The 95,216-nt window shown below is 31.7% G+C and carries 82 protein-coding genes, 1 tRNA gene and 1 riboswitch (1 of these 84 only partly in view); of the genes, 39 read left to right on the top strand and 44 right to left on the bottom strand.

Annotation, left to right across the window (positions count from 1 at the left end):
• The first annotated feature begins 105 nt into the window (after positions 1-105).
• A complete protein-coding gene (locus L3X37_RS09390) occupies positions 106-351 on the top strand; it encodes a hypothetical protein (RefSeq protein ID WP_237239921.1) in 246 nt (81 codons plus the stop codon).
• Between the two features lie 81 nt (positions 352-432).
• On the opposite strand, the gene purL is transcribed toward L3X37_RS09390, so the two are convergent.
• The 3 genes from purL to L3X37_RS09375 all read right to left on the bottom strand — a co-directional run bounded on the left by purL (position 433) and on the right by L3X37_RS09375 (position 6,656).
• Complete coding sequence (gene purL, locus L3X37_RS09385) at positions 433-4,089, bottom strand: phosphoribosylformylglycinamidine synthase (RefSeq protein ID WP_237239920.1); 3,657 nt, start codon at positions 4,087-4,089, stop codon at positions 433-435.
• Positions 4,090-4,413: 324 nt separating this feature from the next.
• Positions 4,414-5,271, bottom strand: coding sequence for a fructosamine kinase family protein (locus L3X37_RS09380; protein ID WP_237239919.1), 858 nt, complete (start codon positions 5,269-5,271; stop codon positions 4,414-4,416).
• Between the two features lie 170 nt (positions 5,272-5,441).
• Positions 5,442-6,656, bottom strand: a complete 1,215-nt coding sequence (locus tag L3X37_RS09375) for an RsmB/NOP family class I SAM-dependent RNA methyltransferase (protein WP_237239918.1) — start codon at positions 6,654-6,656, stop codon at positions 5,442-5,444.
• 100 nt (positions 6,657-6,756) lie between these two features.
• Between L3X37_RS09375 and L3X37_RS09370 the strand changes: the two genes are divergently transcribed.
• A complete protein-coding gene (locus tag L3X37_RS09370) occupies positions 6,757-7,815 on the top strand; it encodes a WD40/YVTN/BNR-like repeat-containing protein (RefSeq protein ID WP_237239917.1) in 1,059 nt (352 codons plus the stop codon).
• A 12-nt stretch (positions 7,816-7,827) separates the two neighbouring features.
• Here L3X37_RS09370 and L3X37_RS09365 read toward each other — a convergent pair whose 3' ends face one another.
• The 7 genes from L3X37_RS09365 to L3X37_RS09335 all read right to left on the bottom strand — a co-directional run bounded on the left by L3X37_RS09365 (position 7,828) and on the right by L3X37_RS09335 (position 14,764).
• A complete protein-coding gene (locus L3X37_RS09365) occupies positions 7,828-8,271 on the bottom strand; it encodes a sensor of ECF-type sigma factor (protein ID WP_237239916.1) in 444 nt (147 codons plus the stop codon).
• An 11-nt stretch (positions 8,272-8,282) separates the two neighbouring features.
• Positions 8,283-8,789, bottom strand: coding sequence for a hypothetical protein (locus L3X37_RS09360; RefSeq protein WP_237239915.1), 507 nt, complete (start codon positions 8,787-8,789; stop codon positions 8,283-8,285).
• A gap of 43 nt (positions 8,790-8,832) precedes the next feature.
• Positions 8,833-9,375 (bottom strand): RNA polymerase sigma factor, encoded by a 543-nt coding sequence (locus L3X37_RS09355; RefSeq protein ID WP_237239914.1) that lies wholly within the window; start codon positions 9,373-9,375, stop codon positions 8,833-8,835.
• 281 nt (positions 9,376-9,656) lie between these two features.
• A complete protein-coding gene (locus L3X37_RS09350; protein ID WP_237239913.1) occupies positions 9,657-11,513 on the bottom strand; it encodes an ABC transporter ATP-binding protein in 1,857 nt (618 codons plus the stop codon).
• A complete protein-coding gene (locus L3X37_RS09345; protein ID WP_237239912.1) occupies positions 11,513-13,243 on the bottom strand; it encodes a phospho-sugar mutase in 1,731 nt (576 codons plus the stop codon). Before L3X37_RS09345 ends, L3X37_RS09350 begins: the two co-directional genes overlap by 1 nt.
• 117 nt (positions 13,244-13,360) lie before the next feature.
• The gene (locus L3X37_RS09340; protein WP_237239911.1) at positions 13,361-14,308 is read right to left on the bottom strand and encodes a glycosyltransferase family 2 protein; all 948 of its coding nucleotides are present in this window, start codon (positions 14,306-14,308) and stop codon (positions 13,361-13,363) included.
• Positions 14,309-14,359: 51 nt separating this feature from the next.
• Positions 14,360-14,764, bottom strand: coding sequence for a DUF4199 domain-containing protein (locus L3X37_RS09335; protein WP_237239910.1), 405 nt, complete (start codon positions 14,762-14,764; stop codon positions 14,360-14,362).
• 123 nt (positions 14,765-14,887) lie between these two features.
• On the opposite strand from L3X37_RS09335, the gene L3X37_RS09330 reads away from it, so the two are divergent.
• The 4 genes from L3X37_RS09330 to mtaB all read left to right on the top strand — a co-directional run bounded on the left by L3X37_RS09330 (position 14,888) and on the right by mtaB (position 18,732).
• Positions 14,888-15,139, top strand: coding sequence for a type B 50S ribosomal protein L31 (locus L3X37_RS09330; protein ID WP_237239909.1), 252 nt, complete (start codon positions 14,888-14,890; stop codon positions 15,137-15,139).
• Between the two features lie 168 nt (positions 15,140-15,307).
• Complete coding sequence (locus tag L3X37_RS09325) at positions 15,308-16,483, top strand: GlmU family protein (protein ID WP_237239908.1); 1,176 nt, start codon at positions 15,308-15,310, stop codon at positions 16,481-16,483.
• Positions 16,484-16,573: 90 nt separating this feature from the next.
• Complete coding sequence (locus tag L3X37_RS09320; RefSeq protein ID WP_237239907.1) at positions 16,574-17,308, top strand: lysoplasmalogenase family protein; 735 nt, start codon at positions 16,574-16,576, stop codon at positions 17,306-17,308.
• A gap of 98 nt (positions 17,309-17,406) precedes the next feature.
• Entirely contained in the window at positions 17,407-18,732 is a 1,326-nt protein-coding gene (gene mtaB, locus L3X37_RS09315; RefSeq protein ID WP_237239906.1) for a tRNA (N(6)-L-threonylcarbamoyladenosine(37)-C(2))-methylthiotransferase MtaB, read from the top strand.
• Positions 18,733-18,784: 52 nt separating this feature from the next.
• Here the strand turns inward: mtaB and L3X37_RS09310 are convergent, their stop codons facing one another.
• Positions 18,785-19,081: an N-acetyltransferase gene (locus tag L3X37_RS09310; protein ID WP_237239905.1), complete on the bottom strand. Its 297-nt coding sequence runs from the start codon at positions 19,079-19,081 to the stop codon at positions 18,785-18,787.
• Between the two features lie 117 nt (positions 19,082-19,198).
• Between L3X37_RS09310 and L3X37_RS09305 the strand changes: the two genes are divergently transcribed.
• Both L3X37_RS09305 and L3X37_RS09300 read left to right on the top strand, forming a co-directional pair.
• Positions 19,199-19,870, top strand: a complete 672-nt coding sequence (locus L3X37_RS09305) for an alpha/beta hydrolase (protein ID WP_237239904.1) — start codon at positions 19,199-19,201, stop codon at positions 19,868-19,870.
• A gap of 40 nt (positions 19,871-19,910) precedes the next feature.
• Positions 19,911-20,843, top strand: a complete 933-nt coding sequence (locus L3X37_RS09300; RefSeq protein ID WP_237239903.1) for a lytic transglycosylase domain-containing protein — start codon at positions 19,911-19,913, stop codon at positions 20,841-20,843.
• On the opposite strand, the gene L3X37_RS09295 is transcribed toward L3X37_RS09300, so the two are convergent.
• Positions 20,840-21,415, bottom strand: a complete 576-nt coding sequence (locus tag L3X37_RS09295; protein ID WP_237239902.1) for a tetratricopeptide repeat protein — start codon at positions 21,413-21,415, stop codon at positions 20,840-20,842. The two genes, L3X37_RS09300 and L3X37_RS09295, sit on opposite strands and share 4 nt — an antisense overlap.
• 298 nt (positions 21,416-21,713) lie before the next feature.
• Between L3X37_RS09295 and rpmH the strand changes: the two genes are divergently transcribed.
• Positions 21,714-21,875, top strand: a complete 162-nt coding sequence (gene rpmH, locus L3X37_RS09290) for a 50S ribosomal protein L34 (RefSeq protein WP_027878648.1) — start codon at positions 21,714-21,716, stop codon at positions 21,873-21,875.
• A gap of 113 nt (positions 21,876-21,988) precedes the next feature.
• Complete coding sequence (carB, locus tag L3X37_RS09285; RefSeq protein WP_237239901.1) at positions 21,989-24,844, top strand: carbamoyl-phosphate synthase large subunit; 2,856 nt, start codon at positions 21,989-21,991, stop codon at positions 24,842-24,844.
• A gap of 10 nt (positions 24,845-24,854) precedes the next feature.
• Here carB and L3X37_RS09280 read toward each other — a convergent pair whose 3' ends face one another.
• From L3X37_RS09280 to L3X37_RS09265, 4 genes are all read right to left on the bottom strand, one after another.
• A complete protein-coding gene (locus L3X37_RS09280; RefSeq protein ID WP_237239900.1) occupies positions 24,855-25,391 on the bottom strand; it encodes an acyl-CoA thioesterase in 537 nt (178 codons plus the stop codon).
• A gap of 9 nt (positions 25,392-25,400) precedes the next feature.
• On the bottom strand, positions 25,401-26,768 hold the full coding sequence (locus L3X37_RS09275; protein WP_237239899.1) for a DNA recombination protein RmuC: 1,368 nt from the start codon (positions 26,766-26,768) through the stop codon (positions 25,401-25,403).
• 95 nt (positions 26,769-26,863) lie between these two features.
• On the bottom strand, positions 26,864-28,594 hold the full coding sequence (locus L3X37_RS09270; protein WP_237239898.1) for a tetratricopeptide repeat protein: 1,731 nt from the start codon (positions 28,592-28,594) through the stop codon (positions 26,864-26,866).
• 211 nt (positions 28,595-28,805) lie between these two features.
• Entirely contained in the window at positions 28,806-29,300 is a 495-nt protein-coding gene (locus L3X37_RS09265; protein ID WP_237239897.1) for a DUF6580 family putative transport protein, read from the bottom strand.
• Positions 29,301-29,367: 67 nt separating this feature from the next.
• Positions 29,368-29,573, top strand: a riboswitch (cobalamin riboswitch).
• A gap of 66 nt (positions 29,574-29,639) precedes the next feature.
• On the opposite strand from L3X37_RS09265, the gene L3X37_RS09260 reads away from it, so the two are divergent.
• A complete protein-coding gene (locus L3X37_RS09260) occupies positions 29,640-31,508 on the top strand; it encodes a TonB-dependent receptor plug domain-containing protein (protein ID WP_237239896.1) in 1,869 nt (622 codons plus the stop codon).
• Between the two features lie 120 nt (positions 31,509-31,628).
• Here L3X37_RS09260 and L3X37_RS09255 read toward each other — a convergent pair whose 3' ends face one another.
• The 3 genes from L3X37_RS09255 to L3X37_RS09245 all read right to left on the bottom strand — a co-directional run bounded on the left by L3X37_RS09255 (position 31,629) and on the right by L3X37_RS09245 (position 35,403).
• Positions 31,629-32,342, bottom strand: coding sequence for a Dph6-related ATP pyrophosphatase (locus tag L3X37_RS09255; RefSeq protein ID WP_237239895.1), 714 nt, complete (start codon positions 32,340-32,342; stop codon positions 31,629-31,631).
• Positions 32,335-33,834 carry a GFO_1087 family putative carboxy terminal peptidase gene (locus tag L3X37_RS09250; protein WP_237239894.1) on the bottom strand — a complete coding sequence of 500 codons (1,500 nt, stop codon included), beginning with the start codon at positions 33,832-33,834 and terminating at the stop codon, positions 32,335-32,337. The genes L3X37_RS09255 and L3X37_RS09250 overlap by 8 nt, the downstream gene beginning before the upstream one ends.
• A gap of 63 nt (positions 33,835-33,897) precedes the next feature.
• On the bottom strand, positions 33,898-35,403 hold the full coding sequence (locus L3X37_RS09245; protein WP_237239893.1) for a GFO_1087 family putative carboxy terminal peptidase: 1,506 nt from the start codon (positions 35,401-35,403) through the stop codon (positions 33,898-33,900).
• Between the two features lie 308 nt (positions 35,404-35,711).
• On the opposite strand from L3X37_RS09245, the gene L3X37_RS09240 reads away from it, so the two are divergent.
• The 4 genes from L3X37_RS09240 to L3X37_RS09225 all read left to right on the top strand — a co-directional run bounded on the left by L3X37_RS09240 (position 35,712) and on the right by L3X37_RS09225 (position 37,903).
• Positions 35,712-36,221 (top strand): GFO_1088 family ECF-type sigma factor, encoded by a 510-nt coding sequence (locus L3X37_RS09240; RefSeq protein ID WP_237239892.1) that lies wholly within the window; start codon positions 35,712-35,714, stop codon positions 36,219-36,221.
• Entirely contained in the window at positions 36,208-36,684 is a 477-nt protein-coding gene (locus tag L3X37_RS09235; protein ID WP_237239891.1) for a PG0215 family putative anti-sigma factor, read from the top strand. Before L3X37_RS09240 ends, L3X37_RS09235 begins: the two co-directional genes overlap by 14 nt.
• Positions 36,685-36,777: 93 nt before the next feature.
• Positions 36,778-37,341 (top strand): GFO_1090 family protein, encoded by a 564-nt coding sequence (locus L3X37_RS09230; protein WP_237239890.1) that lies wholly within the window; start codon positions 36,778-36,780, stop codon positions 37,339-37,341.
• A gap of 19 nt (positions 37,342-37,360) precedes the next feature.
• A complete protein-coding gene (locus tag L3X37_RS09225; RefSeq protein ID WP_237239889.1) occupies positions 37,361-37,903 on the top strand; it encodes a GFO_1091 family lipoprotein in 543 nt (180 codons plus the stop codon).
• Between the two features lie 74 nt (positions 37,904-37,977).
• On the opposite strand, the gene L3X37_RS09220 is transcribed toward L3X37_RS09225, so the two are convergent.
• From L3X37_RS09220 to L3X37_RS09210, 3 genes are all read right to left on the bottom strand, one after another.
• A complete protein-coding gene (locus tag L3X37_RS09220) occupies positions 37,978-38,154 on the bottom strand; it encodes a hypothetical protein (protein WP_237239888.1) in 177 nt (58 codons plus the stop codon).
• A 1-nt stretch (position 38,155) separates the two neighbouring features.
• Complete coding sequence (gene purB / locus L3X37_RS09215) at positions 38,156-39,499, bottom strand: adenylosuccinate lyase (RefSeq protein WP_237239887.1); 1,344 nt, start codon at positions 39,497-39,499, stop codon at positions 38,156-38,158.
• A gap of 91 nt (positions 39,500-39,590) precedes the next feature.
• Entirely contained in the window at positions 39,591-40,157 is a 567-nt protein-coding gene (locus L3X37_RS09210) for a HEAT-like fold family protein (RefSeq protein WP_237239886.1), read from the bottom strand.
• Positions 40,158-40,195: 38 nt separating this feature from the next.
• Here L3X37_RS09210 and L3X37_RS09205 point away from each other — a divergent pair, with 38 nt between their 5' ends.
• Both L3X37_RS09205 and L3X37_RS09200 read left to right on the top strand, forming a co-directional pair.
• Entirely contained in the window at positions 40,196-40,669 is a 474-nt protein-coding gene (locus L3X37_RS09205; protein ID WP_237239885.1) for a heme-binding domain-containing protein, read from the top strand.
• A 33-nt stretch (positions 40,670-40,702) separates the two neighbouring features.
• A complete protein-coding gene (locus L3X37_RS09200) occupies positions 40,703-41,944 on the top strand; it encodes a glycosyltransferase family 4 protein (protein ID WP_237239884.1) in 1,242 nt (413 codons plus the stop codon).
• Positions 41,945-42,071: 127 nt separating this feature from the next.
• On the opposite strand, the gene L3X37_RS09195 is transcribed toward L3X37_RS09200, so the two are convergent.
• The gene (locus L3X37_RS09195) at positions 42,072-42,752 is read right to left on the bottom strand and encodes an SIR2 family NAD-dependent protein deacylase (RefSeq protein ID WP_237239883.1); all 681 of its coding nucleotides are present in this window, start codon (positions 42,750-42,752) and stop codon (positions 42,072-42,074) included.
• Between the two features lie 44 nt (positions 42,753-42,796).
• Between L3X37_RS09195 and L3X37_RS09190 the strand changes: the two genes are divergently transcribed.
• Positions 42,797-43,450: a TrmH family RNA methyltransferase gene (locus tag L3X37_RS09190; protein WP_237239882.1), complete on the top strand. Its 654-nt coding sequence runs from the start codon at positions 42,797-42,799 to the stop codon at positions 43,448-43,450.
• Between the two features lie 373 nt (positions 43,451-43,823).
• Here the strand turns inward: L3X37_RS09190 and L3X37_RS09185 are convergent, their stop codons facing one another.
• The 6 genes from L3X37_RS09185 to L3X37_RS09160 all read right to left on the bottom strand — a co-directional run bounded on the left by L3X37_RS09185 (position 43,824) and on the right by L3X37_RS09160 (position 52,565).
• Entirely contained in the window at positions 43,824-44,600 is a 777-nt protein-coding gene (locus tag L3X37_RS09185; RefSeq protein ID WP_237239881.1) for a carboxypeptidase-like regulatory domain-containing protein, read from the bottom strand.
• Between the two features lie 138 nt (positions 44,601-44,738).
• Complete coding sequence (locus tag L3X37_RS09180) at positions 44,739-46,553, bottom strand: DEAD/DEAH box helicase (protein ID WP_237239880.1); 1,815 nt, start codon at positions 46,551-46,553, stop codon at positions 44,739-44,741.
• A gap of 777 nt (positions 46,554-47,330) precedes the next feature.
• On the bottom strand, positions 47,331-48,959 hold the full coding sequence (locus L3X37_RS09175) for an alpha-L-fucosidase (protein ID WP_237239879.1): 1,629 nt from the start codon (positions 48,957-48,959) through the stop codon (positions 47,331-47,333).
• 141 nt (positions 48,960-49,100) lie between these two features.
• Entirely contained in the window at positions 49,101-50,333 is a 1,233-nt protein-coding gene (locus tag L3X37_RS09170; protein WP_237239878.1) for a M48 family metallopeptidase, read from the bottom strand.
• Positions 50,334-50,454: 121 nt separating this feature from the next.
• A complete protein-coding gene (locus L3X37_RS09165) occupies positions 50,455-51,249 on the bottom strand; it encodes a TrmH family RNA methyltransferase (protein ID WP_237239877.1) in 795 nt (264 codons plus the stop codon).
• 233 nt (positions 51,250-51,482) lie between these two features.
• Positions 51,483-52,565 (bottom strand): DUF3810 domain-containing protein, encoded by a 1,083-nt coding sequence (locus L3X37_RS09160; RefSeq protein WP_369409887.1) that lies wholly within the window; start codon positions 52,563-52,565, stop codon positions 51,483-51,485.
• A 67-nt stretch (positions 52,566-52,632) separates the two neighbouring features.
• Between L3X37_RS09160 and L3X37_RS09155 the strand changes: the two genes are divergently transcribed.
• The 7 genes from L3X37_RS09155 to L3X37_RS09125 all read left to right on the top strand — a co-directional run bounded on the left by L3X37_RS09155 (position 52,633) and on the right by L3X37_RS09125 (position 67,549).
• A complete protein-coding gene (locus L3X37_RS09155) occupies positions 52,633-54,093 on the top strand; it encodes an aminoacyl-histidine dipeptidase (RefSeq protein WP_237239875.1) in 1,461 nt (486 codons plus the stop codon).
• A 108-nt stretch (positions 54,094-54,201) separates the two neighbouring features.
• Positions 54,202-54,771 (top strand): RNA polymerase sigma-70 factor, encoded by a 570-nt coding sequence (locus L3X37_RS09150; RefSeq protein ID WP_237239874.1) that lies wholly within the window; start codon positions 54,202-54,204, stop codon positions 54,769-54,771.
• Positions 54,772-54,850: 79 nt separating this feature from the next.
• Entirely contained in the window at positions 54,851-55,831 is a 981-nt protein-coding gene (locus L3X37_RS09145; RefSeq protein WP_237239873.1) for a FecR family protein, read from the top strand.
• Positions 55,832-55,991: 160 nt separating this feature from the next.
• Positions 55,992-59,354: a SusC/RagA family TonB-linked outer membrane protein gene (locus tag L3X37_RS09140; RefSeq protein ID WP_237239872.1), complete on the top strand. Its 3,363-nt coding sequence runs from the start codon at positions 55,992-55,994 to the stop codon at positions 59,352-59,354.
• A 25-nt stretch (positions 59,355-59,379) separates the two neighbouring features.
• Positions 59,380-60,948, top strand: coding sequence for a SusD/RagB family nutrient-binding outer membrane lipoprotein (locus L3X37_RS09135; protein ID WP_237239871.1), 1,569 nt, complete (start codon positions 59,380-59,382; stop codon positions 60,946-60,948).
• 279 nt (positions 60,949-61,227) lie between these two features.
• The gene (locus L3X37_RS09130) at positions 61,228-64,383 is read left to right on the top strand and encodes a VCBS repeat-containing protein (protein WP_237239870.1); all 3,156 of its coding nucleotides are present in this window, start codon (positions 61,228-61,230) and stop codon (positions 64,381-64,383) included.
• 28 nt (positions 64,384-64,411) lie between these two features.
• Positions 64,412-67,549 (top strand): DUF5107 domain-containing protein, encoded by a 3,138-nt coding sequence (locus tag L3X37_RS09125; protein ID WP_237239869.1) that lies wholly within the window; start codon positions 64,412-64,414, stop codon positions 67,547-67,549.
• A 32-nt stretch (positions 67,550-67,581) separates the two neighbouring features.
• Here the strand turns inward: L3X37_RS09125 and yidD are convergent, their stop codons facing one another.
• The 6 genes from yidD to L3X37_RS09095 form a co-directional block, all read right to left on the bottom strand.
• Positions 67,582-67,815 carry a membrane protein insertion efficiency factor YidD gene (yidD, locus tag L3X37_RS09120; protein ID WP_237239868.1) on the bottom strand — a complete coding sequence of 78 codons (234 nt, stop codon included), beginning with the start codon at positions 67,813-67,815 and terminating at the stop codon, positions 67,582-67,584.
• 156 nt (positions 67,816-67,971) lie between these two features.
• Positions 67,972-69,456: a cysteine--tRNA ligase gene (gene cysS, locus L3X37_RS09115; RefSeq protein WP_237239867.1), complete on the bottom strand. Its 1,485-nt coding sequence runs from the start codon at positions 69,454-69,456 to the stop codon at positions 67,972-67,974.
• Positions 69,457-69,497: 41 nt separating this feature from the next.
• On the bottom strand, positions 69,498-69,860 hold the full coding sequence (locus L3X37_RS09110) for a four helix bundle protein (protein ID WP_237239866.1): 363 nt from the start codon (positions 69,858-69,860) through the stop codon (positions 69,498-69,500).
• Positions 69,861-69,948: 88 nt separating this feature from the next.
• Positions 69,949-70,626, bottom strand: a complete 678-nt coding sequence (folE, locus tag L3X37_RS09105) for a GTP cyclohydrolase I FolE (protein WP_237239865.1) — start codon at positions 70,624-70,626, stop codon at positions 69,949-69,951.
• A gap of 243 nt (positions 70,627-70,869) precedes the next feature.
• Positions 70,870-72,372: an OmpP1/FadL family transporter gene (locus L3X37_RS09100; protein WP_237239864.1), complete on the bottom strand. Its 1,503-nt coding sequence runs from the start codon at positions 72,370-72,372 to the stop codon at positions 70,870-70,872.
• Positions 72,373-72,398: 26 nt separating this feature from the next.
• Positions 72,399-73,463, bottom strand: coding sequence for a hypothetical protein (locus tag L3X37_RS09095; RefSeq protein ID WP_237239863.1), 1,065 nt, complete (start codon positions 73,461-73,463; stop codon positions 72,399-72,401).
• Positions 73,464-73,562: 99 nt separating this feature from the next.
• Here L3X37_RS09095 and proS point away from each other — a divergent pair, with 99 nt between their 5' ends.
• The 3 genes from proS to rpsT all read left to right on the top strand — a co-directional run bounded on the left by proS (position 73,563) and on the right by rpsT (position 75,503).
• Positions 73,563-75,041, top strand: a complete 1,479-nt coding sequence (gene proS, locus L3X37_RS09090; RefSeq protein WP_237239862.1) for a proline--tRNA ligase — start codon at positions 73,563-73,565, stop codon at positions 75,039-75,041.
• Between the two features lie 114 nt (positions 75,042-75,155).
• Positions 75,156-75,227, top strand: a tRNA-Glu gene (locus L3X37_RS09085).
• A gap of 24 nt (positions 75,228-75,251) precedes the next feature.
• Positions 75,252-75,503, top strand: a complete 252-nt coding sequence (gene rpsT / locus L3X37_RS09080) for a 30S ribosomal protein S20 (RefSeq protein ID WP_237239861.1) — start codon at positions 75,252-75,254, stop codon at positions 75,501-75,503.
• 66 nt (positions 75,504-75,569) lie between these two features.
• On the opposite strand, the gene L3X37_RS09075 is transcribed toward rpsT, so the two are convergent.
• Both L3X37_RS09075 and rho read right to left on the bottom strand, forming a co-directional pair.
• On the bottom strand, positions 75,570-76,805 hold the full coding sequence (locus L3X37_RS09075; RefSeq protein ID WP_237239860.1) for a hypothetical protein: 1,236 nt from the start codon (positions 76,803-76,805) through the stop codon (positions 75,570-75,572).
• A gap of 176 nt (positions 76,806-76,981) precedes the next feature.
• The gene (gene rho / locus L3X37_RS09070; protein ID WP_237239859.1) at positions 76,982-78,619 is read right to left on the bottom strand and encodes a transcription termination factor Rho; all 1,638 of its coding nucleotides are present in this window, start codon (positions 78,617-78,619) and stop codon (positions 76,982-76,984) included.
• 200 nt (positions 78,620-78,819) lie between these two features.
• On the opposite strand from rho, the gene L3X37_RS09065 reads away from it, so the two are divergent.
• Positions 78,820-79,230, top strand: coding sequence for a DUF4293 domain-containing protein (locus tag L3X37_RS09065; protein ID WP_237239858.1), 411 nt, complete (start codon positions 78,820-78,822; stop codon positions 79,228-79,230).
• Positions 79,231-79,555: 325 nt separating this feature from the next.
• Here L3X37_RS09065 and L3X37_RS09060 read toward each other — a convergent pair whose 3' ends face one another.
• On the bottom strand, positions 79,556-80,050 hold the full coding sequence (locus tag L3X37_RS09060) for a metallophosphoesterase family protein (protein WP_237239857.1): 495 nt from the start codon (positions 80,048-80,050) through the stop codon (positions 79,556-79,558).
• Between the two features lie 188 nt (positions 80,051-80,238).
• Between L3X37_RS09060 and L3X37_RS09055 the strand changes: the two genes are divergently transcribed.
• The 3 genes from L3X37_RS09055 (at position 80,239) to L3X37_RS09045 (ending at position 84,587) form a co-directional block, all read left to right on the top strand.
• Positions 80,239-81,900, top strand: a complete 1,662-nt coding sequence (locus tag L3X37_RS09055) for a BACON domain-containing protein (protein WP_237239856.1) — start codon at positions 80,239-80,241, stop codon at positions 81,898-81,900.
• A gap of 176 nt (positions 81,901-82,076) precedes the next feature.
• Positions 82,077-82,820, top strand: coding sequence for a tRNA pseudouridine(38-40) synthase TruA (truA, locus tag L3X37_RS09050; RefSeq protein WP_237239855.1), 744 nt, complete (start codon positions 82,077-82,079; stop codon positions 82,818-82,820).
• Positions 82,821-84,587: an ABC transporter ATP-binding protein gene (locus tag L3X37_RS09045; protein WP_237239854.1), complete on the top strand. Its 1,767-nt coding sequence runs from the start codon at positions 82,821-82,823 to the stop codon at positions 84,585-84,587.
• A gap of 488 nt (positions 84,588-85,075) precedes the next feature.
• Here the strand turns inward: L3X37_RS09045 and L3X37_RS15410 are convergent, their stop codons facing one another.
• From L3X37_RS15410 to folP, 4 genes are all read right to left on the bottom strand, one after another.
• Positions 85,076-85,222 (bottom strand): DUF3667 domain-containing protein, encoded by a 147-nt coding sequence (locus tag L3X37_RS15410; protein WP_369409888.1) that lies wholly within the window; start codon positions 85,220-85,222, stop codon positions 85,076-85,078.
• Between the two features lie 154 nt (positions 85,223-85,376).
• Positions 85,377-86,162: a diadenylate cyclase gene (locus tag L3X37_RS09040; RefSeq protein WP_237239853.1), complete on the bottom strand. Its 786-nt coding sequence runs from the start codon at positions 86,160-86,162 to the stop codon at positions 85,377-85,379.
• A gap of 37 nt (positions 86,163-86,199) precedes the next feature.
• Complete coding sequence (locus tag L3X37_RS09035; RefSeq protein ID WP_237239852.1) at positions 86,200-86,877, bottom strand: hypothetical protein; 678 nt, start codon at positions 86,875-86,877, stop codon at positions 86,200-86,202.
• A 61-nt stretch (positions 86,878-86,938) separates the two neighbouring features.
• The gene (gene folP / locus L3X37_RS09030) at positions 86,939-87,772 is read right to left on the bottom strand and encodes a dihydropteroate synthase (protein WP_237239851.1); all 834 of its coding nucleotides are present in this window, start codon (positions 87,770-87,772) and stop codon (positions 86,939-86,941) included.
• Positions 87,773-88,082: 310 nt separating this feature from the next.
• Here folP and L3X37_RS09025 point away from each other — a divergent pair, with 310 nt between their 5' ends.
• The 7 genes from L3X37_RS09025 to L3X37_RS08995 all read left to right on the top strand — a co-directional run bounded on the left by L3X37_RS09025 (position 88,083) and on the right by L3X37_RS08995 (position 94,311).
• Positions 88,083-88,622, top strand: coding sequence for a DUF1599 domain-containing protein (locus L3X37_RS09025; RefSeq protein WP_237239850.1), 540 nt, complete (start codon positions 88,083-88,085; stop codon positions 88,620-88,622).
• Between the two features lie 88 nt (positions 88,623-88,710).
• Entirely contained in the window at positions 88,711-90,033 is a 1,323-nt protein-coding gene (locus L3X37_RS09020) for a BT_3928 family protein (protein WP_237239849.1), read from the top strand.
• A gap of 66 nt (positions 90,034-90,099) precedes the next feature.
• The gene (locus tag L3X37_RS09015; RefSeq protein WP_237239848.1) at positions 90,100-90,591 is read left to right on the top strand and encodes a TlpA family protein disulfide reductase; all 492 of its coding nucleotides are present in this window, start codon (positions 90,100-90,102) and stop codon (positions 90,589-90,591) included.
• Between the two features lie 67 nt (positions 90,592-90,658).
• On the top strand, positions 90,659-91,417 hold the full coding sequence (gene tpiA / locus L3X37_RS09010) for a triose-phosphate isomerase (RefSeq protein WP_237239847.1): 759 nt from the start codon (positions 90,659-90,661) through the stop codon (positions 91,415-91,417).
• Positions 91,418-91,434: 17 nt separating this feature from the next.
• Entirely contained in the window at positions 91,435-92,970 is a 1,536-nt protein-coding gene (locus L3X37_RS09005; protein ID WP_237239846.1) for an alpha-L-fucosidase, read from the top strand.
• 214 nt (positions 92,971-93,184) lie between these two features.
• Positions 93,185-94,021: a 50S ribosomal protein L11 methyltransferase gene (gene prmA, locus L3X37_RS09000; protein ID WP_237239845.1), complete on the top strand. Its 837-nt coding sequence runs from the start codon at positions 93,185-93,187 to the stop codon at positions 94,019-94,021.
• Between the two features lie 14 nt (positions 94,022-94,035).
• Complete coding sequence (locus L3X37_RS08995; RefSeq protein ID WP_237239844.1) at positions 94,036-94,311, top strand: ATP-dependent Clp protease adaptor ClpS; 276 nt, start codon at positions 94,036-94,038, stop codon at positions 94,309-94,311.
• A 39-nt stretch (positions 94,312-94,350) separates the two neighbouring features.
• Here the strand turns inward: L3X37_RS08995 and L3X37_RS08990 are convergent, their stop codons facing one another.
• Positions 94,351-94,620, bottom strand: coding sequence for a heavy-metal-associated domain-containing protein (locus L3X37_RS08990; RefSeq protein WP_237239843.1), 270 nt, complete (start codon positions 94,618-94,620; stop codon positions 94,351-94,353).
• Positions 94,621-94,622: 2 nt separating this feature from the next.
• A protein-coding gene (locus tag L3X37_RS08985; protein WP_237239842.1) for an MBL fold metallo-hydrolase crosses the window boundary here: on the bottom strand, positions 94,623-95,216 show its 3' portion. It continues 819 nt past the right edge of the window; the window shows 594 of its 1,413 coding nt (coding positions 820-1,413); its start codon lies beyond the right edge, outside the window — the gene reads right to left on this strand; it ends in the stop codon at positions 94,623-94,625.

The following is a 95,216-nucleotide window of genomic DNA, read 5'->3' as shown; positions in this document are numbered from 1 at the left end:
TGATTAATGATTTTGCATTGTGTTCTCTGTTCATTGTAATGATTTTTAAGGTTAAAATTATAATCTTTTTTCTCTCTTAAAAATCAACCTATAAAAGTTCACTTTTTGCTGACGTTAAACAAGGTAGATGAGGTTATTAAAAATGTAGTTACCTACGATGAAAATGAAGATAAATATGGAGTAAGCTATACCGAATTAATCCCTGTATTAATTAAAGCCATTCAAGAACAGCAGAAGATTATAGAAACACAAGAGGCTCAATACGAAGCACTAAACAACAATATTAAAGCTCTTGAAGATCGATTGAATAAAGTGGAGCTTTTAAAGATTGCTATTAATCAAAAGGAGTAGTTTCAAGGAATAGCTCTAGTTTTGAAAGGCTGCTTATTAATTTAAGCAGCTTTTTTTATGTTTATGTTTTTTTGAAATAAGTTAATGCTTTTCAATCCACTTTCTAGCATTTACAAAAGCTTCCAGCCAAGGAGACACTTCATCTTTTCTGCCTTTTGGATAATGTGCCCAGTTCCATTGAAAGGTAGAGCGCTCTATATGCGGCATAGTAACCAAATGGCGACCAGTTTTATCGCACATCATAGCTGTATTAAAGTCAGAACCATTTGGATTGTGCGGATAGCCTTCATAACCATATTTAGCACAGATGTTATATTGGTCTTCGGTGTACGGTAAACTAAATTTTCCTTCACCATGTGAAATCCAAACCCCCAAAGAGGAACCTGCTAAAGTAGAAAGCATCACAGAATTATTCTCCTGTATTTTTACAGAAGTAAAGGCACTTTCATGTTTATGGGAATCGTTATAGGTTAATTTACCATGAATATCATGCTCTGGATTTACCAATTCCAATTCCATCCATAGTTGAGCACCATTACAAATACCAACAGACAAAGTGTCTTCTCTATTAAAGAAGTTTTTAATAACCTCGTTGGCTTTCTCGTTATACTTTATGGCACCTGCCCAACCTTTTGCAGACCCTAAAACGTCAGAATTGCTAAAGCCACCAACAGCTCCTAAAAACTGAATATCTTCTAAGGTTTCTCGACCAGAAATTAAATCTGTCATATGAATATCTTTCACATCAAAACCAGCTAAATACATAGCGTTTGCCATTTCGCGTTCAGAATTGCTTCCTTTTTCTCTTAGAATAGCTGCTTTAGGTCTGTTGCTTCCAGTCTCAGGTAATTTACCAGTAAAATGTTCTGGGAACGTATATTGTAAAGGTTGATTTTTATAATTGTTGAATCTGTCTTCTGCTAAATTATTTGCCGTTTGTTTTTGGTCTAATAAGAATGATGTTTTGTACCAGACATCGCGTAAACGTGAAACGGTCATTGTGAATACTTCAGCTTGATTAATTATGCTTAAGTTGTCAGTTTCAATAACTTTTCCAATATTATGAAAATCAATATTAGCCTCAGATAATACAGTTTCTATTGAAGTGTCTTTTGATTGAATAACGATTCCTGCATTTTCAGCAAATAAGATTTTAAACGAATTTTTTTCGTTTAATGCGGATAGGTCTAATTCCGCTCCAATATTGTTATTAGCAAAACACAATTCTAAAAGCGTGGTGATTAATCCGCCAGAAGCCACATCATGTCCCGCTACAATTTGTTCATTTTTTATTAAATCTTGAATGGTGTTGAAAACGTTTTTAACATATCCCGCATCTTTAACATTGGGAGCATCATTTCCTATTTTGTTTAAAACTTGTGCAAATGAACTTCCTCCTAATTTAAAATCATCCTGAGATAAATTGATATAGTATATATCGCCTCCATTAGCTTTAAAAACAGGCTCAACAACTTTAGAAATATCGTTACAATTAGCAGCAGCTGATATAATAACTGTACCTGGAGAAATCACATCCTCATTAGGATATTTTTGCTTCATAGAAAGTGAATCTTTCCCCGTTGGAATATTGACTCCCAAATCAATAGCAAATTCTGAAATGGCTTCAACAGCTTTATATAAACGTGCATCTTCACCTTCATTTTTACAAGGCCACATCCAGTTAGCAGATAAGGATACATTTTGCAATCCGTCTTTTAAAGGGGCCCAAACAATATTAGTTAAAGCTTCGGTGATCGAGTTTCTGCTTCCTGCTACAGGGTTAATCAATCCTGAAATAGGCGAGTGCCCAATGGAAGTTGCAATACCTTCTTTTCCCTTATAATCCAACCCCATAACTCCAACGTTGTTTAATGGCAATTGTAAAGGACCAGTACATTGTTGTTTTGCCACTTTACCACCAACACAACGGTCTACTTTATTTGTTAACCAATCTTTACAGGCAACCGCTTCAAGTTGTAAAACTTGGTCTAAATAAATATAAAAATCATCAGTGTTATAAGCAACATCAGCATAGTTTCTTTTAACCGTATGATCCGTCATGATAGTTTTTGGCGAGCTACCAAACATATCTTCCATGGCTAAATCCATTGGTTTGTTGCCTTTGCTTTTAGATTGGAATGTAAATCTATCATCACCAGTTACATTACCAACAGTGTACATTGGCGAACGTTCACGATCTGCAATTTTATTTAGTGTTTCAAGGTGCTTTTCAGAAATAACCAATCCCATACGTTCTTGAGATTCGTTACCAATAATTTCTTTGTCAGATAGGGTAGGGTCTCCAACTGGTAATGCATCCAAATCTATTTTTCCGCCAGTATCTTCAACTAGTTCAGATAGACAATTTAAGTGTCCGCCAGCACCATGGTCATGGATAGAAACAATAAAATTTTCTTCGCTTTCAATCATACCACGAATTGCGTTTGCAGCACGTTTTTGCATTTCTGGATTAGAACGCTGTACAGCATTTAATTCAATACCAGAAGCAAATTCTCCTGTGTCGGCACTAGATACCGCAGCTCCACCCATACCTATGCGGTAATTTTCACCACCTAGAATTACAATTTTATCACCAGTTTTTGGTGTGTCTTTTAAAGCTTGGTCTGCTTTTCCGTAGCCAATACCACCGGCTTGCATAATCACTTTATCAAAACCAAGTTTTCTAGCTTCCTCTTCATGTTCAAAAGTCAATACCGACCCACAAATAAGGGGTTGCCCAAATTTGTTTCCAAAGTCTGAAGCTCCGTTAGATGCTTTTATTAAAATATCCATTGGGGTTTGGTATAACCAATCGCGTTCTTCAACACCATTTTCCCATGGACGGTTTTCTTCTAATCTAGAATATGATGTCATATAAACCGCAGTTCCTGCTAAAGGAAGCGAGCCTTTTCCGCCTGCTAATCTATCTCTAATTTCACCACCAGAACCAGTAGCAGCACCATTAAAAGGCTCTACTGTTGTTGGGAAATTATGCGTTTCCGCTTTAAGTGAAATTACAGATTCAAAATCTTCAGTCGTATAATAATCAGGAATGTCAGCACGTTTAGGCGCAAACTGTTCTATTTTTGGCCCTTTAATAAAAGCCACATTATCTTTATATGCCGAAACAATATCGTTAGGATTTTGTTTTGATGTTTCTTTAATCAACTTGAATAATGATGTTGGTTTTTCCTCCCCATCAATCACAAATGTTCCGTTAAAGATTTTATGGCGACAGTGTTCACTATTTACCTGTGAAAACCCAAACACTTCAGAATCAGTCAATGGACGACCAATTTTTTTTGAAACACCTTCCAAATACGCCACCTCTTCTTCACTTAAAGACAATCCTTCTTGCGCATTGTAGGCAGCTATATCTTCAATATCTAAAATAGGTTCTGGTTTAATATCAATGGTAAAAGATTCTTGATGTAACCCATTAAATTTCTCAGAAATCATAGGGTCAAAACTCTTAAAATCTTCAGTCACCGCATCGAACTCCTCAATTCTAATAATGCCTTGAATGCCCATGTTTTGAGTAATCTCAACCGCATTAGTGCTCCAAGGCGTAATCATTGCGGCACGCGGACCAACAAAAAAAGCATCTAATGATGCTTGCTCTATTTTTGGCTGGTTGCCAAATAACCACGTTAATTTTGAGATGGTTTCAGTTGATAATTCTTTTGTTGTTTGAACAGCAAAAACTTTGCTATTTGTGTTTCCAAAGAAGTGAATCATTATCTATCTATTTGTGTGTGTTTAAAGAAAGTGCAAAAATACACATTTTTAACCATTCAGAATGTCTTTTTTTATCAAAGCGCAAGCTGTTATTAACAGTATTTTCAACAAGATTTTCAATTGTTTGGGCGTTACCCTTTGGGTCGGGCTTTCAGCAGTCGCTCCCTCCTGCGTCGGGGAGCTTCAACAAATGCTTCAATCCCTAACGCACTCATCCGCCAAAGTTTTGTCATTGCGTACTTGATGCGGAATCGATAAGAAATAAAATAGATTCCTGCCGAAGTTTATCTTGAGCGAAGTCGAAAGGCAGGAATGACAGAAACATTAAAAATACTTTTTCAAAATAGAAACCACCGAGCCATAGTAACTACTTCCAAACAAATTCAAATGCACCAACAAATAATACAATTGGTAAATGTCTATTCTGGCAGATGTATTTTCATCCAATGGAAAATACGAGTGATAGGACTCATAAAAGGCATTACCAAAACCATCAAACAATTTTGTCATGGCAATATCAACTTCGTTATGTCCGTAATAAACGGCAGGGTCAATTAAATACGGTTCACTATTTTTTGAAATAAGATAATTACCGCTCCATAAATCACCATGAAGTAACGATGGTTTTATGCCTTTAAACAATAATTCTAAATGATTTTTAATGTGTTGTTCAGACGGACATTCAGAAACAGAAAGTAAACCTTTTTGTTGCGCTAGTTCAAGTTGAGGTAACAAACGCTCATGAGTATAAAATTTAACCCAAGTTTTGTGGGCAGAATTGCTTTGTGGTAAACTACCAATGTAATTGTCTTTATCCAACCCAAAACTATCCGAAGTACATTTATGTAGAGTAGCCAGTTGTTCTCCTAAAAGTTTAAAATCTTCAGCGGTAGCTCGTTTAGATTCTATAAATTCCATCAGTAAAAAGGCAGAATTTTCAAAACTATCAAAAGCAATCACTTTTGGTGTTTTTATAGTGTTGGTTTTAGCAATCAATTCCAAACCATAAGCTTCTGCTTGAAACATGTTTAATGTGCTGGCACTATTCAGTTTTAAAAAATATGAGTTTTTCGTAGTGTAAATTTTATAGGCTTGAGAAATATCGCCACCACTAACCGATGATACTTTTGTAATGGTCTCGTTTAATAGGTTTGAGAGGAGAGGTTTTAAATGGCTGATCATTTTTTGCCTAACTATCTTTTACGTTTGTAATGGTACTGTACAATTATATCTTTTTTGCAATCATCTTTAGAAGAACAATTAAATAAAATTAATTATTACAACTATTGAAAATATGTGCTTTGAAAATTTTGTCATACAAATATTCTTAAATCATTCAATTGTTATTGAAATTAAGCTTTACGCTCCAATAATGCCATATAAAACCCATCAAAACCTTTTTTGTGGACTAGTATTTTTTTATCTTTTAGCAACTCAAAATTTACCCCAGCTTCAGATTTTAAAAAGGCAGTTACTTGTTCTTGATTTTCAGAAGGTAACACAGAACAAGTTGCATATACCAGTTGCCCGCCAACTTTTACCATTCTAGAATATTGTTGTAAAATATCCTGTTGTGTGGTTTTTATTTTTTCAATAAAATCGGGTTGTAATTTCCATTTAGCATCAGGGTTTCTTCTTAACACACCCAAACCAGAACATGGGGCATCAATTAAAACGCGGTCTGCTTTATCGTATAATTTCTTTATAACTTTAGTCGATTCTATAACACGATTTTCAATGTTATGAGCACCGTTTCGTTTCGCTCGACGTTTTAACTCATTAAGTTTATTGCCATAGATATCTAATGCAATTATTTGACCTTTATTTTCCATTAAAGATGCTATGTGCAAGGTTTTTCCGCCAGCACCAGCACACGTATCAACAACTCGCATTCCAGGTTCTACATTTAAAAACTCAGCTACTAATTGCGATGAGGCATCTTGTACTTCAAACCAACCCTTTTTAAAAGCCTCAGTAGCAAAAACATTAGCACGCTCTGTTAATTTTAAAGCATTTGGGTAGCCATTTAAAAATTCGGTTTCAATATCAGAATCAAATAAAACCTCTTGTAATTTTTCTTTAGTAGTTTTAAGTGTGTTTACTCTTAAAATAACATCGGCTTGTTCGTTTAAAGCCGCAATTTCTTTAGTCCAAATAGCATCTCCTAATTCTTTCTTGCCAATTTCGTCCATCCAATCTGGAATAGATTCTTTGAATTTTCTAATTTTTGATAGCTCATCAAAACGTCCTTTTATTTTACGCAGCGGTGTGCCTTCAAAATATTTCCAATCTGGTAATTTTATACCTTTCAAGGTAGCCCAAACTGCAAACATACGCCATAGGTTATCTCTATCAAAAGGTTCTTTTACATCAGCAATTTCTGCGTATAAACGTTTCCAACGCACAATATCATAAGTTGTTTCGGCAACAAAGGCTCTATCGCGCGAACCCCAACGTTTATCACGTTTTAAAAGCTGCTGAATAACTTTGTCGGCATACTTCCCTTCATTAAAAATTAAAGTTAAACCATCAATAACCGCAAAGCATAAATTTCTGTGTAATCGCATGTTGTATAAATAAGGCGCAAAGTTACGTTAATTGCCACGAATACACGAATGTTTTTATTTTTTGAATGTTAAGACTTATCTTTCTCAAAAATTAGTGTTTATGAAATTATTGACGCCTCTTTTTTTATGTTTTTTGTTTTTGGCTTCCTGTGGGAAAAAGGAAACATTTAAAGCTAGAAATTTTTCTAAAGTTGAAATTAATCATCTTTTAGAAGATTCATTGTTGAATGTTAGGGCTTTGGAAATTACAGTTGATGATAATGTGTTTTTTCTAACATCTAATGGTTTTGGCGGTGTTGCTTATTATAGTGATTATGATGATAAATTGGATATTGTGTATCCAATTCCAATGGCTCACGATAGTATTGAGAATAATTTTAGAGCTTTTGCTTCAACTAATAAGAATGGATTTGGTATTACAATTGGATCTCCAGCTAGATTATATAAAATTAAGAATGATGAAAAAGTTATAGTCTACCACGAAAACCACCCAAAAGCATTCTACGATTCCATGGATTTTTGGAATGATGAAGAAGGTATTGCTATTGGAGATTCAACTGAAGGCTGTTTAAGTGTTATTGTTACTCGTGATGGGGGAAATACTTGGAGTAAATTATCTTGCGATGATTTGCCTAAAGGAACAGAAAACGAAGGCGCTTTTGCTGCAAGTGATACCAATATTGCTATTGTAGACGATAAAACTTGGGTTGCGACTACTGCTGGACGTGTTTATTATTCCCCTAACAAAGGAAAAACTTGGGAGGTTTTTAACACACCAATTGTTAAAGAGAAGGAAACACAAGGGATTTATTCTATCGATTTTTATGATGAACTCAATGGATTTGCTATTGGTGGAGATTATACTAAACCAGATGATAATACTGCTAATAAAATAAGAACTAATGATGGCGGAAAAACTTGGGAATTGGTTGCGCAAAATCAAAACCCAAGTTACAGAAGTTGTGTGCAGTATATTCCAAACAGAAAAGGGAAGGAGCTTGTAGCCATTGGCTTTAAAGGTATTGATTACAGTAACGACTCAGGAGCTACTTGGAAACATTTAAGTGATGAAGGTTTTTATACCATTAGGTTTTTAAACGATAGCATAGCTTATGCTGCTGGAGCTGGAAGAATTTCTAAGTTAACTTTCAGAGAATAAAAAAAGAGAGGTTTATGGCTTCTCTCTTTTTCTTTTTTTAAGTTCATCTAACATTTTGCGTCTAAAATCATCTTCGGCTATTTTAAGCTGAATTATTTTTTTTGCAGGAATAATATTTATCAATTTTTCTGATAGTCCAATTCTTAATTTATGCATCTTGTTTTCAGCCGCGTTAAGTCTTTTAATTAGTGTATTGGCATCAGCCTCACTCATGGTTTCTAAATCATCTCTAATCTCCTTTCTTATAACTCTAATTTCTCTATGTCTAATAGCATTAGTTTCTTCTTCAAAAGCATTGTAAATAGGCCAAAATTTTTGAGACTCTTTAGCTGTTAAGTTTAATTTGTCAGTTATAAAAGCTACTTTAAGAGCTTTAATTTTTTCTCGTTTGCCTCCTCTTTGTGCTATGGCATTAACGGAAACTAAGAGAATTAAAATAAATAGTATTTTTTTCATATGTTTTATTATTATTCTATTAATAACTCCTCTATATCAGCATTATTTAATAGGTATTCTTCAATATTTTCTTCTTCAAAATTATAGTCAACAAGATTATCTTCATTTAACTCATCTTCAGTTAGTAAAGAGGCAATCTCGTAAGAACTTATATTTTCGTCGATAACATAATTCTCAACAGTTTCAGTTTCTAAATCTCCAACTGTGAAGGAGCTTTCAAAAATAGAAAGATTAAACAATAATAAAACCGCAGCTGCAATACTAGAAATATAAATAATTGTCTTTCTATTTATAAGAGGTATTACTTTTGTTTCTTTTTCTTCTGATAAATTTTGAATAATGCGCTCTTCCAGACTGTCAAAATAGCCTTCAGGAGTTTTAAATCCATTAGAGTTAACATTTAATGTGTTTTCTTCTTTACTTATTTTATTTAATAAATTTTCTTCAAAAGCATCAAAATAACCTTTAGGAACTTCAAATCCAGTAGATTTTATATTATGTAATTTTTTGTCTTTCATTTTATTTTTACTCAATACTAAGACTCATTTAATATTAAAAGGTTTAATTATCAGTTAAATAGTCTTCAATTTTTTTTACTGCAATATGGTATGATGCTTTTAAAGCACCTTCGCTAGTTTCTAAAATTTCTGCCATATCTCTATATTTTATATCTTCAAAATACTTCATATTAAAAACCAATTGCTGTTTTTGTGGTAAAGTTGCTATGGCTTTTTGTAGCTTTAGTTGAATAGCGTCGCCTTCAAAATAAACATCTGTAGTTAAATTATTTATAGCTATTTGTTGCACTTCTTCATTTGTTACTTGTAAACGTTTTGCATTTTTATTAATGAGCGTAATAGACTCATTTGTGGCTATTCTATACATCCAAGAAAACAGTTTGCTATCTCCCTTAAAGTTATTAATATTTTTATAAATTTTTATAAAGGTGTTTTGTAATACATCATCAGCATCGTCATGAGATTTTACAATACTACGTATGTGCCAATACAAACGTTCCTTATAAAGTGTAAGCAAGGTTTTAAATGCTTGTTCTTTATAGGTTTTAGATTTTAAATGTTTTAATAATTCTATTTCGTCAATCAAAGAAAATAGTTTGGTATTAGACTAATAAATATACTAAAAGTTTAATGTGTTTTTTAAAAATTTTAAAACATTGAAAACCAGATCATTAATTTTATTTTATCGATGAAATGTTTATAAAATACGATAAAATGCAAATTTTTCTTGTGTAGTCTATTTTTTTGATTTATGTTTGTATCAGAAATCTACTTATGTTGTTAGCTTGTCCCCAAATCTAGCAATGAATAAAAAAAAGGATAGTGGCCCAAATCTCTATCCTTTTTTTGTTTTTATATGGTAAGTTTCTATTCGAAACTTTGCATTTCCACTAGTTTCTTGTAAGTGCCATTTTTAGTTATAAGATCTTTATGTTGACCTTGTTCAACAATCTTACCTTTCTTTAAAACTACTATTTCATCGGCATTTTGAATGGTAGAAAGTCTATGGGCTATAACAATTGATGTTCTGTTTTTCATCATGTTTTCTAAGGCTACTTGTACTAAACGTTCACTTTCGGTATCTAGAGCAGATGTGGCTTCGTCTAAAACCATAATTGGTGGACTCTTTAATACAGCACGAGCAATACTTAAACGTTGTTTTTGTCCACCAGAAAGTTTATTTCCAGCATCACCAATATTAGTATTAATGCCATCTGGTAAATCTTTAACAAACTCCCATGCATTTGCAACCTTTAAGGCGTCAATTATTTGTTCATCTGTAGCATTGTCATTGCCCAATTTCATATTGTTTTTTATACTATCATTAAAAAGAATAGCATCTTGGGTTACAATACCCAATTGAGCACGTAAAGAACTTGTTGTTAAATCACTAATGTCCAAACCATCAATTAAAACTTGTCCGTTATTTACATCGTAAAAACGTGTAATTAAATTGGCGATAGTAGATTTTCCACTACCAGATTGTCCAACAAGAGCCACAGTTTTTCCTTTAGGAATAGTTAAAGAAAAGTTTTTAAGTACATATTCATTTTCATACTTGAATGAAATATTTTTAAATTCTATTTCAGAATCAAATGTTGTTTTCTCAATAGCATTTTCTTTATCCTTTAAAGGGTTAGGAGTGTCAATAATTTCTTGAATACGTTCCGCGGCAGCGCCTCCTCTTTTAATATTGTAAAGCGCTCTTGAAATAGCTTTTGCAGGAACCAAGATATTATAAGATAAGCCCATATATGTTATAAACTCACTTCCTTTTAACGTTGCTTTTTTAGATATAAATAAAAAATCTATCTCACCAGTTATTACCATAGATCCTCCAAACCATAAAATAGCTGCTATAATACATATGCCCAAAAACTCACTGGTTGGAGAAGCCAAATTTTGACGATTTAAGAGTTTGTTTGAGAAGTGATAAAAACGAGATGTAGATTCTTGAAATTTACCATTGAATTTATCTTCAGCATTAAAACCTTTAATAATACGTAGTCCTGTTAAAGTCTCTTCTAAGGTTGAAAGAAAGGTTCCTTGTTCTTTTTGAACACGATCTGATTTTCGCTTTAAACTTTTACCAATTTTTGATATGATAAAGCCCATTATTGGAATAAAAATAAATACAAATAAAGTTAATTCTGCACTTATTAAAAGCATAGCTGTTATAGTAAAAATGATTGTTAGTGGTTCTCTAACAATAAGTTCTAAAACAGATAAAAAGGAATATTGCAAATCTAAAACATCACTAGTTACTCTCGACAATATATCTCCTTTTCGTTTTTCTGAAAAAAATGAAAGCGGTAATTCCACCGTTTTTTTATAGACACCATTTCTTAAATCACGAATAACACCATTGCGTAAAAAAACTAAAAAATAATTTGCTAAATACCCTGAAATATTTTTAAATAAAAACATAAAAATAATTAGAACAACAACAAATGAAAGAGCTCTGAGGTCATCGCCATGAGAGTACTCGGTAACTTGATAGGCTAGGTAGTTTTCGAAAAAATCTTTAATCTCAGTTATTTTTTCTAAAGTAGGTTTTGTTGTAGGGGCAACCACATTTTCTTTAAATAGGATATCTAGCATCGGAATTAGCACGATAAAAGATAAAACTCCAAACAAAGCAAAAAAAACATTAGAAATAATGTGTCCTACAGCAAATCGTTTATACGGTTTTGCATACCGTAGTATGTTTGCAAAATGATTCATTAGCTAAGTTGCATATCTTTAACAATTGCTGCTGTTTTTGCATCAAGTTGATTTTTAGCAGTTTTAAATTCTGAAGCTGAATTTAAAGTTGTATTCACACTTATATAGAATTTTATTTTTGGTTCTGTACCACTTGGTCTTAAGGCAACTTGAGTCCCATCTTCAGTATAATAAATCAATACATTTGATTTTGGAATATCTATAGAACTATCTTCACCAGTAATCATGTTTTTTGAAATGGATAATTGATAATCTTCAATTTTAACAACTTTAGATTCGTTTACTACAGTTAACGGATTTTCGCGAGCATCAATCATCATTTGTTTTATTTCTTCAGCACCTTCTATTCCTTTTTTAGTTAATGAAATAAGGTGTTCTTTATAGAAACCATGTTCAACATATAAATCAATTAAATCTTTATAAAGTGAACCACCATTAGCTTTTGCTTGTGCAGCAATTTCGCAAGCTAAAAGTGTTGAGGTTACAGCATCCTTATCGCGAACAAAATCGCCAACCATATAACCAAAACTTTCTTCGCCACCACCAATAAAATTAAGGTCTTTGTAATCATGAATTAATTTAGCAATCCATTTAAAACCAGTAAGTACAATTTTGCTTTCTACATTATATGATGCAGCAAGCGTGTTTAACATTGGCGTAGAAACTATAGTAGATGCTATAAATTCTTTGCCTTTAATTTTGCCTTCTTTTTTCCATTGTTTAAGAAGAAAATCTGTCATCATCAGCATGGTTTGATTACCATTAAGTAATTGTAATTCGTTTTCAGAATTACGAACCGCAATACCTAATCTATCACAATCTGGATCTGTACCAATAACGATATCGGCTTCAACTTTTTCAGCCAACTCTAAAGCCATCTTTAATGCTGCTGGCTCTTCAGGGTTTGGAGATTCTACCGTTGGAAAATCACCATTAGGAATTTCTTGTTCTTTTACAATATGTACATTTTTATAACCAGCTTGCTTTAAAGTTTCAGGAACTGCTGTAATAGATGTACCATGTAACGATGTAAAAACAATGGTTAAGTCGTCTTTTGCAGTTTCAGATGTATTAAAACTTCCGTTACTTACCGATGCATCAATAAAAGCATCATCTACTTCTTTTCCTATATTATGAATTAAATTATTGTTAGCTTCAAATTTTATATCAGAATAGTCTAAATTATTTATCACATTAACGATAGCATCATCGTGTGGAGGTACTAATTGTCCGCCATCTTGCCAATATACTTTATAACCATTATATTCTGGTGGATTATGTGATGCTGTTAAAACGATACCGCAATGGCAGTTTAAATGTTTTAAAGCAAATGATAATTCTGGAGTTGGTCTTAAATCTTCAAATAAATAAACTTCAATACCATTTGCAGAAAATACATTAGCGACTATTTTTGCTAAGGATTTACTGTTGTGTCTACAATCATAAGCAATTACAGCTTTTGGTATTTCGTTTGGAAAAGATTTGTGTAAATAATCACTTAAACCTTGAGTGTTTTTTCCTAAAGTATATTTATTGATTCTATTGGTGCCAACGCCCATTATACCGCGCATTCCACCTGTACCAAATTCTAAATCTTTGTAAAAACTTTCCTGAATATCTTCAGGGTTATTTGCAATACTATCTTTTATAGTTTGCTGCGTTTCTTCATCAAAAGTTGGTGTTAACCACGAGTTAATTCTGTCTAAAATTTCTGGTTTAATGTGAATCATAATAAGTATTAATTAATTGCAGGGTACAAAAGTAATCATTTCGGTAGTTAGTTTTTAGCATTTCTAATTTTGAAATATAATTTTTCAACTAAAACCTTTTAGTAAATAAGCGTTTAATTAAAAATTCAATCTATCCTTAACTAAATACCGTTTTTTATTTTGCTTGGTTCTTAAAATAATTTCGCCTAAAAAGCCAGCTACAAAAAATTGAGTACCAATTATCATGGTAGATAATGCAATGTAGAATTGAGGGCGTTGGGTAATAAGCCTTCCCGAAGGATTTAAAAATAATTTATCTACGCCTAAATAAAAAGCAAACCCAAACCCAATAGCAAACATAATAACACCTAATGCACCAAATAAATGCATTGGCCGCTTACCAAAACGCGATAAAAACCAAATGGTGATTAAATCTAAAAACCCATGTATAAACCGATTCATCCCGAATTTAGTTTCGCCATACTTTCTGGCTTGATGCTGTACTATTTTTTCACCAATTTTAGTAAAACCTGCGTTTTTAGAAAGCACTGGAATATAACGATGCATCTCGCCGTTAACATCAATATTTTTAACAACATCTAGTTTATAAGCTTTAAGTCCACAGTTAAAATCATTCAGCTTAACACCAGAGGTCTTTCTTGCTGCCCAATTAAATAATTTAGATGGCAAGTTTTTAGCAATCACAGAATCGTAGCGTTTCTTTTTCCATCCAGAAACTAAATCGTAACCATCGTTAACAATCATACTGTATAATTCTGGAATTTCATCTGGATTGTCTTGTAAATCAGCATCCATGGTAATTACAACATTCCCTTGTGCTTTTTTAAAACCAGCATGTAATGCTTGCGATTTGCCATAGTTTTTTAAAAACCGAATACCTTTTACTTGATTGTTTTGGTTAGACAGCTTGCTAATAATTTGCCAAGAATCATCAGTACTGCCATCATCAATAAAAATAACTTCATAAGAAAAATGATTGGATTGCATAACTTTTGCAATCCAATCATTTAGTTCTGTTAAAGACTCTTGTTCGTTAAGTAGCGGTATAACTACAGATATATTCATTTAGAAACTTTCAAAATTTATATTTCAAAAATACTGAAATTAATTGAAGTGTTAGTGGTCATTTTTAACGATTAACCCAGTAATTAATGAAATAATAAGACCAACAGAAAGCGTTCTAATAATTAACATTGGGTAATTGTAATTAATAACAGATGTCTGCTCTGTTAAATAATTTAAATGAATATAAGTGTAAATCGTAGCGATTAAAGCACCTATTACGGCGATGGCAAGACCAATTTTAATGGTATCAACTAAAGATATTTTATTGGCATTATTGGTTTTGAATTTTTTTATACCAAAAACAAAAACTAATAATGTAGCTAAAAAGCTTAAAACAGTTAAGATGATATTTTGGCCTACCATTGGTGCAATAACTATTGATGCTATTATTACTAAGCCCAGGAGTAAACCGTATTTGTAGGCTATGGGCTTTAAGATTTGTTGTTTACTTTCCATTTTATTAATTTATATTTAAAACAAAAATACACTAAATAAAAAAGAATAAAATTTTATTGTAGTTTTATAAAAAATAAGTAAATTTGCAGCTCGAAAATTGAAAAGAATAAAAAGCATTTAGCAATGAGAAAAGGTATACACCCAGAAAATTATAGATTAGTTGCATTTAAAGATATGTCTAACGATGATGTGTTTTTAACAAAATCTACAGCTGTTACTAACGAGACTATAGAAGTTGATGGTGTTGAATACCCATTAGTAAAAATGGAGATTTCAAGAACATCTCACCCATATTACACTGGTAAATCTAAATTGGTAGATACTGCTGGTCGTATTGATAAGTTCAAAAACAAATACGCTAAGTTTAAAAAATAAACTTAGTCAAATAAATATATTATAGCCTTTCAGGATTACTGAAAGGCTTTTTTTGTAATTATTATTTTAGTGTTCTCGAACACAACGATAACTGGTTATTTTACTAGTTAAAATGAGATACAACTGCTTATTGTAATGTTTATATTTGGCGTTTATAATAAGATAAAGATGAACTATATTCTTTTTGATGGTCCTTCGCGTAATAATTTATTACCCTTTACTTTTACTAGACCAGTTGCTGATATTAGAGTTGGTATTTTAACAATTCGTGAAAAGTGGGAAAGATATTTAACTTCTACCATAACTACGGTTACTGAAGATTATTTGTCTGATAAATACCCCATGGTCGAAATGGACGAAAATGTAATGATAAATGCTTCATATTTGCCAAACGATACTTTAGTAAGCCTTATTAAAGGCTTAAAAGAAAATCAAGCGATATTTAATGGTGAAGATGTCATTGCTTTTTATGCCAAAAATACACAGGAAGATATTGATTTTGATACCTATGAAGCTATTGAGTTTAACGAAGATGTTATCAAAATAACACACACTTGGGATATTTTCTCTAAAAACGGAGAAGCTATTCAAGAAGATTTTAATCTAATTACTAAAGATAGAAAATCTCAACCTATTCCATCAACTAATAATATTATTGCTCCAGAAAATATTTTTATTGAAGAAGGTGCTATAATAGAGTTTGCTACCCTAAATGCTAGTGACGGACCAATTTATATTGGAGAGAATGCCGAAATTATGGAAGGCGCTCTAATTCGTGGACCATTAGCGCTTTGCAAAAGCGCAGGAATAAAACTAGGCACTAAAATTTATGGACCTACTACTATTGGACCTTATAGTAAAGTTGGTGGAGAAATAAAAAACTCAGTACTTTTTCAAAATTCAAATAAAGGGCACGAGGGTTATTTAGGAAATTCTGTAATAGGTGAGTGGTGTAATTTAGGAGCAGATACCAACAACTCAAATCTTAAAAATAATTATGCCGAAGTGCGCTTGTGGGATTATCAAACTGAAGGATTTGCTAAAACAGGCTTACAGTTTTGCGGACTTATGATGGGTGATCACAGTAAATGTGGTATAAACACCATGTTTAATACAGGAACTGTTGTTGGTGTAAGCGCCAATATTTTTGGTAGTGGTTTTCCAAGAAACTTTATACCTAGCTTTAGTTGGGGTGGGAATGCTGGCTTTACCACCTATTTAACCAAAAAAGCTTTTGAAGTCGTCCGAGTTGTAATGGGCAGACGTGAATTAGAATTTACTAAAAAAGACCAAGCTATTTTAGAACACGTATTTGAAGAAACTAAAAAATACAGGAGACAATAAATAGTCTTACATTTGTATTATTTTACTACAAAAATAGGTTTTAATCGATATTTTTGTTATTTTCGTTGGTATTAATCATTGCTTCAAATAATGGTAAAACATATCTTTAAAAATAATAAGCGATTTACATTACTATTTTTCTCAATACTTTTTCTAGATATTTACGTAAAGCTTAATTGCTCAGCGTTTCCATATAGATTCATATCCAAACCTTTTGTTATACTGCTTTTAATAGGTTACTTCTATTTTAATAAGGTTGGTAGTAATTACAAAAAACATTTATGTGTGCTTTTAGCCTTGGTATGTTTTCTTATCGGAGATTTGCTTAATATATATGCAAATTATGATAATTTTATTCTTTTAGGCTTTAGTTTGTTCTTTTTTTCTGTTGCTAAAATATTTTTAAGCATGAAATTTTCGCATAGAAAAGACTTTAATGTTTCAAGGTTAATCCCTTTTACCTTAATTATGTTTGTCTATACCATATTTTTAATATGGTTTCTTTATGAAGACTTAGGAGTTTTTTTAACACCAGCATTAATTACCTTTTTTTTAACATTGTTAATGGTGCAGTTTGCATATTTAAGACAAGGAGCTTATAGTAATAAAAGCTATATTTATGTTTTCTTAGGAGTTATTTTATATGCTATTGAAGAAGGTTTATTTGCAGTACAAATTTTTAAATTATCATTACCATTTCAGGACTTTCTAATAATGTTTTTATATGGTGCAGCTGTTTATTTTATTGTTTTTGGAGTTATAAACGAAAAAGAATATGAGCAAAAACAAGTAGAAAAATTTGATAATAAAATTAATGCTCTTTAGCTCTAATAAATTAAATAATTTAATAACGCTTTAGTTGTGAATTTCTGTTTTTCAATATAACTAATTAGTTGTAAGTTTGCAGTCTTTTTAAACGCCAAATGAAAAATAAAGTCGCATTTTATACTTTAGGTTGTAAACTTAATTTTTCTGAAACATCAACCATTGCCAGAAATTTTAATGATGAAGGTTTTGATAGGGTTGATTTTTCTGAAAAGGCCAATATATATGTAATTAATACCTGTTCGGTTACCGAAAATGCAGACAAGCGTTTTAAAACCATTGTAAAACAAGCGCAAAAGACAAATCCAGAAGCTTTTATTGCTGCCGTTGGTTGTTATGCACAACTCAAACCACAAGAATTAGCCGATGTAAATGGTGTCGATTTGGTACTTGGTGCAACTGAAAAATTTAAAATTACAGATTACTTAAGCGACTTATCAAAAAATGATTTCGGCGAAGTACATTCCTGCGAAATTGAAGATGCCGATTTTTATGTGGGCTCCTATTCTATAGGCGACAGAACACGTGCCTTTTTAAAAGTACAAGATGGATGCGATTATAAATGTACATATTGTACCATTCCCTTAGCACGAGGTATTTCGCGTAGCGATACTATGAAAAATGTGCTTAAAAATGCAAAAGAAATTTCTAAGCAAAATATTAAAGAAATTGTATTAACAGGTGTTAATATTGGTGATTATGGTAAGGGTGAATTTGGTAATAAAAAACACGAGCATACTTTTTTAGATTTGGTTACTCAGCTAGATAAAGTTGAAGGTATTGAGCGTTTACGAATTTCGTCAATAGAACCCAATTTATTAAAAAATGAAACTATTGATTTAGTTTCGAAATCTAGGGCCTTTGTACCACATTTTCATATACCATTACAATCTGGAAGTAACGACATATTAAAAAAAATGAAGCGTCGTTATATGCGAGAATTATATGAAGATCGTGTTTCAAAAATAAAAGAGGTGATGCCTCACGCATGCATTGGTGTTGATGTTATTGTTGGATTTCCTGGTGAAACAGACGAACATTTTTTAGAAACCTATAATTTCCTAAACACTTTAGATATTTCTTATTTACATGTTTTTACTTATTCTGAACGCGATAATACTGAAGCTGCTGATATGGATGGTGTAGTGCCAAAGAATGTAAGAAGCAAGCGCAGTAAAATGCTACGTGGATTATCAGTTAAAAAGCGTCGTGCATTTTACGAAAATCAATTAGGCGCTAAGCGAACAGTTTTATTTGAAAGTGAAAATAAAGAAGGGTATATTTATGGTTTTACCGAAAACTACATAAAAGTAAAATCACCTTGGAACCCAGAATTGGTAAATACATTGCACGAGGTTGAATTAACTAAAATTGATGATGATGGTTTAGTTAGGTTTGAGTTTGAAAATGAACTTGCTTTATAAAAAAAATCTGAAGACAAAACTCCAGATTTAATATTTTTCTAGCTTCTAACTTTTATATTCTAACTCCAACAGGAAGCATACGTTTATACTTTCTATTTCCTCTAACAAACTTAGCAATCTCAGGACTTGTTGGTACAACACTTAAATTACGTTCTTCAATTTGATCAAAAACAAGTGCTAAAAACTCTTTTTTAAAGTTTTCGTCTTTTATACCTTCAGGAATTATAAGCTTTGTTAAAAAAATCTTTCGCTCTTGTAAAGAGTATTCAATTTTTGCTAAATGGTTATCAATTTTTATTTCATATTGACGTAAAAAATCATTGTCAACTAATTCTGCACTTTCAACCATAATGAATTTTATTTTATTTCTTAGGAATACTTTAAAATAGCAAGCTCTATTTTATAACTTTGTGCAAAAGTACGAAAAAAAAACGTTACTATCAATAAAATTAAAGGTTAAAACCTTATGAGTCAAGAAGTAATACATGTGTATTTTATGCCAGGAATGGCTGCAAGTCCTAAAATTTTTGAGCATATTAAACTACCTATAAATCAGTTTAAAATTCATTATTTAGAGTGGATAATTCCGCTAGAAAAAGAAACCATAAGTAATTATGCTTTAAGGCTTTTAAAAATGATAAAGCATGATAATATTGTGTTACTTGGTGTATCGTTTGGAGGTGTATTAGTTCAAGAAATTAATAAGCATATTAAGGTTAGAAAACTCATTATTGTATCGAGCGTAAAATCGATGCAAGAACTACCCAAGCGCATGCTAATTGTTAAAGCCACAAAAGCTTATAAGTTAATACCAATACAGCTTGCCAGTAATATTGATACGCTTGCTAAATATGCTTTTGGAGGTCATGTTGTTAAGCGTTTAGAGCTGTATAAAAAATATTTATCAGTAAATGATAGTAAATATTTGAGTTGGGCAATTGAAAATATGGTATGTTGGAATCAAGTAAAATATAATCCAGAAATAATACACATTCATGGAGATAATGATGCTGTGTTTCCTATTAAAAATATCACGAATTGTATTACTTTAAAAGGCGGTACACATATCATGATTATCAATAAATATAGGTGGTTCAACGAAAATTTACCTAAAATTATTTTAAAAAACTTAAATTAGGACAAAGATTATTTTTAACTTTAACCAAAACTTTTTAAAAATGAAGATTATACAGAAAGCCTTAGCGTTTGTAGGATTATTAAGTTTATGCGGATTATTTATTTATGCCCTACAAGATGCACCTACAGATGAAAATTTTGAAACCAAATTAATTAACGATTATAACGTTTATGCACTACAAGTGCCAGATAATTTAAATTTTGCTGGTGAAGCCATGCCGCTTAACAATCCAGATATTTTAGAGCGTATGGATAGAGAGTTACTAGTTAATACCTACTGGCAATCTAACGGGTTGTTAATGTTTAAACGAGCCAAAAAGTATTTCCCTATAATAGAGCCTATTTTGAAAAAGCATGGTGTTCCAGACGATTTTAAATATTTAGCAGTTATTGAAAGTGGTTTAACCAATGCGGTTTCTCCAGCTGGTGCTAGAGGGGTTTGGCAAATAATGAAAGGCACAGGTAAAGAAAATGGTTTAGAAATAAACACCAATGTTGATGAGCGTTATAACTTAGAAAAGGCTACCGAAGTGGCATGTAAGTATCTTTTAAAATCTAAAAAATCTTTAGGCTCTTGGACTCTTGCAGCGGCGGCTTATAATGGTGGGACTTATGGAATGTCTAAACGATTAAAAGCTCAAAAAGTTGATAATTATTACGATTTATTGTTAGGTGAAGAAACGGGTCGCTATTTATTTAGAATTGTGGCTCTTAAAGAGATTTTATCGAATCCAGAGAAGTACGGATTTAATTTTAGAGATAAAGATTTATATGAAAATATTCCAACTTATAAAGTAGAAGTTGATACAGCAGTTACTAATTTCGCTAAGTTTGCTCAAGATTTTGGCATTAATTATAAAATATTAAAACTGCATAACCCATGGTTACGAGAACCACATCTTAACAATAAATCTAGGAAATTATATATGGTTGATATTCCTAAAGAAGGGTATTATAATGTTTCTATAGATTAGCCTCTGCGTTTTTGTGCTCTTAAAGATCCTCCAGTGCCATAATGTTGGTTTGGTCCTGCTGAGCGTTTCATGTTTTGCTTCATCATTTTAATCTGATCTGTAAGCATACCTTGCTTGTCTAGTTTTGTAGCTTCAGTCAATAATTTTTGAGCCTCTTGTTTTCTGCGTTTTGAAAAAGCAATACCAGCTAAATTAAGTTTTGCCATAGCTAAATCATGATCCATAGATAATCCCAACGAAATAGCTTTCTTAAAAAACTTTTCTGATTCATTTATATTGCTTTGAGAAACCATAATACCATGTAAATAATTGTAATACCCTTGTTGTTTTCTCACCAATGCAGACTCAGGGTTTTTAATTTTATTTAGCCATTTTTTAGCACCATTAAAATCTTGCTTACGTAATCTTAAAAAAGCCAATAAAATAAATTCGTTTTTAAAATATAGGAAAACAAAAATTAATGATAATAGTATAAACATAATACCATTACCAATATAACCTTCGGTAAATTGATAAACAGCATATGCAATAATACCTGCTGCAATAATTAGTTTTATAATTTTATTGTACATGATTTGTAAATTTGAGATAAAGTTAAATACTTGAATATTAAAAATGAATCTTTTTATTGACGTTTTTCAACTGCAAAGAAACTAAATTTTTATTAAAAATAAAGCATAGGTATTTAGCAAAAAGTATTGGTTACCCCAAATAAATTAAGGTGTAGAGCAACTTCAGTTCTTAAAAAAACAAATTAAAAATATTTTTTTAAAAATGGTTTGCAAAGTAATAAAGGCTTTGTATATTTGCCCTCGGTTTTGGAAACCCAAAAATTAAAAATTGCATTTCAGATTTTAAAGATATAAGATAATGAGTAAAAGAACATTTCAGCCTTCTAAAAGAAAGAGAAGAAACAAGCATGGTTTCAGAGAAAGAATGGCATCTGCTAATGGTAGAAAAGTATTAGCACGTAGAAGAGCTAAGGGAAGAAAAAAATTATCTGTGTCATCTGAAACTAGACATAAGAAATAATGATTAACAATTGTTGATAATTTAAAGGTGTTACTTAAGTGTAACGCCTTTTTTTATATCTACTGATTATTATTTTTGTAACGAATTAAAATACAACATATAACCAAAAGAAAATGCCAAAAAACGAAAAACTAAAGTCTATTTTAATTATTGGATCAGGACCTATAGTTATTGGTCAAGCGTGCGAGTTTGATTATTCTGGATCTCAATCTTTAAGATCACTCAAGGAAGATGGAATAGAAACGATTCTTATAAACTCTAATCCAGCAACTATTATGACTGATCCTTCTATGGCAGATCACGTTTACTTGTTGCCTTTAACAACAAAATCTATTATTAAGATTTTAAAAGAACACCCACATATTGATGCTGTTTTACCAACTATGGGCGGACAAACAGCATTAAACTTATGTATTGAAGCAGATGAAAAAGGCATTTGGGAAGATTTTGGAGTAGAGTTAATAGGTGTTGATATTAATGCTATAAATATAACTGAAGATAGAGAGCAGTTTAGAGAGTTAATGGGTAAAATAGGGGTTGACATGGCACCACAAGCTACAGCAACATCATTCTTAAAAGGAAAAGAAATTGCTCAAGAGTTTGGTTTTCCTTTATGTATTCGTTCGTCATTTACTTTAGGTGGAGCAGGAGCGGCAATTGTTTATGAAGAGGAAGATTTTGATAAATTATTACGTCGCGGATTAGAAGTTTCTCCAATTCACGAAGTCATGATTGATAAAGCTATGATGGGTTGGAAAGAATACGAATTAGAATTGCTTCGAGATAGAAATGATAACGTTGTAATTATCTGTTCTATTGAAAACATGGATCCTATGGGAATTCATACAGGAGATTCTATTACAGTAGCTCCAGCAATGACATTAAGCGATAGAACCTACCAGAAAATGCGTGATATGGCCATTAAAATGATGCGCAGTATTGGTGATTTTGAAGGTGGTTGTAATGTGCAATTTGCTGTAAGTCCAGATGAGAAAGAAGATATTATTGCTATCGAAATTAACCCACGAGTATCTCGATCTTCTGCATTAGCAAGTAAAGCAACAGGTTATCCAATTGCTAAAATCGCAACAAAACTGGCTATTGGTTATACTTTAGATGAGTTAGACAATCAGATAACAAAATCTACTTCAGCGTTATTTGAGCCAACTTTAGATTACGTTATTGTTAAAATACCACGTTGGAACTTCGATAAATTTGAAGGTTCAGACAGAACTCTAGGTTTGCAAATGAAAGCTGTAGGAGAAGTTATGGGAATTGGGCGTTCATTTCAAGAGGCACTACACAAAGCAACTCAATCTTTAGAAATAAAAAGAAATGGGCTTGGAGCAGACGGAAAAGGATATAATGATTACAATCAAATTATAGAAAAACTTACTAATGCATCTTGGGATCGTGTATTTGCGATTTATGATGCTATTGAAATGGGAATTCCTCTGAGTCAGATATACGATATCACTAAAATTGATATGTGGTATTTAAAACAATACGAAGAACTATTCCAATTGCAGAAAGAAATTTCTAATTATACAATAGATACCTTAGATAAAGATTTACTGCTTGAGGCTAAACAAAAAGGTTATGGTGATCGTCAGATTGCTCATATGCTAGGTTGTTTAGAGAGTCAGGTTTACAATAAGCGAGAAGAAATGAATATTCAGCGTGTGTATAAACTAGTAGATACATGTGCTGCTGAATTTACTGCAAAAACACCTTATTATTATTCTACGTTCGAGAATGTTGTAGAGACAGCTTCTGGAGAGCAATATGTTCATAACGAAAGTATAGTTTCAGATAAAAAGAAAATTGTAGTATTAGGTTCTGGTCCAAATAGAATAGGTCAAGGTATTGAGTTTGATTACTGCTGTGTTCATGGTGTTTTAGCAGCAGCTGAATGTGGTTACGAAACTATTATGATTAATTGTAACCCAGAAACGGTTTCAACCGATTTTGATACGGCTGATAAATTATATTTCGAACCTGTTTTTTGGGAACATATTTACGATATTATTCGACATGAAAAACCAGAAGGTGTTATTGTACAATTAGGAGGGCAAACGGCTTTAAAATTAGCAGAGAAGTTAACCAAATACGGAATTAAAATTATTGGAACTAGTTTTGAATCTCTTGATTTAGCTGAAGACAGAGGAAGTTTTTCAAAACTTTTAAAAGAAAATAACATACCTTATCCAGAATTTGGAGTTGCAGAAAATGCTGATGAAGCTTTGGCTTTAGCCGATGAATTAGATTTTCCAATTTTAGTAAGACCGTCTTACGTTTTAGGAGGTCAAGGGATGAAAATTGTAATAAACAAAGAAGAATTAGTTGAACATGTTGTTGATTTATTGCGTAAAATTCCAAATAATAAACTCTTATTAGACCATTATTTAGATGGTGCTATTGAAGCAGAAGCCGATGCTATTTGTGATGCCGATGGAAATGTTTATATCATAGGCATTATGGAGCATATCGAGCCATGTGGTGTGCATTCGGGAGATTCAAATGCTACATTGCCTGCTTTTAATTTAGGCGATTTAGTAATGCAACAAATAATAGATCATACGCATACTATCGCTAGGGCATTAAATACTGTTGGATTAATTAACATTCAGTTTGCTATTAAGAATGATGTGGTTTATATTATTGAAGCAAACCCTAGAGCTTCTAGAACGGTACCTTTTATTGCAAAAGCCTATAAGGAGCCTTATGTTAATTATGCAACAAAAGTTATGCTTGGAGAGAAAAAGGTAACAGATTTTAATTTCAATCCTCAGTTAGATGGTTATGCTATTAAGCAACCTGTTTTCTCTTTTAATAAATTCCCAAATGTTGATAAGAGACTAGGGCCAGAAATGAAAAGTACAGGAGAAAGTATCTTGTTTATTGATAGCTTAAAAGATGATGAATTTTACGACTTATACTCAAGAAGGAAGATGTATTTGAGTAAATAATAAAATTTTTTTATAACTCTATTTTAGCATTCTGAGTTTTAATTATTTCTAAATGCTCATCAATTATAAACTCTGAAGATTTAAATTTGTTAGAACGTTTTTTTGCTTGCTGTTGTCTAGCTATGCTCCTTGCAAATCGGCGTACACTTTGTTCTGAATCTAAAATTAAGCCAGGGACTTTTACATTTTTTCCATTGTTATCTTTGGCAACCATCGTAAAATAGGACGAATTACAATGTTTAATTTCTCCAGTTTGAATATTTTCTGATTCAACACGTAATCCTATTACCATCGAAGTTTTTCCAGTATAATTAACTGAGGCTTTTAATGTAACCAACTCTCCAACATCAATTGAGTTTAAAAAATCAACACGATTAACAGATGCTGTTACACAATAGTTATTAGAGTGTTTTGACGCACAAGCAAAAGCAATTTGATCCATTAAATTTAAAATATGCCCTCCATGAATTTTACCACTAAAATTAGAGTGAGAAGGCAACATGAGCTCAGAAATTGTAATTTGAGAATCTTTTATTTTTTTAAACATAATTTAATTTTATTCGTCTTCTTCTGCACGTTTTATAATAGCTTCTGGGAGTGAATTATCATCATCAATACTTGCTTTATCCTTCCATTTTTGACTAATCTTTTCTTTAGGACTAATTCCTAATTTCTCCAACTTGTCAATATCTTTGATTAAGTTTTGATTTCCGGTAAGTTTTTTCATTGCATTTTGATAAGCAGTGCTAGTTGAATTAATCCTATTTCCCACAGTTTCTAAATCATCTAAAAGGTTTTTAAATTTCCCATATAAGGAAGTCGCATGCTTTGCTATGTCTTTAGCATTCTCTTGTTGTTTTTCGTTACTCCAAATGGTGTCAATAGTTCTTAGAGTTGACAATAAAGTTGTAGGACTAACAAGCAATATGTTTTTACTAAATGCTGTATGAAAGAAATTCTTATCTTCATTTTGGGCTAAATATAAAGCAGGTTCGATAGGAATAAACATTAATACAAAATCTGGAGATTCTATTTTATATAAATCTTCATATTTTTTTGCACTTAAGTCATTGATATGGCTTTTAATGGAATTTATATGTTGTGTTAGAAACTTCTTTTTTAATTCTTTGTCTTCAGAATTTGCATATTGTTCATATGCAACTAATGATACTTTAGAATCGATTATCATTTTTTTACCTTGAGGTAAATTTATTATAACATCTGGTAGGACTCTTTTACCCTGATCATTAATCAAGCTGTGTTGAACAAAGTATTCTCTATCTTTTTCTAAACCAGACTTTTCTAAAACACGTTCTAAAACTAACTCGCCCCAATTTCCTTGAGTTTTATTGTCACCTTTTAAAGCTTTAGTCAAATTTGTAGCCTCTTTTGTCATTTGGAGGTTTAAATCCTTTAAACTTCCGAGTTGAGTTTTTAATGATTCATGTAAACCAAAGTTCTTCATATTTGAATCTTCAACCTTCTTTTCAAAAACTTGAATTTTTTCTTTTAAAGGATTCAATATGTTTTCTATGTTTTCCTTACTTTCTTTTTTAAAAGTATTAGATTTTTCTTCAAAAATCTCGTTGGCTAGAAGCTTAAAATCCTTTCGCAATTGCTCTTGTCGTTCTTCTAATTCGGCATCACGTTTTATATTTTGCTGGTGCAGATTTTCGTATTCCGTATTTTTTTTTGCTAACTCAGCATTTAAAAAGTCTTTTTCTTTACGTATGTCTTCGCGTTCATTTTCAATTTTAACCAAATTCTGTTTTAATTCTTCAATTGTTAACTGCATTTGATTTTGGCGTTCTTTAAGTGTACTTTGTTCGCTTTTACTTTTAAGTTTTGTAAAAAGAAGGCCTAAATAACCACCAATGCCAGCAGAAATTAATATGGCTAGAATTAAAATAAAGTTATCGTTCATTTAGATAATTGGATTTTTATCAAATATAAAAGATTTCCTCCTAATGATTGAATAGATTATCAGGAAGATTTTTTAATAAGTAAATGAGAAGTGAATTATAAAACAGAGTTGTTTATATCAATGTCGGCATCTTTCCAAGCCATATCAAACTCCTGTTTTATTTTAGCTGCTTCATCAAGTCTATTTTGAGCTTTTAAAGCATTATAAAGCCCAATTAAAGACCATCCGTTTTGCCTAAGTACTTTTAAATCTTCTCTGTAAACATTTTCAGCACTTTCATACTTATTAGCTTTCATTAAAAGAGCTCCCAGGTTTTGCCTTGGCGGGATATGCCACGCAGAAGGTTCGTTGTATGTTAAGTCATCTTCAATTTTAACGGCTTTTTTAAGATGATTAATTGCTGAGTTAAGATCGCCTTTTGCGGCAGCTATTTCACCAGAAACTATTTCGTAAGCTAATTCTGCAATCGTTGTCCCAGAGTCAAATCCAGTTGCCATAATAGTTTCCATATCGGTGTCTTTAACGTAACTTTTGATAGCTTCTAATTCTTCGTCAGCTTCTTTTAGATTATTTTTTTTGATAAAAGCAATGCCTCTGGAATAATGCCAAATGAGTTTTAAATGCTTTATACTATCATTTGGTTTAGGGTATGTTAAAATATCATTCCATTTTCCGAAACGCGTATAAGCTAAAAGTGGCGTTGCTGCAAAATTTTGTAAAAAATGAAGTTCTTCCATTTCACCAACAGGAACTTTTTCAGCAGTTTTTTTTGCTGCATCAATAGCTATATCACTAGCACCAAGTAAGCTTGAAGCAGACCATAAGAAATGAATGTTATGTGGATAATAACCTAATGGATACATACCTTGTGCATAGCACTGTGAAATATAATCTTCATCGGCTAAAATGGCTTTTTGGTTTGCTGTTACGGCATCTTTATATCTGCCAACTCTAATATAGATATGAGATGGCATGTGTACTAAATGACCAGCAGCAGGCATTAACTCACCAAGTTTATCTGCCGAAGGGACTCCTAAATCTGGTTTAGGAAGTTCTACCATATGAATGTAGTAATGATGTGCTCCCGGATTATTAGGATCTATTTTCATAGCTTTTTCAAGTGCTGCTTTGGCTTCCTTAATATTTGGTTCTGGATTTCCATCTTCATCCCAGTAATTCCATGGTGTCGTATTCATAACTGAAGCCGCATAAAGCGTTTGAATATTAGCATCATCTGGAAATTTTTTTACTACTTTTTCCATACTATGCATATAATCTAAATTTAGTGTGTCAGTCCCTTTTGATAGATTGGTTGAATATCTGTAAGTCAGTGCATTTATTAATGCTTGCTCTTTTAGTGTAGCCTTAGAAATATGTTTTTTTGCCTTGGCAATAGCTTCATTGTATTTCTCTTTTCTTTGATCGTCAGGTAATGGGTCATTTATATTTGGGCCAAGAGCGTATGCTTGACCCCAATAAGCCATAGCAGCATTTGGGTCTAATCTTGAAGCTTCTAAAAAAGAACGATGTGCTTCAGCATGATTAAATGCATAAGTTAATCGTAACCCTTGATTAAAAAATTGTTGTGCTTTTTCATTATCTGTACTAATTTTATAAGTTAAACTGCCTAAGTTTTCAAAAAGAGGAGATATTTGCTTTGTTGTATCAATGTCTTCAAGCAAAAAGGTTGCTGGTGTACACATAATTTTACTAACAACTAATTTAGGAGGCTTTTCTAATTTTTTATTATTAGAATTAGTGAATACAAAAAATGCTAAAATGGCTATAATAACTACAGAAAGGGCAATACTTAATTTCGTTTTCATGATTAAAATATTGTTGGTTATAGATAACTTTTTTAAGATTAAGCCTATTAAATGGTAAAGAAAATCAAAAAAAGACTTGAGGATAGGGGTAAAAAACTGATTTTTAGCTACGTAAATATAGCTCTTTTTGCTAAGATATTATGCAAAACACATCATTAAACAGGTATGCTTTAAGAATTAAATTTTGATAAAGGCCTTGAACTAAAGAGATTTAAGCAACTTTTAAATACTTTTTAGAAACAAATTCAAACCCAAAATATAAAACTCCAGCAAAAAAGAAATCGCCAATTAAAGAGTTTCTAAAAAATGGTATAGCTAAAGTGTAGCATTCCGCTAAACCCGTTAAAGTTTTAGGGTATCCTAATAGCCAAACACCAAAATTAGTTATTATAAAAAAGCTAATGCTACTTAATAATATGTTTTTTATTGACATTTTTTTAGACTTAAAACCAATGTAGCTTACTAAAACAAAGGCGGCGTATACAAATAATGTAATACCAGAAAAACCAAGAAATAAATCAGATAAAAACATAGCTAACAATGGTAAAATATAGGCATATGCTTTATTTGTAAAATAGGCCCCAGAAAACAAAGCCATTGCAGTAATTGGAGTTACGTTTGGTAAATGTGGAAATAAACGAAACAAAGCAGCAGCTATTATAAATGAAAGAAGTATTAATTGTTTTTTATTAAAAATAGAACGCATAACAACAGGTTTAATTTAATTCAAAAATAATACTAATTGTGTTAACAATAAAATAAAAATGATGATTACATTTACACCGAAATTTGGTTTTGCTAACATTTGTTAGCAGATTAAAAGGGAATCTGGTGCAATTTTATAATTAATTCCAGAACTGTTCCCGCAACTGTAAGCTATTAAGCTTCATGTTAAACTTCAATGTCACTGAAGAGTAATCTTTGGGAAGACCAACATGAAGACGCAAGTCAGGAGACCTGCCATTTTCAAACAAATAAGTTAAACTTTCGGGATAAAAGTTTGCGTATGATAATCCATGCGATTCTCGAGTAATTATTCATTAAAATGAAAAAAACAAATGTTTTAGGTATCCTATGTTTAGGATACTCGTTGGTTGGTTTTGCCCAAAAGCAGGCAGATTCAACAAAAGTAGAACAACTCAAAGAGGTTGTTGTTTCTGATTCTCGTTTTAAGTTAAAACGTGAAAACTCCGGTAAAACGGTGATTAAAATTTCTCAAAAGGAGATTGAGAGAAACCAAGGCAGAACCATTTCAGAACTAATTAATACTAAAAGTGGTATTGAAATTAATGGAAGTAGAAGTGTTGAAGGCCAAAATTTAGGGTACTTTGTGAGAGGCGGAAACAACCGACAGGTATTAGTACTTATTGATGGTATTCAAGTAAATGATCCATCCATAGTGGCAAACGATTTCGATTTAAGATTATTAGATTTAAATACTGTTGAATCTATTGAAATTATTAAAGGCGCAGCAAGTACACTTTATGGTAATGCAGCAGCAACAGCAGTAATTAATATTACTACTAAGAAATCATCTAAAGACGATATTTCAGCAAGTTTTTTAAGTGTTGTTGGAACAAATCAAACTCAAGATGATTTGAATTATAATGGTTCAAGTTTTACAAATAATGTGTCTGTTAACGGAACAGCAAATAAGTTTACTTATTTAGCAAGTTTTGGTAATAGATATGTTGATGGTATCTCAGCAGCCAAATCTGATAATCCAGAGAAAGATCCTTTTTCAAGATTCAATACAAATTTAAAAGTTGGATATGAAATTAGCGATGCGATTAGTATAACTGCTTTTGGTAGTTATGATAAATTTAAAACAGATATTGATGGTTTTCCACCACCAACATTTGCGTTTGCAGACACTAATGATGAGTATATTTCTGAACAATCTCGTTTTGCAATAGCGCCAAAGTTTAACTATACCAATGGTAGTGTTCAAATAAATGCTGCTTTTACTAAAATTGACAGAGAAACTATTTCTGCTTTTGGGTCTACTAACGAAGCAGAAAGTTTTGTGGTTGATGCTTTTAATAAATATACATTTAATGAGTCTTTTTATACCATAATTGGTTTAAATTATTCAGATTACAACAGTGTATTTGCTGCCGAGGAAAGTTTTACAAATACCGATCCGTATTTAAACGTAGTTTATATATCAGATTTTGGATTAAACATTAATGCAGGTACAAGATTGAATAATCATAGCGAGCATGGTTCGCATTTGGTGTATAGTTTAAATCCATCATACAGTATTCCTGTTAATAATGGATATGCTAAAGTATTTGGTTCTTATGCTACATCGTTTATTGCACCAAATTTATCACAGTTGTTTGGTTTTTTTGGACCAAACCCTAATTTAAAACCTGAAGAAAATGTAACTATTGAAGGTGGATTAGAATTTTCTAACAATAGTGGATTTAGATTAAATGGTGTTTATTTTAATAGAAATGAAGAACATACTATTATTTATACAACAAATTATGAAAATGCTACTACCGATGCCACAGTACATGGTTTTGAGGTTGAAGCAGAATTAAATACGATAAAAGATTTAACTATTAGAGCAAACTATACCTTTACAGAATTAAAAGATGGTGTTCGATTAAGGATACCAAAACATAAAGCAAATGCAAGTTTGGGTTATGATTTTTGTAAAAACACATTTGTATCAATAAACTATCAATTTGTTGGAAGCAGAACAGATACTAACTTTTCTACGTTTGCTAATGAAGAATTAGCGTCTTTTTCGTTGATTGATTTATATTTTAGCCATAAGATTATTAAAAATAAAGTGAAGCTTTTTGCGAGTGTTACTAACTTATTTAATGAAGATTATTTTGAAATTTTAGGTTACACAACAAAAGGTAGAAATGTAAATCTAGGATTAAATATTAATTTATAAATTTTATCAGCGTCAACTTGAATTTATTTTCAGATTCTCATTATGTTGAGATTCTGAAACAAGTTCAGAATGACGAAAAATAATAAAAGCCTTTCTCTGTTTATAATTGAGAGGCTTTTTTTATGGAATCAAATCACAATACCAAACACCATATTTATCAGAAGAACGAATAGAATTATCTGTTTTAGGTGTATCGTATTCACGATAAACTTTTTCTCCAATTGTAAATTGTATGGGTTTATTAAAAATAGGTCCATCAAAGCAAAAAGTATGGAATTCACCATTTTCTCCACAAGGGTCAACACCATTGGGTAAATTATCTATAAAATTTTTATCGATAATAGTTCCCACAAAATCCTTATCGAAATATTTAGAATTGGCACAAACAATTATGGTTTTAAACCCCAAATCTAAAAACTCGTTTAGAAGTTCTTTAGTATTGCGTTTCCAAATGGGAAAAACAGCTTTAAAACCCTGTTTGTTAAGTTGTTTTTCTCTATAGATTCTTAAATCTTCAAGAAAAATATCACCAAAAGCTGTATGTGTAAAACCATCTTTTTTTAATCTAGAAACGGTTTCTAACATTTTTTGCTCATATATTTCCATATTTGGCATCTCTGGAAGCTCAATTAAGCTAGCAGGAATATTTAATGCATTAGTTTGAGTAATTAATAATTCTTGTCGTAAACCATGCATAGAAACACGATTATAGTGTTTATTGACCGTAGTAATTAATTCGTCAACGGTAAAACGCTCATCTTCCAATAAATGATAAAGTGCTAAAGCAGAATCTTTACCCGAGCTCCAATTAAAATAAGTTTTGTGTTTATTCAAATAACACTCTTTTTATTAAATCATTAGGAATATCTTTATCTATATACATGTCATTAGCAAAAGGGAGTAAATCTTTACTATTGCCAGAAATTTCTATGCGGTTTTCAGTTTTATCACTTTTATTAATTGGGAATTTTCCTGAGCCATCAATAATACTAATTGCTCTAGCAAGTAAAGGTTCGTTTTCGTCACCTAAAACACCTAAGTTTTTAATGCTTTCAAAAAGAATATTATTTTGTTGTGGAAACAATCCGTCAAAGTAATCTGTTTTTCCATTAACGTTTAAAGATTTAAAAATGAGAGGTTGCATAGCATAGGTATGACTTGGGTTTGCGCCAGAACGACTAAAATTTGGAGAATCGTATAGTGTTCTTGAAGCTTGATACTTGCCTCTTGTGTTTGTGCCAATTTGAACTACATTTATATATGGTTCTAAACTATTAATTATCAATTCGCTTGCCGATGCACTTGATCGTGTTGTAAGTATAAATACTCTTGTTAAGTTTAAGCTATTTAAAGTAACTCCGTTATTATTGTTTACAAATCTGTTTATTAATAATTCAGGATTTTCATCTTCAAAAGCTTGTTGAAATTCTGAGTTCCATTCTTCTGTACTAAAAACATCGCCCGTAAATTGTCCTGTAATCATGCTGGCAAGTAAAATAGCGGTATTTACAGAACCACCTGGATTATAGCGCAAATCAAGTACCAATTCTGTTGCATTAGCGCTTTTAAATGTGCCGAATGCATCATTTAATTCTGCATTAAATTGATCAGTTCCAGTAAAACCATTATACATTAAATAAGCAACTTTTGTACCAGCAGCATCTAAAACTTTGTTTATCAAAATTGGGTTTTCGGTGTATTGTGCTTTAGATAATGAAATGGACTTAGAAGTATTGTCTACAGAGTCGTCTGTAGTTTCTGGTGTGCCATTATCGTTGTAACTTCCTAAATTAATAGTATAATTATCTGCACTTGTAAGTGTCCTCCAATTCTCTGATGTAAGTTGTGTGCCATTTATACCATAAAAAATATCACCTCGTTTTACGTCTTGGTTAGTAGCACTTGTGTTAGGTAGGATATATCGCACATATCCATATCTATTTGTATCTGTTGGAGAAAAACCAAATATGCCAAATTCCATACCGTTGCTGGTTATTATTCCGCTAAAAAATTGTTCAAGAGCAATATAGTCGTTTACAATCCAACTAAACTCATCAACAGTTTTCGGTTCATATATTAAACTTTCAAACAAATCTTCTGGTTTAGAAAATGAATTTAGATAACTCGCATATTCACCATCTGATGAAAACCTATCGTTAGCAAGGTCTGGTACTTCATCCTTATATAAGTAAAAAGTATTCATCCCTTTCCAAACAAAATCATTTATTTGGCTAGCTGAAACTTGGTTATCATCATTATCTTCAAAGCAGCTTGTAAATAAAGAAGAAACTATAAATAGTACAATTAGGGCTTTTAAATATCGCATAGCATTATTTTAAAAAATAGTATATAAAACCTTTACATTGCTTAAAGTGATTAAAAAAAGAGGTTATTTCTCTAATTTAAATTTGGTATACATCCCTTTACCTGTAGGAGTAAAATCTTTTGAATCAGCAAAATCTTCAAAATTTAAAGAAAGCATTATAGATGTCTTAGATTTTTTAGAGATTTTTGCTGTTTCACTTTTTATAAGCGATAGCGCTTTTTCTAAAAAGGGTTCATTTTCATCACCTAAAACACCTAAGTTAATAATATTTTCACCATTAGCAATACCTGATGATGTATTATAAGTAATAATGTGATCTGGTGTTAGACCATTAAAATAGTCGGTTACCCCATTTTTATTGGCAGATTTTAAAACTAGTGGTTGAATAGCGAATTTATGATTGGTGTTTATATTATCCTTACTATAATTAGGAGAATCATAAAGTGTTACAGAAGCCGTATACTTGCCTGTTGTGTTTGTGCCTATTTGCACAACATCAATATATGGGTCTAAACAGTTAATAACAAGTTCGCTTGCAGAAGCTGTGCCATTAGTAGTTAATACATAAACCTTGCTTAAATTAATGCTTGTAATAGGCGAATTATCTAATTGTTTATCTGTAAAACGATTAATTAAATATTCTGGGTTGTTTGTTTCAAAATAGTTTTGGTATTTCGAATTCCAGACTTCGGTAGAAAATACTTCATCTGTAAATTGTCCTGTAATCATACTAGATAATATAATTGCAGAACTCACTCTTCCACCTGGATTATACCTTAAATCTAGTACTAATTCAGTAATGCCATCAGTTTTAAATTGTGTAAATACATCGTTTAAAGCACTATCAAAATCAGCAATAAAGCTATTATACATCAAATAGCCCACTTTTATACCATTAGCATCTATAACTTTATTAATTAAAATAGGATTTTCGGTAAAATCAGATTTGGTTAATTCTACATTTTTTCCGTTTAAAGAAATAGAGTTATTATTAATATCAGCCATTCCTAAAGTATAAGTGTCATTTTCACCAAATAGTAAGTTTTGATAGTTGTTAATAGTTAATTGTGTGTTATTAACGGACATGAAAAAATCCCCTCTTTTTATATCTTTAGTAGAAGCATTAGATTGATTAGCAACATAGCGTACGTAACCAAAAATATCATCTGAATTGCCAATTCTGCCTAAGCTAAAGTCTAACCCGTTAGACTTTGTTGTTCCTTGAAACGAATTTTCTAAAGCTACATAATCATCAACCAAAAAGCTAAACCGATCGACTATGTCTTTTTGATATAAAAGGTTGTCAAATAAGGTTTCTGGTTTATCAAAAGAATTTAAAAAAGTAAAGTATTCATCTTGATTATCAAATCGGGTATCAGATAAATTTGGTATTTTGCTTTGCCAAAGATAAATTTCATTCATTCCGTTCCAAATAAAATCATTAACTTCATTATTAAGTGTAATAGGTTTATCAGCTTCAACTTCTGGAGTCTTATCTTTGCTGCAACTTAATATGGAGATACTTAATAGAAATATGATAAAAAAATGATTAACAGAGAAAGATTTCATAATGGCTTTTTTTTCAAATTTAATTATATTATTGCTTAATAAAAAAAATAATTAAAATTGTTATTCTACAGACCTTATTAAAGCTTTTGTATTTAGTTTATTATTATTGGGTTTGCCACAGGCTAATTAAAAACTATATACAGCTTTGCTAAAGGAAGCGAGTATAAAATTAGTCCTCTTACTAATTAATTATTTTGAAGAGTTTAGCTCTAAATATTCATTTTTTATCACTGGTGTAACAAAATAGAAAGTTGTTCGTCGTAATATCAAACAGCCCAAATAAGGTTGTTTAGCTAAACCAAACCAAAATGACTCAAACAGAGTTTTTAAAAATTGTAATGCCTTTTAAGGATAAAGTATTTCGATTAGCGAAACGACTACTTATATCTACTGAAGAAGCTGAAGATGCAACTCAGGAAGTTCTGTTGAAATTATGGAATAATAAAACCAAAATTGCTGAGTATAAAAATGTGGAAGCTTTTTCGATGACGATGACGAAAAATTTTTGTTTTGATAAGTTAAAATCTAAACAAGCACAAAATTTAAAAATTGTACACAGTAATTATGAAGCAAAAGAAACAGGATTACAAAAACAAGTTGAATTAAACGATAGTGTTAATTGGGTAGCCAAAATTATTGAAGAATTACCAGAACAACAACGCATGATAATTCAATTACGAGATATTGAAGAATACGATTACGATGAGATTTCAAAAATGCTAAACATGAATAATACGGCAGTACGAGTAAACTTATCGAGAGCAAGAAAAACAATACGAGAAAAATTAACTAATACACATAATTATGGTATTAAATAATATAGAAAAATTACTAGAAAAGTACGAAAACGGTGAGACATCATTAAAAGAAGAGCAAGTGTTGAAAAACTATTTTTCCAGCGACACTGTGGCACCTCATTTAGAAACGTATAAACCTATGTTTGACTATTTTTTGGTAAATCAACAAGAACAATTTACTAAAGACGTTCCACTAAAAACTAAACGTACATTTAATTACAAGTGGATTTCTGTAGCTGCAGTAACTGTTCTTATGTTGGGGGTTTATTTTGGTAAATCGTTTACTAATACAAATGATTTAGGAACTTATGAAGACCCACAATTAGCTCTTAACGAAGTAACAAAATCTTTAGAAATGATTTCTAAAAGCTTTAATAAGGGAACATCAACGGTAGGATATTTAAATGAAGTGAATAAAGGCACTTCAACACTCGGGTATCTTAACGAAATTGAGAATGCAACACGTATAATTTTTAAAAACTAACATGTGCTGAAATCTTGCACTGAGCTTGTCGAAGTGTGTTTCAGTATCAATTAAAAAACAATGAAGAATTTAAACTTTTTAAAAACAAAAACAATGAAAAATAAAATAATAGTATTTGTATTGGCAATTATGTTATTGCCTATAACAGGAATGGCACAAAGCAATATTTTTGATAAATATAGCGACAATAACGATGTAACATATGTAAACATTAAGCCAAAAATGTTTCAAATGATAGTAAAAATGGGTATTAATGTTGATGACCCTGAAGCTAGATCCTATATGGATATGGTAAAAAGTATTACCAGTTTTAAAACGATAGTAACCGATAATAAAGCGATATCTACAGATATTTCAAAATGGGTAAAATCACGTTCTGGAGGGTTAGAAGAATTAATGGAAGTTAAAGACGATGGAACAGAGGTTAAGTTTTACGTAAAAGAGGGTAAAGATGCCGATCACGTAAAAGAGCTGTTAATTTTTGTAAATGGTGTAGATAAAGCGATGAAAGGAAAAGGCGTTGAAATTAACGGTGAAAATCGTAAAATTGAAACCGTTGTAGTATCGTTAACAGGAGATATTAATTTGAATGAAATATCTAAACTTACCGATAAAATGAATATCCCTGGAGGAAAACATTTAGATAAAAAGAATTAATTAGGTACAACAATCAATCATGAAACGAACAGTAAAACATATCATATTTGTATGCCTTTTAGCAGTGGTTTTTGTAAGCTGCAACGATGGTAAAAGTTTACAAACATACTTTGTAGATAATCAAGAATCATCAAATTTTATTACGCAAGATATACCAATATCAATGGTTAAAATAGATGATTCTAAATTTACCGAAGAGCAAAAAGAAGCCTACGAATCTGTAAAAAGATTAAACTTTTTAGGCTATAAAGCTGATGAAACAGAAACCGAAGTTTATAAAGCAGAATTAGCAAAAGTAAAGACCATATTAAGCGACAAAAAGTATAATGATCTTATGGAATTTAGTGATAAAGGAAATAAAATTACTGTAAAATATGTTGGTACTGATGATGAAGCTGATGAGGTTATTATTTTTGGTAGTGCTAAAGAATTAGGTTTTGGTATTGTTCGGGTATTAGGTGATGATATGAATCCTGATAAAATGGTGACTTTAGTTACTGCTATGCAAAATGCAAATGTTGATGAAAATCAAGTTCAAGATATTATGAATTTCTTTAAGTAAATTTATAGTAATGTTAATAAGCAAAAAGGGTTGTTGAATTTATTCAACAACCCTTTTTAATTTTATAAAGTAAGTTACTTTCTTTTTTTTGAAGCTCTGTTAACGTAAAAAATATTAATAACAACCGCTAAAAAAACAATGGTAAGTATAGTTAAAACGATAAAATTGTCTAGAATATCTAAAACACCAGTTACAAAAATACCACCAACCATTAAACCACTTAATATTAATGTTTGTTTGTCGTTTAGCATATTAAATTCCAGTATAATTACTAGGAGTAATACGTTTTAATTCCTCTTTTATTGTGTTTGAAACGTCTAATGTGCCAATAAAATTTGAAATAGAATCTTGATTTATTGCTTCGTTAGTTCTAGTTAAACCTTTTAACGCTTCATAAGGATTAGGATAGCCTTCACGACGTAAAATGGTTTGAATAGCCTCAGCAACTACCGCCCAATTATTTTCTAAATCTTCAGCAAATTTGCTTTCATTTAAAAGTAATTTATTCAATCCTTTTAAGATAGATTTAAAACCAATTAAAGTATGTCCAAATGGCACGCCAACATTACGTAAAACTGTGCTATCAGTTAAATCGCGCTGTAATCTAGAAATTGGTAGTTTAGCTGAAAGATGCTCAAAAATAGCATTAGCTATACCTAAGTTACCTTCAGAATTTTCAAAATCAATAGGGTTAACTTTATGTGGCATAGCGCTACTTCCAACTTCTCCTTTTTTAATTTTTTGCTTAAAATAATCCATAGAAACATAAGTCCAAATGTCTCTGTCTAAATCAATTAAAATTGTATTGATGCGTTTTAAAGTATCAAACAAAGCAGCCATATGGTCGTAATGCTCAATTTGTGTTGTAGGGAATGAGTGTTGTAACCCTAATTTTTCTTGTACAAACTTGCTGCCAAAAGCTTTCCAGTCAATATTTGGATAAGCCACATGATGCGCATTAAAATTACCTGTTGCGCCACCAAATTTAGCAGCACTTGGTACATCATTCAATAAATTAAATTGTTCTTTTAAGCGTACTACAAAAACTTCAATTTCTTTACCCAAACGTGTTGGTGATGCTGGCTGACCATGTGTTCTAGCAAGCATTGAAATGTCAGACCAGTCCTTAGACAAACCTTTTAATTTATCTAAAACTGTTAAATATTCTGGTACATAAACATCATTCATGGCTTCTTTAATACTTAAAGGCACTGCGGTGTTGTTTATGTCTTGAGAAGTCAATCCAAAATGGATAAATTCTTTATATTGAGATAAACCTAAAGCATCAAATTTTTCTTTTATAAAATATTCAACGGCTTTAACATCGTGGTTTGTTACATTTTCAATATCTTTAATAGCCTGCGCATCATCAGCAGAAAAATCTTTATAAATAGCTCTTAAGTCTTCAAAAATAGTATTATCAACACTTTGGAGTTGAGGTAGCGGAATTTCGCAAAGCGCAATAAAATATTCAATTTCAACTAAAACACGGTATTTTATTAAGGCTTCTTCAGAAAAATAAGGTGCTAATTCGTTTACTTTATTTCTATATCTTCCATCAATTGGAGAGATGGCGTTTAATGATGATAATGACATGCTTTTGTGTTGTTTTTAAGAAGTTGCAAAGATAGTTTTTTTAGACCGAAGTAGGAAGATTGAATACGGAAGTTTTTTGTAGTTTTAATAATTATTCTTTCTTAATTTTCTTTAAGATGTGTCTTGCCCGTGCTTTAAATCCAGAACTTTGCATCTGAAAATCACGTTCTAAAATAAGCGCCAATTCTGGATGTACCCAATCATAGTCTTTACCCAATAAAAAAAGGGTGTTCATAGAGTAAGCTTTAGGCGCAATTTTTTCATTATTAATCATGTAATCAAAACAGACTTCAATAATACGTTCTTTATGTGTTTTAGTTAAGGTGTTTTTAATTTTATTATTGGTTTTAGAGGTGTATGCTTTTGCTAAAAATTCACAAATTTTTGCCACAGGGCGAACGGCAGAATCTAAATGTACTTTATACATGTTTTCTGTAAACATATCTAGATACGGAATTATAGTTTCTATATCGGCATTGCACATAAATTCGAAAACCCAAGCTGCTCGCGGCGCAATTTTATCATCTACCCTAAAAAGAATGTCTAATAAACTAGGAAGTAAATCCGGATTGTCTTGCATTAAATTAGCATAATACAAGCGTTTTTCGCGCGAATGATTTACGTAATTTAATTCTTTATAAAGTTGCGCGGTAGTCAAAAGGTTTTCTTATTTTTAAACTTCTAAAATTACTTAAAATGCGAATAATAAAAAAGATTCTTTGGTTGATACTTATTGTATTTTTAATTGCTCAATTTTTTGGTCCTGATAAAAATGAAGGCGATTTAGCATCAATTGATGCCTTTTTAGAAGAAACCAATCCGCCTGAAGACGTAAAACTTATTTTAAAAGAAACTTGTTATGATTGCCATAGCGATGTTACGCGATACCCTTGGTATAATAAAATAACACCTGTAAACTATTGGCTAGCCAACCATGTTAAACACGGAAAAAAACATTTTAACGTATCGAAGTGGATAGGGAATTCTACTAAAAGAAAAGATCATAAATTTGAAGAACTTATTGAAATGGTTGAAGCAAAAGAGATGCCATTAAATTCTTATACTTGGACGCATACAGAAGCTAAACTTTCTGATAAACAAATTAAAGCTTTGGTAGATTGGGCAAAACAAGTGCGCTTTAAATATAGCTTGGAGCCGAAACCAGAATAGTTTTCTAATAATCCAGATATCTAAAAAATCTAAATGCGTCGTAAGCATCTATTAATTATTGGTTTTGTTTGTCCAGAGCCCAAAAGTTCTGCCGCTGGTAGCAGAATGATGCAGTTAATTGATGTGTTTCAATATGCAAATTATCAAATCACATTTGCAAGTGCTTGTGCTAAAAGTGATAATGCTTTCGATTTAAAAACTATTGGAATTGAGCAAGTAAACATAAAATTAAATCATTCAAGTTTTGATGTTTTTGTAAAAGAGTTAAATCCAAATATTGTACTGTTTGATCGTTTTATGACCGAAGAACAATTTGGTTGGCGTGTTGCAGAACAATGCCCAAATGCGTTAAGAATTCTTGATACTGAAGATTTACATGGTTTACGAAAAGGCAGACAACAAGCATTTAAAGACAGTAAACCTTTTGATAAAGCCTATTTGTTTAACGACACTGCAAAGCGAGAAATAGCCAGTATTTATAGAAGTGATTTAAGTTTAATTATTTCGGAATTTGAAATGGAACTTCTTAAAAACGAGTTTAAAGTAGATGAGTCGTTGTTGGTTTATTTGCCATTTATGTTAGATGAAATCTCAAAAGAAACCATTGAAAAACTTCCAAAGTTTAATGATAGACAACATTTTGTAACTATTGGTAATTTTTTGCATGAGCCCAATTATAACGCCGTTTTGTATTTAAAAGAAACCATTTGGCCATTAATAAAAAAGCAACTGCCTAAGGCAGATTTAAATATATATGGCGCGTATGCTTCACAAAAAGTAAATCAATTACATAACGATAAAGACGGTTTTATAATAAAAGGGTTTGTTGACAATGTAAACGAAGTGATGCAGCAATCAAAAATATGTTTAGCACCTATTAGGTTTGGGGCTGGTTTAAAAGGAAAATTGGTTGATGCGATGCAAAATGGTACGCCATGTATTATGTCTACTATTGCTGCAGAAGGCATGTTTGGAGATATTAAAAGTAACGGTTTTATTGAAGACAACCCACAAGATTTTGCAAATAAAGCTGTAGGGTTATATAGCGATGAAATGCTTTGGAAAGAAATGCAGCAAAATGGATTTGAAATTATTAATTTTCGATTTAATAAAATCGAACATCATAAAAAGTTTTTGAATATTATTTTGGAAACGGCTAAACGACTACACGAAAAACGGCTCAACAATTTCACAGGGCAAATGTTACAGCATCATACTTTACAAAGTACTAGATTTATGAGTAAATGGATTGAGGAGAAGCATAAAAGTTTATAAACTTTTAAACTTGACTTTATAAGAAAAAATCATTTTAGTTTTTACCTCGAATATAAAACACATGTAATGAGTGTAGTAGAAGTAAAACAACACATGTCCGCAAACCATTAAGCGAACCTCCAAAAAATCAACTATTCAACAATCTAACAACTTTCTTCATCCCATCCGTAGCCCTTTCACCAATAACAGTTAAATTTTCTTTACTTTCAATATTTGGCTTTGGGTCTATAAAATAAGTGGGTGTGTTTTCTGGTACATAATGCATTAAGCTAGCCGCAGGATATACCTGCATGCTTGTACCAATAATAATTAAAATATCAGCGGTTTCACATATACTTATGGCTTTTGGTATCATGGGTACATCTTCTCCAAACCAAACAATATGTGGTCGTAATTGATATCCTTTTTTGCATGTATCGCCTAAAATTAAATCGGTTTTCCAATGTTGTACATCATTTTCATCATAGGTGCTTCTTACTTTTAATAATTCACCATGTAAATGTATCACATTGGTACTTCCGGCGCGCTCGTGTAAATCATCAACATTTTGGGTAATTATAGTAACTTTAAAATTGCTTTCTAATGCTGCTAAATTGTAATGTGCAGTATTGGGTTCAACTTCAAATAATTGTTTTCGTCGTTGGTTGTAAAAATCCAACACCAATTCTGGGTTTGCTGCAAAACCTTCAGGAGTTGCTACTTCCATAACATCGTGCCCTTCCCATAAACCATTAGCATCTCTAAAGGTTTTAATACCGCTTTCGGCACTCATGCCAGCACCCGTAAGTACAACAATGTGTTTTTTCATGTTATAAATATACTAACTATAATGACATTCCGTATTTTTGAAATATGATTGATTTAAAACTTCTCGAACATTTAGAAGGTTATTTAACCGAATCACGTAAGGCGCGTTTTGATGCTGTTTTATCGCAACGTACAAAACACTTTACAGTGGCTACCGAAGACGTGTATCAGTTGCATAATACAAGTGCTGTAATACGTAGTTGTGATGTGTTTGGTATACAGGAAGTTAATATTGTTGAAGAACAAAATACAAAGCGTATTGACAAAGAAATTGCCATGGGATCGCAAAAATGGGTAGATGTAAACAGGTTTCATTCGGTAAAAGATTGTTTGAGTGATTTAAAGCAAAAAGGTTATCAAATAGTAGCCACAACGCCACATAAAAATGATACATTACTTGATGATTTTGATGTCACTAAAAAAGCTTGTTTTTTTTTTGGAAGAGAAACCAAGGGTTTATCTGAAGAAGTTATTGATAATGCTGATAGTTTTTTAAAAATACCTATGGTTGGTTTTACCGAGAGTTTAAATATTTCGGTCTCTGCCGCTATTATTTTACAACATGTTACTAATAAGCTAAAGCAAACCGATATTAACTGGCAATTAACTGAAGAAGAAATACTTGAAAAACGTTTGGACTGGTGTAAAAAAACGATTAAAAGTTACAATGAAATTGTGGAGCGTTTTTATAATCTATAAAAAAATGTAATTTTAAGATGATTCTAAAATAGAAATTATGAAAAGAAATATGGTTGGTTGGTTTTAAACTCCTGTAAGAAATAGGGTAGAGTCAAAGTGTTTTACGAAACTGTTTTTAATGTCGAAATATCTGTTCAAGATTTTAGAGGTATTTTAATTGGTTGCTTTTATAGATACAGAAGGTAACCGAGTAGCGTTACATGCTAGCGCAACAAAAAAAGATACAATCTGAAATTATAATTTTTGTCAAACTGAACTTGTTTTAGTTTGACATAATCATAAAAAATTAATGGAGTGAGATTCTGAAATAATCTCAATAATTATTGGGATAGAATAACCCTTTGTAGCTTAGAATTTAACTTTGCTTAAAGCTTTACAAACGCTTACTGCGCCCTCTACTTAATAGCTTATATTCTTCGTAACACTCACTAATAGCATCTAATATTTGCAAATCGTTAGCCGTTTGTATAAAGCCTTTGGAATAGTTGCATTGGCTTACAATTTCATCTAAATCCACACGTTCTACTTGCAATAAAACCGTAAGCATTTCTCTATCAAAACGAGATGCTAATAGGTTTCTAATTTCATCATCCTTTTTCATCTTTTTTAACTTACGCAACTCGTTTGGTTTTTTTCCAAACATGCGGTATAAAAAATCGGCAGGATTAAAAATGGAACCTAATATTTTAGTAACAGCAGTAGGTTTTCCAGCTTCGTAACCAGTGCTTGGTAAACCAGAAATGCTATAGCGATAGTTGTTATTAATGGCTGGAACTTGTTTTATATCAACCTCTAAATATCCCGTTAATTTTAATTGATTTACAACAACTTCTTCAAGTGCTAAAGCTAATTCGGTTAACTCAATTTTAGAACTCCCAAATTTAAACCAGTCGTTAGTTACTCTAACTTTTATAGATTTAAAACCTAAATAAGAAAAGTGTAGGGTATCATTCACTTTTGCAATTATTTGAAACTCCCCTTTGTTATTTGTTGTAGTACCAATAACTTGATTGAGATTAACAATGTTTACACTTTCTAAAGGTTTGTCATTAGCAGAATTAATAACCACACCAAGTATTTTATCAGCATCTTGAGCTACACAAAATGCAGATATTAATATAAAAGTAAAAAGTAAAACGTAGTTTTTCATAGGTTTAATTCAGAAACGCTAATTTTCTATAAAAATACTAAACAAAATTTTAACAATAAGCTTGTACGTTTTTTTTTGACTTAAAATTAACAAACTTGCCTGCCGCTAGGCAGGAAGATTTAACTATAATCTGTTTAACTAGCGTCTAGAGCGTCTTGGTCTTGAAGATGCAAAGTCGTTAGATTTAGAACCAGAATCAGAACGCCTAGGTTTAGAGCTTCCTTCGCTTCTTCGCCTTTCACTTCTATTTCCAGAATCACTTCGTCTACCTTCACGTTTTCCACCGCCACGTTTATCATCACGTCGTCTTCCGCCCCCTTTTCTATCGCGTCTTCCACCGCCGCCACGGTTTTCTGATACTTCAACGTTTACAAAGCGTCCTTCGTGTTTAAAGTCGGTAAAAAATGCTAAAACTTTCTCTTTTAGCTCATTTTCAGTATTAAAAAATGAGAAGCTGTCTTTTACTTCAGCTTTAAAAATATCGTCTTTTCCAAGATCAAGTAGTTCTCTTAAAAAGTCTTTAAGCTTCATCCAATCAAAACCATCTTTTCTACCAACATTTATAAAGTAGCGTGTTGAGTTTTTACCACCTTTAAAATCTCGACCTCCATCACTATCAAAAGAGCCTTCAGCGATATTTAGGTTTTTAGATTTGTTATAATAATTATAAAAACGCGTGAATTCAACCGAGAAGAATTTTTTAATCAATTCGTCTTTATCGGTATCAGCAAAAAGCTCATTAATACGTGTTAAATGCTTATCAATTTCATGGTTTATTTCTGTATTGTGAATTTTATTGGCAAGCGACATCAATTGTACTTCACAAATATCAGCACCATCAGGAATATCTTTTTTCTCAAATTGCTTTTTTATAATGCGCTCAATACTTTTTATTTTGCGTACTTCACTTTTTGAGACAATAACAATTGAAACCCCAGTTTTTCCTGCTCGCCCTGTACGACCAGAACGATGCGTATAGGTTTCAATCTCATCGGGTAATTGGTAGTTTATAACGTGCGTTATATCATCAACATCAATACCACGTGCAGCAACATCAGTAGCCACTAGTGTTTGTATTTGTTTATTTCTAAATGATTTCATTACCAAATCGCGCTGATTTTGGCTTAAATCTCCGTGTAAAGCACCAGCACTATAACCGTCTTCAATAAGTTTTTCAGCTACTTTTTGTGTATCGCGTTTTGTTCTGCAAAATACCACTGAAAATATATCAGGATTGGCATCGCTTAAACGTTTTAAGGCTTGATATCGATCTCTAGCATTAACCAAATAATACTCGTGCGAAACGGTACTTGTACTTTCATTTTTGTTTCCAACAGTAATTTCCTGCGGATTATCCATAAACTTTTTGGCTATGGTCGCTACCTCACGAGGCATTGTTGCCGAAAATAACCACGTACTTTTATCTTCTGGGGTGTGCGATAAAATATCGGTAATATCCTCATAAAAACCCATATTTAGCATCTCATCGGCTTCATCTAAAACCGAATACTGAATTTTGGTAATATCAACCAAACGTCTGCTAATCATATCCTTCATACGCCCAGGAGTCGCTACAATAATTTGTGCGCCACGTTTTACTTCTCGTGCTTGGTCTGTAATGCTCGATCCGCCATAAATAGCAACTACGTTTAATCCTTTACAATACTTACCGTACTGTTTCATTTCGTTGGTAATTTGCAAACAAAGTTCGCGCGTAGGGCTCAAAATTAAACCTTGAGTGGTTCTACTATTAACATCAATTTTTTCCAACATAGGGAAACCAAAAGCAGCTGTTTTACCAGTTCCGGTTTGAGCCAATGCTACTAAATCGGTTTCACTTTCTAATAAAATGGGGATTGCTTTTTCTTGTACTTCACTTGGGTTTACAAAGCCTAAATCTGTAATAGCTTGTAATAGGTATTCGTTAAGACCTAAATCTTTAAATGTGCTCATTCTTGTTTAATGTATGCGATTATGTTATGTAGTGTTACATAAAGAAGCGCATCGACATACTTAACCTTAAACTTCTAGTAACACATCCTCACCCTGAGGAATTTAGTGAAATTCAAATTTGAAAAGCTTATAAAGTGCATTCAAATTTGTTGGTTGAACTAACCTCGAATTTATTTCGAGGTCTCATCCTTTTGTTTCAAGCGGCAAAGATACACTATTATTTGACTTGTCATTCCTGCACAGGCAGGAATCTCATTATAAGACCTCTAATTTTAATTCTTTTGGGCGTTTTACACGCTTTTGCAAGTCGCTTTTTTGTGTTGCATAGGTGCAACAACACAAAAAGAGCTTCAACAATTGCTCAATCGTTAACGCATTAGTCTGCTAACGTCATTGCGAAGGTGGCACGACTGTGGCAATCTGTTTAATTATAGCTTATCTCAAAATAATACCATCAAGTTTTAAAAAGGATTTTAAACGTTTCCTGCGGAGAGCGCAGTCGAACCGTTCAATCGTTAACTCGCATTTTTGTTAATTTATGGATTTAAAGTGAAATTCTTGGTGCTTTTGGAAAGGTTCGTTTAACGGTAAATTGTATGAGTAGTGGCAGGTTGCGCTGTACCTGCCTGTTAAACCGCAATATAGTTTGAGTAGGCTGCACCTCTTTATATTTAGCACTTTCCCTGCCATTACTTATACAAAATGTTGTACCTCGTTTTTCACCTATCTGTTTATTTATATTTTTAGCTCGTTGTTAATTGGCTTTATTACATTTCTTTATAGTTTTTCAATTTTAAAAACACTTGCATATTTGTTTGGCCTGTTACTCGGAATATATAGGGTTAGTTCTTCAGAACTCTGCTTAAATTTTATTTTGGTGTTACTGCCTATCATTTTAATTGAGTTAATCTTTTTAGAACAATATTCTGAATTTAACCCTAATGAAGGTAGTTGTATTTCTCCCTCTTTGGGGTTTAATACAATAACATATAACACAGCGTCCTTAGTTGTAAAACGAACTTCTTCATGTCCATATTCAGGACTTTGAGTGGTCCTTTCATTAAAATGTTCGCTCTTTTTATAATTTTTTAATGCTTCAAGATCAGCCTCAGTAACTGCTTCCTTTTCCAGTCTTTTATTGATAGAATTAAGATTGTCGCCATATATGTGCCAGGGTTTACTAGCATAAATGGCTTCCTGGTTTAGATTAATCCAATCACCCACTTCATCCAGCAGGCTTATTTGTTCGGGAGGAATTGTGCCATCAGGTAATAACTCAACATTTAACAGAAGATTACCATTTTTGCTCATGTAATCAACAAGCAATTCTATAATTGTTCTTGCGTTATGTCTGTATTCAAGTCTATCTTTATCCTCTTTATAGAACCAGGTTCTGGGCGTCGTTGTCCCTTGCCATGGATAGGGTAAAATTGTATCAGCTCCTCCCCTTTCAATATCCTTAACAGTTGATGGTTCATTCTTAAATTTACCAGCCACTACGGCATTTATTTCACCATTTTCGTTTAGTTTATGATTGAAATAAGTTTGACATACCTCTTTCCCATATTCCTTATAAGGAAATCCACCGCCATCAAACCAAAGGAAATCAATGTCGTATTTTGTTACTAATTCTTTATGTCTGAGCATCCAGTTATGTTTAACTTCTTCTATGTATTCAGGTGTTCTTTTTTCAGGGGGTAGACCATAAAGTTTTGCAGGATCCATTCCTTCCCACCATTTGCCTTTGCCATCCTCTTTTGTCATATGGCCGTCATATGGTTTTCCTTTGTACTCACCGCTATCATCTGAACCAAAAGCGGGTATCCACCAATCCAGGAAGCGATCATCATGTGAGCTTACGCCATAGGGAATATTGTATTTTTTAGCTGATTCAGAAAACTCACCAATAATATCTCTCTTTGGCCCAACATTCACCGAATTCCACTCAAAATGAGTAGAATTGAAATTGTCAAATCGATCGTGATGATTGGCCAGAGCAACGAAATATTTCGCACCAATTTTCCTGAAATATTTTAATAGAGCGTCTGTGTCAAGGTTTTCTGCCTTCCATTCATTTAAAACATCTTTATACCCAATTTCAGATGGATGCCCATATGTTTTACAGTGATATTCATATGCATATTCACCCCATTTTTGATTACCCACATCTTGCATATACATATGGCGTGCATACCAACCTCCACCTTCTTTAGGTTGTGTTTGTGCACCCCAATGTACCCATATGCCAAATCGGGCTTCAGTATACCATTTAGGGAATTGGTATTGTTTTCGTAGTTCTTCCCATGAAAGTTCTTTTTCTTGGGAGAAACAAGGAATACTTACAGATGCTAGTAAGAATAAAGCCAAAATAATTTTTTTCCAATCCATATTAATTTTCCAAATCATATTTTTTTTGTTTATTTAATTAATGAGGTACAATGCAAAGATAAGTTTCCGTTTTAATGAAATTTATCGGTTGTTAAACGAAGTTATGATTTTTTTCTGACAAAGTCAAGAAATTCAAATTTTGTTATGGAGTGTTCAGCACTAGTTCCTCAAATTCCCAATCCGTTTCAAAAGGGTAGGATGCGAATAATGCATAAACACATAAGCAGGATGTGGTGTTAAATTACTCAAGCTATTTTTTGATAATTTTTTAAGCGAGGTAATTAATGGTTCTGCTTTATAGGTGTTTTTGGCATAATCATCCGCTTGGTATTCAAATTTTCTAGAAAACACATTCATAATTAAACCTGTAATTTCAGAAATAGGCGAGTAGAGGAGACCGAAAGCAATCAACCCAATATGAAAACTCGGAATTTCAACTCCCAAAGCTTGTGATAACAAAGGATTTGAAATGAATAACGATAAAATATAAAGTGTTAATCCAGTTAATAAAATTGAAGCGAACAAATTAAAAATAATATGTTTCTTTTTGTAATGCCCAACTTCGTGAGCTAAAACAGCAATAATTTCATCATCATCTAAATCATTAATTAATGTGTCGTAAAGCGTTACGCGTTTTTCACTCCCAAACCCAGAGAAATAAGCATTGGCTTTGGTGCTTCGTTTAGAGCCATCAATCACAAAAATTTTATCTAATTTAAACCCGACGGTTTTGGCATAAGCCGAAATTTTATCGCGCAAAGTCCCTTCCTCTAAAGGGGTTTGTTTATTAAATAAAGGTACAATAAGTTTGGAATAAAACATATTCATAAACAAGGTAAATACAGCAACCAACCCCCAAGCGTAAAGCCAAAAATGTTTACCTGTAGCTTGATAAAACCAAATAATTAATGCTAAAATGCCTCCGCCAATAATAGCCATCATGAGCCAACCCTTTATTTTGTCTAAAAAGAATGTTTTAACTGTAGTTTTGTTAAATCCAAATTTTTCTTCAATAACAAACGTGCTGTAATAGCTGAAAGGTGTTGTTAAAATATCACTACCAATCATAATAATTCCAAAGAAAATAAGCGCTATAATAATTGAGTTGTCGCTATAACTTCTGGCAATATTGTCTACAAATTCAAAGCCATCAAACCATAAAAACCCTAAAGTTAAAAGAATAGAAAATGTTGAGGTTAGCAATCCAAATTTATAATTTGTTGCTTTATAATTTTGCGATTTTTTATACTCGGTATCATCATAAACATCTTGTAAATCTTCAGGAAGTTCATCATTAAAATGTTTTGCATTTAAAGCGTCGAGAATTTTATCAATTATAAAATTGATGATTATTATTCCGATGATGATGTAAAATAGGGTTGTTGATGTCATATATTTAATGTCATTGCGAGAAGCTTTTTAGCGACGTGGCAATCTGTTTGTTTTTAGTTCCGATTTAATTGATTACTTCTTTAATTGATTACTTCGATCATTCTTTCCTCGTAATGACGTTTCATTTAAAATTACGTTGTCTTTTAGCTTCAAAAATAAGAATTCCAGCTGCAACCGACACATTCATGGAATCTATTTCGCCTTGCATAGGGATTATAATATTTTGAGTAGCGTTTTCAAGCCACTCTTTGCTTAGACCAGTGGCTTCCGTTCCAACAACAATAGCTGTTGAGTTTTTAAAATCTTGTGAATGATAATTAACCGATGCCTGTAACGCAGCACAGTAAATTTTAATATTTTTAGATTTTAAAAATGCTATAATTTCAGTTGTATTTCCTGTTGCAATTTGATTCGTAAATAGGCAACCTATGCTTGACCGAATAACATTTGGGTTATATAAATCTGTCTTGGGGTTTGCTATAATGACCGCATCAACATTTGCAGCATCGGCAGTTCTTAAAATGGCTCCAATATTTCCAGGTTTTTCTGGGGCTTCAGCAATTAAAATCAAAGGGTTTTTATTTTTAAAAGTTAAATTATTTAAACTATTAGTTTTAGATTTTGCTACTGCCAAAACACCTTCGGTAGTATCTCGGTAAGCTAGTTTTTGATAGGTTTCTTTGGAAATTTTAATAATGTTGATTTGTTGATTTGTTAAGTTGTTAAGTTGTTTTTCGGAAAATAATTCTGGGTAAAATAAAATGGTTTCAAGCTCGTAATTTCCTTTAATTGCTAACGAGATTTCGCGCTTGCCTTCAATTAAAAAAGTTCCAGTTTTACGACGTTTTCGAGACTTGTCTTTTAATTGAACAAGTTCCTTAATATATGTGTTTTGTGAGCTGCTAATCGTTTTCATATAAGTTGAACAAAAGTAATTCTTTTTATGTAATTATATTAACTTTGTTAAACAAGAACGATATATAAATAAACCAATTGATTACATTCTTTTATAGCAGTACTGATGAGTTACAGCTACTACCTGTCTGTTTCAAAACAGACTCTTACTAAAGAGTATTAATCTTTTTAGAAAAATAGTCTTGTGCAAACAAAGATATGCTACACAAGAGTGTAAAGAGTAAAAAGTGTTTTTTAATCATTATAGTGGTTAGTTAAATTAGGTTTATTTTTAAAATAATTAACCAACAAAGCAACAACATAGCTGTAGCTTTCCATTCCTTTATCCTGCTTGTTGGCTTTTAAAAAATTACCATAAAAAAGTTTAAATATAGGTTCGGCTGGGTTTTGGTGTGCCTCCCAAAACAAACGAACTTCTTCGTAATTTTTTAAAATACCAATATTAACATTAGTAATCAAATCTTCATATAGTGATTCATCACGTCTATAAATTTCATTCAAACAAAAACGTAATCCAAATGTGTATCCAGTATATTTAAAATAGATATCATCATTATTTATACTTGCTAAACAACCTATAAAATTAGCTTCGTTTTCGGCAGCATAACCTAATTGATGTGCTATTTCGTGTGCTGTTGTAGTTGGGAATCTATAAATAGGAATTATAGCATCAACTTGTGCTTCGTTGGTTAACGGATTTAAATAACCACTAAAACCCATGTATGTTAACGGGTAACTAAATAATGATTTTTTTATGCTTTTTGGGTAATATTTTAAATGCGGAAAAAGTTGTTTTAAATTATTGTAACCATTTTGTGTACGCTTAAAAATTTCAGGTTTACTGTATGGGATTTTAACTTTTAAAGTGTCATTATTAGTTATTTTTAATTGATATTTATTCGATTCTTCTATCAGCTTTTTAGTTACATAAACGAGCTGCTCGGTGGTGTAATCATGTTTTAAATCTAGGTTTTTGTGTAACGGAAGTCTATAGTAATTTAATCCCCAAAATAAATGAAACACAAAATAAAAAATCGATATAACAGCAAATACTTCAATAAACCATTGTTTCGTGTTTTTTAGTAATCGCTTTCTGTTGTTATATATCCATCTAACTGAATAAATAATGGCAAAAGCATAAATTACATCGCCAAACGAAAATGGCAACCACCCTAAAATGTATCTAAAAATTTTTGATAAAATAGGGTATAATCCATTGCTATAGTAGTTTTCAATAAATTCAGGATTGTATGAGAATATTTTAATCAGAAAATATTGCGGAATTAGTAAAAGCGCTATAATAGTTTTCCTTTTCATTAGCATCTTTCAAAAATATAAAAATCATTATTAATAATTACATTTGTAAAACACTATAATAAAAATTATGAGCTCAGAAATAAGACAACTTCAACCACAACAACTCTGGAATAAATTTGCTGATTTAAATGCTGTACCACGAGCATCAAAAAAAGAAGCGCGTGTTATCGCATTTATGAAGAATTTTGGTAAAAACTTAAAATTAGAAACCATTGAAGATGCCGTTGGAAATGTTATTATAAAAAAACCTGCCACTGCTGGAATGGAAGATAGAACCACTGTTGTTATGCAATCGCATTTGGATATGGTGCACCAAAAAAATAATGATACCGTTTTTGATTTTGATACCCAAGGTATTGATATGTATGTTGAAGGCGATTGGGTAAAAGCTAAAGGCACTACTTTAGGAGCAGACAACGGTTTAGGTGTAGCAACTATTATGGCTATTTTAGAAAGTACTGATATACCACACCCGCCTATTGAAGCTTTATTTACCATTGATGAGGAAACAGGAATGACAGGAGCTATGGGCTTAGAAGGAGGGTTGCTTTCAGGAGGCATATTGTTGAATTTAGATACCGAAGAGGATAACGAAATAGGCGTAGGTTGTGCTGGGGGAATAGATGTAACTGCAACAAGAACTTATAAAGAAGAAGAAACTCCTGAATTTAAAATAGGATATAAAATAGAAGTTAAAGGGTTACAAGGCGGACATTCAGGAATGCAAATTCACGAAGGTTTGGGTAATGCCAATAAAATTATGAATCGGATTTTATTTGATGGGTTTGAAAATTTCGGATTACGAATTTCTGAAATTGATGGTGGTAGTCTGCGTAATGCCATTCCAAGAGAGAGTAATGCTATTGTAGCCATTGATGCCGTACATGAAGATGCTTTTTTATTAGAAATGAATTTAGTTTCTAATACTATTAAAAAGGAGTTAAAAACCATGGAGCCCGATTTAGAAATGATAGTTTCTAAAACGGATAATCCAGAAAAAATTATGGATTTAGGTATTCAAGAAGAATTAACCAGAGCTTTGTATGCGGCGTTAAATGGTGTTTATAGAATGAGTGCAGATATTCCAGATTTGGTAGAAACCTCAAACAATATTGCACGTGTTATTGTTAAAGAAGGGCATATTAATATAAGCTGTTTAACACGCAGTTCGGTTGAAAGTTCTAAAATGGATTTAGCAAATACCCTTCGTGCTACATTTGAGTTAACAGGTTGCGAGGTAACATTTTCTGGGGATTATCCAGGTTGGACACCTAATATGGATTCTGCTATTTTAAAATTAATGACAAAGCTTTACGAAGAGTTAAACGGCAAAAAGCCTCATGTAGCAGCATGCCATGCGGGATTAGAATGTGGTCTTTTAGGAATAAATTACCCTAATATGGATATGATTAGCTTTGGCCCAAATATTAAAGGGGCTCATTCACCAGATGAACGCGCACAAATATCATCGGTTCAAAAATATTGGAAGTTTGTTTTGGAGATTTTAAAGAGGATACCGAAAAAATAAAATAACCATTCTGCTACAAGATCTTTCAGGTAATTAAAAAAAAATTATTAGATTTGATGACTCTGATGATTAATTTTTTAATATAACTAATTAGTATTTAGTTCTTGAATGAATAAAGTAGCCAGTATAAATAATGAAGAATTTATTAGTTTAATAAATGAAGGCAATGTTGCTGCTTTCGAAATGTTATTTAAGTTATATCGCTCAAAATTATTGTACATAGCTTCGCAATATATTTCAAGTAAAGAAGATGCCGAAGAAATAATTCAAAATGTCTTTATTAAGGTTTGGTCCAAAAAAAATGTACAGTCTAATATAAATGGATATTTATATAAAGTCACTAGAAATGCATGTTTAGACTACTTAAGAGCGAAAAAACAATTACTAAATATTGAAAACAATTTAAATCAATTAGAAGCTTCAATAAATCATACCGCTTTTTCAGATGATACAGCATCTCTTCTCATTGAAAAAGAATTATATGAAGCTGTTTTGAAATCAATAGATTTACTTCCTCCTAAATGTAAAGATGTATTTGTTAAAAGCCGTATAGAAGGGCTTAATCATAAAGAAATTTCCCAGAGAATGGATATTTCGACAAAAACTATTGAAACACATATAACTAAGGCAATTAAGCACTTACGTGTTTCTCTTCGTGAGTTTTTACCTTTTTTATAATTTTTTTTGAATTAAAATGATTTTTAACTAAGGGGTACCCTTTATTAAATACGTCATATATATAACTGTCCACATCATAATGAATAAAAAACAATTACTAAGATATTTAAATGGTAATATGGATTCTGTCGAAAAAAGAAAAACGATAGAATGGATAAGAAAAAGTCCAGAAAACCATAAAGTTTTTAATATCTTAAAAGCAGAATACATTGCTTCAACATTTAAAGATGTTCCAAATAACAATAGTGATTTCTTTTTTGAAAGATTCAAAAATATAATAAAGAAAAGAAAGCTTGATAAATATTTGTACGCCGCTGCATCTGTATTTGTATTGTTTTTGTTTTTATGGAATGCAAACAATAAACCTAATAATATAGTTATACAAAATAACCCTCAAGTTGTTAGTAAAAATATAATTCCTGAGGAAATCAATCTCATAACATATAGAGGAGATAAAAAAGAAATTTACCTTCCAGACGGCTCTAAGATTGTCTTAAATGCTGAGAGCGAATTGATATATCCAAAAGAGTTTAATGATAGTATAAGAGAAGTTACACTTATTGGTGAAGCTTTTTTTGATATTAAAAGAAATGTAAACAAACCTTTTATAGTTAATACCAATAGTATCAAAATAAAAGTTTTAGGAACTTCGTTTAATGTTAAATCTTATGATAAAGATAAAAAGGTCGAGACTACATTGGTAACTGGTAAAGTGGAATTGATTAAAGACAAAGAAACACCTATTGTATTAGCACCTTCGCAAAAAGCAGTTTTTTATAAAAAGGAAAACAAACTAGAAATTGAAGAAGTAAAATCTTTAGAGGTCGTCGTAGCCTGGAAAGAAGGAAAACTGATATTTAAGAAAACATCATTACAAGAAGTTGTAATTGATTTAGAAAGAAAATACAATGTTAAAATTAATATTAATTCACAAAAACTATTAAACTATGAGTATACAGGAACATTTGACAACCTAAGTATTGATGAAGTACTTAAATTATTAACTATTTCGTCCCCAATTAAGTACACCATCAAAAATGGAAAAATTATACTAGAATAAAAATATTTTAATCTAAACCTGCATAAAAAAAGAGAATGCTGCTACATTCCCTTTTATGATTAAAATTATTACCCTAGTTGAGTAACAACAAATTAAATCAAGCAAAATTATGAAAAAAAACGACACTAAATTTTTGTCACAAAAAAATCTTTTACGGATTATGAAAATTTACACCCTCTTGCTTTTTGTTTCTATGGCAAAACTGTTTGCAGTTGAAGCCAACGGGCAGAATGTAACTATTAATGTAAAGAACGTTGAACTTAAAACTATTTTTAATGAAATTGAATCTTTAACAGAGTTTAATTTCTTCTATAACAATAGTTTAGTTGATGTATCTAAAAAAGTTTCTTTAAATGCAACTAATGAAAAACTAAAATCAGTTCTTGTTAATTTATTTAAAGAAACAGATATAGATTTTAGGCTTTTAAAAAATCAAATCGTATTATTCCCTAAGAATAATGAATCGATGATTAATGTCATTGAAGATTTAATTAAAAATGAAAACTTAGATAATGAAATTGAAGCTATTATAAAAGATGTTCTTCAAAATGAAATAAAAGGAACAGTAGTTGATGCTGCTGGAATTCCGCTTGCAGGTGTTAATATTATCATCCGAGGAACGTCTACTGGAACACAATCAAACTTTGATGGTGAATACACTATACAAGCCAGTAGTGGTGCTGTTTTAGAATTTTCTTATATAGGGTTTAAAACGCAGTTGATTACAGTTGGTGATTCAAATACTGTAAATGTAACAATGGAAGAAGATGCGAGTCAATTAGATGAAGTTGTTGTAACAGCATTAGGTATTAAGAGACAAAAGAAATCTTTAACCTATGCTACTCAAAATGTTGATGTTGATGGTATTGATGAGGCTAGACCAAACCAAAACTTAGTAAATAGTTTATCTGGTAAAATTGCAGGTATCTCTATTCAGCGTTCTGGTAATGGTGTAAGTGGAGCTTCAAAGGTTGTACTTAGAGGTAACAGATCTATTGCTGGAAGTAGTCAGGCTTTATATATTGTAGATGGTGTGCCATTAGGTGGAGATATTTCAGATTTAAGTCCTGATGATATTCAATCTATAAGTGTGTTAAAAGGAGCGAATGCAGCTGCACTTTATGGAGCACGAGCAAATAATGGAGCTATAATAATAACAACAAAATCTGGTAGCGAAGATAGATTAAGTGTAGATTTTAGTTCTACAATAACTACAGAAACAGGAAATATTTTATTTGATTATCAAAATCAATTCGGTCAAGGTAGTGGAGGAACTTATAATGCTGGTTCTTTAGGATCTTGGGGCCCAAGTTTAGATGGAAGCTCAGTAGCTAATTGGTCTCCTAACCCTGATAATTCAGCAAATATACCTTATGCTGCACAAGGGAATAATATAGACGATTTTCATGAAACAGGAGTTAGTTTTGCAAACAACATTTCCATACGTTCTGGAAGTGCAAAAAATCAAACGTTTTTTGGGTATACTAATGAAAATAGAAAAGGGATTGTGCCTGGAAATGAGTTACAAAGACATAATGTAAACTTAAAGATTGATAATAAACTGATTGACGATAAATTGGCATTAAGTGCTAAGGTAAACTATATAAGAACAAATATTGATAATCAGTTGGACACGGGTGAAAGCTTTGCAAACCCATGGAGACATGCTTATAGATTACCTAGAAACATTAGAACATCAGACGTTAGTGTTTTTCAATACACAGATGCAAATGGAAATGTTCGTCAGAACTATTGGGATCCAGGAAATAACGGAGGTGCAAACCCATATTGGACAATCAATAAAAACCTTAATGAAATTATTATCAATCGTGTCATAGGGTATGCTTCATTAACATATAATATAACAGATGACTTAAGTATTTTAGCGCGTACTGCAGTAGATCAAAGTAGTGTGTCTAGAGAAGATAGAGATCATAATGATTCTTATATTATTGCTGATAATGGGAATTTCGCAACTAACAATGGAAGTTCTTTAGAATGGAATACTGATTTCTTATTGAGTTATAATAAAAAGTTAAACGATAATTTTTCTTTTAATGTTAATTTTGGTGGGAATCACAGGGTAGCTAATTCTAAAACTGTTTCAACTAATAATGGAGGTTTAAATGCTGCAAATGTTTTTGCTATTAACAATGCCCAAAATTTAACAGCAGGTCAAACTCTATCACGTAGAGAAGTAAACTCGTTATATGGTTTTGGACAATTAGCTCATAAAGATGCTGTTTTCTTAGATTTAACGTATAGAAGTGATTGGAGTTCTACACTTCCAGAAGCTAACAGAAGGTTTGATTATTTTTCAGTTGGAGTGAGTGCTGTACTTTCAGATTTGGTAGATTTGCCAGAAGCATTTTCTTATTTAAAATTAAGAACATCGTATGCTGAAGTAGGTAATGACACGGATCCATTTAATTTAACAAGAACAGCTAACCTTCGGGCTGGAGGATTTATTCAGTTAGGAACTGTACTACCTAATCCTAATTTAAAGCCTGAAAGAACAAAATCTTTAGAATTTGGTTTTGATGCACGTTTCTTAGATAGTCGTTTAGGTGTTGACTTTACGTATTATAAAACAAATAGTATTGATCAATTATTTGGACAACAAGTGCCACAAGGTTCTGGTATTACCACTCGATTTATAAACGGAGCAGATGTACAAAACTCAGGAGTTGAATTAATTTTAACAGGAAATCCGATTCGCACTGATGATTTTAATTGGAATATAACGGTTAATTTCTCTAAAAATGACAGTGAGATATTGGCATTGGCTGAAGGCTTAGAAACATTAAGCTTTGGAGGTGACTTTTTTAGAAGATTTGAGTTGAATGTAGGTGATGAGTGGGGAAATGTATATTCTAGAGGATTTGCTAGAGATGGACAAGGAAGAGTATTGGTTGCATCAGATGGTACCCCTGAAGTTACATCTGGGCAAGAAGTGCTAGTTGCTAATTTTAACCCAGATTGGTTAGGAGGTATTAATAATAGCTTTACTTATAAAAACTTTAATTTAAGTTTCCTTATAGATATTCGTCAAGGAGGTCAAATAGGATCTTTTACTAATGCCATATTATCCTCAGATGGAGCACTTACTAAGACTTTAGCTGGTAGAGATGGTAGTTTAGTCTTTGGTAGTAATATTTTTTCTAACTTAGAAGTAGTTAAGGCAGATGGAACGCCTAATGACATACAAGTAAATGCAGAACAGTTTTGGGCTAAAGTTGGAGGAAGAAATTCGCCAGTTGGAGAGGCTTTTGTAGAAGATGCATCTAATATTAGAATGCGTGAAATTACTTTTGGTTATAGTTTTCCACGATCTTTTTTAGACAAAACACCATTTGAAAAAGCCAAAATTTCTTTAGTAGGAAGAAATCTTTTCTTTATCTCTAATAGTGCTTCAGTAGACCCAGAAGTTATTACTAACACGAGTACTGCTGCTGATGGTTTTGAATCTTTTGCGCCACCTTCAACAAGAAGTATTGGTTTGAATTTAAAATTTGGTTTCTAAAAAAAATAACTTAAAAGATAAAAACATGAAAAGAATATTAATAAAAATTAGTTTTGGTATTATGATGTCAATAATGTTGGCAGGATGTACCAAAGATTTTAACGAACTGAACACAAATCCTCTCGCTTTAGGTACAGACGTATTAGAAGGTAGCCCGGTTTTACAAGGGCAAGCTTTTGCACAAGCACAATATGTTTCTGTAAACGGGTTGCACTGGCGTTTCCAAATATCTCAAAACTTATTTTCAGATATCTGGTGTCAATATTTTGCAACTACAGCTGCAGGTTTTGATTCTGATAGATATGTACAAGTTGGTCGTTGGGCAGATTTGGCTTGGGGATCATTTTATGGTCAGGCAGCACCACAAATTAAGTTAGTAGAAGACCTTTCTGCTGCTAATGGAAATGATGTAGGGAATGCCATGGCAAAAATAGTAAAAGTGCATGCATACCATAGAATTACAGATTATTGGGGGCCAGTACCATATTCTCAATTTGGGAATCAAGAATTATCAGTACCATATGATACTCAAGAAGCTATATACAGTGATTTCTTCACAACTTTAGATGATGCTGTTGCTAAATTAAAAGCAAATTCAGGAGGATCTGCTTATGCTGGTAGTGACCGTACTTATGGTGGTAATGCTGCTAAATGGTTAAAGTTTGCAAACAGTTTACGTTTACGTTTAGCACTTAGAATTAAATATGTAGATCCGGCTAAAGCAAAAACAGAAGCAGAAAAAGCTGTTACAGATGGTGTATTTATGACTAATGATGATAACGCTTTAGTATCTGTTGATGATACTAATAGAAACCCATTAGAAACCATTACAGATTGGGGAGAGTTTAGAATGAGTGCCACTATGGAAAGTATCTTAAAAGGATATGATGATCCTCGTATTAGTGAATACTTTGCTCCAGCTGTAAATGGTGATTCTGATGGTGATGGTAATCCATATGAAGGGTTACTTAATGGTCAAGCTAAAGTTACTTTAGAAACAAGTCAAAATGCAGGTCATTCAGATTTAGCAACACGATTTATTGATGTAGCTAAAGGTGGTATTAACCCTCCTATAGAGTTAATGTCTGCTGCCGAAGTTTTCTTCTTAAGAGCAGAAGGAGCTCTTGAAGGTTGGAGTATGGGAGGTACTGCACAAGAACTTTATGAAGAAGGGATAAGAACTTCTATGATGGAGAAAACTGGAGCTGATGCAGCAGCTATTAATGCTTATATTGCAAGTAGTAATGTACCGGTAGCCTATGATGCAGGAACTACTCCTGTAACAGATATTCCTATTGCTTATGATGCAGGAGGAACTATGGAAAGGCAGTTAGAACAAATTATAACTCAAAAGTGGATAGCGCTGTATCCAAACGGATGGGAAGCATGGGCAGAATTACGTAGAACAGGTTACCCTAAGCAATATGCAAGAGTACAGTCTGAAAACCCAGATGTAGCCGCAGATGAAATCATGAGAAGAATGGTTTATACTTCTAGTGAATTTGATACTAACGGTGAAGCTGTAAATGCAGCTATTTCAACCCTTTCTGGAGGCGATAAAAACAGCACAAAATTGTGGTGGGATAAAAAATAGTTTAGTTTATTTTTGAATTTAATTGTTAAAGCGTCTCTAGAATATATATGTTTTATAGGCGCTTTTTCTTTATATTATAGAATATTATACTTAGATAATTTTTATAGAATGGTAATGTACACTTTTAGAATATTATTTAAATGCCTTTTTGCATTATTAACCTTCACTAGTTGTCAAAATAAAATAGAAAAAAGCAAGACTCTTTTTTCTTTAATTGATATTAAAGATTCCAATTTAATTTTTGAAAATAATGTAAAGCAAACCAGAAAGAATAATCATATGATAAATTCTGAGTTTATTTCTGGAGCAGGTGTGGCTGTTGGTGATGTGAATAACGATGGATTACAAGATGTTTTTTTTACAGGAAATCAAGTAAGAGATAGACTGTTTTTGAATAAAGGGAATTTTAAATTTAAAGATATTACAACAAAATCAGGTATTGATTCAGATAATAAATGGTCCACTGGAGTAACTTTTGTAGATATTGATGGTGATGGAGACCAAGATATTTATGTGTGTAGAAGTATTTACCTTGAAAATAAGAAAAGTGCAAATCAATTATATATTAATAACGGGAACCTAACCTTCACGGAAAAAGCATCAGAGTTTGGGTTAGCAGACAAAGGGTTCTCGATTCAAGCTATCTTTTTTGATTTTGATAATGATGGGCTATTAGATGTTTATATTGTAAATCAGCCCCCTGCGATTCCAAATATGGGAGATAAAATGAATGCTATACGGTTTTCTGATATAAAGTTTAGCGATAGACTTTATAGAAACACAGGAAATGGCAAGTTTGTAGATCATACAATTAAAGGAAAGATTCGAAATTTCGGATTTGGACTATCAGCATCAGTAGGTGATTTTAACAATGATGGTTGGCAAGATATTTATGTAACTAACGATTTTGATGTTCCTGACCATATGTATATCAATCAAAAAGACGGTACATTTAAAGATAATATTCACACATCTACAAAACATATATCCTTCTTTAGTATGGGGAGTGATGTGGCAGATTATGATAATGATGGAAATTTAGATGTTGTAGTTGTAGATATGGTTGCGGAAGACCATAAGCGTATAAAGACGCACATGGGTGGTATGCAGCCAGAAAAATTCTGGCATATAGTTAATAAAGGAGGGCATTACCAATATATGTTTAATACGTTACAAAGAAATAATGGCAATGGGACTTTTAGTGATATGGGTCAGCTAGCAGGTGTGACAAATACAGATTGGAGTTGGGCGCCTTTATTTGCAGATTTTGATAATGATGGCTACAAAGATCTTTTTATTACAAATGGAATTAAAAGTAATATTCGTAATAGCGATTTAGTTGATAAATATAATAACAAACTAGATAGTGTAAGAGTTATAGCAAAACAAAAAGGAGTAGATCCAAGTAAAATGATTGATGTGATGGACTTTGTTGATATTGCTCCTACTGATAAGTTGCCAAACTACGTATACAAAAACAATGGAGACCTAACTTTTACTAACAAAGTGAAAGATTGGGGTTTTGAAATTCCAACATTATCAAATGGTGCAGCTTATGCTGATTTTGATTTAGACGGAGACCTAGATTTGGTAATAAATAATATTGATGATAATGCAATGCTTTACAGAAATTATGCCGTAGAGAATGGTATTGGAAACTATATAAGATTCAAAATTGCTCCAAAAAAAGGTCAAATAATTTATGGTACAAAAATAACACTATATCAAGCCAACAAGGTTTGGCAAGTGAGCCAAATATCTAATGCTAGAGGCTACATGTCAAAAAGCGAAGATATTTTACATTTTGGGGTTGGAGATGCTAGTAAAATTGATAAGGCAATAATAGAATGGCAAGATGGTAGTAAAACTACTCTTAATGATTTGGCCATTAATCAAGTACACGAAATTTCTTTGTCTAATGCAGAAAGTAAAGAAGCCTTAGAATCAAATAAAAAGCCAATTTTTAAAGAAATTACAAAAGCTATAAAATTAGATCAAATAAGACATATAGAGAATGATCATGATGATTATGCATATGAAATACTGTTACCGCATAAAATGTCACAGTTTGGACCATCATTAGCGGTTGGCGATGTTAATGGAGATAATAAAGAAGATTTCTTTTTAGGTGGAGCAGCAGGAATTTCTGGTAGACTATTTATCCAAAATAATAAAGGAACTTTTGATGAGATAGAAAAAGGAGGTTGGACTCAAGATAAGGCTAGCGAAGATATGGGAATAGAACTGATAGATGTAGATGGGGATAAAGATTTAGACTTATTTGTTGTTAGTGGAGGAAATGAATTCGATGAAAATGATAAAGCTTTACAAGACAGGCTTTATATAAATGATGGTAAGGGTAAATTTACCAAAAAAGTTAGCGCATTACCTAAATATTTAACGAGTGGTTCTTGCGTGGTACCAAACGATTTTGATAATGATGGTGATATTGATTTGTTTATTGGCGGTCGACTAGTTCCTAAAAAATACCCACATGCAGCAAATAGTCATTTATTAGAAAATAGAGGCGGAAGATTTGTTGATGTTTCAAATAAAAAAGCTCCAGAATTTAATAATTTAGGTATGGTTACATCAGCCAGTTGGTTTGATTATAATAAAGACGGACTAGATGATTTGGTTGTTGTTGGTGAGTGGATGCCTGTAACTATTTTTACGCAATCTGAAAAAGGTAGTTTTGAAAAACAAATTTTAAGTGGGTTAGAAGAAAGTGAAGGCTGGTATTATTCAGTTAAAACTTCAGATATGGATAATGATGGTGATAAAGATATTATAGTTGGAAACTTAGGTTTAAATTATAAATATAAAGCTTCATCTAAAGAGCCGTTTGAAGTACATAGTTACGATTTTGATGATAACGGTAGTTTAGATATTGTATTAAGCTACTACGAACATGGTGTAGCTTTTCCTGTAAGAGGTAAAAGTTGTTCTACACAACAAATACCTTCTTTAAGCGAGAAATTTCAAACCTATGAGTCGTTTGGGGATTCCGATTTAAAAAATATTTATGGATCTTCACTGGAGACCGCCTTAAATTTAAAAGCTAAAACCTTTGCTTCTGCATATATCGAAAATGAAGGCAATAATAGTTTTAATGTTAAATCACTGCCTAATTTAGCTCAGGTGTCTTCAATAAATAGTATTCTTATTAATGATTATAATTCTGATGGATTTAAGGACATATTAATTTCAGGTAATTTGTATCCTGCAGAAATTGAAACGCCTCGAAATGATGCTGGAGTCGGTCTTTTTCTAGAGGGTAACGGTAAAGGCGAATTTATACCAGTTTCAATTCAAGAAAGTGGGTTTTATACACCAAATGATGCCAAGGATATGAAAGTTATTAATATAGGTGATAAAAAAGTAATCTTAGTGGCTAATAATAACGATTTTCTTCAGGCAATTCGGTATAATTAGACTATTTCTAATTAATAAAACATTTAAAATGGAATTGTATTTTAAAAAAATGACTGTGTTCTTTTTTGGGATAAGTTGTTTCTTAGTATCAAATTTAGCACATGCTCAAACTGCTACAATTACTGAAGAAATAAAAAGTATCAAAACCTATGCGTTTGATGAACCCAATCCTCTTCCAATACTTAAAGAGAACCCTAAAATATATCCTTACTATAAATTTGAAGGTTATCAGCAAACGGCAAAAAATAAAGATTGGAAAGTTGTTACTTTAGAAAACGATTATATAAAATTATGGGTTTTACCAGAAGTAGGTGGTAAAGTATGGGGAGCTATAGAAAAATCTACAGGAGAAGAGTTTTTATATAAAAATGATGTACTTAAGTTTAGAAATATTGCAATGCGAGGACCTTGGACTTCTGGTGGAATTGAATTTAACTTTGGAATTATAGGGCATACTCCGGCTACAGCAACACCAGTAGACTATGTTATAAAAGAAAATAAAGATGGAAGTGTTAGCTGTATTGTTGGTACTATGGATTTACCCTCAAGAACCGAATGGAGAGTTGAGATTAATTTACAAAAAGACAAAGCTTATTTTGAAACAAAAGCATCGTGGTATAATCCAACACCGTTAAATCAGTCTTATTATAATTGGATGACCGCAGCTGCAGTTGCCAAAAATGATTTAGAGTTTTTTATACCAGGTAATAAATACCTTGAACATGGCGGGAATGCAAAACTTTGGCCTATTGATGAGGAAGGAAGAAACTTGTCTGAGTATAAAAATAATAATTTCGGACCGCATAAATCCTACCACATTGTAGGAGATTATAAAGATTTTTTTGGTGGCTATTATCATGATACAAATTTTGGTTTTGGTCATTGGTCTCCCTATGAAGAAATGCCAGGTCAAAAGCTTTGGCTTTGGGCTTTATCAAGATCTGGAGGTATATGGGAAGATTTACTTACCGATACAGATGGGCAATATATAGAGTTTCAAGCTGGTAGGCTTTTTAACCAATATTCTCCAGGAAAAGATATAAACCCTGTTACCCAAGCTAATTTTGATCCACATGCAATGGACACATGGCGAGAAATATGGTTTCCTTTTAAAGATATTAATGGGATGGTTGATGCTTCTGAGTATGGGGTGTTAAATGTTGAGCATTCTGAAAGCGAAATAGTTATTGGAGTTAATGCACTTCAAAAGTTAAATGAAACGTTAAAAGTTACAGTTAATGGGGAGGTAGTAGTTAATGAAAGGTTGGATATGAACCCGATGAATACTTTTTTCAGATCAATAAAATCAAAACCTACAGATAATATTAAAGTTGTTATTGGCAATAATAAATTGAAATACTCGACTAATAAAGATGAATATTTAATAAAAAGACCATTTTATTCAGATGCTGCACTACAAATTTCGGAAACACAAAAGTTATATACCAATGGTTGGGAAGCTCTCAAGTTTAGAGAGTATAAAAAAGCTTCGGAAAACTTATTAGCATTAATTAAAATAGATCCGTCACATCAAGAAGGCTTGGTTAAATTGGCTGAATTAGAGTATAGAAAAACTAATTATGATCAAGCTTTAAAATATGCAAATACGGTTTTAAGGCTAGACACTTACAATCCAGAAGCTAATTATAAAGCAGGAATTATATACCGAGCAAAGAAAGATTATGTTAACGCATTAGAATCTTTTGGATGGGCTGCTAGATCTACCAAATATAGATCTGTGTCTTATGCACAAATGGCAGAAATACATCTAAGATTAAATAATTATAATAAGGCTAAGGAATATGCCTCAAAAGCTTTAAATTTTAATACTTATAATCTTAATGCTAGAAAAGTATTAATGGTTTTAGCAAGAAAACAAAAAACGCATGAGGCTTTCAAAACTCAATTAGCTACTATTTTAGATATAGATCCTTTAAATCATTTTGCCGTATATGAAAACTATTTATATACTAATGGTAACACTTATAAATCAAGTTTGAATAGCGAATTTCCTGTTGAAAGAGCAATAGAGCTGGCTATACAGTATCAAAAAATAGGAGAAAATGATGAAGCGATTAATGTATTAAAAGATTTTAAAAGAGATGTAAAAGTAAAACTCTGGCTAGCCTATTTGTTAAAAGAAAAGAGCTCTCATGGTAGTAATCAATTATTAGAAGAGGTTCTTGCAATATCTCCTAATTTTGTTTTGCCATATAGAAGAGAAACAATTCCGGTATTAGAATGGGCAATTCAAGAAAAACAGCATTGGAAATTAAAATTCTATTTAGCTCAAAACTATATTGCTGTAGGACTGATTGATAAAGGAAAACAACTTTTAAAAAGTAGTTATAACAAGCCTGACTTTGATGTTTTTTATAGATTTAGAGCGATTTATTTAGAAAGTGAAAATTATACTTTTAGACTTCAAGATTATAAAAAAGCAATTGAATTAAATGGTAATAATTGGAAAGTATGGGGTGAGCTTATTCAATTTTATTTAATAAATAGTAAATATGATGAAGCATATGCCAATGGAAAAAAAGCGTTTAAAAAGTTTCCAAATAATTATAATATTGAATTATTATATGCAAAATCATTAATTGAAGTAAAAAAATATAGTCAAAGTTTAAAAATAATAAAAAATACTATTGTTTTACCATCTGAATTGGCAATGATAAGTAGAAATATTTATTTTGACACGCACGTGTTTTTAGCCAATCAATATATTCAAGAGAAGAAGTATACTAAGGCAATTCAGCTTTTAAAAGATTCAAAAGAATGGCCGGAACATTTAGGCGTTGGTAAACCTTATGATGTAGATAATAGACTTCAGGATTATTTACTAGCTATATGTTTCGAAAAACTAAAAAATGATGGTAAACGAAACAATCTATTAGAGGGTATAATTAATCATACAAATGCAAATAAGAGCGGACGTAGCATCAATAAATTATTTAATCTTTTAGCTCTTAAAAAACTAGGACGCAATGCTGACTTAAATAAGTTGGTGTCGACTCTAGAAAAGTCAACAACAAAGGATGATGTAACTAATAAGTTAGTACTGGCTATCTTTAAAAAAGATGATGAAAAATTTTCAGAATTGAAAAAGGAAAGTAACCTTAGTGAAGGTCTATGGTCACTTTTAGTAGCGTCTTCAGGATACTAGTTTTATTACTGCTTTATTAAATAAGAGGGGGCTTAGTTGTTATCCTTATCTGGAACAGGGTCATATCCAGTTCCACCCCAAGGATGGCAACTAAAAATACGTTTTATTGCTAACCATCCGCCTTTAAACAAGCCATGCTTTTTTAGAGCCTCTTTAGAATATTGAGAACAAGTTGGAGTATGTCTACAAGCCGCAGGTGTAAGTGGCGATATAAAAGTTTGATACACTTTTATTAAAAATAGAAAAGGAGCTATCAGTATTTTCATGTGTTTATATTTATTGTTATTCAACGGTCACATGTAACATCCTAAATAATCATTTGGTTGTGTGATTAAATATTAATCATGGATGTTTCATTAATGTATTATTTGTAAACTGTATGGTAGTTAAGTCGAAATAAACCAAAAGAACTTAAAAAAACACTAGTTTACCGAAAACGTTGTTCCGTCTTTACCGTCTTTAAGTTGTATGCCAACAGCGGCTAGCTTATTACGTATTTTATCAGATAATGCAAAATCTTTATTGGCTCTAGCTTCTTGTCTTAATTTAATTAAAATATCTATAGCTTTCGATAGTTTCTCTGTTCCAGATTCGTTATTTGTTGTTGTGTTTTCTAACCCTAAAACATCAAAAACAAAAGCATTTACAGTATTTTTTAAAGTTGATAAATCTTTAATATTTAAAGTTTCAGTATTTTCTTTTATTTGATTTATATACTTAGCAGCTTCAAACAGGTGGGCTATTAAAATGGGCGAATTAAAATCATCATTCATAGCATCATAACATTTCTGTTTCCATGCATTTACATCTATTGATGATGTTTCAGAGGCCTTTAAACTTTCCATTAGATTTACAGCATCCATCAATCTGTAAAATCCTTTTTCACTTGCTAATAATCCAGCATCTGTTAAATCTAAAACACTTCGGTAAGACGATTGAGCATTAAAAAAACGTATAACACTTGGGCCGTAAGCTTTACTAAAAATAGTATTGTTTCCAGATAGTAATTCATCAGGATTTATAGTGTTTCCTGTAGTTTTAGACATGCGTTGCCCATTCATTTCTAGCATATTGGCATGCATCCAATAGTTTACTGGACTTTTACCTTTAGCAGCTTCATTTTGAGCAATTTCACATTCGTGATGCGGAAATTTTAAATCCATTCCTCCACCGTGAATATCAAATTGTTCGCCTAAGTATTTGGTGCTCATTGCAGTACACTCTAAATGCCAACCAGGGAATCCGTCACTCCAAGGTGAAGGCCATCTCATGATATGTTGTGGTTCGGCTTTTTTCCAAAGGGCAAAATCTTGAGGGTTTTTTTTGTCGCTTTGTCCGTCTAGCTCACGAGTATTGTGAATTAAATCTTCAAGTTTACGTTTGCTTAAGATACCATAATCGTTAGTTTCGTTGTATTTATGAACATCAAAATAAACAGAACCATTTACTATGTAAGCAAAACCGTTTTCTAAAATTTTTTCGATTAGTTCAATTTGCTCAATAATATGTCCTGTAGCAGTTGGTTCGATACTTGGTGGTAAAAAATTTAGTGTATTAAGTATATTGTGAAAGTCTACAGTATAACGCTGCACAACTTCCATAGGTTCAATTTGCTCTAAACGTGCTTTTTTGGTAATTTTATCTTCGCCTTCATCAGCGTCATTTTCTAAATGACCAGCATCTGTGATATTACGAACATAGCGAACTTTATATCCTAAATGTTTTAGGTACCTAAAAACCATGTCAAAAGACATAAAGGTTCTAACATTGCCTAAATGTACATTACTATAAACTGTTGGTCCACAAACATACATACCAACGTAACCTTCGTTAACGGGTTTAAAGGTTTCTTTTTTACTAGTAAGTGTGTTGTATATTGTTATCTGTTGTTCTTTGTAGAGTTGCATTACCGTTATTTGTTTAGCTGTTTGTTGTTAAGTCGATGGAATTATGTTTTAAGAAAGTTATTTCGTAATGCGTTAATTTTATTGGTTATCGATTCAACTTCAAATCTAATATTTTTATAGTTTTCTTCTGAAATAAATTCTAATTCTTTTGAAATTATAGTTTGATTTAATAACTCTAGAGCAGAACTATAAGCTACGGTCATAAAATGAGCCTTATCTTTATTAGTTAATCTAGCAGTGCCTTCTGCAATATTTGAAGAAACTGAAACTGAGCAGCGCCTCATTTGAGAAATTAAACCAAATTTTTCTTCATTAGGAAATTCTTTTGTGTAGTTATAAACATTTGTAGCAAGTTTGATAGCTTCTTTCCAAACTTCTAATTTTTCAAACGAATATGTATGCATGTTTTTTGTTAAGTTGAATGTCGTTTAGTTGTTTAGCTGATTATTGAGTACAACTTTATAGCTTTACGACTAAACATCTAACATGTATTTAAAATTTGGTATCTAATTTAATGTAATCTAAAAATTCTCTGCGTGTTGCTTCTTCTTTAAATTTGCCTCCAAACTCTGAAGTTACTGTGCTGCTTTCAATATCTCTAATACCTCTAGAATTGACACATAAATGTTTGGCATCAATAACGCAAGCTACATCTTTTGTATTTAAAACCTCTTGCAATTCTTTAACCACTTGAATAGTTAAACGTTCTTGCACCTGTGGTCGTTTTGCAAAATAATCTACAATACGATTCATTTTAGATAAACCTACAACAGTTCCGTTTGAAATGTAGGCAATATGTGCTTTCCCTACTATTGGCAATAAATGATGCTCGCAAGTTGAATATACTGTGATGTTTTTTTCAACAAGCATTTCGCCATATTTATATTTGTTTTCAAAAGTTGAAGCACTTGGTTTTTTCTTAGGGTCTAAACCTCCGAAAATTTCTTTAACAAACATTTTTGCTACACGGTTTGGTGTGCCATTTAAACTATCGTCGCTTAAATCTAAGCCCAAAGTTTCCATAATATGGCGCACATCGTCTTTTATAATGTCTATTTTTTCTTCGTTAGAAAGTCTAAAAGCATCATGTCGCATTGGAGTACTTTCAGAAGTTCCAATATGTTCGTCTCCTAAAGATTCGAATTCTTCTAAATTTTTCTCAATTTTCATTTTAAAAAAGAAATCTTATTTAAGTCTGCAAAGATAAGCAAAACACTTTTGTTATGTTTTGTATTAACAAACAATTAATTACTCTATAACTCCACGATTTTTAATCGTGGTATCAAATTTAAACTGTCATTCTCGCGAAAGCTGAAATCTGTTGGTTTGTCTGTTTTTAATGATTTAATTACATTTAAAAGAAAAAGCTTGAATGTTTATATTCAAGCTTTTTTAAAATCGATTTATATTTTTCTAGATATTAAAGCTTAGCGACAATGTTAAATTAGAGTTTGTTCTATCAATTGTAGCAGCATCTGTTAAGCCAACATTATAAAGAGATGTTTGACTTGTTCTACTAAATTGATCGTAAGTAACATCTAATTTTGTGTTTCCAAAATTATAACCAATTCCAAGAGAATATCCTGTTAAATCTCCAATTGTAACGCCATCTAAATATGGGCTTTCTTCAAAACGATAACCGCCTCTAAAACTAAACTGTTTGTGCTTATACTCACCACCAATTCTATAGGTTGAAGCATCAGTAAGCATATTGCCAATGTTGTTATTTACATTTGTAAAATCGTTTTCTGGTTTAAATTTAATGCTGCCGTAATCTTTACGAGAATAGTCAAAACTAATTAATCCTTGTTTACCAAAAACATAGGCTAAACTACCGGTTAACTTTGCTGGCGTTTGTAATCTATATCTCGGATAAACGTTAATAACACCTTCAACAAAATCTAAATTAGGATCTGACTCATTAGTATCTATAAATTGAGTGGTTTCTTCGTCAATAGAATACCAAGTAGGTGAGTCGTAAGTAACACCAACTCTAAACTCAGGAGATAATTTCATAATTCCACCAAGCTGAAATGAAAAGCCATTACCTGTAGTAGAAAGGTTATTGTCAAAATCAATAAAGTTTATTAATCCACCATTAGCATTGTCTTCTTGTAAAGAGGTGCTTCTTTGATAGTTTATAAAATGAGAATTTAAGTTAATACCTAAGTATAAATTATCCTCATATTGAGCCGCTAGGTTAAATGTAATTTTTCCGTTATATCCAGTACTGGTATATAAATAATCGTGATCAAAAGTTCCATCTGCTAAATTGGAAAAATAACTTGTGTTATCATTATCATCATCAATATCTGGCTCAAGAATAAAGGCTTGATATCCTAAAAAAGCTTGTTGGTGAACAAACCCCAATGCATTACCAATATCTGCATAAGCATCTTCTTCAAATTCACCATCTAATAAAGAAATGTCACCTAATCTTATACCATCTGCATAATCTAAAAAGTAAAAATCTATAGACTGATTGTTGGTATTTGTGCCTACAGCATTCCAAACATCGTTATAATTATTAGTTCTTTCATAAGCAATACCTAAGGTGAATTTTTTCCAAGGAGAATCATTTCTACTTGCAAAAACAAATACTGCACCACCTTGATTGATATCAAAATCAGAGGTATTTGTGTTTGTTAATCCATTAAAATAATCTGCATTGTTATCTAAATCGATATTTGATCCAGTAAAAGATACATGACTGGTGGAAAAAACTGCAGATCCTGCTGGGTTTAAACTAACCGCACTCATATCGCCACCAAGAGCACCAAAAGCACCGCTTAAAGCTCTAAAACGAGCTGTTCCTTGAATTTCACTTTGCGAATACCTTAAGGCATCTGTTATATCTTGAGCGCATATTGTAGACATAGATATGATACCTATGAATAGTAAACTTAACTTTTTCATATATTAACTTTTTATTTTTTTAGATTTTATCCGCGTCTTCCTCCTCTTGAAGAACCGCCAGAACTTCTGCTACCTCCGCTAGAGCTTCTGCCACTTGACGATCTTACTCCAGAGCTGCTTCTACTAGAAGAAGATGAAGATCTGCTTGCTGACGGAGAAGAGCTTGAACTTCTTCTGCCTGTTCCATAATTATAACTTCTGTTGCTATTTGAAGAGCTTGTTGTGGTTCGGTTTCTTCTTACTGCGGGAGATGTAGATCTTGCAGTTGAATTCCTAGCAGGTGTTGCGGTAGAACTTCGTCTAACTACATTTGTTCCAGAACGAGTGTTTGTGGATCGATTTCTATTAACATTTGATGCAGAACTTCTTCTTGAAGAATAGTATCTTGAATTTGATGAGTTTGAAGCCACTGAGCGTCTTGAATAAGCACCACGTCTACTGGCGTTATAGGCTATATTTCTATTGTAATAATTTCTATTACCATAGAATCCTCTGTAACCACCCCAAAAATTATTAAAGGCTAAACCACCATAAAATCCTCCTCCAAAAGGCGGACACCAAAACGGATCATTCCAACCAAAACCAGCATTCCAGCCCCAGTTATTCCAACCCCAGCGATTCCACCTATTCCATCCCCAATTATTCCAACCCCAGTTGTTCCAACCCCAGCCAAAACCAGCATTCCAACCCCAGTTGTTCCAACCGTTGTCAATATAATTTATGGTAACTTGATTACTATTTTGACCCCATCCTGCATAACCTTGATAGTTATTCGCAATGGAATCATTTTCAACGTAATCATTACCTACATATGAATCAATATCTGTAAATATAGCATCATCAGCTAAATTATCGTATTCTAAAGATTTTGTTTTAAAGTAATTTTTGTAGTAATCACTTTGTGTGTTGTTATTATCATTAGTAACCACTACTTGTGGTTCTTGTTGCTGTACAGGTCTTTCTGGGGCACCATAAATACCATCGCTGTCAACTCCTACGTATTGATAAGAGCCGCATGATGACAAACCAATTAGCAAGCCTAAGATTGCTAAAAACGGCATTTTTCTTTTTAAGTAGTTATTAAATTGCATATCTCTAGAATTTTATTGTTGAACATAACAAAAATAGTTAGTTTTGCTGAACTATTTTTTTATTTAACATAATCACAATATTTGTGCCAAAATATTAATATGAGCAAAAAACTTACGAGTAGAGCAGAGGATTACTCAAAATGGTATAACGAATTGGTTGTTAAGGCTGATTTAGCGGAGAATTCAGCAGTAAGGGGATGTATGGTAATTAAGCCCTACGGTTATGCAATTTGGGAAAAAATGCAAGCAGAATTGGATAAAATGTTTAAAGAAACAGGACATCAAAATGCTTATTTTCCTCTATTTGTACCTAAAAGTTTGTTTGAAGCTGAAGAAAAAAATGCTGAAGGTTTTGCTAAAGAATGTGCTATTGTAACACATTATAGGTTACAAAACGATCCTGACAAACCAGGGAAATTGCGAGTAGATCCTGAAGCTAAATTAGAAGAAGAGCTCATTGTAAGGCCTACAAGTGAGGCTATAATTTGGAACACTTACAAAGGGTGGATTCAATCTTATAGAGATTTACCAATATTAGTAAACCAGTGGGCAAATGTAGTGCGTTGGGAAATGCGTACACGTTTATTTTTGCGTACTGCAGAGTTTTTATGGCAAGAAGGACATACCGCTCATGAAACTAAAAAAGAAGCTCTAGACGAGGCCGCTTTAATGAATAATGTCTATGCTGCTTTTGTAGAAAAATTTATGGCTATTCCTGTAATTCAAGGTTTAAAAACGGAGAGTGAGCGTTTTGCTGGAGCAGAAGAAACCTATTGTATTGAAGCATTAATGCAAGACGGGAAAGCTTTACAAGCAGGAACATCACACTTTTTAGGTCAGAATTTTGCCAAAGCATTCGATGTTAAATTTGCTAATAAAGAAGGTAAACAAGATTATGTTTGGGCAACCTCTTGGGGCGTTTCTACAAGGTTAATGGGAGCGCTTATTATGACGCATAGCGATGATAAAGGATTAGTATTGCCGCCAAACTTAGCACCTTACCAAGTAATAATTGTTCCTATTTTTAGAAATGATGAGCAATTTGAAGCTATAAGTAAAGTAGCTGAAGATGTTATAAGTGACCTTAAAGAGCGAGGGATATCAGTAAAATTTGATAAACGAGACACATTGAGACCTGGTGCAAAATTTGCACAGCATGAATTACAAGGTGTACCATTACGTATTGCTATAGGGCCAAAGGATTTGGAAGATGAAACCGTTGAAGTTGCTAGACGCGATACTTTAACTAAGCAAACCGTAATTTTAGATAGAATTACAGTGGTAATTGAAAATTTATTAGAAGAAATTCAAGAAAGTTTATTTAAAAAGGCTTTAGATTTTAGAGATACTCATATAACAGAAGTGGATAATTTTGAAGATTTTAAAACCATTTTAGAAACTAAAACAGGATTTATTTCGGCGCATTGGGATGGCACAGCAGAAACCGAAGATAAAATTAAAGAACTCACTAAAGCAACTATAAGGTGTATTCCGCTAGATGCTAAAGCGGAAGAAGGTGTTTGTGTCTATTCTGGGAAGCCTTCAAATAAGCGTGTTTTATTTGCAAAAGCGTATTAGATTAAATTTTTTTCAAAAAAGTTTAATCTACTGTTGCAACATTTAAAAATAGTTGTATTTTTGCATCCGCAATGGAAACGTTGTAGGTTCATTTAAATATAGAATAAACCAAATGGCCCGTTCGTCTATCGGCTAGGACGCCAGGTTTTCATCCTGGTAAGAGGGGTTCGATTCCCCTACGGGCTACAATTTTAATAATAAAAAGAACACATGGCAAATCATAAGTCAGCATTAAAGAGAATAAGAAGTAACGAATCTAAGCGTTTGGTAAACAGATACCAGCATAAAACAACGCGTAGTGCAATTAAAAAGTTACGCGAGTTAACGGATAAGAAAGAAGCTGAAAAAATGTTTCCTACTGTAGTTTCTATGCTAGATAAATTAGCTAAGAAAAATGTTATTCATGCTAACAAAGCAGCTAATCTTAAATCTGGTTTAGCAAAACATATAGCTGCTCTTTAATTTGCTTTAAAGTTTAAAACATTCAAAAGCTTCTCAATAATGGGAAGCTTTTTTTATGCAAAACTTTTATAGTCGTGTATTTATTATATTATTGAATGCAGATCCAAATGTATAGGTTACTCCAACTGAGAACCCTAATTCAAAATCTGTAGCAATTTGTTTTTGTTGTAGAAGTACATCTTCAATTGACGCATCTCCAGCTGGTAAATTTATTTGATCATGAATAAATTCTAAATTACTAGAAAACCTAACGGAAAACCCTTTTAAAACTCGAATTGATAAACTGCTGTAAACTTGTAATCTGTTTTTTGAAAAATCTTCTAAAAAGCTTGAAGCTCTAATTCTTGAGTAAATATTACCCCAAGGTTGTCTATATCTAGCTTGTATATCAAATGAGTGATTAAAAATAAACTCATTGTCTTCTCCAAATATGGTTGTCTCAATGTAATTGTTATAAAAACCACCTATTTTATAAGCAAAGGTTATCTCTCTTTTAAGGACTTCGTCGTATGGATAAATATTGTATTCTATTGCGGGATAAAAACCACCCGAAAAATCTAAATTAGTATAAGTGTCATGTCTGCTATTTACAAATATTCCAGTAGACCAATGTTCTGAAAGACTTTTTACAACACTAGCAGACCCCCAATACCGTTGTCTTGAACTCTTGAATTCTTCATCATTACGTATAAATCGACTTTCAGTTTGATTCATTTGTAAATCTGCTCTTATTCGCCATTTTTCGGTTACTCTATCGCTTTCAAAACCAGCTCTATATTCAAATCTTTTACGGCTAGCTTCTTTATCAAAACTTGCACTCCCATAAACTTCAAAAATCCAATTCTTCCAAGGATCTTCTATTTCTTGTTCTGTGTTTTCAGTTTCTCCATTTATTTTATAAGTGATTTTATCAGCTAAATCAGATTCAATAACATATTTTATCAACCCTTTCTTTATAACAGAAACTATTTGATTTCGTATTTCATCTGATGTCATATTAGGATTAGAATCAAAGGACAAATTGTTGGTTATATTTTTAAAAGATGAGCTTCCAGTAAATTCTAATTTATAGGTTCTTCCTCCGCTACCATTAACAATATCATATATGAAAAGCTGAACGTTTGCTAGACCTTGATCTCGCACATGATTGATATATTTAATTTCTTGCCTTATGTAGTTTTCATCACAATTGCATTCTACAAAAAATTTGATGCTTTCTTTTTCCTCAGACTGCGCAATGGATATAAGAGGAACTAGAAAAATTAAAAATAAAAAGCTTCGAATAAATTTAGATGCCAACATAATTAGGTAAAACTATAAATTGGCGGTAAATATATGTTTAATGTGTAAATGAAAAAATGTCTAAGGCTAGAAAGCAGAAATCTGTAGCTGAACAACAATATGACTAATTAAAAAAGCCCTAACAATATTGCTAAGGCCTTTTAAGTTTGAGTTAGTTAGTTTTAAATTTATTTAAACTATCCATTCATGGATATTAAAAACTCTTCGTTGTTTCTAGTTTGTTTAAAGCGCTCGTTAATAAATTCCATAGCTTCAACTGGGTTCATATCGGCAAGGTATTTACGCATTACCCACATACGTTGTATCGTGTTATCATCTAATAGAATATCATCACGACGCGTACTTGATGATGTTAAATCGATAGCAGGGAAAATTCTGCGGTTAGATATTTTTCTATCTAATTGCAGTTCCATATTACCAGTTCCTTTAAATTCTTCAAAAATAACTTCATCCATTTTAGAGCCAGTTTCGGTAAGTGCTGTTGCGATAATGGTTAATGATCCGCCATTTTCAATATTACGTGCAGCTCCAAAGAAACGTTTAGGTTTATGTAATGCATTAGCATCTACACCACCAGAAAGAATTTTTCCAGAAGCAGGTTGAACAGTATTATAAGCACGTGCTAAACGTGTAATAGAATCTAAAAGAATCACCACATCGTGTCCACATTCTACAAGGCGTTTTGCTTTTTCTAAAACAATATTAGCAATTTTTACGTGTTCATGTGCTTCTTTATCAAAAGTTGAAGCGATTACTTCACCACGCACATTACGTTGCATATCGGTAACCTCTTCAGGACGTTCATCAATTAATAAAATCATTTGATAAACTTCAGGATGATTTGCAGCAATAGCATTAGCTACATCCTTTAATAACATGGTTTTACCAGTTTTAGGCTGCGAAACAATCATACCACGTTGTCCTTTTCCAATAGGTGAAAACAAATCCATTATTCGAGTTGAAATGGTACTTTGTTTTTCTGCTAACGTAAATTTTTCTTGCGGGAATAATGGTGTTAAATGCTCGAAAGACACACGGTCTCTAACTACATTTGGATTTTGACCATTAATTTTACTAACCTTAATTAAAGGAAAATATTTTTCGCCTTCTTTTGGCGGGCGTACATGTCCTAAAACCGTATCTCCAGTTTTTAAACCAAATAAGCGTATTTGTGATTGCGATACATAAATATCATCTGGTGATGATAAATAATTATAGTCAGAGGAACGTAAAAACCCATAGCCATCTTGCATAATATCTAAAACACCTTCACTTTCAATAATGGCATCAAACTCATAATCAGGCTCACGATAACGATTTCTGTTATCCTTGTTACCTTTATCTATATTGCCATTTTTTTGGTTTTTATGCAGATTTTTATGCTGATGATTGTTATCTCTTTTCTGATGTGACTTCTGCTGATTATCCTTTTGGTTATCGTTAGCAGGTCTCGGATTTGGCTTGTGCACTTGTTTATTCTCCTCTTTCTTTTCCTGAGTAGTCTCATTTGATTTTACTTCAGGCGCTTTATTCTCTTCTTGAGGTTGTTCATCGCGTTTTGCTGGCTCATTTCTAACAGGCTTTTGCACACGTTGTCTAGGTTTTCTGGCAGGTTTGTTTTCAGCAGTAGTATTAGAATCTTCTTTAGGTTCTATTACTGCAGTTACCGTTTTTGGGTCAGCTGCTTGTTGATCGAGTATTTGATAAACTAAATCTAATTTTTTTAATGAACGGTACTTTGGGATCTTTAATTTTTGAGCAATCTCCTGTAACTCAGCGAGCTTCTTCTCTTTTAATTGTGAAATTTCAAACATTGATGTTTAATTGAATACGTATAGTTGAGTATAATTTTTTGATTTTATTCTGAAAAATGATTTCTTTACTTTGAAGAATTAACAACCTGCAATAGTGGTTGTTGGGAATCATCAGTGCAATTATACAACTTTATTTTAATTTTTAGGGCTTATTTTATAAAAGAAACTATTATTTTTGCTGTCTAGTTTTAAAATAGCATATGTTACAACGCATACAAACCATATATCTTTTAATTGCTGCAGGTGTTTCTGCAGGATTAATTTATGCGTTTGAGTTATGGGTTACACCAGATGATATTAAAGCTTTTGCAGCCGATATTAATTATGTGTTAGCTGCGTTTTTAGTATCAGCACTATTATCAATTATATCAATATTTAGATACAAAAACAGGAAGTCTCAATTTATGTTGGGGCGCCTTAACATCATATTAAACTTTTTTTTACTAGGATTTTTTGTATATCAATCTCTAAATTTATCTGGAGAAACGGCGGTTTCTGAGAAAGGTATTGGGATGTTTCTTCCTATCGTTTCTATCGTGTTTTTGGCGTTAGCCAATAAAGCCATTAAGAAGGATGAAGATCTTGTAAAATCTGTAGATCGATTACGATAAACCTAACATCTTAGTAGTATTAGTGCGTTAAAACCCAGAGTGAAAGCTTTGGGTTTTTTTATAAAGCCTCCCTTAATCCCTCCAAAGGAGGGAAATACTCTTGCACAACAAAATATCAATTATTTTTTTGGCGTTCCCCTCCTTTAGCGTCGGGTCGGGCTTTCGTATTTATCTTTTTAAAACGTCATTGCGAAGGAGGAACGACTGTGGCAATCTGTTAATTTTTAGTTCTATCAAACTTAATTGCCCTTTTCTTTTAAAATGGATGCTGCATCAATCCCTAACGCTCGTATTTGCAAAAAGTAGTTAAAACTCTAACTCACAATTACCTTTTGCTAAACTCAATAACCTCCAAATTATCAATTTTACTACCATCAACAGTAAAACGGAGCATAGTACGTGTTTTATGAAAACCGTGTTTACCAACCGCACCAGGATTCATGTGTAATACATTCAACTTTTTATCGGACATCACTTTTAAAATATGTGAGTGTCCACAAATAAAAAGTTTTGGCGGGTTTTGTTTTATCTCATTTATAACTCTTATATTATATTTTGGCGGGTACCCTCCAATATGGGTTATCCAAACATCTACATCTTCACACATAAATCGATTATGTTCTGGAAATTCTAATCGTACTTTGGCATCATCAATATTGCCATAAACACCACGTAAAGGCTTTAATTTTTTTATAGCATCGGTTACTTTTAAATCGCCAATATCGCCTGCATGCCAAACTTCATCTGCTTGTTTTACGTATTTTAAAATATCGTTATCTATATAACTGTGTGTGTCAGAAAGGAGTAATATTTTTGTCATTAGAAATATTGTGAAAACTGGAGCAAAGTTATCGATTATTGTTTGAATAAGTAAAAATGGTGATTGAGCGAATTTTCTTTTTATTATAAAAATATTCAACTACATTTGTTTATGAATTTCTATCGTTAGTAATCATAAATTAATATAATCAGATTATTAGTTTGAATTTAAAAGAAAGACCAATTAAAATGGAGATAAGAAAGAGTTCAAGTTTAGTTTGTTTAATGTTGTTATTGGCTTTATTTTTTGTTGGCTGTGAGAAAAACGAGGTTTCAGAAGAATTTCAGATTGCAGTATCTCCTAATGATGTAATTTTTAATAATAATCAAACTAGTAAACTTTTTATATCCGTTCAGCCCTCAGGTAAATTCCAGTGGAATGTTGCATCCAAACCTGATTGGATTGAAATTAATTCTGTATCAGGTACTATTGATTCTGAAATTATTGAACTTGAATTAACTCCTAATATATCAAATTTAGATGAAGGAAAATATGTTGGTAAGGTAGAATTTGTTACCAACGGAGCTGGAAAAGCCGAAGTAAGTTTAGAACTTAATATTGAGGATTTATCAAATATTATGAGTGTATCCAAATCATCTTTAAATTATGGATATTCTGAGGGAAGCTTATCTTTTGTTATTAAAAATGATGGTAAGTTTAATTTTGATTGGAGTTGGGATAATAATTCAAATTCTTTTCTTAACCTTAACCCAAGCTCAGGTAGCTTAAGTGCTGGAGATTCTAAAGAAGTAGTTATGACATTAGATAGGGCAAATTTAGTTACACAAGACTATAATTTAGAAACCCTTATAACTAATAATTTTGGTCAATCAATTACTATAAATGTTGGAATTAATAATTACATTGAAGAAAAGTGGTTAATTGATGGTAATATAATAGATGCGGAATATGACAGAAATAATAATGTAATAGTTGCTGTTTCCGAAAATCCTAACGAATTAAGAGTCTTTAACCCTTCTAATAATTCAGTTAAATCCGTAGCCCTAAATATTCCTCCAACATGCGTTTCTGTTGAACTAGGGGGGAGTCATGCTGTAGTTGGTCATAATGGTTGGTTTTCTTATATAAATCTATCCACAATGGAGTTGGAAAATAATTATGCTGTAACAACAAATACTTTTGATATTATACTTGCACCTAATGAATGGGTATATGTTTTTCCTAAAGAAGATCAATGGGAAAGAATAAGGTGTGTTAATCTAGCAAACGGAGTAGAAATACAACATATAGGTGGTTCGGTATGGGAGCGCACTAAAGTAAAACTTCATCCATCGGGTAATTACATTTATGGCGCAGATAATGGTTTATCTCCTTCAGATTTTGAAAAATACGATATTAATAATGGAACTGCACAATATCTTTACGATTCACCTTATCACGGAGATTTTGCATTTAATGGCGATATTTGGATTTCGGAAGATGGTATTAGATTATTTGCAAAAAGTAGGAGGGTATTTAATGCTTCTACTAATCAATCAAATGATATGACATATAATGGAGAACTAGTGGGAGAAGGAAATATTATGACATTAGATTTTAGCAGTTCTGCTAAAAAAGTATATGCCATTTTTACAACAGGTAATAGTTGGGATGAAATACCTAGTAATGAAATAAGAAAATATGAAACTGATTTTTTAGCCTTTCAAGGGACTATTAAACTTCCTGGATTTTTTATTCCTAATGAAAATACAGGAGATAAAGTTTATGATTCTCAAGGACATTTTGGGTTCTTTAATTCAGATGGAACAAAATACTACGTTTTAGTAAAGGTTGAAGAAGGCACAGGGGCTGTAAATGAATGGGCAATTACCACCATAGATGTTGAATAATGTGTTTATCTATTATATGAAAGTGTTTAACCATAATTGCGCAAGCTCCTTCCGATAGAGTCCTTAAGAAAAATCACTTCGTAATTATAAATCTTTTAATATTTAATTAAGACAATGATTTTCGTTAGAAAATCAAATCTCTCTATCTTTGCAATCTCATTAAAAAATAAAACAAATTGCGATATTTTATAGAACTCTCTTACAATGGTAGTGCTTATCATGGTTGGCAAAATCAACCTAAAACCGCATCAGTACAAGAAGTTTTAGAAAATGCCTTATCTACTGTATTAAAAACGCCAATCTCTGTAATGGGTGCAGGACGAACAGATACTGGTGTGCATGCTTCGCAAATGTTTGCTCATTTTGATTTTAAGGATGAGTTAAGTGATGATAATTTAATATTTAAGCTTAATTCGTTTTTGCCAAAAGATATTGCTATTTATAATATTTTTAAAGTGAAAAATGATACTCATGCGCGCTTTAACGCATTAAGCAGAACGTATTTATACAGAATAGCTTTAGATAAAAATGTGTTTACTTTTAACAATTCGTTTTATGTGAAGCAAACTTTGGATGTTGATAAAATGAATGAAGCTTCAAAAATTTTATTCGATTATAAAGATTTTCAATGCTTTTCAAAAAGTAATACCGATGTAAAAACGTATTATTGTAATATTATGAAAGCAGAATGGGTTATTAAAAATAACGAGCTGCAATTTACAATTAAAGCCAATAGGTTTTTGCGTAATATGGTAAGAGCTATTGCAGGAACTATGATTAATATTGGTTTAGGCAAAACATCTATTGAAGAATTGCACCAAATTATTAAATCTAAAAATAGAAGTGAAGCAGGTTTTTCTGTGCCAGCCCATGCTTTATATTTAACCAAAATTGAATATCCAGACGATATAAAAATATAAATGACTAAAAAGAAAGAAAATATTTTCGACGTAAAATTATTTACACGTCTATTTCAATATATAAAGCCTTATAAAGTTGTCTTTTTGGGTTTGTTATTAATGGTGGTTTTGTTAGCACTTTTTAGTGCGGCAACACCTAAATTAACGCAGTTTGCGATTGATGATAGTATTGCAGGCGAAAACCCAGATAAATTCTTGTTTTACATTACTGTTATGTTAGGGGTTTTAATTTTGCAAACGATATTTCAACTAGCATTTATTTTTTATGCCTCGTGGCTAGGGCAAAATTTGGTTATGGATGTTCGTGTAAAACTGTTTAATCATTTGCTTCGTTTTAAAATGAAGTATTACGATAATTCTTCAGTTGGTGTACTTATTACAAGAGCCGTAACCGATATGGAACGTATTGCCGATATTTTTGGTCAAGGATTATTTATGATTTTTAGAGACCTACTTACTATGGCTGTAGTTTTTGGTTTTATGGTATATACCAACGTAAAATTGAGTTTAATTGTGTTTGCCATGTTGCCTTTATTATTATATGCCACTCGTATTTTTCAGAAATACATGAAAAAAGCTTTTGAGGAGGTAAGAAACGAAGTTTCAAATCTAAATTCATTTGTGCAAGAACGCTTAACGGGCATGAAAATATTGCAAATATTTACACGCGAAACCACAGAATATAAAAGATTTAAAACTATAAACAATCGCCATAAAAAAGGCTGGTTAAAAACTGTTTGGTATAATTCTATATTTTTTCCTTTGGCAGATTTATCAAGTTCAATTACTATTGGTTTGGTGGCGTGGTACGGTGGATTAAATGTGGTTTTAGAGGGCAGTATAACCAAAGGGACTTTAGTGGCTTTTATAATGTTTATTCCCATGTTGTTTAGACCACTTAGGCAAATAGCCGATAAGTTTAATACGTTGCAAATGGGTATGGTTGCTGCAAACCGCGTGTTTAAAGTTATAGACACAACGTCGCAAATTGACGATACAGGAACTCATATAGCAAAACACTTTAAAGGCGATATAACTTTTAAAAAGGTATATTTTAGTTATGTTGAAGATGAGGAGGTTTTAAAAGGTGTTTCCTTTAATGTTAATGCTGGAGAAACTATTGCCATTGTTGGAGCTACTGGTGCAGGAAAATCGACTATTATAAATTTACTAAATCGTTTTTACGAAATTAAAGATGGAGCCATTTGTGTTGATGATATTGATATTAAAGAGGTTACTTTAGAATCTTTACGCACACAAATAGCTGTAGTATTACAAGATGTATTTTTATTTGCCGATACTATTTTGAATAATATTACATTAAACAATCCAGAAATTACTGAGGCTGAAGTAGAAAAAGCAGCTAAGGATATTGGTATACATGATTTTATAATGAGTTTGCCAAATGGTTACAACTATAATGTAAAAGAACGTGGCGTGATGCTATCTTCTGGTCAACGTCAACTTATTTCATTTTTACGTGCTTATGTAACTAACCCGAGTATTTTGGTGCTAGATGAAGCAACATCATCGGTAGATTCTTATTCTGAACAGCTCATTCAAAATGCCACTGATAAAATTACTAAAGGGCGCACATCTATAGTTATTGCTCACAGATTAGCAACCATAAAAAAGGCGGATAAAATTATAGTTATGGATGCTGGTAAAATTGTTGAACAAGGTACTCATGACGAATTACTTAAAAAAGAAAATGGGTATTACAGAAACCTATACGAAGTTCAGTTTTTAAAGGAGGAAGTGGCATAAAAGATTATTTCGGTATTAAATCTTGGATTGATATTTCACCTGTTAGAAATAAAATGACTAAGGTTACAAGTGAAATACCCATATATCCAATTAAAAAAATCAACAAAAACAGAGGGATTCTCCAGAACAAAGATTTTAGACTGTCCATAGAATTTTTGTAGCAAACATAAATACAAAACAATATCATCACCAAGGAGTAAATAAGTGCTGCATCTACATAAAACTGTGGATTTGTAAGAAGTGTTATAATTGCATAAACTGATCCAATAATACCAAAGCTAGTCAATGCATATATTGAAGTTACTGTATGTTCGGCAAAGTTGTATTGCTTTTTGTTAAAGAATAAATAGCTAGCAAATGCTATAAAGGGAATGTAAAATAAAAAAAAGTATCGAACTATACTCCATAGTTGCAGACATTATTTTTTCAGTTCCTACACCACCAGAGCTAGTTTGGGCGTAACTTATTTTTGAAAAATCAATATTACTTCATGCTACTTTTTTTATCAAGAAAAGAATAAATCCAGATAATGTAAGCGTAATTGCAAGCATGCTTACTGGATTTAAATATTTTTTTCGAATTCCAGATATATAACCACCACAAACATTTTCTGGCTTAATAATTATATGTCTGATTGTTTTTAAAATGTGTTATCTAAATTAAAATAGCGCTCTAAAAAATCATATGTTAAACTTTTAGGAGTCAATCTATTCCTAATAATTTTAGAACCACAATCTGGACAAAAACTAAAATCGGTTCTAAGCGTATTGTTGCAGTTTCTACAATTCATTAAGCTAGATCTTTTTTAATTATTTTGTTAAGCTGATCGGTGTTGTCAAACACAACAAACTCACCATCTTTAAAATAAGAAATATGTCCTGTTTCTTCACTAACAACCAAGGCTAAAGCATCCGTTTTTTCGGTAACACCAATGGCAGCTCTGTGGCGTAATCCGAAACGTTGTGGTATATTTTTTTCGTTATTTACAGGAAGAATAACACGTGTTGCTTTTACAATATTATTGCTTACTACTATAGCACCATCATGTAGCGGACTGTTTTTAAAGAAGATACTTTCTATAATGGGTTGAGTTACTTTTATGTTCATTTCATCACCAGAAGACGATAAAAAATCAAGGTTATTATTACGCTCAAAAACAATAAGTGCTCCAGTTTTTGATGCCCCCATTTTAACGCAAGCAGAAACTATGGCATCTACATCGGTTTCGTCTCCAGTTTCATTTTTTATAAACTTAAATTGCTGTAAAAATTTGCGTCGCCTACTAAAATTTGTCGAGCCTACCATAAGTAAAAACTTCCTGATTTCTGGTTGAAATACCACGATTAAAGCAATAATACCTACTTTAATAAAACCACCAAAAATGCTGGTTAGGAGTTCCATTTCAAGAAAATCTGTTAATCTCCAAACCAAGTAGATAATAATAATACCAATAAAAATATTAATGGCAACAGTACCTTTTATAAGCTTGTAAATGTAGTAGAGTAGTAGGGCTACTAAAATAACATCGATAATATCGACAACTGTAAATTTTAAAAGGTCTTTAAAAATTTCCAAAGGTTAGTGGGTTTTGGTAAATTTAGTAAAATATGGGTTAATAAATAAATTCGTTATTAGATATGGTTATATTTTCTAAATTCAATTTTGAAATAATTGATTTTATTGTGATATAATCTTGAAACAACAAATTTTTACCGAAGAATAACATTACGGTATTTTTTTTATTGTTTGATAAAGATTTAATGTCTTGGTTTAGTTCTTGGCTATTAGAATGAGTTATGTTGATTTCATTAAAATGAGAATTTATTTTTATGTCATTTAAAGATTCTATATTGATAATTAATTTGTTGCTTAAAGAAGAATAGTTATCCGCCAAAACATTTACAATGTGTTTTTTGTTATAATAAACATCCGTAAACTCAATAAAACCTAGATTTTGTCTGCTAATATCACTACAAGTAAAGTAATTTTTAGCATTTTCATTTATATGGCTTGAGTTTCGTTTTTTCTCTTGGAGGAATTTAATATGAGGAATAGCTTGTTTTAAGGTTAAGCGTTTATCCACATTTACCAACCAATTTGTGGTGCTAATTAGGTTTTTTCTATTTAGCTCAACACTATCTTTTTGAGTTTCATCATAAAATAAATAAGCAGCAGAAACATCTTTAATATCGGTAGTTTCAGAATGCGTTATTTCTGGTAGTAAAATCACTTTTTCTTTTCCGCAGGAAAAAATAAGTAGTAATAAAATAGATATAAAGTTATATTTCATATTTAGATTCTTTATAAAGAATGAGTTTTCCTCCTAAAAAAGAGGGAGTAAGGGAGTTGTTTTAAATAGTAATTTGTTTTAGAGCTTCAACCAATTTTACACACTCCACAGCTTCCTTAGCATCGTGCACTCGTAAAATAGAAGCACCCTTTTGTAAAGCCACCGTATTTAAAGCCGTTGTACCATTTAAAGCATTACTAGCTGAGGTTTCTAAAGTTTTATAAATCATAGATTTTCTGGAAATACCAGCCAAAATAGGTTTGTCTAACATTTTAAATAATTCCAATTGATTTAAAACTTTAAAATTCTGCTCTAAAGTTTTTGCAAAACCAAAACCAGGGTCGATAATCATATCAATAATGCCTAATTGTTTGGCAGCTGTAATGCGTTCAGAAAAATAAAAGATGATATCTTTTATCAAATCATCATAATGTGTTTTTTGTTGCATGTTTTGCGGAGTGCCACGCATATGCATCATAATATATGGCACTTTTAAATTAGCAATAGTTTGTAACATAGCATCATCTAATTTTCCTGCCGAAATATCATTAATCATACAAGCGCCTGCTTCAACGCAGTGTTTCGCAACTTCACTTCTAAAGGTATCAATAGAAAGCAATGTCCTTGGAAATTCTTTTAAAATCAAATTAACAATGGGTAATATGCGTTTTAATTCATCAGTTTCACTAACATAATCGGCATTTGGACGCGAACTGTAAGCACCAACATCAATAAATGTTGCTCCTTCATTAAGCATTTTTTCAACTTTGTTTAAAATGACTCTATTATTTTTATAAGAGCCACCATCGTAAAACGAATCTGGTGTAATATTTAAAATCCCCATCACTTTTGGTGATGATAAATCGATGAGTTGTCCTTTGCAATTAATCATCATAATCTTAAAATCTCAATATTTAAAATATCAAATTCCAAACCTAAAACATTAAACTTGAAAGTAGAAATATAAACTCCAAAACTTTAAACACTAAACTTTTGAACTTTAAACAATTTAAGCGAAATTTACACAAAATTGATATTGAACTCATCTTGATTTTTTGTTTTTAACCGAAAATGAGATAAAATTTATTAAGATGAGGCACTTTTTAAAAGACATAGCACCGCTATGTGTAAGAAAAGTAACGTAATATTAATGAATTTTAGCCATTTTTTAGGAAATAGAAAAAATTAAAATGAGTTTACCATAGATGCAAGATACTTCAAAACAATACGATGCTGTAATAGATACCTGTAAAAGTTTATTTATTAAAAAAATGAGTGATTATGGTAGTGCGTGGAGGATATTACGTTTACCATCATTAACCGACCAAATTTTTATAAAAGCGCAGCGCATTAGAGGTTTACAACAAAACGAAGTAAGAAAGGTAGATGAAGGTGAAGTAAGTGAGTTTATTGGTATAATTAATTATTGTATTATGGCACTTATACAGTTAGAAAAAGGTGTGGTTGAACAACCTGATATGACTACAGAAGAGGCTACTGATTTATACACCGAACAAGCTGCCATTACAAAAAAACTCATGGAAAATAAAAACCATGATTATGGAGAAGCGTGGCGAGATATGAGGGTAAGTAGTTTAACCGATTTAATTTTACAAAAATTATTACGCGTTAAAACCATTGAAGATAACAAAGGTGAAACTTTGGTAAGCGAAGGTGTTGATGCTAATTATCAAGACATGATTAATTATGCAGTTTTTGCATTAATTCATTTAAAAGAAGAATAGTTATCATTCCTGCGAAGGCAGGAATCCACTTTATAAAAATTAAGGTTCAATTAAAAAGATTCCCGCCTTCTCGGGAATGACAAAATTTATGAAAATACTAGTAGCATTAAGCAGAATATTCGTCGGTGTTTTATTTATCATTTCAGGATTTATAAAGTTAAATGACCCTCTAGGGTTTTCGTATAAGCTAGAAGAATACTTTAGTGCTGATGTTTTAAATATAGAGTTTTTAATACCATATGCTCTAGGTATTTCTATTCTCGTTGTGGTTTTCGAAGTCGTTTTAGGTGTATTTTTACTCATTGGTTACAAACCTAAATTCACCGTTTGGAGTTTGTTAGCAATGATTGTTTTTTTTACATTTTTAACCTTTTATTCGGCTTATTTCGATAAGGTGAAAGATTGCGGTTGCTTTGGTGATGCATTAAAACTAACACCTTGGGAGAGTTTTACTAAAGATGTTATATTACTGTTTTTTATTCTGATTTTAGTATTTGGATTACAACATGTAAAACCTTTGCTTAGCAAATTACCAACTACAATTCTAGCACTATTAAGCTTTGTGGTTAGTTTGTGGTTTGGCTATCATGTACTTATGCATTTACCCACAATAGATTTTAGAGCCTATAAAATTGGAAACAATATTTATGAAGGTATGATAATTCCTGAGGATGCACCAAAAGCTATTCAAGAATACACATGGACATTTAATATTAATGGTGAAGAAAAAGAAATTGTTACAGATGGTAGCTATCCAACAGTTGATGGCGAGTATGTAGGTGTAGAAACCAAAGTTATTAGAGAAGCATATCAACCACCAGTTTTAGATTTTTCTATTGAAACTGATGACGAAGATTTAACTAAGCATTTTTTAAGTAAAGAAAATCTAATTGTTATAGTCTCGTATAGTTTAGAAAAGATTGAAAAAGAAGGTGTTTTAAAACTAAAAGCAATAACCGATGAAGCTATTAAAAATGGTTATAAAGTTATAGGATTAACAGCATCTGGAAACGATGCTAAGCAGCGTATCAATAATGCTTATAATTTAAATTTTAATTGGTATTTATGTGATGAAAAAGCACTAAAAACGGTTGTGCGTTCTAACCCAGGAATATTAGAATTAGATGCTGGAACAGTAAAACAAAAACTCCACTGGAACGATATTGAAAAATTGAAGTTACCTAAAGTAGAATGGAAGTCAGCACCAAAAACGAGTCGGATTAAAATAAATAATATTCTTTATGTTATAGACGGAAAGGTTTCAACCAAAAAAGAAATGGATTCCGTTTTAGCTGATAAAACTTTTAAAAACTATTTATACACCATAGACTCTTCAATAATAGATTCTATAAATATAGTCAATAATAGTAATTACGACGGTTTTATGAAAATCGATTTAAAAAAAGAATAAGTTAAGATTTTATAAAACAAGGCATTCGTGAATTTGTAGCTACATAAGCCATCATTAAAATAAAAAATGAAAAAAACGAATTACATTTTAATTCTATTGTTCAGTATTTTTAGTTGCAATACAGAGGAGCCAACACAATTTTCAGACGAAGCATTAAACGATACATTTATAACTTTAGAAGGAAACACCACCACTTTCAAAGACATTTTAAACACCTATAAAGGAAAAACAGTATTTATTGATATATGGGCAAGTTGGTGTAAAGATTGTATTGTAGCAATACCAGAAATTAAAGCATTACAAAACGAGTTTAAAGATGTAGTTTATGTGTTTTTATCATTAGATAAAAGCGAAAAATCATGGAAAAGAGGCATAAAAAAATACAATCTTACAGGTGTGCATTATTTTATTCAATCAGGTTGGGATGGCGTTTTTTCCAATTTTATAAATTTAAATTGGATTCCTAGATATATGGTAATAAACAAAGCAGGAAATATAGAATTATTTAAAGCAATAAAAGCAGGAGATGATAAGTTAATTCAAGCCATAAAAAAGTAGTATTTTTGTGCAAAATTCAATATATAAAATAGATTAACTTCAAAACATAAAAAATAATACCAATCTTATGAGAAAACAAATTGTTGCAGGAAATTGGAAGATGAACAATGGTTTAGCAGAATCAAAAAAGTTAGCTAAACAAGTTGCAAAAAAAGTAAAAAAAGCAAAAATTAAAAATGCAAACGTAATTATAGCACCAACATTTGTAAGTTTAGCAGGTGCAGTAAAAGCAACAAAAAAATCTAAAGTAAAAGTAGCAGCACAAAACATGCATTTTGAAGAGAATGGTGCCTTTACAGGAGAAATATCTGCAAAAATGTTAAAATCTGTAGGTGTAAAAACAGTAATTTTGGGGCACTCAGAACGCAGAGAATACTTTGGAGAAACCGATGCCTTATTAGCAAAAAAAGTAGATGCAGCTTTAGCCAATAAAATGAAGGTTATTTTCTGTTTTGGAGAAGTGTTAGCCGACAGAAAATCTAGCAATCAAGAAGCCGTTGTAGAAAATCAAATTAAAAACGCTTTATTTCATTTAGAAGCTTCAGCATTTAAAAATATTGTATTGGCTTACGAGCCTGTTTGGGCCATTGGTACGGGAGAAACTGCAAGCCCAGAGCAAGCACAAGATATGCATGCATTTATAAGAAAAACATTAGCAGATAAGTATGGCGACGAGGTAGCAAATAGCGTGTCTATTCTTTACGGCGGAAGTTGTAAACCCACAAACGCCAAAGAAATTTTCTCTAAACCAGATGTAGATGGTGGTTTAATAGGAGGAGCTGCACTTAATGCAGACGATTTTTTTGCTATTGTAAATGCATTTTAAATTAAAAAAATAAAAGAATGGATAAACGAGACTTAAAATCACTAATATTTTCTTTAGTAATTCTTTTTAGTTCAATTGTAGTAAATGCGCAGGATACTACTAAAAAGGAATGGGATGTAAAGGTTGAAGTATCTAAAGCTTCAGGACTATGGGAAAAGATTGATGCAAGACCAATTCCAGATTGGTATAAAGATGCTAAGTTTGGAATTTTTATTCATTGGGGACCATATGCTGTACCTTCATGGTCGCCAGTGGGTACTTACACAGAATGGTATCAAAAATGGTTGCAAAGTAAAAGTATTTTTGGTAACAATAAACCAGACCCTAAAGCCGTTCCTAAATTTCAGAATGAAGTTTACGGAGATGAATCTAGTTATTATGATTTCGGCAAGATGTTTAAGGCAGAACTTTATAATCCTAATGAGTGGGCAGAATTATTTAATAAAGCTGGTGCAAAGTATGTTGTTTTAACCTCAAAACATCATGATGGTTTTACATTATGGCCTAATAAACAAGCACAAAATGCCCGACATTTTAAATGGAATGCAGGAGACATAGGACCCAAACGCGATTTAGTGGGGCCATATATGGAAGCTATGCGAACAGCAGGATTAAAGGCAGGATTGTATTATAGTTTATATGAATGGTACCACCCATGGTATAATATTCCTGGCGATAAATTTGTAAAAGAACATTATCACCCACAATTTAAAGATTTAGTAAATCGTTATGAGCCAGATATATTATTTGCAGATGGAGAGTGGGATCATAAAGATGATTATTGGAAAAGTGGTGAGTTGTTAACTTGGTTGTTTAATGAGTCGGCTAGTAAGGATAAAGAGATCCTTATTAATGATCGTTGGTTTAAAGGAAGTAGACATAAACATGGCGGATATTATACTACAGAGTATGAAACAGAGGGTATGGAAGGAAATCATCCTTGGGAAGAAAACAGAGGTATGGGATTTTCTTTTGGATATAATCGTAATGAAAACATTGAAGATTATACATCGCCTAAAGCATTAGTTTTAATGCTTTGCGATTTGGTAAGTATGGGAGGTAATCTATTGTTAAATGTAGGGCCATCAAGTGATGGGAAAATTCCAGTTATTATGCAAGAACGTTTATTACAAATAGGGTCTTGGCTAGATATAAATGGAGAAGCTATTTATGGCACTCGAAAATGGATTCGTTCTAGACAATGGTCTAAAGGAAATCGTAATCATGAACCTAAAAAAGGAAAATCGTATATAGGAGGTAATTATATTTTAAAACAAACTATAAACCCAGAACCTGGAATGGCTGTTAAAGAAGTTCTTTTTACATCAAAAAAAGAAAATGTTTATGCCATTTTACCTAAATGGCCAGGAAAAAAAATAGTTATAAAGGATATTAATTTGTCGTCAAGATCAAAAATTACCCTGCTTGGTGTAAAAGGGAGTTTATCATGCAAGAAAACTGGTAAAAATGTTGAAATTACATTGCCAAATTACAATCCAAATTGGAACATATCTAATTACGCTTATGTTTTAAAAATATCAAAAGTAAATTAGGAATAGATATTATAGCTAAATCAACATAAAATAGTATTAATATTTTGAGCAAAAAATTTAAATTTCTTCGTTAAAAATTATCGCCACAGCTATGACTATAGCTCAAATTTTTTCCTAAAAAGCTGATTTTTTCCTTTAAAATCTTTTATTCTATTTTATATGAATTTAGTTATATTATTGGTAATTAGATATTTAAGTCTGAAAAAAGTAAATAATGTCAAACACTATATACTTAGGTTACTATTTTAAAGTAAAACCATTGCACCCTGCAGTAGAAATTTTAATTGCAGAATTAGGTTACGCAGGTTTTGAAAGTTTTGTAGAAAACGAAGATGGTGTTACAGCATATATTCAAAAAAGTGAATGGAACAAAGGAGTATTAGATGATATACATATTTTAAATTCTGATGAGTTTGAAATTACCTATACGTTTGAAGATATAGAGCAAACCAATTGGAATGCTGAATGGGAAAAGAATTTCAATCCTATTATTGTCGATGATTTATGTTCAGTGCGAGCCCCTTTTCACGACAAACCAGATACAAAATACGATATAATTATCGAGCCAAAAATGAGTTTTGGTACAGGTCATCATGAAACTACATACATGATGATTCAGCATATTTTAAAAAATAATTTTACTAATAAATCTGTTCTAGATATGGGCTGTGGTACTGGTGTTTTAGCAATTTTGGCAGAAATAAAAGGAGCTAAGCCCATTGAAGCTATAGATTACGATAACTGGTGTTACCTAAATAGTTTAGAAAATGTGGAGCGTAACAAAAGCAAACACATTACAGTTTTAGAAGGCGATGCAAGCTTATTAATAAATAAATCTTACGATATTATTATAGCTAATATTAACAGGAATATTTTACTGCAAGATATGAAAACCTATGCGTCTTGTTTAAACGAAAATGGTATGTTGTTTTTAAGCGGATTTTATTATGAAGATATTCCTATTATAAGAGCTGAATGTGAAAAACATTTGTTAAAATTTGAAGAAAAATTGGAAAGAAACAATTGGGTTTCGTTAAAATTTTTAAATTAGTATAAAAATTGCAAATGAGTACTAAAGAAAAAATATCAGAAGAGCTGCTTTTAAAAGAAGAAGTAGTTACGCAAAATGAGATTGTGCTTTATAATGATGAAGTAAATACTTTCGATCATGTTATAGATACACTCATTACTGCTTGCGAACACACTCCAGAACAAGCAGAACAATGCTCTATAATTGTGCATCATAATGGAAAATGCACGGTTAAAACAGGTTTATACGATGATTTAAAACCGCGCTGCTCCATGCTTTTAGAAGCTGGCTTAAGTGCAGAAATAGTATAAAAAAAAGCTCTGATTTTAATCAGAGCTTTTTTAGTTTAGTTATTTACTCAACCTTCCAACGGCACAACTTACAAAGGATTTTACTTTAGTAGTTAATGCGTTTTTTTCTCCAGCAATAGGATAACCAAGTTTTGCTAGCAAGGTTTTAACTTCTTTAAGATTCTCTGTGGTTTCATAGTTAAAAGAGACAGAATCATAGATATTATCAACGTTAATTTCAGTTAGGCAATTTAATTCGCTCAACCTATTAATAATAGTATTGGCACAACCAACACATTTTAAGTTTTGTATTTGTAATGTCGTTTTCATAATTATAATCTTGAAGGACAAATAAAATTTGTAGTAGGTAAATCAGTTTTCTTAATGGCATCAAATCCACCAGCAATATCTATCAATTTATCAAATCCACGAGCCTTTAAAATAGATGCTGCAATAACAGAGCGGTAACCACCAGCGCAATGCATGTAATATGTTTTATGGTTATCAATGGCATTCATGTTATCATTAATAAAATCTAATGCAAAGTGTTGCACATTATCGCCATCTAAATGTTCAGCTTTGTATTCACCCTCTTTTCTAACATCAAGTGTGTTAATGTTGCTGCTTTTATAATGTTTAGAAAACTCTTCGGCAGTTATAGACTCAATTGTTTCTATATCTCTACCAGATTTTTTCCATGCTTCAATACCGCCATCTAAATAGCCCAAAGTATTATCGTAACCAACACGAGATAATCGCGTTACAGTTTCTTTTTCTTTTCCTTGTGGTGTAACTAGTAAAATGGGCTGTTTTAAATCGGTAATTAATGCACCAACCCATGGAGCAAACCCACCATGAATACCAATAAATATGGAGTTTGGTATGTGGCCATTTACAAAGTCTTTTTCGTTTCTAACATCAAGCAC

Origin of the sequence: Wocania arenilitoris (assembly GCF_021728535.1) — a bacterium.
Classification (GTDB): domain Bacteria; phylum Bacteroidota; class Bacteroidia; order Flavobacteriales; family Flavobacteriaceae; genus Wocania_A; species Wocania_A arenilitoris.
The sequence above is the reverse complement of the archived record's forward strand: the minus strand, read 5'-3'. Positions and strand labels throughout refer to the sequence as shown.

What these genes read in the sequence shown, in the direction of transcription:
- L3X37_RS09360 (WP_237239915.1), bottom strand. Translation starts at nt 8,789, where the DNA reads ATGAAAGACAAAAAATTACATAATATAAAATCTACTGGATTTGAAGTT.
- L3X37_RS09375 (WP_237239918.1), bottom strand. Translation starts at nt 6,656, where the DNA reads ATGCGATTACACAGAAATTTATGCTTTGCGGTTATTGATGGTTTAACT.
- L3X37_RS09230 (WP_237239890.1), top strand. Translation starts at nt 36,778, where the DNA reads ATGAAAAATAAAATAATAGTATTTGTATTGGCAATTATGTTATTGCCT.
- mtaB (WP_237239906.1), top strand. Translation starts at nt 17,407, where the DNA reads ATGAAAAATAAAGTCGCATTTTATACTTTAGGTTGTAAACTTAATTTT.
- L3X37_RS09225 (WP_237239889.1), top strand. Translation starts at nt 37,361, where the DNA reads ATGAAACGAACAGTAAAACATATCATATTTGTATGCCTTTTAGCAGTG.
- L3X37_RS09235 (WP_237239891.1), top strand. Translation starts at nt 36,208, where the DNA reads ATGGTATTAAATAATATAGAAAAATTACTAGAAAAGTACGAAAACGGT.
- L3X37_RS09110 (WP_237239866.1), bottom strand. Translation starts at nt 69,860, where the DNA reads ATGCATACATATTCGTTTGAAAAATTAGAAGTTTGGAAAGAAGCTATC.
- L3X37_RS09265 (WP_237239897.1), bottom strand. Translation starts at nt 29,300, where the DNA reads ATGCGTTCTATTTTTAATAAAAAACAATTAATACTTCTTTCATTTATA.
- L3X37_RS09100 (WP_237239864.1), bottom strand. Translation starts at nt 72,372, where the DNA reads ATGAAAAAGTTAAGTTTACTATTCATAGGTATCATATCTATGTCTACA.
- rho (WP_237239859.1), bottom strand. Translation starts at nt 78,619, where the DNA reads ATGTTTGAAATTTCACAATTAAAAGAGAAGAAGCTCGCTGAGTTACAG.
- rpmH (WP_027878648.1), top strand. Translation starts at nt 21,714, where the DNA reads ATGAGTAAAAGAACATTTCAGCCTTCTAAAAGAAAGAGAAGAAACAAG.
- L3X37_RS09340 (WP_237239911.1), bottom strand. Translation starts at nt 14,308, where the DNA reads ATGAATATATCTGTAGTTATACCGCTACTTAACGAACAAGAGTCTTTA.
- L3X37_RS09020 (WP_237239849.1), top strand. Translation starts at nt 88,711, where the DNA reads ATGAAAATACTAGTAGCATTAAGCAGAATATTCGTCGGTGTTTTATTT.
- L3X37_RS09155 (WP_237239875.1), top strand. Translation starts at nt 52,633, where the DNA reads ATGAGCTCAGAAATAAGACAACTTCAACCACAACAACTCTGGAATAAA.
- L3X37_RS09145 (WP_237239873.1), top strand. Translation starts at nt 54,851, where the DNA reads ATGAATAAAAAACAATTACTAAGATATTTAAATGGTAATATGGATTCT.
- L3X37_RS09025 (WP_237239850.1), top strand. Translation starts at nt 88,083, where the DNA reads ATGCAAGATACTTCAAAACAATACGATGCTGTAATAGATACCTGTAAA.
- L3X37_RS09075 (WP_237239860.1), bottom strand. Translation starts at nt 76,805, where the DNA reads ATGTTGGCATCTAAATTTATTCGAAGCTTTTTATTTTTAATTTTTCTA.
- L3X37_RS08995 (WP_237239844.1), top strand. Translation starts at nt 94,036, where the DNA reads ATGAGTACTAAAGAAAAAATATCAGAAGAGCTGCTTTTAAAAGAAGAA.
- L3X37_RS09275 (WP_237239899.1), bottom strand. Translation starts at nt 26,768, where the DNA reads ATGAACGATAACTTTATTTTAATTCTAGCCATATTAATTTCTGCTGGC.
- tpiA (WP_237239847.1), top strand. Translation starts at nt 90,659, where the DNA reads ATGAGAAAACAAATTGTTGCAGGAAATTGGAAGATGAACAATGGTTTA.
- L3X37_RS09300 (WP_237239903.1), top strand. Translation starts at nt 19,911, where the DNA reads ATGAAGATTATACAGAAAGCCTTAGCGTTTGTAGGATTATTAAGTTTA.
- L3X37_RS09130 (WP_237239870.1), top strand. Translation starts at nt 61,228, where the DNA reads ATGATAAATTCTGAGTTTATTTCTGGAGCAGGTGTGGCTGTTGGTGAT.
- L3X37_RS09245 (WP_237239893.1), bottom strand. Translation starts at nt 35,403, where the DNA reads ATGAAATCTTTCTCTGTTAATCATTTTTTTATCATATTTCTATTAAGT.
- L3X37_RS09200 (WP_237239884.1), top strand. Translation starts at nt 40,703, where the DNA reads ATGCGTCGTAAGCATCTATTAATTATTGGTTTTGTTTGTCCAGAGCCC.
- L3X37_RS09335 (WP_237239910.1), bottom strand. Translation starts at nt 14,764, where the DNA reads ATGGAAAGTAAACAACAAATCTTAAAGCCCATAGCCTACAAATACGGT.
- L3X37_RS09325 (WP_237239908.1), top strand. Translation starts at nt 15,308, where the DNA reads ATGAACTATATTCTTTTTGATGGTCCTTCGCGTAATAATTTATTACCC.
- L3X37_RS09240 (WP_237239892.1), top strand. Translation starts at nt 35,712, where the DNA reads ATGACTCAAACAGAGTTTTTAAAAATTGTAATGCCTTTTAAGGATAAA.
- L3X37_RS09365 (WP_237239916.1), bottom strand. Translation starts at nt 8,271, where the DNA reads ATGAAAAAAATACTATTTATTTTAATTCTCTTAGTTTCCGTTAATGCC.
- L3X37_RS09180 (WP_237239880.1), bottom strand. Translation starts at nt 46,553, where the DNA reads ATGAGCACATTTAAAGATTTAGGTCTTAACGAATACCTATTACAAGCT.
- L3X37_RS09170 (WP_237239878.1), bottom strand. Translation starts at nt 50,333, where the DNA reads ATGACATCAACAACCCTATTTTACATCATCATCGGAATAATAATCATC.
- L3X37_RS09140 (WP_237239872.1), top strand. Translation starts at nt 55,992, where the DNA reads ATGAAAATTTACACCCTCTTGCTTTTTGTTTCTATGGCAAAACTGTTT.
- L3X37_RS09205 (WP_237239885.1), top strand. Translation starts at nt 40,196, where the DNA reads ATGCGAATAATAAAAAAGATTCTTTGGTTGATACTTATTGTATTTTTA.
- carB (WP_237239901.1), top strand. Translation starts at nt 21,989, where the DNA reads ATGCCAAAAAACGAAAAACTAAAGTCTATTTTAATTATTGGATCAGGA.
- L3X37_RS09295 (WP_237239902.1), bottom strand. Translation starts at nt 21,415, where the DNA reads ATGTACAATAAAATTATAAAACTAATTATTGCAGCAGGTATTATTGCA.
- L3X37_RS09065 (WP_237239858.1), top strand. Translation starts at nt 78,820, where the DNA reads ATGTTACAACGCATACAAACCATATATCTTTTAATTGCTGCAGGTGTT.
- L3X37_RS09005 (WP_237239846.1), top strand. Translation starts at nt 91,435, where the DNA reads ATGGATAAACGAGACTTAAAATCACTAATATTTTCTTTAGTAATTCTT.
- L3X37_RS09260 (WP_237239896.1), top strand. Translation starts at nt 29,640, where the DNA reads ATGAAAAAAACAAATGTTTTAGGTATCCTATGTTTAGGATACTCGTTG.
- L3X37_RS09135 (WP_237239871.1), top strand. Translation starts at nt 59,380, where the DNA reads ATGAAAAGAATATTAATAAAAATTAGTTTTGGTATTATGATGTCAATA.
- L3X37_RS09195 (WP_237239883.1), bottom strand. Translation starts at nt 42,752, where the DNA reads ATGAAAAAACACATTGTTGTACTTACGGGTGCTGGCATGAGTGCCGAA.
- rpsT (WP_237239861.1), top strand. Translation starts at nt 75,252, where the DNA reads ATGGCAAATCATAAGTCAGCATTAAAGAGAATAAGAAGTAACGAATCT.
- L3X37_RS09380 (WP_237239919.1), bottom strand. Translation starts at nt 5,271, where the DNA reads ATGATCAGCCATTTAAAACCTCTCCTCTCAAACCTATTAAACGAGACC.
- L3X37_RS09310 (WP_237239905.1), bottom strand. Translation starts at nt 19,081, where the DNA reads ATGGTTGAAAGTGCAGAATTAGTTGACAATGATTTTTTACGTCAATAT.
- L3X37_RS09060 (WP_237239857.1), bottom strand. Translation starts at nt 80,050, where the DNA reads ATGACAAAAATATTACTCCTTTCTGACACACACAGTTATATAGATAAC.
- L3X37_RS09220 (WP_237239888.1), bottom strand. Translation starts at nt 38,154, where the DNA reads ATGCTAAACGACAAACAAACATTAATATTAAGTGGTTTAATGGTTGGT.
- L3X37_RS09320 (WP_237239907.1), top strand. Translation starts at nt 16,574, where the DNA reads ATGGTAAAACATATCTTTAAAAATAATAAGCGATTTACATTACTATTT.
- L3X37_RS09270 (WP_237239898.1), bottom strand. Translation starts at nt 28,594, where the DNA reads ATGAAAACGAAATTAAGTATTGCCCTTTCTGTAGTTATTATAGCCATT.
- L3X37_RS09250 (WP_237239894.1), bottom strand. Translation starts at nt 33,834, where the DNA reads ATGCGATATTTAAAAGCCCTAATTGTACTATTTATAGTTTCTTCTTTA.
- L3X37_RS09150 (WP_237239874.1), top strand. Translation starts at nt 54,202, where the DNA reads ATGAATAAAGTAGCCAGTATAAATAATGAAGAATTTATTAGTTTAATA.
- L3X37_RS09350 (WP_237239913.1), bottom strand. Translation starts at nt 11,513, where the DNA reads ATGAATCATTTTGCAAACATACTACGGTATGCAAAACCGTATAAACGA.
- L3X37_RS09330 (WP_237239909.1), top strand. Translation starts at nt 14,888, where the DNA reads ATGAGAAAAGGTATACACCCAGAAAATTATAGATTAGTTGCATTTAAA.
- L3X37_RS09015 (WP_237239848.1), top strand. Translation starts at nt 90,100, where the DNA reads ATGAAAAAAACGAATTACATTTTAATTCTATTGTTCAGTATTTTTAGT.
- L3X37_RS09345 (WP_237239912.1), bottom strand. Translation starts at nt 13,243, where the DNA reads ATGATTCACATTAAACCAGAAATTTTAGACAGAATTAACTCGTGGTTA.
- purB (WP_237239887.1), bottom strand. Translation starts at nt 39,499, where the DNA reads ATGTCATTATCATCATTAAACGCCATCTCTCCAATTGATGGAAGATAT.
- L3X37_RS09055 (WP_237239856.1), top strand. Translation starts at nt 80,239, where the DNA reads ATGGAGATAAGAAAGAGTTCAAGTTTAGTTTGTTTAATGTTGTTATTG.
- L3X37_RS09305 (WP_237239904.1), top strand. Translation starts at nt 19,199, where the DNA reads ATGAGTCAAGAAGTAATACATGTGTATTTTATGCCAGGAATGGCTGCA.
- L3X37_RS09190 (WP_237239882.1), top strand. Translation starts at nt 42,797, where the DNA reads ATGATTGATTTAAAACTTCTCGAACATTTAGAAGGTTATTTAACCGAA.
- cysS (WP_237239867.1), bottom strand. Translation starts at nt 69,456, where the DNA reads ATGCAACTCTACAAAGAACAACAGATAACAATATACAACACACTTACT.
- prmA (WP_237239845.1), top strand. Translation starts at nt 93,185, where the DNA reads ATGTCAAACACTATATACTTAGGTTACTATTTTAAAGTAAAACCATTG.
- L3X37_RS09185 (WP_237239881.1), bottom strand. Translation starts at nt 44,600, where the DNA reads ATGAAAAACTACGTTTTACTTTTTACTTTTATATTAATATCTGCATTT.
- L3X37_RS09095 (WP_237239863.1), bottom strand. Translation starts at nt 73,463, where the DNA reads ATGCAATTTAATAACTACTTAAAAAGAAAAATGCCGTTTTTAGCAATC.
- L3X37_RS08990 (WP_237239843.1), bottom strand. Translation starts at nt 94,620, where the DNA reads ATGAAAACGACATTACAAATACAAAACTTAAAATGTGTTGGTTGTGCC.
- L3X37_RS09045 (WP_237239854.1), top strand. Translation starts at nt 82,821, where the DNA reads ATGACTAAAAAGAAAGAAAATATTTTCGACGTAAAATTATTTACACGT.
- proS (WP_237239862.1), top strand. Translation starts at nt 73,563, where the DNA reads ATGAGCAAAAAACTTACGAGTAGAGCAGAGGATTACTCAAAATGGTAT.
- L3X37_RS09280 (WP_237239900.1), bottom strand. Translation starts at nt 25,391, where the DNA reads ATGTTTAAAAAAATAAAAGATTCTCAAATTACAATTTCTGAGCTCATG.
- L3X37_RS09035 (WP_237239852.1), bottom strand. Translation starts at nt 86,877, where the DNA reads ATGAAATATAACTTTATATCTATTTTATTACTACTTATTTTTTCCTGC.
- folE (WP_237239865.1), bottom strand. Translation starts at nt 70,626, where the DNA reads ATGAAAATTGAGAAAAATTTAGAAGAATTCGAATCTTTAGGAGACGAA.
- folP (WP_237239851.1), bottom strand. Translation starts at nt 87,772, where the DNA reads ATGATGATTAATTGCAAAGGACAACTCATCGATTTATCATCACCAAAA.
- L3X37_RS09370 (WP_237239917.1), top strand. Translation starts at nt 6,757, where the DNA reads ATGAAATTATTGACGCCTCTTTTTTTATGTTTTTTGTTTTTGGCTTCC.
- yidD (WP_237239868.1), bottom strand. Translation starts at nt 67,815, where the DNA reads ATGAAAATACTGATAGCTCCTTTTCTATTTTTAATAAAAGTGTATCAA.
- L3X37_RS09175 (WP_237239879.1), bottom strand. Translation starts at nt 48,959, where the DNA reads ATGATTTGGAAAATTAATATGGATTGGAAAAAAATTATTTTGGCTTTA.
- L3X37_RS09125 (WP_237239869.1), top strand. Translation starts at nt 64,412, where the DNA reads ATGGAATTGTATTTTAAAAAAATGACTGTGTTCTTTTTTGGGATAAGT.
- L3X37_RS09165 (WP_237239877.1), bottom strand. Translation starts at nt 51,249, where the DNA reads ATGAAAACGATTAGCAGCTCACAAAACACATATATTAAGGAACTTGTT.
- L3X37_RS09160 (WP_369409887.1), bottom strand. Translation starts at nt 52,565, where the DNA reads ATGAAAAGGAAAACTATTATAGCGCTTTTACTAATTCCGCAATATTTT.
- purL (WP_237239920.1), bottom strand. Translation starts at nt 4,089, where the DNA reads ATGATTCACTTCTTTGGAAACACAAATAGCAAAGTTTTTGCTGTTCAA.